This is a genomic window from Pseudarthrobacter sp. 902506025 (assembly GCF_040702325.1).
In the GTDB taxonomy this organism is placed as follows: domain Bacteria; phylum Actinomycetota; class Actinomycetes; order Actinomycetales; family Micrococcaceae; genus Arthrobacter.
The window spans coordinates 113417-225894 of sequence record NZ_JBFBKW010000002.1; the positions used below are offsets into that span (position 1 = coordinate 113417).

General features: G+C 67.2%; 105 protein-coding genes, 2 pseudogenes and 1 riboswitch (2 of these 108 running past the window's edge). Of the genes and pseudogenes, 53 read left to right on the top strand and 54 right to left on the bottom strand.

The genetic code is table 11. The features are described from left to right. The 3 genes in view from AB0280_RS04320 to AB0280_RS04330 are tightly spaced (at most 39 nt apart) and all read right to left on the bottom strand, a layout consistent with a single transcriptional unit that may run on beyond the window. Positions 1–136, bottom strand: partial view of a carbohydrate ABC transporter permease gene (locus tag AB0280_RS04320; RefSeq protein ID WP_224023412.1) — the 5' portion only. The gene continues 797 nt to the left of window position 1, outside the view; 136 of the gene's 933 nt are visible here — the first part of the coding sequence; it begins with the start codon at positions 134–136; its stop codon lies off the left edge, out of view. Further along, a complete protein-coding gene (locus tag AB0280_RS04325) occupies positions 133–1068 on the bottom strand; it encodes a carbohydrate ABC transporter permease (RefSeq protein ID WP_370871808.1) in 936 nt (311 codons plus the stop codon). Before AB0280_RS04325 ends, AB0280_RS04320 begins: the two co-directional genes overlap by 4 nt. Before the next feature lie 39 nt (positions 1069–1107). Then, a complete protein-coding gene (locus tag AB0280_RS04330) occupies positions 1108–2385 on the bottom strand; it encodes an ABC transporter substrate-binding protein (protein ID WP_307491834.1) in 1278 nt (425 codons plus the stop codon). Positions 2386–2474: 89 nt separating this feature from the next. Between AB0280_RS04330 and AB0280_RS04335 the strand changes: the two genes are divergently transcribed. Further along, a complete protein-coding gene (locus AB0280_RS04335) occupies positions 2475–3707 on the top strand; it encodes an ROK family transcriptional regulator (RefSeq protein ID WP_366366297.1) in 1233 nt (410 codons plus the stop codon). 41 nt (positions 3708–3748) lie between these two features. Next, positions 3749–4801 (top strand): tartrate dehydrogenase, encoded by a 1053-nt coding sequence (locus AB0280_RS04340; protein WP_307491831.1) that lies wholly within the window; start codon positions 3749–3751, stop codon positions 4799–4801. 19 nt (positions 4802–4820) lie between these two features. On the opposite strand, the gene AB0280_RS04345 is transcribed toward AB0280_RS04340, so the two are convergent. Then, positions 4821–5489 (bottom strand): GntR family transcriptional regulator, encoded by a 669-nt coding sequence (locus tag AB0280_RS04345; RefSeq protein WP_159630237.1) that lies wholly within the window; start codon positions 5487–5489, stop codon positions 4821–4823. 125 nt (positions 5490–5614) lie between these two features. Between AB0280_RS04345 and glyA the strand changes: the two genes are divergently transcribed. From glyA to purU (AB0280_RS04380), 7 genes are read left to right on the top strand one after another with little or no spacing between them, the layout of a single operon-like run. Then, entirely contained in the window at positions 5615–6955 is a 1341-nt protein-coding gene (gene glyA / locus AB0280_RS04350) for a serine hydroxymethyltransferase (RefSeq protein ID WP_307491828.1), read from the top strand. Further along, a complete protein-coding gene (locus tag AB0280_RS04355; protein WP_307491827.1) occupies positions 6952–8172 on the top strand; it encodes a sarcosine oxidase subunit beta family protein in 1221 nt (406 codons plus the stop codon). The genes glyA and AB0280_RS04355 overlap by 4 nt, the downstream gene beginning before the upstream one ends. Before the next feature lie 29 nt (positions 8173–8201). Then, positions 8202–8606, top strand: a complete 405-nt coding sequence (locus tag AB0280_RS04360) for a sarcosine oxidase subunit delta (protein ID WP_366366300.1) — start codon at positions 8202–8204, stop codon at positions 8604–8606. Continuing rightward, positions 8603–11545 (top strand): 2Fe-2S iron-sulfur cluster-binding protein, encoded by a 2943-nt coding sequence (locus AB0280_RS04365; RefSeq protein WP_366366303.1) that lies wholly within the window; start codon positions 8603–8605, stop codon positions 11543–11545. The genes AB0280_RS04360 and AB0280_RS04365 overlap by 4 nt, the downstream gene beginning before the upstream one ends. After that, positions 11538–12188 carry a sarcosine oxidase subunit gamma gene (locus AB0280_RS04370; RefSeq protein ID WP_159630247.1) on the top strand — a complete coding sequence of 217 codons (651 nt, stop codon included), beginning with the start codon at positions 11538–11540 and terminating at the stop codon, positions 12186–12188. The genes AB0280_RS04365 and AB0280_RS04370 overlap by 8 nt, the downstream gene beginning before the upstream one ends. Then, complete coding sequence (locus AB0280_RS04375) at positions 12188–13603, top strand: L-serine ammonia-lyase (protein WP_275180659.1); 1416 nt, start codon at positions 12188–12190, stop codon at positions 13601–13603. The genes AB0280_RS04370 and AB0280_RS04375 overlap by 1 nt, the downstream gene beginning before the upstream one ends. A 3-nt stretch (positions 13604–13606) precedes the next feature. Beyond that, on the top strand, positions 13607–14503 hold the full coding sequence (gene purU, locus AB0280_RS04380) for a formyltetrahydrofolate deformylase (RefSeq protein WP_366366305.1): 897 nt from the start codon (positions 13607–13609) through the stop codon (positions 14501–14503). An 81-nt stretch (positions 14504–14584) separates the two neighbouring features. Here purU (AB0280_RS04380) and AB0280_RS04385 read toward each other — a convergent pair whose 3' ends face one another. Further along, positions 14585–15175, bottom strand: coding sequence for a TetR/AcrR family transcriptional regulator (locus tag AB0280_RS04385; protein ID WP_307491817.1), 591 nt, complete (start codon positions 15173–15175; stop codon positions 14585–14587). A gap of 167 nt (positions 15176–15342) precedes the next feature. Here AB0280_RS04385 and AB0280_RS04390 point away from each other — a divergent pair, with 167 nt between their 5' ends. The 3 genes from AB0280_RS04390 (at position 15343) to AB0280_RS04400 (ending at position 18650) form a co-directional block, all read left to right on the top strand. Further along, entirely contained in the window at positions 15343–15687 is a 345-nt protein-coding gene (locus AB0280_RS04390) for a cupin domain-containing protein (RefSeq protein WP_159630254.1), read from the top strand. A 10-nt stretch (positions 15688–15697) separates the two neighbouring features. Continuing rightward, complete coding sequence (locus AB0280_RS04395) at positions 15698–17071, top strand: flavin monoamine oxidase family protein (RefSeq protein WP_307491814.1); 1374 nt, start codon at positions 15698–15700, stop codon at positions 17069–17071. A 103-nt stretch (positions 17072–17174) separates the two neighbouring features. Then, positions 17175–18650, top strand: coding sequence for an APC family permease (locus tag AB0280_RS04400; protein ID WP_224023371.1), 1476 nt, complete (start codon positions 17175–17177; stop codon positions 18648–18650). Here AB0280_RS04400 and AB0280_RS04405 read toward each other — a convergent pair. After that, positions 18643–19272, bottom strand: coding sequence for an AmiS/UreI family transporter (locus AB0280_RS04405; RefSeq protein WP_307491810.1), 630 nt, complete (start codon positions 19270–19272; stop codon positions 18643–18645). The genes AB0280_RS04400 and AB0280_RS04405 overlap by 8 nt on opposite strands. A 201-nt stretch (positions 19273–19473) precedes the next feature. Here AB0280_RS04405 and gdhA point away from each other — a divergent pair, with 201 nt between their 5' ends. Continuing rightward, complete coding sequence (gene gdhA / locus AB0280_RS04410) at positions 19474–20811, top strand: NADP-specific glutamate dehydrogenase (protein ID WP_307491808.1); 1338 nt, start codon at positions 19474–19476, stop codon at positions 20809–20811. Positions 20812–20826: 15 nt separating this feature from the next. Here the strand turns inward: gdhA and AB0280_RS04415 are convergent, their stop codons facing one another. Beyond that, positions 20827–21795: a helix-turn-helix domain-containing protein gene (locus AB0280_RS04415; RefSeq protein WP_307491806.1), complete on the bottom strand. Its 969-nt coding sequence runs from the start codon at positions 21793–21795 to the stop codon at positions 20827–20829. A 162-nt stretch (positions 21796–21957) separates the two neighbouring features. Here AB0280_RS04415 and AB0280_RS04420 point away from each other — a divergent pair, with 162 nt between their 5' ends. Together AB0280_RS04420 and AB0280_RS04425 are read left to right on the top strand one after the other, a co-directional pair. Next, positions 21958–22632, top strand: a complete 675-nt coding sequence (locus tag AB0280_RS04420) for a DUF1345 domain-containing protein (protein ID WP_307491804.1) — start codon at positions 21958–21960, stop codon at positions 22630–22632. Between the two features lie 19 nt (positions 22633–22651). Then, the gene (locus AB0280_RS04425) at positions 22652–23059 is read left to right on the top strand and encodes a DUF1003 domain-containing protein (protein WP_224023361.1); all 408 of its coding nucleotides are present in this window, start codon (positions 22652–22654) and stop codon (positions 23057–23059) included. A gap of 54 nt (positions 23060–23113) precedes the next feature. On the opposite strand, the gene AB0280_RS04430 is transcribed toward AB0280_RS04425, so the two are convergent. Beyond that, positions 23114–23290: a CsbD family protein gene (locus AB0280_RS04430; protein ID WP_018770044.1), complete on the bottom strand. Its 177-nt coding sequence runs from the start codon at positions 23288–23290 to the stop codon at positions 23114–23116. 85 nt (positions 23291–23375) lie between these two features. Further along, a complete protein-coding gene (locus AB0280_RS04435) occupies positions 23376–23981 on the bottom strand; it encodes a TetR/AcrR family transcriptional regulator (RefSeq protein ID WP_307491800.1) in 606 nt (201 codons plus the stop codon). Positions 23982–24102: 121 nt separating this feature from the next. Here AB0280_RS04435 and AB0280_RS04440 point away from each other — a divergent pair, with 121 nt between their 5' ends. Together AB0280_RS04440 and AB0280_RS04445 are read left to right on the top strand one after the other, a co-directional pair. Then, the gene (locus tag AB0280_RS04440; protein ID WP_307491798.1) at positions 24103–26043 is read left to right on the top strand and encodes a primary-amine oxidase; all 1941 of its coding nucleotides are present in this window, start codon (positions 24103–24105) and stop codon (positions 26041–26043) included. Then, positions 26030–26494 carry a hypothetical protein gene (locus AB0280_RS04445; protein WP_307491796.1) on the top strand — a complete coding sequence of 155 codons (465 nt, stop codon included), beginning with the start codon at positions 26030–26032 and terminating at the stop codon, positions 26492–26494. The genes AB0280_RS04440 and AB0280_RS04445 overlap by 14 nt, the downstream gene beginning before the upstream one ends. Positions 26495–26505: 11 nt before the next feature. Here AB0280_RS04445 and AB0280_RS04450 read toward each other — a convergent pair whose 3' ends face one another. The 4 genes from AB0280_RS04450 to AB0280_RS04465 form a co-directional block, all read right to left on the bottom strand. Further along, complete coding sequence (locus AB0280_RS04450; protein ID WP_307491794.1) at positions 26506–27492, bottom strand: NAD-dependent epimerase/dehydratase family protein; 987 nt, start codon at positions 27490–27492, stop codon at positions 26506–26508. 103 nt (positions 27493–27595) lie between these two features. Next, on the bottom strand, positions 27596–27970 hold the full coding sequence (locus AB0280_RS04455; protein WP_159630278.1) for a cupin domain-containing protein: 375 nt from the start codon (positions 27968–27970) through the stop codon (positions 27596–27598). 148 nt (positions 27971–28118) lie between these two features. Beyond that, entirely contained in the window at positions 28119–28877 is a 759-nt protein-coding gene (locus AB0280_RS04460; RefSeq protein ID WP_307491791.1) for a ThuA domain-containing protein, read from the bottom strand. Continuing rightward, complete coding sequence (locus AB0280_RS04465) at positions 28877–29941, bottom strand: Gfo/Idh/MocA family protein (protein ID WP_425328586.1); 1065 nt, start codon at positions 29939–29941, stop codon at positions 28877–28879. The genes AB0280_RS04460 and AB0280_RS04465 overlap by 1 nt, the downstream gene beginning before the upstream one ends. Before the next feature lie 219 nt (positions 29942–30160). Between AB0280_RS04465 and glnT the strand changes: the two genes are divergently transcribed. From glnT to AB0280_RS04505, 8 genes are all read left to right on the top strand, one after another. Continuing rightward, complete coding sequence (gene glnT / locus AB0280_RS04470; RefSeq protein ID WP_366366309.1) at positions 30161–31564, top strand: type III glutamate--ammonia ligase; 1404 nt, start codon at positions 30161–30163, stop codon at positions 31562–31564. 26 nt (positions 31565–31590) lie between these two features. Next, the gene (locus tag AB0280_RS04475) at positions 31591–32499 is read left to right on the top strand and encodes a glutamine amidotransferase (RefSeq protein ID WP_307491789.1); all 909 of its coding nucleotides are present in this window, start codon (positions 31591–31593) and stop codon (positions 32497–32499) included. Next, the gene (locus AB0280_RS04480) at positions 32487–33215 is read left to right on the top strand and encodes a protein glxC (protein ID WP_307491788.1); all 729 of its coding nucleotides are present in this window, start codon (positions 32487–32489) and stop codon (positions 33213–33215) included. The genes AB0280_RS04475 and AB0280_RS04480 overlap by 13 nt, the downstream gene beginning before the upstream one ends. Positions 33216–33224: 9 nt before the next feature. Then, complete coding sequence (locus tag AB0280_RS04485) at positions 33225–34601, top strand: FMN-binding glutamate synthase family protein (RefSeq protein WP_307491787.1); 1377 nt, start codon at positions 33225–33227, stop codon at positions 34599–34601. After that, entirely contained in the window at positions 34601–35764 is a 1164-nt protein-coding gene (locus AB0280_RS04490) for an FAD-dependent oxidoreductase (protein ID WP_307491784.1), read from the top strand. The genes AB0280_RS04485 and AB0280_RS04490 overlap by 1 nt, the downstream gene beginning before the upstream one ends. A gap of 11 nt (positions 35765–35775) precedes the next feature. Beyond that, positions 35776–37062 (top strand): allantoate amidohydrolase, encoded by a 1287-nt coding sequence (locus tag AB0280_RS04495; RefSeq protein ID WP_307491783.1) that lies wholly within the window; start codon positions 35776–35778, stop codon positions 37060–37062. Between the two features lie 49 nt (positions 37063–37111). After that, entirely contained in the window at positions 37112–37723 is a 612-nt protein-coding gene (locus AB0280_RS04500) for a helix-turn-helix domain-containing protein (protein WP_307491781.1), read from the top strand. 228 nt (positions 37724–37951) lie between these two features. Further along, positions 37952–39244: an ammonium transporter gene (locus tag AB0280_RS04505; protein WP_159630292.1), complete on the top strand. Its 1293-nt coding sequence runs from the start codon at positions 37952–37954 to the stop codon at positions 39242–39244. A gap of 145 nt (positions 39245–39389) precedes the next feature. Here AB0280_RS04505 and AB0280_RS04510 read toward each other — a convergent pair whose 3' ends face one another. After that, complete coding sequence (locus AB0280_RS04510; RefSeq protein ID WP_307491778.1) at positions 39390–40421, bottom strand: glycoside hydrolase; 1032 nt, start codon at positions 40419–40421, stop codon at positions 39390–39392. A 65-nt stretch (positions 40422–40486) separates the two neighbouring features. Further along, positions 40487–43963 carry a DEAD/DEAH box helicase gene (locus tag AB0280_RS04515; protein ID WP_307491775.1) on the bottom strand — a complete coding sequence of 1159 codons (3477 nt, stop codon included), beginning with the start codon at positions 43961–43963 and terminating at the stop codon, positions 40487–40489. Positions 43964–44183: 220 nt separating this feature from the next. Here AB0280_RS04515 and AB0280_RS04520 point away from each other — a divergent pair, with 220 nt between their 5' ends. From AB0280_RS04520 to AB0280_RS04535, 4 genes are all read left to right on the top strand, one after another. Then, complete coding sequence (locus AB0280_RS04520) at positions 44184–44795, top strand: DMP19 family protein (RefSeq protein ID WP_307491773.1); 612 nt, start codon at positions 44184–44186, stop codon at positions 44793–44795. A 165-nt stretch (positions 44796–44960) separates the two neighbouring features. After that, positions 44961–45671, top strand: coding sequence for a protein tyrosine phosphatase (locus AB0280_RS04525; protein ID WP_307491771.1), 711 nt, complete (start codon positions 44961–44963; stop codon positions 45669–45671). A 171-nt stretch (positions 45672–45842) separates the two neighbouring features. Beyond that, positions 45843–46421: an RNA polymerase sigma factor gene (locus tag AB0280_RS04530; protein WP_307491769.1), complete on the top strand. Its 579-nt coding sequence runs from the start codon at positions 45843–45845 to the stop codon at positions 46419–46421. Further along, positions 46414–47208, top strand: coding sequence for a hypothetical protein (locus AB0280_RS04535; RefSeq protein WP_307491767.1), 795 nt, complete (start codon positions 46414–46416; stop codon positions 47206–47208). Before AB0280_RS04530 ends, AB0280_RS04535 begins: the two co-directional genes overlap by 8 nt. Positions 47209–47245: 37 nt before the next feature. On the opposite strand, the gene AB0280_RS04540 is transcribed toward AB0280_RS04535, so the two are convergent. After that, complete coding sequence (locus tag AB0280_RS04540; RefSeq protein ID WP_307491765.1) at positions 47246–47800, bottom strand: COG4315 family predicted lipoprotein; 555 nt, start codon at positions 47798–47800, stop codon at positions 47246–47248. Between the two features lie 237 nt (positions 47801–48037). On the opposite strand from AB0280_RS04540, the gene AB0280_RS04545 reads away from it, so the two are divergent. Further along, positions 48038–48538, top strand: coding sequence for a sigma-70 family RNA polymerase sigma factor (locus AB0280_RS04545; RefSeq protein ID WP_159630306.1), 501 nt, complete (start codon positions 48038–48040; stop codon positions 48536–48538). Next, the gene (locus AB0280_RS04550; RefSeq protein WP_307491763.1) at positions 48535–49209 is read left to right on the top strand and encodes an anti-sigma factor family protein; all 675 of its coding nucleotides are present in this window, start codon (positions 48535–48537) and stop codon (positions 49207–49209) included. Before AB0280_RS04545 ends, AB0280_RS04550 begins: the two co-directional genes overlap by 4 nt. Here the strand turns inward: AB0280_RS04550 and AB0280_RS04555 are convergent. Both AB0280_RS04555 and AB0280_RS04560 read right to left on the bottom strand, forming a co-directional pair. Further along, positions 49206–49724 carry an SRPBCC family protein gene (locus tag AB0280_RS04555; protein WP_307491761.1) on the bottom strand — a complete coding sequence of 173 codons (519 nt, stop codon included), beginning with the start codon at positions 49722–49724 and terminating at the stop codon, positions 49206–49208. The two genes, AB0280_RS04550 and AB0280_RS04555, sit on opposite strands and share 4 nt — an antisense overlap. Before the next feature lie 27 nt (positions 49725–49751). Then, positions 49752–50569: pseudogene (locus AB0280_RS04560) on the bottom strand (DUF1206 domain-containing protein). 216 nt (positions 50570–50785) lie between these two features. Here AB0280_RS04560 and AB0280_RS04565 point away from each other — a divergent pair. Together AB0280_RS04565 and AB0280_RS04570 are read left to right on the top strand one after the other, a co-directional pair. Further along, complete coding sequence (locus tag AB0280_RS04565; protein ID WP_307491759.1) at positions 50786–52366, top strand: hypothetical protein; 1581 nt, start codon at positions 50786–50788, stop codon at positions 52364–52366. Positions 52367–52371: 5 nt separating this feature from the next. Further along, a complete protein-coding gene (locus tag AB0280_RS04570; RefSeq protein ID WP_307491757.1) occupies positions 52372–52818 on the top strand; it encodes a hypothetical protein in 447 nt (148 codons plus the stop codon). Between the two features lie 21 nt (positions 52819–52839). On the opposite strand, the gene trmB is transcribed toward AB0280_RS04570, so the two are convergent. Together trmB and AB0280_RS04580 are read right to left on the bottom strand one after the other, a co-directional pair. Beyond that, entirely contained in the window at positions 52840–53763 is a 924-nt protein-coding gene (trmB, locus tag AB0280_RS04575; RefSeq protein ID WP_224023319.1) for a tRNA (guanosine(46)-N7)-methyltransferase TrmB, read from the bottom strand. Positions 53764–53841: 78 nt separating this feature from the next. Then, positions 53842–54240: a hypothetical protein gene (locus AB0280_RS04580; protein WP_307491754.1), complete on the bottom strand. Its 399-nt coding sequence runs from the start codon at positions 54238–54240 to the stop codon at positions 53842–53844. A 233-nt stretch (positions 54241–54473) separates the two neighbouring features. Between AB0280_RS04580 and AB0280_RS04585 the strand changes: the two genes are divergently transcribed. The 3 genes from AB0280_RS04585 (at position 54474) to AB0280_RS04595 (ending at position 58959) form a co-directional block, all read left to right on the top strand. Further along, positions 54474–55820: an MFS transporter gene (locus tag AB0280_RS04585; protein WP_307491752.1), complete on the top strand. Its 1347-nt coding sequence runs from the start codon at positions 54474–54476 to the stop codon at positions 55818–55820. Positions 55821–55992: 172 nt separating this feature from the next. Beyond that, the gene (locus tag AB0280_RS04590; RefSeq protein ID WP_307491750.1) at positions 55993–57375 is read left to right on the top strand and encodes an exodeoxyribonuclease VII large subunit; all 1383 of its coding nucleotides are present in this window, start codon (positions 55993–55995) and stop codon (positions 57373–57375) included. A 156-nt stretch (positions 57376–57531) separates the two neighbouring features. Next, complete coding sequence (locus tag AB0280_RS04595; protein WP_307491748.1) at positions 57532–58959, top strand: MFS transporter; 1428 nt, start codon at positions 57532–57534, stop codon at positions 58957–58959. Here the strand turns inward: AB0280_RS04595 and AB0280_RS04600 are convergent. Continuing rightward, entirely contained in the window at positions 58952–59686 is a 735-nt protein-coding gene (locus AB0280_RS04600) for an SAM-dependent methyltransferase (protein WP_307491746.1), read from the bottom strand. The two genes, AB0280_RS04595 and AB0280_RS04600, sit on opposite strands and share 8 nt — an antisense overlap. A 318-nt stretch (positions 59687–60004) precedes the next feature. On the opposite strand from AB0280_RS04600, the gene AB0280_RS04605 reads away from it, so the two are divergent. Then, the gene (locus tag AB0280_RS04605; protein WP_224023309.1) at positions 60005–61906 is read left to right on the top strand and encodes a DEAD/DEAH box helicase; all 1902 of its coding nucleotides are present in this window, start codon (positions 60005–60007) and stop codon (positions 61904–61906) included. Between the two features lie 57 nt (positions 61907–61963). Here the strand turns inward: AB0280_RS04605 and AB0280_RS04610 are convergent, their stop codons facing one another. From AB0280_RS04610 to AB0280_RS04640, 7 genes are all read right to left on the bottom strand, one after another. Continuing rightward, a complete protein-coding gene (locus AB0280_RS04610; RefSeq protein ID WP_366366312.1) occupies positions 61964–62614 on the bottom strand; it encodes an MBL fold metallo-hydrolase in 651 nt (216 codons plus the stop codon). A 5-nt stretch (positions 62615–62619) separates the two neighbouring features. Beyond that, complete coding sequence (locus AB0280_RS04615; RefSeq protein ID WP_307491740.1) at positions 62620–62937, bottom strand: putative quinol monooxygenase; 318 nt, start codon at positions 62935–62937, stop codon at positions 62620–62622. 57 nt (positions 62938–62994) lie between these two features. Then, on the bottom strand, positions 62995–64023 hold the full coding sequence (locus AB0280_RS04620; protein WP_307491738.1) for an aldo/keto reductase: 1029 nt from the start codon (positions 64021–64023) through the stop codon (positions 62995–62997). Positions 64024–64054: 31 nt separating this feature from the next. Beyond that, entirely contained in the window at positions 64055–64681 is a 627-nt protein-coding gene (locus AB0280_RS04625) for a nucleoside/nucleotide kinase family protein (protein WP_307491736.1), read from the bottom strand. 9 nt (positions 64682–64690) lie between these two features. Beyond that, positions 64691–65056, bottom strand: a complete 366-nt coding sequence (locus AB0280_RS04630) for a DMT family transporter (RefSeq protein ID WP_307491989.1) — start codon at positions 65054–65056, stop codon at positions 64691–64693. Continuing rightward, a complete protein-coding gene (locus AB0280_RS04635) occupies positions 65056–65379 on the bottom strand; it encodes a DMT family transporter (protein WP_307491734.1) in 324 nt (107 codons plus the stop codon). The genes AB0280_RS04630 and AB0280_RS04635 overlap by 1 nt, the downstream gene beginning before the upstream one ends. Before the next feature lie 9 nt (positions 65380–65388). Further along, positions 65389–65454, bottom strand: a riboswitch (guanidine-III (ykkC-III) riboswitch). A gap of 70 nt (positions 65455–65524) precedes the next feature. Continuing rightward, complete coding sequence (locus AB0280_RS04640) at positions 65525–66094, bottom strand: HutD/Ves family protein (protein ID WP_307491732.1); 570 nt, start codon at positions 66092–66094, stop codon at positions 65525–65527. Positions 66095–66199: 105 nt separating this feature from the next. Here AB0280_RS04640 and AB0280_RS04645 point away from each other — a divergent pair, with 105 nt between their 5' ends. Beyond that, positions 66200–66811, top strand: a complete 612-nt coding sequence (locus tag AB0280_RS04645; protein ID WP_307491730.1) for a phosphoribosylanthranilate isomerase — start codon at positions 66200–66202, stop codon at positions 66809–66811. Positions 66812–66923: 112 nt separating this feature from the next. After that, entirely contained in the window at positions 66924–67340 is a 417-nt protein-coding gene (locus tag AB0280_RS04650) for a YccF domain-containing protein (protein ID WP_366366315.1), read from the top strand. A 68-nt stretch (positions 67341–67408) separates the two neighbouring features. Here the strand turns inward: AB0280_RS04650 and AB0280_RS04655 are convergent, their stop codons facing one another. Beyond that, positions 67409–68218: a 2-phosphosulfolactate phosphatase gene (locus AB0280_RS04655; RefSeq protein WP_307491728.1), complete on the bottom strand. Its 810-nt coding sequence runs from the start codon at positions 68216–68218 to the stop codon at positions 67409–67411. Beyond that, the gene (locus AB0280_RS04660; protein WP_275180709.1) at positions 68215–69084 is read right to left on the bottom strand and encodes a DUF4031 domain-containing protein; all 870 of its coding nucleotides are present in this window, start codon (positions 69082–69084) and stop codon (positions 68215–68217) included. Before AB0280_RS04660 ends, AB0280_RS04655 begins: the two co-directional genes overlap by 4 nt. Positions 69085–69201: 117 nt before the next feature. On the opposite strand from AB0280_RS04660, the gene AB0280_RS04665 reads away from it, so the two are divergent. The 5 genes and pseudogenes from AB0280_RS04665 to clpB all read left to right on the top strand — a co-directional run bounded on the left by AB0280_RS04665 (position 69202) and on the right by clpB (position 75329). Beyond that, positions 69202–69612 (top strand): TOBE domain-containing protein, encoded by a 411-nt coding sequence (locus tag AB0280_RS04665; protein ID WP_275180710.1) that lies wholly within the window; start codon positions 69202–69204, stop codon positions 69610–69612. Beyond that, positions 69609–70433 (top strand): annotated as a pseudogene (gene modA / locus AB0280_RS04670) (molybdate ABC transporter substrate-binding protein); the annotation flags it as partial. The gene AB0280_RS04665 and the pseudogene modA, both read left to right, overlap by 4 nt. Positions 70434–70579: 146 nt before the next feature. After that, positions 70580–71467: an ABC transporter permease gene (locus tag AB0280_RS04675; RefSeq protein WP_307491723.1), complete on the top strand. Its 888-nt coding sequence runs from the start codon at positions 70580–70582 to the stop codon at positions 71465–71467. Further along, positions 71464–72540 (top strand): sulfate/molybdate ABC transporter ATP-binding protein, encoded by a 1077-nt coding sequence (locus AB0280_RS04680; protein WP_307491721.1) that lies wholly within the window; start codon positions 71464–71466, stop codon positions 72538–72540. The genes AB0280_RS04675 and AB0280_RS04680 overlap by 4 nt, the downstream gene beginning before the upstream one ends. Before the next feature lie 146 nt (positions 72541–72686). Then, entirely contained in the window at positions 72687–75329 is a 2643-nt protein-coding gene (gene clpB, locus AB0280_RS04685; RefSeq protein WP_366366316.1) for an ATP-dependent chaperone ClpB, read from the top strand. Positions 75330–75372: 43 nt separating this feature from the next. Here the strand turns inward: clpB and AB0280_RS04690 are convergent, their stop codons facing one another. Then, positions 75373–76053 (bottom strand): septum formation family protein, encoded by a 681-nt coding sequence (locus tag AB0280_RS04690; RefSeq protein ID WP_307491717.1) that lies wholly within the window; start codon positions 76051–76053, stop codon positions 75373–75375. Positions 76054–76324: 271 nt separating this feature from the next. Here AB0280_RS04690 and AB0280_RS04695 point away from each other — a divergent pair, with 271 nt between their 5' ends. Next, positions 76325–76558 (top strand): DUF3073 domain-containing protein, encoded by a 234-nt coding sequence (locus AB0280_RS04695; RefSeq protein ID WP_159635036.1) that lies wholly within the window; start codon positions 76325–76327, stop codon positions 76556–76558. A 165-nt stretch (positions 76559–76723) separates the two neighbouring features. Here the strand turns inward: AB0280_RS04695 and AB0280_RS04700 are convergent, their stop codons facing one another. Continuing rightward, complete coding sequence (locus AB0280_RS04700; protein ID WP_307491714.1) at positions 76724–77497, bottom strand: alpha/beta fold hydrolase; 774 nt, start codon at positions 77495–77497, stop codon at positions 76724–76726. Between the two features lie 123 nt (positions 77498–77620). On the opposite strand from AB0280_RS04700, the gene AB0280_RS04705 reads away from it, so the two are divergent. Further along, positions 77621–78397 carry a VOC family protein gene (locus AB0280_RS04705; protein ID WP_307491713.1) on the top strand — a complete coding sequence of 259 codons (777 nt, stop codon included), beginning with the start codon at positions 77621–77623 and terminating at the stop codon, positions 78395–78397. 46 nt (positions 78398–78443) lie between these two features. On the opposite strand, the gene purM is transcribed toward AB0280_RS04705, so the two are convergent. Genes purM through AB0280_RS04720 form a run of 3 tightly spaced genes read right to left on the bottom strand, consistent with a single transcriptional unit; the run spans position 78444 to position 81629 of the window. Further along, positions 78444–79589, bottom strand: a complete 1146-nt coding sequence (gene purM, locus AB0280_RS04710; RefSeq protein WP_159629833.1) for a phosphoribosylformylglycinamidine cyclo-ligase — start codon at positions 79587–79589, stop codon at positions 78444–78446. After that, positions 79586–81256: an amidophosphoribosyltransferase gene (gene purF, locus AB0280_RS04715; RefSeq protein ID WP_159629835.1), complete on the bottom strand. Its 1671-nt coding sequence runs from the start codon at positions 81254–81256 to the stop codon at positions 79586–79588. The genes purM and purF overlap by 4 nt, the downstream gene beginning before the upstream one ends. A gap of 58 nt (positions 81257–81314) precedes the next feature. Continuing rightward, complete coding sequence (locus tag AB0280_RS04720; protein WP_159629837.1) at positions 81315–81629, bottom strand: hypothetical protein; 315 nt, start codon at positions 81627–81629, stop codon at positions 81315–81317. Between the two features lie 313 nt (positions 81630–81942). Between AB0280_RS04720 and AB0280_RS04725 the strand changes: the two genes are divergently transcribed. The 3 genes from AB0280_RS04725 to AB0280_RS04735 all read left to right on the top strand — a co-directional run bounded on the left by AB0280_RS04725 (position 81943) and on the right by AB0280_RS04735 (position 86133). Further along, positions 81943–83043 (top strand): S-(hydroxymethyl)mycothiol dehydrogenase, encoded by a 1101-nt coding sequence (locus tag AB0280_RS04725; protein ID WP_275180718.1) that lies wholly within the window; start codon positions 81943–81945, stop codon positions 83041–83043. After that, positions 83043–83663 carry an MBL fold metallo-hydrolase gene (locus AB0280_RS04730; RefSeq protein ID WP_275180719.1) on the top strand — a complete coding sequence of 207 codons (621 nt, stop codon included), beginning with the start codon at positions 83043–83045 and terminating at the stop codon, positions 83661–83663. The genes AB0280_RS04725 and AB0280_RS04730 overlap by 1 nt, the downstream gene beginning before the upstream one ends. Positions 83664–83778: 115 nt before the next feature. Next, positions 83779–86133: an FdhF/YdeP family oxidoreductase gene (locus tag AB0280_RS04735; protein ID WP_366366317.1), complete on the top strand. Its 2355-nt coding sequence runs from the start codon at positions 83779–83781 to the stop codon at positions 86131–86133. A 295-nt stretch (positions 86134–86428) separates the two neighbouring features. On the opposite strand, the gene AB0280_RS04740 is transcribed toward AB0280_RS04735, so the two are convergent. The 9 genes from AB0280_RS04740 to purU (AB0280_RS04780) all read right to left on the bottom strand — a co-directional run bounded on the left by AB0280_RS04740 (position 86429) and on the right by purU (AB0280_RS04780) (position 100067). Continuing rightward, positions 86429–87904 carry an HNH endonuclease signature motif containing protein gene (locus AB0280_RS04740; RefSeq protein WP_366366318.1) on the bottom strand — a complete coding sequence of 492 codons (1476 nt, stop codon included), beginning with the start codon at positions 87902–87904 and terminating at the stop codon, positions 86429–86431. Positions 87905–87955: 51 nt separating this feature from the next. Further along, positions 87956–88639 (bottom strand): hypothetical protein, encoded by a 684-nt coding sequence (locus tag AB0280_RS04745; RefSeq protein ID WP_307491370.1) that lies wholly within the window; start codon positions 88637–88639, stop codon positions 87956–87958. A gap of 245 nt (positions 88640–88884) precedes the next feature. After that, positions 88885–91392 carry a GcvT family protein gene (locus AB0280_RS04750; RefSeq protein WP_366366319.1) on the bottom strand — a complete coding sequence of 836 codons (2508 nt, stop codon included), beginning with the start codon at positions 91390–91392 and terminating at the stop codon, positions 88885–88887. A gap of 255 nt (positions 91393–91647) precedes the next feature. Further along, positions 91648–93060, bottom strand: a complete 1413-nt coding sequence (locus AB0280_RS04755; RefSeq protein WP_366366321.1) for an MFS transporter — start codon at positions 93058–93060, stop codon at positions 91648–91650. 530 nt (positions 93061–93590) lie between these two features. Then, the gene (locus AB0280_RS04760; protein WP_366366323.1) at positions 93591–94931 is read right to left on the bottom strand and encodes a molybdopterin molybdotransferase MoeA; all 1341 of its coding nucleotides are present in this window, start codon (positions 94929–94931) and stop codon (positions 93591–93593) included. A 155-nt stretch (positions 94932–95086) separates the two neighbouring features. Then, positions 95087–95992: a bifunctional 5,10-methylenetetrahydrofolate dehydrogenase/5,10-methenyltetrahydrofolate cyclohydrolase gene (locus tag AB0280_RS04765; RefSeq protein ID WP_307491377.1), complete on the bottom strand. Its 906-nt coding sequence runs from the start codon at positions 95990–95992 to the stop codon at positions 95087–95089. Then, positions 95989–96615, bottom strand: coding sequence for a cyclodeaminase/cyclohydrolase family protein (locus tag AB0280_RS04770; protein WP_366366325.1), 627 nt, complete (start codon positions 96613–96615; stop codon positions 95989–95991). Before AB0280_RS04770 ends, AB0280_RS04765 begins: the two co-directional genes overlap by 4 nt. Positions 96616–96619: 4 nt before the next feature. Beyond that, positions 96620–99112, bottom strand: coding sequence for a GcvT family protein (locus AB0280_RS04775; protein WP_224023257.1), 2493 nt, complete (start codon positions 99110–99112; stop codon positions 96620–96622). Between the two features lie 49 nt (positions 99113–99161). Further along, positions 99162–100067 carry a formyltetrahydrofolate deformylase gene (purU, locus tag AB0280_RS04780; RefSeq protein WP_159629860.1) on the bottom strand — a complete coding sequence of 302 codons (906 nt, stop codon included), beginning with the start codon at positions 100065–100067 and terminating at the stop codon, positions 99162–99164. Positions 100068–100188: 121 nt separating this feature from the next. Between purU (AB0280_RS04780) and AB0280_RS04785 the strand changes: the two genes are divergently transcribed. Both AB0280_RS04785 and AB0280_RS04790 read left to right on the top strand, forming a co-directional pair. Continuing rightward, the gene (locus tag AB0280_RS04785; RefSeq protein ID WP_159629862.1) at positions 100189–100869 is read left to right on the top strand and encodes a GntR family transcriptional regulator; all 681 of its coding nucleotides are present in this window, start codon (positions 100189–100191) and stop codon (positions 100867–100869) included. Positions 100870–100997: 128 nt separating this feature from the next. Beyond that, positions 100998–101279, top strand: a complete 282-nt coding sequence (locus AB0280_RS04790; RefSeq protein WP_159629864.1) for a hypothetical protein — start codon at positions 100998–101000, stop codon at positions 101277–101279. 96 nt (positions 101280–101375) lie between these two features. On the opposite strand, the gene AB0280_RS04795 is transcribed toward AB0280_RS04790, so the two are convergent. The 8 genes from AB0280_RS04795 to AB0280_RS04830 form a co-directional block, all read right to left on the bottom strand. Next, entirely contained in the window at positions 101376–103310 is a 1935-nt protein-coding gene (locus AB0280_RS04795; protein ID WP_366366327.1) for a BCCT family transporter, read from the bottom strand. 315 nt (positions 103311–103625) lie between these two features. After that, positions 103626–104435 carry an IclR family transcriptional regulator gene (locus AB0280_RS04800; RefSeq protein ID WP_159629868.1) on the bottom strand — a complete coding sequence of 270 codons (810 nt, stop codon included), beginning with the start codon at positions 104433–104435 and terminating at the stop codon, positions 103626–103628. An 81-nt stretch (positions 104436–104516) separates the two neighbouring features. Next, a complete protein-coding gene (gene uraH / locus AB0280_RS04805; protein WP_224023248.1) occupies positions 104517–104855 on the bottom strand; it encodes a hydroxyisourate hydrolase in 339 nt (112 codons plus the stop codon). Continuing rightward, positions 104852–105349 (bottom strand): 2-oxo-4-hydroxy-4-carboxy-5-ureidoimidazoline decarboxylase, encoded by a 498-nt coding sequence (uraD, locus tag AB0280_RS04810; protein ID WP_307491393.1) that lies wholly within the window; start codon positions 105347–105349, stop codon positions 104852–104854. The genes uraH and uraD overlap by 4 nt, the downstream gene beginning before the upstream one ends. 165 nt (positions 105350–105514) lie before the next feature. Beyond that, positions 105515–105940 carry an ATP-binding protein gene (locus AB0280_RS04815; protein WP_224023244.1) on the bottom strand — a complete coding sequence of 142 codons (426 nt, stop codon included), beginning with the start codon at positions 105938–105940 and terminating at the stop codon, positions 105515–105517. Next, positions 105933–106265: an STAS domain-containing protein gene (locus AB0280_RS04820; RefSeq protein ID WP_141945622.1), complete on the bottom strand. Its 333-nt coding sequence runs from the start codon at positions 106263–106265 to the stop codon at positions 105933–105935. Before AB0280_RS04820 ends, AB0280_RS04815 begins: the two co-directional genes overlap by 8 nt. Beyond that, the gene (locus tag AB0280_RS04825) at positions 106265–108223 is read right to left on the bottom strand and encodes a glycosyltransferase family 2 protein (protein WP_307491397.1); all 1959 of its coding nucleotides are present in this window, start codon (positions 108221–108223) and stop codon (positions 106265–106267) included. The genes AB0280_RS04820 and AB0280_RS04825 overlap by 1 nt, the downstream gene beginning before the upstream one ends. After that, positions 108220–109332: a PP2C family protein-serine/threonine phosphatase gene (locus AB0280_RS04830; RefSeq protein WP_159629879.1), complete on the bottom strand. Its 1113-nt coding sequence runs from the start codon at positions 109330–109332 to the stop codon at positions 108220–108222. The genes AB0280_RS04825 and AB0280_RS04830 overlap by 4 nt, the downstream gene beginning before the upstream one ends. 247 nt (positions 109333–109579) lie before the next feature. Here AB0280_RS04830 and AB0280_RS04835 point away from each other — a divergent pair, with 247 nt between their 5' ends. Beyond that, positions 109580–109861 carry a hypothetical protein gene (locus tag AB0280_RS04835; RefSeq protein ID WP_224023239.1) on the top strand — a complete coding sequence of 94 codons (282 nt, stop codon included), beginning with the start codon at positions 109580–109582 and terminating at the stop codon, positions 109859–109861. Between the two features lie 173 nt (positions 109862–110034). Here the strand turns inward: AB0280_RS04835 and AB0280_RS04840 are convergent, their stop codons facing one another. Together AB0280_RS04840 and AB0280_RS04845 are read right to left on the bottom strand one after the other, a co-directional pair. Next, a complete protein-coding gene (locus AB0280_RS04840) occupies positions 110035–110607 on the bottom strand; it encodes a GNAT family N-acetyltransferase (protein WP_159629883.1) in 573 nt (190 codons plus the stop codon). 9 nt (positions 110608–110616) lie between these two features. Next, a complete protein-coding gene (locus AB0280_RS04845; protein ID WP_307491403.1) occupies positions 110617–111009 on the bottom strand; it encodes a hypothetical protein in 393 nt (130 codons plus the stop codon). 95 nt (positions 111010–111104) lie between these two features. Here AB0280_RS04845 and AB0280_RS04850 point away from each other — a divergent pair, with 95 nt between their 5' ends. Then, positions 111105–112478, top strand: the 5' portion of a protein-coding gene (locus AB0280_RS04850) for an MFS transporter (protein WP_307491405.1). 15 nt of this gene lie beyond the right edge of the window; 1374 of the gene's 1389 nt are visible here — the first part of the coding sequence; its start codon is at positions 111105–111107; the stop codon falls past the right edge of the window.

Sequence of the window (112478 nt, forward strand, 5' to 3'; positions counted from 1 at the left end):
CGGTCCAGTTGGTGCGTTCGTGGCCGCTGCGGATCCGTCCCTTCCCGGCGCTTGCTGGTCCTGCGTTGATTGTTCCGGCGTTGGCTGGTCCTGCATTGGCCGGTCCTGCGGGGGTAGTGCGGGTCGCGTTGGTCATGCGATCCCTCCTTTGCCACGTGTGAAGCGAAGCTGTATGAGTGCGATGGTGATGCTGATGAGGAAGAAGATCACCGCGTTGGCCATCTGGTAGGCGTAGTCGCCGCCTTCAAAGCCCCGGAAGATGGCCATGGCAACGCTGCGGGTGGACACCCCGGGGCCGCCGTCGGTGAGGCCCACGATGATGTCGTAGGCGTTGAGGTAGTTCTTGAAACCAAGCACCGTGTTGATCACCGCGTACCCGGCAACCAGCGGCAACGTGATGTGCCGCAGGTTGTGCCAGGGGGTCGCGCCGTCGATGGAACTGGCTTCATAGACCTCCGGCGGGACCGTGAGGAGCCCCGCGATGTAGATCAGCATGGCGCTCGGGATCGACTGCCAGGCAGTGACGAAAACGATCCCCAGCCAGGCAAGGTCCGGGTTGGCGAGGATGCTCGTGGCCAGCGGCTCAATCCCCAGGCTCCTGCCCGCCAGTGGCAGCGAATTGGAGAAGAGGTACTGGAAGACAAAGGCGATGACGATGCCGGAGATCACCATGGGGATCACGAACACCGTGCGCAGCGCCGTCCGGAAACGGACCCGGGACGTCAGTCCCAGGGCCAGGAGGAACGCCAGGATGTTGACGACGATGACGGTCAGGAGCGAAAAGGCGAGGGTGAATCCGTAGGCACCCAGGACTCCTTCATCGCGGAAAACCGCGATGAAATTCCGAATGCCGATGAACTCGAAGTCCCCGAAGCCGACCGAATTGGTGAAGCTGTAGACGAAGCCGAGCACGGCGGGGAGCGTGACAGCGAGCGTGAAGATTGCGAGCGAGGGGAAGAGAAAGAAGTAATAAAGCGGGTCAACCCGGCTCTTCCGGGCACTTTTCACCTTCGGCGCCGCCGCGGGAGCCGCAGCCGCCCTGGTGGAAGTTCTGGTCATTGATGACATGGGGGAATCCTCGTTTCGTGCGTCGGGGCGGAAGTGCGGCTACGCCCGGAAAGCCAGGCGCGCCCAGTCGGCGTCCATCCGGCGCAGGGTGGCTTCGGGATCGGCGCCACCAATGATCGACTGGAGGTAGTTGGCCGCGGGAATCGTGTTCGGGATGAATTGCGATGCGCCCATGTAGAAGCGGCCTTCGTCGTAGTACTTCTGCATTTCGACGATGCGCGGATCGGTGACAGGGGGAGCGTCCTTGGCCGTGCCGAATCCCAGGAACTTGGCGTTGTAGGGGTTCTGGATTTCCGGCTGCAGAAGGTATTGGAGGAAGGCTCGCGCGCCTTCTTTTCCGTTCGCGACCTCGGGGACCCACAGTGAGAGGTCGATGTTCACCCGGACTTTGAGGTCGGCGGGGTCGGCGGTCATTGGCAGGGGAAAGGTGCCAAGGTCCAGGCCGGTGGCCGCCTTTTCGATTTCTCCGAAGGCCCACGGGCCCTGGAAGTACATTGCCGCCTGGCCCTGCGCCATGGCGGTGTTGCCGTCACCGTAGCCCCGGCTTGCCGCATCGGGATTGACGTACTTGGTCAGCTGGACCATTCGCTGCACCGGCTCCAGCAAGGTCTTTTGGAATGACACCTCGGAGTCCGGCCCCACATCCTCGCCGATCCCGTGCATCCTGGCGTAGAAACCGCGCACGTCCACCATGCCGCCCACCGTGTAATCGAAGAGGCCCTGCGCCACGGTCCACGGATCCCGGAAAGTGCCGTAGATGGGAGTGACCCCGGCTGACTTCAGCCGTTCGCACACGTCGATCAACTCGTCCCAGGTGGTGGGAACGGCCAGGCCGTGCTCCTGGAAGATCCGGCGGTTGTAGATGACGGACGCGGCCATGACCGAGTAGGGGATCACGCTGGTGCGGCCGGGGTAGCTGGGGTACCAGTTGGTAAGGTCCAGCACGTCATTCCGGATGGATGCGGCCTCGGGGAGATCGGAAAGGTCGGAGAGCGCACCGCGCTCCATGAACCGCGCCATCTCCAGGTTGTAGTTCAGGCAGCCAAGATCCGGGGGACTGCTGCGGACAAAGCTGGCGGACAGATTGGTGGCCATGTCATGCAGCACCCGGAACTGGTCCTGCGATCCGGTGAACTTCGCAGCCAGGTCACGGAAGTACGGAACGGCTTCGGGCTTGGACTGGTGGAATGTGATGGTGGGCCGCGTTCCCGCCGGGGCGCAGCCGGCCAGGCCAAAGGCAGCCAGCGCACCTCCCGCAGCGGCAAGGAAAGTACGTCGGGAAACGTGCGTCCCTGCGGACGTCAAAGGTGGCAACATCGGCTCCTGGGGGCGGTTGAGACAGTTTATTTGGATCTTATATTTAAGTCCTATACGAGGATGGGGGACGCAGGGGATATCGTCAAGGGGTGGACGGAACTACGGCGAGCTCGACCCAACTGTTACGGCAGATCAACTCGGTAGCACTGCTGCGCTTTGCCCTTCAGGAGCAGGTGTTCACGGCGGGTGAAGCAATGGCGGCCACCGGCCTGACCCGGGCCACGGTGCTCGGCGTATGCGACGGGCTTGTCCACGCGGGCTGGCTGGAAGAAGTGGGCGACGAAAGCGATGCCGGCCGCTCGAACAAGGGCCGGCCGGCCCGCCGGTACCGGCTGCGGGAAGCTGCCGGCGTAGTGGTGGGGCTGGACGCCGGCGAGAGCCGCCTGACAACCCTCGTTGCTGACCTGCGTGGCCGTGAGCTCGGCAAGCGGTGCCAGCGCATTGATTCACACATGCTGGGACGGGCCGGACGCCTTGCCGCTGCGGCCGAATTGATTGGCCGGACGCTGGAGGACGCAGGGTGCGATGCCGGAGACGTCATGCTGACGGTCGTCGGGGTTCCCGCGCCGGTTGACGCCGCCGGCATGTCTCCCGGGGGCGGCGAGTTCTGGCAGTTGATGAATTCCGGATTCACCGCTGGGCTTCCCGGTGAGGTGATGGTGGAGAATGACGCCAACCTCGCTGCCCTTGCGGAACAGGCACACGAGCCGTCAGCCAATGTGGCCACCTTGCTGTCGGGGGAGCGCTTTGGAGCCGGCCTCATCGTCGATGGACGCCTTCTGCGGGGGCGGCAGGGCGGTGCCGGCGAGATGCGGTTCCTGGACGTCTTCGACAATAAGCTCGTGTCCGACGAGGGAGGCTCCGACGGGCTCGGAGCGCTGGCCCGGACGTGGGCGCGTGCGGGAGTGCATGCCTACGGCGGCGCTACCTCTCTGCGGCAGATAAGCGAGGGGGACATCAGTGCGGAGGATGTGTTCCGGGCGGCCCGTGAGGGGGATCCGTTTGCGCGGGACATCATCGGGCGGCTGGGTGAACGGCTGGCCCGCATCACGGTGGCGCTCGCCAGCCTTCTCGATATTGAGCGGGTCGTCATTGCCGGCGGCATCTCCGGTGCCATCGAGCCCGTCCTGGAACGCGCGCGCGGCTTGCTGCCCACAGACTCCGGACTGCCGCTCCCGCGCATCGTTGCGAGTACCCTCGGGGCCGAAGCAGTAGTCCAGGGTGCCGTCGAATCTGCGCTCATCAGGATCAAAAGCGAACCGGCGGGATTTCTGCCGCGTGCCGCCCGTGCTGGAGCCTCGGCGTCGCCGACCCCGGCTTAGGCTTTACCCACACCCACGAACGCCGGAAAGACAGGAAAAACATGACCCGCACCTACACCATCGATTCGATTCCCGGTGATGGCATCGGCGTGGACGTCACCGAGGTAGCCATGGGGTGCGTGGATGCTGTGGCCGGGCTGCATGGCTTCACCGTCAACTGGCGTGTCCGTGACTGGAACAGCGACCTCTACCTCAAAACCGGCCGGATGATGCCCGTTGACGGCATTGAGCAGCTCGGCAGTGGCGACGGGATCTACCTGGGAGCGGTGGGCACCCCCGACGTCCCCGATGACGTGACGTTGTGGGGACTGCTGATTCCCATTCGCCGGGAGTTCGACCAGTACGTCAACCTTCGCCCCATGAAGCTGCTGCCCGGGGTCAAGGGAGCGATGCCGGGCCTCGAGGACCTGGACATCGTGGTGGTCCGGGAAAACGTTGAAGGCGAGTACTCGCAGATCGGCGGCCGCTTCGGTGCGGGGACGGACGCTGAATTCGCCGTCCAGGAGAGCGTCTTCACCAAAGCCGGCATCAGCAGGGTGGCCCGCTACGCGGCAGAGGCCGCAACGAAACGCGGCGGCATCCTGGTCTCGGCCACCAAATCCAACGGCATCATCCACACCATGCCGTTCTGGGACGAAGTGGTGGCCCGGACGGTGGAACAGTTCCCCGGCGTCACGGTGGACAAGGTGCTCATCGATGCGCTCGCGGCCCGGCTGGTCATGAAGCCCACCAGCGTCCGCACCATCGTCGCATCCAACCTGTTCGGGGATATCCTGTCCGACCTGGTGGCCGGAGTGGCCGGTTCCATCGGCATCGCCCCGAGTGCCAACCTGAACCCCGAGCGCCGGCACCCGTCGATGTTCGAGCCAGTCCACGGTTCCGCCCCGGACATCGCCGGCAAGGGCATCGCCAACCCCGTCGGCGCCCTCTGGGCTGCCGCCATGATGCTGGACCATCTGGGCGAGGCGGCGGCCGCGCAGTCCCTTACCGGCGCTTTCGAGTCGGCGCTGGCAGACGGCATCGCCACACCGGACCTGGGAGGCTCGGCCACCACGCTGGAATTCGCGCAGGAGGTACGGGCCCGGCTGGGCTAGCCGCGGTTGGACGCGACGGCTAGAGCACGTTCCGGATGGCCTGCTCGAAACTGGTGACGTGCTCCAGGGCGAGCTTGCCCGCCCGGTCCGCGTCGCCGTCGGCCACTGCCTCCAGCAGCTCAACGTGCTCGGCAATGTGGGACGCGACGGACGGTACCTTTTCCAGCACCATGCACCAGATGCGCGTGGCCAGGTTGTCGTAACGGATCAGGACGTCCTCGAGGTGCGCGTTCGCGGCGGCCCGGTAGATCAGCCGGTGGACCTTGATGTCGTACCGCATGAGGTCGTAGGGATCGTCGTCGTCGCCCATGGTGGAGATCGCGGCCGCGGTTTCCCGGATTTCCGCCCGCAGCGCCGGCGTTGCCAGCTTCGCGGCCCGGCGTGCGGCCAAAGGTTCCAAGGATTCGCGCAGCTCCGAAACGTCAGCGAGTTCGGTGATGTCGACGATGGTGGCGAACGTTCCGCGGCGGGGATAGGACACCACGAGGTGGTCACTTTCCAGCCGCTTGAGGGCTTCCCGGACCGGCGTCCGGCCGATCCCGAGCTCGGCGGCCAGTTTGCCGTCGTTGATTGCCTCGCCCGGCCGGATGTCCAGCATGATGAGCCGGTCGCGGAGGTGCCGGTAGGCCTGTTCGGAGAGTGAGAGGTCCCCGTCGCCGGCCAGGTGGTTCTCTAATGTGACGCTCATTTCGAGCCTTCCCAGGAGTGCTATTGACGTCCAAGTGATCTGGAACATACTATTACGACAGTTCTAATATATCAGTTACAGATCAGTTATAGGTCAGTAACTCCGAAGGGCTCAGAAGGAGAACAATGCAGGACGTACTGAACGCCTCGCTCGCCACGGTCGACGCCGACGTCGCCGCCGCTGTGGCACAGGAACTGCACCGCCAGCAGTCCACCCTGGAAATGATTGCGTCGGAGAATTTCGCTCCGTCCTCCGTCATGGAGGCCCAGGGCTCGGTGCTCACCAACAAGTACGCCGAGGGATACCCGGGCAAGCGCTACTACGGTGGCTGCGAGCACGTGGACGTCATCGAGCAGCTGGCCATCGACCGCGTGAAGGCACTCTTCGGCGCCGAGTTCGCCAACGTGCAGCCGCACTCCGGTGCCCAGGCCAACGCCGCCGCCATGTTCGCCCTGCTGAACCCGGGCGACACCATCCTGGGGCTCTCCCTGGCGCACGGCGGACACCTCACGCACGGCATGAAGATCAACTTCTCCGGCAAGCTCTACAACGTGGTTCCCTACCACGTCCGCGAGGAAGACCTCCGGATCGATATGGCCGAGGTGGAAGCCCTGGCCCTGGAGCACAAGCCCAAGCTGATCGTGGCCGGCTGGTCCGCCTACTCCCGCCAGCTGGACTTCGCCGAATTCCGCCGCATCGCCGACCTCGTGGGCGCCTACCTCATGGTGGACATGGCGCACTTCGCCGGACTCGTCGCCGCCGGCCTGCACCCCAACCCCGTCCCGTACGCGGACGTGGTCACCACCACCACGCACAAGACCCTGGGCGGTCCGCGAGGCGGCGTCATCCTGGCCAAGGAGGAATACGCCAAGAAGATCAACAGCGCTGTGTTCCCGGGCCAGCAGGGTGGTCCGCTGGAGCACGTTGTGGCCGCCAAGGCCGTGGCGTTCAAGCTCGCTGCCGCCCCCGAATTCAAGGAACGCCAGGAACGGGTGCTGCAGGGCGCCAAGCTGCTGGCCGAGCGACTCCTCAAGGACGACGTCGCAGCCGCGGGCATTTCCGTAGTCAACGGCGGCACCGACGTCCACCTGGTCCTGGTTGACCTCCGCAACTCCGAACTCGACGGCCAGCAGGGTGAGGACGCACTCCACCAGATCGGCATCACGGTCAACCGCAACGCCGTCCCCTTCGACCCCCGCCCGCCGATGGTCTCCTCCGGCCTCCGGATCGGCACCCCCGCCCTGGCCGCCCGCGGCTTCGGCGCCGCCGAGTTCACCGAGGTTGCGGACATCATCGCCACGGCGCTGATTGCCTCCGCCGGCACCGGCACCCTCCCCGGGGAAACCGCCGTCGAACTCCGGGAACGCGTGACGGCCCTGGCCGGCAAGTTCCCCCTCTACCCGCACCTCTCCGCCGACGCCAACCTGGCCGGCATCGAGGCAGACCTGATTGGAGCCGCCCAGTGAGCACCCAGCACCTTCCGGAGCACCCGGACTTCCTCTGGCGGAACCCGGAACCCAAGTCCTCCTATGACGCCGTGATCGTCGGCGGCGGCGGGCACGGCCTGGCCACCGCATACTTCCTGGCCAAGAACCACGGGATGACCAACATCGCCGTCCTCGAAAAGGGCTGGCTCGCCGGTGGCAACATGGCCCGCAACACCACCATCATCCGCTCCAACTACCTCTGGGACGAGAGCGCCGCCATCTACGAGCAGGCCCTCAAACTCTGGGAAATCCTGCCCGAGGAACTTGAGTACGATTTCCTCTTCAGCCAGCGCGGCGTCATGAACCTCGCCCACACCCTGGGCGATGTGCGCGAAAGCATGCGCCGCGTCGGTGCCAACAAGCTCAACGGCGTGGACGCCGAATGGCTGGACCCGCAGCAGGTCAAGGAACTCTGCCCCATCCTGAACATCCGCGACAACATCCGCTACCCCGTCATGGGCGCCACCTACCAGCCCCGCGCCGGCATCGCCAAGCACGACCACGTGGCCTGGGCCTTCGCCCGCAAGTGCGACGAAATGGGCGTTGACATCATCCAGAACTGCGAGGTGACCGGCTTCCTGAAGGACGGCGACCGCGTGGTGGGCGTCAAGACCAACCGCGGCACCATCAACACGGAGAAGGTGGGCCTCTGCGCCGCAGGCCACAGCTCCGTCCTGGCCGAAATGGCCGGATTCCAGCTCCCCATCCAGTCCCACCCCCTGCAGGCTCTGGTCTCCGAACTGCACGAGCCCGTCCACCCCACGGTGGTCATGTCCAACCACGTGCACGTCTACGTCTCCCAGGCGCACAAGGGCGAACTGGTCATGGGTGCCGGCGTGGACTCCTACAACGGCTACGGCCAGCGCGGCTCGTTCCACGTGATCGAGCAGCAGATGGCGGCCGCCGTCGAACTCTTCCCGATCTTCGCCCGGGCCCACGTGCTCCGGACCTGGGGCGGCATCGTGGACACCACCCTCGACGCCTCACCCATCGTGGGCCTGACCCCCGTGGAAAACATGTTCGTGAACTGCGGCTGGGGCACCGGCGGGTTCAAGGGAACCCCCGCCGCGGGCATGACCTTCGCCCACACCATCGCCACCGGCGCCCCGCACCAGCTGAACAAGCCGTTCTCTCTGGAACGCTTCGAAACCGGCGCCCTCATCGACGAACACGGCGCCGCCGCCGTGGCCCACTAGCCGCCGCCACCAGAAAAGGACTAACGCACATGCTGCTGATCCCATGCCCCAACTGCGGCCCGCGGGACGAAACCGAATTCCACTACGGGGGACAGGCCCACGTCCCGTACCCCGAGAACCCCAACGAGCTGAGCGACACGGAGTGGTCCCGCTACCTCTTCTACCGCGAGAACCCCAAAGGCATCTTCGCCGAGCGCTGGGTCCACAGCACCGGCTGCCGCCAGTGGTTCAACATGCTCCGCGACACCGTGAGCTACGACATCAAGGCTGTCTACCCGATGGGGTCGAAGCGGCCTGACCGCTCCCCGGACGGCGCACCCGAAACCGGGACTGCCAGCACCGGCCCTGAAAGCACCACCACGGGAAGTGCCGCTCCCAGCACCTCCACCACGAGCATCCTCAGCACCACCGCCCCGGAAGGAGCGACCAAGTGACTTCCCAGAACGCCCGCCTGGCTACCGGCGGCCGCATCGACCGCACCATCTCCTGGCGCTTCACTGTGGACGGCGAGGAGTTCACCGGCCACCCCGGTGACACCCTGGCCTCCGCGCTGCTGGCCAACGGCCGCATCGCCGCCGGCAACTCCCTCTACGAGGACCGCCCCCGCGGCATCATGTCCGCCGGCGTGGAGGAGGCCAACGCCCTGGTCCGAGTGGAAGCCCGCTTCCCCGGCCACGTTGCCGAATCCATGCTCCCCGCCACCACCGTCTCCCTGGTGGACGGACTCCAGGCCACCCTGCTCAACGGCCTGGGCAAGCTGGACCCGGAGGACGACCGCGCCGAATACGACAAGAAGTACGTCCACACCGACGTCCTGGTGATCGGTGGCGGCCCCGCCGGGTTGGCCGCAGCCCGCGAGGCTGTCCGCACCGGCGCCAGGGTCATGCTCCTCGATGACCAGCCCGAACTCGGCGGCTCGCTGCTCTCCGGTTCCACCGCTCCCGGCCTTGCCGAGACCATCGAAGGAAAGCCCGCCCTGGAATGGGTGGCCGACGTCGAAGCCGAGCTGGTATCCGGCGCCGAGTCCACGGTCCTGAACCGCACCACCGCGTTCGGCGCCTACGACGCGAACTACGTCATCGCCGTCCAGAACCGCACCGACCACCTCACCAGCCCCGCCGCCCCCGGTGTCTCCCGCCAGCGGATTTGGCACATCCGTGCCAGTCAGGTGGTCGTCGCCCCGGGCGCCCACGAACGCCCCCTGGTGTTCGAGAACAACGACCGCCCCGGCATCATGCTGGCCTCCGCCGTCCGCAGCTACCTGAACCGCTACGGCGTGGCGGCCGGAAAGCGCGTGGTCATCAGCACCACCAATGACAGCGCCTACGCCGTCGCAGCCGACCTCGCCGCCGCAGGCGTCAAGGTCGCCGCCGTGGTGGACGCCCGTCCGGCCCTGACCGCAGCGGCGACTGCCGCCGTCGAATCCGGGCTCCGGGTGCTGATCGGCAGCGCGGTGGCCAACACCTCCGCCGGCGCCGACGGCCGGCTGGACGGCGTGACCGTCCGCAGCATCAACGACGACGGCGAGCTCACCTCCGGCGTCGAGCAGATCGCGGCAGACCTGCTGGCTGTGTCCGGCGGCTGGAGCCCGCTGGTCCACCTGCACTCCCAGCGCCAGGGCAAGCTGCGCTGGGACGAGGAGCTGGCAGCCTTCGTGCCCAGCACCGAGGTCCCCGCCCAGCAGACCATTGGCGCCGGCCGCGGCTCCTTCGCCACCGAAGACTGCGTCGCGGAGGGCATCTCCGCCGGCGCCAGGGCGGCCATCGCCACGGGCTTCGAATCCGCCGTCGAACCCTCCGTGTTCGGCGACCCGAAGGCCTCCGCCCCCACCCGCCAGCTGTGGCTGGTACCGGGCGAGAACGGCACCCCGGATGACTGGCACCACCACTTCGTGGACTTCCAGCGCGACCAGTCCGTGGCGGACGTCCTCCGCTCCACCGGTGCCGGCATGCGCTCGGTGGAACACATCAAGCGGTACACCTCCATCAGCACGGCCAACGACCAGGGCAAGACCTCCGGCGTCAACGCCATCGGCGTCATCGCCGCGGCCCTGCGCACCGTCGGCGAAGCCTCCCGCGGCATCGGAGACATCGGCACCACCACCTACCGCGCCCCCTTCACCCCGGTGGCTTTCGCGGCACTGGCCGGACGCCAGCGCGGGGAACTGTTCGACCCCGCCCGCGTTACGTCCATCCACCCCTGGCACGTGGCCAAGGGCGCGCTGTTCGAGGACGTTGGACAGTGGAAGCGGCCCTGGTACTACCCGCAGGCCGGGGAGGACATGGACGCTGCCGTGCTGCGCGAATGCGCCGCCGTCCGCGAATCCGTTGGCTTCATGGACGCCACCACCTTGGGCAAGATCGAAATCCGCGGCAAGGACGCGGGGGAGTTCCTGAACCGGATGTACACCAACGCGTTCAAGAAGCTCGCCCCGGGCTCGGCACGCTACGGCGTCATGTGCACCCCGGACGGCATGATCTTCGACGACGGCGTGACCCTCCGCGTGGACGACGACACCTACTTCATGACCACCACCACCGGCGGTGCCGCCAAAGTACTGGACTGGCTGGAGGAATGGCTGCAGACCGAGTGGCCGGAACTGGACGTGCAGTGCACCTCCGTGACGGAACAGTGGAGCACGATCGCCGTCGTCGGGCCAAAGTCCCGTGAGGTCATCGCCAAGGTGGCGCCCGAACTGGCTGCCAACGGCGGCCTGGACGCGGAAGCCTTCCCGTTCATGACCTTCCGCGAAACCACCCTCGCCTCCGGCGTACGCGCCCGGATCTGCCGGATTTCGTTCTCCGGTGAACTTGCCTACGAGATCAACGTCCCGGCCTGGTACGGGCTGAACACCTGGGAATCCGTGGCCGCCGCCGGTGCCGAGTTCAACATCACCCCCTACGGCACCGAAACCATGCACGTGCTGCGTGCCGAAAAGGGCTACCCGATCGTCGGGCAGGACACGGACGGCACCGTCACCCCGCAGGACGCGGGCATGGAGTGGATCGTCTCCAAGGCCAAGGACTTCATCGGCAAGCGCTCCTACACCCGGTCGGACGCGCAGCGTGAGGACCGCAAGCACCTGGTCAGCGTCCTTCCCGTGGACGGCACGCTGCGCCTGCCGGAAGGCACCCAGCTGGTGGAGAAGGGACGCTCCACCAACCCCGCCTACGGCCCCGTGCCGATGGAAGGGTTCGTTACCTCCAGCTACCACAGCGCAGCGCTGGGCCGGTCGTTCGGCCTGGCCCTGATCAAGAACGGACGCAACCGCATCGGCGAAACGCTGGTGGCAGCCGCCGGCGACCAGCTGGTGGACGTGGTTGTCGCAGAAACAGTGCTTTTTGACTCTGAAGGGACCCGTAAAGATGGCTGAAACAGCAGCATCCGCGACCTCCGCAAAAACCAACGCCGAAAAGAACCTCGCCGCCCGCGTCAGCCCGGCGCGCCAGCTGGCGGAAGACTTCGCGGCCGGCTCACTGGCCGGCACCGTTGAAATCTCCGAGGTGCCCTTCCTGACCATGGTGGGCCTCCGGGCCCTCGCAGGATCCGCCGCGGCGGAGCGCCTGGCCGGTGTCACCGGCGGCCTCCCCGCCGGCTCCGGTGCCGTGGCCGGAAACGGCGACGTGTCCGTCCTGTGGCTCGGCCCCGCCGAGTTCCTGGTGGTTGCACCCACCGAGGCGCACGAATCCCTGGGCGGGGACCTCATCCCCGCGCTCCGGGACGCGCTGGGCGGCGACGCGGGCCAGGTGGTGGACCTGTCCGCCAACCGGACCACGTTCGAACTGACGGGCCCCCGGGCCCGCGCCGTCTTGGAAAAGGGCTGCTCGCTGGACCTGCACCCGCGGGTCTTCAAGGCCGGCACCGCCTTCTCGACGGAAATCGCGAACATTCCAGCCATCCTGTGGAAGACCGGTGACGAGTCCTTCCGGATCTTCCCCCGTGCTTCCTTCGCCGAGTTCCTGGGCCGGTGGCTGCTGGACGCCATGCGGGAGTACGCCTCGCCAGAGGTCCCCTGATGGCGCTCAGCGTCCTTGACCTCTTTTCCGTCGGCATCGGGCCCTCGTCGTCACACACGGTGGGCCCGATGCGGGCGGCCAAGCTGTTCGCGGACGGACTGAAAGGCGACGGCCAGCTGGCCGCCACCGCCCGCGTCCAGACCGAACTGTTCGGCTCCCTCGGCGCCACCGGCCGCGGCCACGGCTCGGACAAGGCAGTGGTCCTGGGGCTGAAGGGCCTGGACCCGGAAACCGTGGACACCACCACCGCCGACGACCAGGTGGCAGCCGCCGCGCTGGACGCCGAACTCCACATCGCCGGGGCGCACCGGGTGGACTTCAACTGGGAAGAGGACGTGGTGCTCCACCGGCGCAAGTCCCTTCCCGCGCACCCCAACGGCATGACCTTCCGGGCCCTGGACCACACAGGTGCCGTTCTGAGCGAGCGGAGCTTCTACTCGATCGGCGGCGGCTTCGTGGTGGACGGCGATGCCGAAGGCGGGGACAAGGTGGTGCCGGATGACACCGTGCTGCCCTACCCGTTCTCCACGGCCGACGAACTCCTGCAGATCTGCAGCCGCGAAGGCATGTCCATCTCCGACGTCATGCTGGCCAACGAGCTCACCTGGCGCAGCGAAGCGGAACTCCGCGAGCAGCTGCTGGGGCTGTGGGCCGTCATGCGCGAATGCGTGGAGAACGGCTGCAACGCCGAAGGCATCCTGCCCGGCGGCCTGAACGTCACCCGGCGGGCGCCTGCCCTGTTCCGGACCCTGACGGCCTCGGCCGCCACCGCCGAAGCTGCGGCAGCGTCGCCGTCGCCCGTCCAGGCACCGGCGGACCCGCTGCTCGCGATGGAATGGGTGAACCTCTTCGCGCTGGCCGTGAATGAGGAGAACGCCGCCGGCGGGCGGATCGTCACTGCCCCCACCAACGGGGCCGCGGGCATCGTGCCGGCCGTCCTGCACTACTACGTGAAGTTTGTTCCGGGAGCCGACGACGACGGTGTGGTCCGCTTCCTGCTGGCGGCGGCCGCCGTCGGAATCCTGTTCAAAACCAACGCCTCCATCTCCGGCGCCGAAGTGGGCTGCCAGGGCGAGGTGGGCTCCGCCTGCTCGATGGCTGCGGCCGGGCTCTGCGAAGTGCTCGGCGGAACGCCGGCGCAGGTGGAAAACGCCGCCGAGGTAGGGATCGAGCACAACCTGGGCCTGACCTGCGATCCCGTGGGCGGGCTGGTGCAGATCCCCTGCATCGAGCGGAATGCGATCGCCAGCGTGAAGGCGATCAACGCGGCCCGGCTGGCCCTGCACGGGGACGGCAGCCACAAGGTCTCGCTGGACAAGGCGATCAAGACCATGCGTGACACCGGAGCCGACATGAAAACCAAGTACAAGGAAACCTCCCGAGGAGGCCTCGCCGTGAATGTGATCGAGTGCTGAGCCATGACTGTTACTGAAACCCATATCCCCGCATCAAAAGCGCCCACCACCGTGGAACACGTCCTGACCCTGGACTGTCCCGAGGGGCCCGGCATTGTGCACGCCGTGTCCGGATTCCTGCTGGAGCACGGCTGCGACATCATCGACAACAAGCAGTTCGGTGAGCGCTCCGAAGGCCACTTCTTCATGCGCGTGCACTTCGTCTCCGACGGCGATGAGTCCACGCTGGACGTCTTGCGGTCTTCGTTCGCCCCGGTGGCCGAAAAATTCGGCATGCGCTGGCAGCTGGAACGCCACGGGTCCAAGCGCAAGGTGCTGATCATGGTGTCCAAGTTCGGGCACTGCCTCAACGACCTGCTGTTCCGGGCCCGCATCGGAGAACTGCCGGTGGAAATCGTTGCGGTGGTATCCAACCACCGGGACCACGAGGCACTGGTGCAGTGGCACGGCATCCCGTTCCACCACATCCCGGTCACTGCCGACACCAAACCCGCAGCGGAAGCCGCGCTGATGGCGCTCGTGGACGGGCTCGACGTCGAACTGGTGGTGCTGGCCCGCTACATGCAGGTGCTCAGCGACGACCTGACCCGCAAGCTGGACGGCCGGGCCATCAACATCCACCACTCGTTCCTGCCCAGCTTCAAGGGTGCCAAGCCGTACCACCAGGCCTACGCCCGCGGCGTCAAGACCGTGGGCGCCACCGCGCACTACGTCAACGCAGAACTGGACGAGGGACCCATCATCTCCCAGCAGGTGGTGGACGTGGATCACACGTACGGGCCCGAGGACCTGGTGGCCGCCGGCCGCGACACAGAATGCAAGGCCCTCTCCAACGCGGTGAAGTGGCACTGCGAAGGCCGGGTCATCCTGCAGGGCAACCGCACTGTGGTGCTCCGGTAGCTGTTCTCAACTAAATACTGTCAGCGCGGCCGCCGACTGCCCCCAGGGTGGCCGGCCGCGCTTTGTTGTTCCCGGAGGTTTCTAGCCGCTCTGTGCTCCCCGCCGCAGGAGAACCGCCTGGTGCACTTCCTCCAGGGCGGCAGCGATCTCCTCCCGCCCCACGCCCGCCAGGTACTGCAGCACCAGTCCATCCAGCGCGGCGAACAGCGAGCGGGCCACCACGCGGACGTCACCCTGGAAGCCGAAAGCCTCAAGCCCCTCCGACAGCGCACCAACATAGCTTTCATACAGCGCGGCCACCGGTCCCGCCAGCTCCGGGCGGCGCCGGGCCTCGAGGATCATCTCGTACTGGAACACCTGCAGCCCCGGATCTTCAAGCAGCAGCTCCAGCAGCGCCTCCGTGAAAGTCCCGCCGTTTTCGGCTGCTTCCCGCAGCCGTGACGCGCCGATGGACTGCTCCGAGGACCACAGGAGCGCTGCCTCGATCAGGGCGTCCCGGGTCCCGAAATGGTGGGCGACCAGGCTGTTGTTGACGCCCGCCGCCTCGGCCACCGCACGGTACGTGAGTCCGCGCAGGCCCTTCTGCGCCACCACATCCACCGCCGCCCGAAGCAGGGCTTCGCGGCCCTTGCCATATTTGGGCGTGGCGGTGCGGGCGGCGGAAGCGGTCATAGCCCTATTCTAGCCATCCGCCGCCAGGCAAAAAGCAGCCCTTGACTTAAAACTAAGCAATTGCTTAGATTGCTTCCACGCGGTGATGCCCGTCACAGGACCGCCGCCATTTCACACATCCCGCGGCGTGACCGTTCCCCTGCCGCGCCTTCCCCTCTGGAGTACCCATGACCACCACCCCGTCCTTCACCGCGTCCGCTTCCCTTGACCCCGGCAGGAATGAGCCCTTCGAACTCGGCAAAGTACAGTGGGTGCGCCGCTTCGGCGAAGGTGACAGGCCTGCGCTGGCCTGCGGCTACTGGCACGTCAATCCCACAGAAGCCCCCGAACCCTTCAATCTCGTCATGGAAGCCGATGAGACCATCCACATCATCGAAGGCCACCTCCGGATCGAGGTGGAGGGCGGCGTCAGCTATGACCTCACCGCCGGCGGCGCCGCCTCCTTCAATAAGGGCGCCCGCACCAGGTGGGCTGTGCTGGCCCCCACCGTCGAATTCTTCGTCTACTCCTAGGGGTCCGGGGATGGCACAGCACAACAGCGCCGTGGAGCAGGACCTGGACGTCGTCATTGTGGGTGCCGGGTTTGCCGGCCTCACCGCCGCCCGCGAACTCACCCGTCGTGGGCTGGCGGTCCGCCTCGTTGAAGCGCGGGACCGCATCGGCGGCCGGACCTGGCTGGACCACCGGCTGGGCCGCGACCTGGAGATCGGCGGCACGTGGGTCCACTGGACCCAGCCGTACATTTGGGCGGAGTTGAAGCGGTACGGCATCGGAACCGTCGCCAGCCCTGAGCCGCAGCGGGCTTTCTGGTGGGCCGACGGCGGCCGCCGGGAAGGCGACCCCGGAGCCTTGCTTGACGTGATCGGCCGGCACAACGGCGAATTCACCAAAGAGTCCCGGACCTACTTCCCCGAACCGTTCAGGCCGTTGGCGACGGATGCCTTCAAGGGCATCGACCAGATCTCCGTGCAGGACCGGATCCGGGAACAGTTTCCCGCCGGCGACGCCCGGGACATCCTCGAATCCTTCTGGACCTTGAACTTCAACGGCCCCCTGGAGGACGCGGCACTGACCCAGGCCCTCCGCTGGGTGGCCCTGACCAACGGTGACTGGGCCGTCAACTTCGAAGCCTGCGCCACGTACAAGATCCAGGGCGGAACCGCCGCGCTCGCCGAGGCCATCCTTGAGGACTCCCGTGCCGCCGTCGACTACGGCTTAACTGTCGCAGGCATGACGGACGACGGCGGGAGCGTCACCCTGCGGAGCGCGGACGGCCGGACCATCAGCGCCAGGGCCGCCATTGTCACGGTCCCCCTTCCCGTCCTGGGAACCATCGACTTCCAGCCGCCGCTGCCGCCGGTCAAGACGGAAGCCGCGAAGCGCGGACAGGTGTCCAGTGGCGTGAAGGTGTGGATCCGGCTGCGGGGTGAGCACGCGCCGTTCGTGGCGTTGGGCAAGGCGGACTGGCCGTTGAACTTCTTCCAGGTGGAGTACACGCTCGACGGCGACACGATCGTCGTCGGCTTCGGCCCCGACGCAACAAGAATCGATGCGTCAGACGCAGCGGCAGTCCAGGAGCAGCTGGCCCGGCTGGTGCCCGGCGTTGACGTGCTGGACGTGGCTACCCATGACTGGGTGGCGGACCCGCTGGCGGGAGAAACCTGGCCGATGCACCGGACGGGTTTCCTCGGCAACCACCTGGCCGCCATGCAGTCCGGGCACGGCAACGTGCTTTTTGCCGGCTCCGATATTGCCAACGGCTGGGGCGGCTTCATCGACGGTGCCATTGAGAGCGGCATGGAAGCGGCGCAGGCCGCCGCGTCGCTGCTTGGCCCCCGCTCCGCCGCCCGCCCGGCCGCCCGGGAACCAGTGCCGCAAAATCCTGCACTGCGCTGACAAACAACAACTCGTCGCTGGTGGACAAAGGGGTTCGGCGCCCCGCTGCCAAGCTGGATTCCACAGCAATTTTCCCGAACTCATGACCGTTAAGAAGGATCAAATGAGTATTTCGAATTCCGAGCCCCGGACCACTGACGCTCCGGCCAAGGAGCATTCAACGGCACTGCGCGCCGGCAGCATCGGCGTCCTGGGCATCCTCTTCTTCGTCCTGTCGGCACAGGCACCCCTCACCGGGATCGTGGGCGCCTCGCCGCTGGCCGCAGCGCTCGGCAACGGTGCCGGCGCACCCGGCGCCTACCTGATCGTGGGCATCGTCATCGTGATCTTCGCCGTCGGATTTGTGGCGATGAGCCGCAAAATCCAGGCCAACGGCGCCTTCTACGCCTACGTCACCGCAGCGTTCGGCAGGAAAACCGGCGCCGGCGCCGCCTGGCTGGCCCTCCTGGCCTACAACACCGTCCAGGCCGCGATGTACGGGCTTTACGGTGCGGCGTTCTCCGGGCTGCTGGCATCCATCGGACTGGAGGTTCCGTGGTGGCTGCTTGCCCTGGCCACCATGGCCGGCGTCCAGGTGCTGGGTTCCCTGAACATCGAACTCGGTGCCCGCGTGCTGGCCCTGCTGGTGGGCCTCGAGGTGGCCATCCTGCTGCTGTTCGGCTTCACCGTCCTGCTCCACGGCGGCGGCCCGGAAGGCATCGGCGTGGCCGCGTCCTTCTCGCCCGAGGCCATCGGGGCCGGAGCGCCGGGCGTAGCCATCATGTTCGCCGTGGCTTCCATGTTCGGCTTCGAGTCCACGGCCATCTATTCGGCGGAGGCCAAGGACCCGCACCGCACGGTGGCCCGGGCCACCTACCTGTCCGTCGGTGTCATCTCCGTCTTCTTCTCCTTCATCTCCTGGATGCTGGTCAGCTACTACGGCCCGTCCCGGGTCATGGACGCGGCCGGGGCAGCCCTCGAATCCGGCGACGCCACGTCCTTTGTGCTCGGTCCCATGGTGGAGCTGTTCGGCCCATGGGCGGGCGTGGTGGCAGGCATCCTGCTGGTCACCTCGTTGCTCGCCGGCATCATCGCCTTCCATAACGGCATCAACCGCTACCTGCACTCCCTGGCCCTGCGCGGTTCCATGCCCGCCGTGCTGGCCCGGACCAACCGCCACCGCGCCCCTGCCTTTGCCGCCTGGATCCAGACCGCCACCGCCGTCGTCCTGGTGCTTCCCTTCGCCATCCTGGCCCTGGACCCGGTCCTGACCCTCTTCTCCTGGTTCAGCGGCCTGGCCGTGGCGGCACTGCTGGTGCTCTACATGCTGTGCTCGGTGGCGGTGGTCAGCTTCTTCCGCCGCGAACGTGCGGGGGCGCAGCTGTGGCAGACCCGGATCGCCCCCGTCCTGGCAACGGTGCTGCTCGCCTGGGTCCTGTTCCTTGTGGTCAGCAATTTCACGGCCCTCATTGGCGGCAGCGCGGAAACAGCAACCGCCCTGCTCGCCGCGGTCCCCGTGGTCTTCCTGGCCGGGGTGCTGGTGGAATCCGCCATCGAGCGCCGCCACCACGCCGCCACCCTGGGACACGCGCTTACCTAGCGCTCACGGCTTCCCCTTCACTGGCCCGGCGCGGACTGGCAGGTCCGCGCCGGGCCAGCACGCGTGCCGCGATAAACAGTCCGGCCAGGAAGGCTGCCGCCAGCCACGCCGGCCCGGCCGCCCTGGGCCACAAACCTGCCAGGCCCAGGAACGCCGGAAAGGTTGCCGTGACCTGGCTGGCCAGGACCAGGGCCCAGCCGGTGAACGGCTCCAACCGCACCGCGCCGAATGCGGCCGAGGCGAACAACAGCCCCCACAGAACTGACCAGCACACCCAGAGCACCGCGAGCAGCGGATCCGTCCCGATCCACGCGCCCGCCAGCAGCAAGCCGAAAAACGCCACCATGCCGCAGAACCAGCCCAGGCCCTTCGAACCCAGGGCCAACAAAACATCCAGTCCGGCATAGGCGTACGTCAGCCCGAACAGGAACATGCCGGCGGCCGTCAAGAGGTGTTCAGTGCCGGTATTGCCGGTGGAAAGATGGACGACGCCGAGCACCAGCTGGGTGCCGCCGAGCAGCAGGCTGAAGGTGGCGGCGTCGCGGCGGGGGAGACGCCCCAGCGTCGCCAGCCCATTGACCAGCAGCGCGGCACCGGAGAGAAGCAGGCAAATGAAGGGCATCAGCGCGTCTCCGGTGTGCAGGAGGGATGCGCCAAAACTATCGCAATGTGGAATATCTGTGTCACATTACGGAGATTAGCCGAACCTGACCCACCCGCCTACTGCTCCCCGGTCGTAATCCGATAAGTTGAAGAGTAAACCTATGGGGCGACGTTGCTTTTGCGCTGTCCCTCGTTTCGGCTCAGAGGTAAGGAGCAGTTCATGGACGCACGGCTCGAAGCCATCAAGGACACCGTCCTCGCGCGGAATCCCGGTGAAGCGGAGTTCCACCAGGCGGTGGTGGAGGTTTTCGAAAGCCTTGGCCCGGTCCACGACAGGCACCCGGAATTCCTCGAGGCTGCCATCCTGGAACGCCTTTGCGAGCCCGAACGCCAGATCATCTTCCGTGTGCCGTGGACGGACGACTCCGGACGCGTCCAAATCAACCGCGGCTTCCGGGTGGAGTTCAACTCCGCGCTGGGCCCGTACAAGGGCGGACTGCGCTTCCACCCGTCCGTCTACCTGGGCATCGTCAAATTCCTCGGCTTCGAGCAGATCTTCAAGAATGCCCTGACCGGCATGCCCATCGGCGGCGGCAAGGGCGGCTCCGACTTTGATCCCCGCGGCCGCAGCGACGCCGAAGTCATGCGGTTCTGCCAGTCCTTCATGACCGAGCTCTACCGCCACATCGGCGAATACACGGACGTCCCGGCCGGCGACATTGGCGTGGGCGGCCGCGAGATCGGCTACCTCTTCGGCCAGTACAAGCGCATCACCAACCGCTACGAGTCGGGCGTACTCACCGGCAAGGGCATCTCCTGGGGCGGCTCCCTGGTCCGGCCCGAAGCCACCGGATTCGGTACCGTCATCTTCACCCAGGAAATGCTGAAAACCCGCGGAACGTCCTTCGACGGGCAGCGCGTGGTGGTGTCCGGCTCCGGCAACGTGGCCATCAACGCCATCGCCAAAGCCCAGTCCCTCGGTGCCGCGGTGGTGGCCTGCTCCGACTCGTCAGGCTACGTGGTGGACGAGGCAGGCATCGACGTCGCGCTCCTCCGTGAGGTGAAGGAAGTGCAGCGCGGCCGCCTGAAGGATTACGCCGAACGCCGGGGCGGCGTTGCCTACGTGGACGGCGGTTCGGTGTGGGACGTCGACGCCACGGTGGCACTTCCCTGCGCCACGCAGAACGAGCTCGACGGCGCTGCTGCCGCCCGCCTGGTGGGCAACGGCCTGCTCGCCGTCGGCGAAGGCGCCAACATGCCCTCCACGCGTGACGCTGTTGCGGTGTTCCAGGAGGCGGGCGTCCTGTTCGGGCCGGGCAAGGCCGCCAACGCCGGCGGCGTGGCAACCTCGGCCCTGGAAATGCAGCAGAACGCCAGCCGCGATTCGTGGTCCTTCGAGCACACGGAGGAGCGGCTCACGGAGATCATGGTTGGCATCCACGACCGCTGCGCCGCCACCGCCGAGGAGTACGACGAACCCGGCAACTACGTGCTCGGCGCCAACATCGGCGGGTTCGTCAAGGTGGCCGATGCCATGCTGGCCCAGGGGCTGATCTAGGAAACGCAGCCGGGTTCAGCCCCGGCGCCATTCGGTGGGTGAAACACCAAAGGCATCCCGGAACGTGCGGCTGAAATGGGCGGCATCCAGGAAGCCCCAGCGGGCAGCCACCGTGCCAACGGACTGCCCGGCGTGCAGCGGGTCGCGGAGGTCGCGGCGTGCGCCTTCGATCCGCTGCGTCCGGATCCAGCTGGCTACGGTGGTCCCCGACTCGTGGAAGACGTTGTGCAGGTGCCGGGTGGAGATGAAGTGCGCGGCGGCGATGCTTGCCGGTGACATCAGGGGATCGGCCAGGTTGGCCTCGATGTACTCGCGGACCGAGACCGCCAGCAGTGCCTGCGGCTTCATGCGGTCCGGCGTGATGTCCATTTCCGCGTGCAGCATGGTGGACACCAGGTCCAAAGCGTTGGTGGCGAGCCGCGATCCGCTGGGGCCGTTCAGGACGTCCAGGTTCGCCGACAGTTCGCGAATGAACTGGCCCACGATTCCGCTGAGGCCACCGCTGCCCATGCGCACCGCGGCGAGCTGCCCCACGTAGTCCACGGGCAGGGAGAGGGCGTCGCAGGGAAACATCAGGACCATGATCCTGGTGCTGTCCTCGAAGGCAAGGGTGTAGGGCCGGTTGGTGTCATAGATTGCCAGGTCGCCGGGCTGCAGGACGGCTTCGCGGTTGTCCTGGATCAGCAGGCCCGTGCCTTCCAGCTGCAGGTTCAGCTTGAAATAGCGCTCATGGGCCTGGGCGATCAGCGCGGGGGTGCGGTGGACCTCGTGGGAGGTGGCGGTCACTTCCACGATGGACATCCGGTCCAGCACCCGGGAGCGCATGCGGCCCTGGAAGCCCTCCACGTCCGCCGTCCGCGCGGTGAGGGGCACGAAGGATTCGGCCACCAGGTGTTTCCAGTGGTCGAACGACGTGGCAACGCTGGAGTTGAGGTCCTGGCGTGGGGTCCGGGCTGTTGCCCCGGTTGCTGCAGCTGCTGGCATGATGTTCCTCGCGACGGATGGCCACTTCACGTTCCCCCGGGTTGTGTCCTGCGACACAGTCCCTTCAGGTTAGCGGCGCACCGGTCTTTTTTCAACGGTTGGCGAAAATAAGAAGAACTGCCTTTCCAGCCGCAGCCCAGCCTCGCGTGCCATGATCGGGCCATGAAGTCCATGACGGCTACCGGCGACCACCACCGGAACTTCAACTCCTGTGCCCACCATTCCCGGCTCCGCCTGCTGGTGATGCTCGCCGTCGGCCTGGTGGCGGCGCTGGCGGTTGGCACGTTTGGCACCTGGACGTATGCCCCGGCCCTCGGCTGGGCCGCCGCCTCGGCCACCTACCTCGTCTGGGTGTGGAGCGTGATCGGACGCCTGGGCCCTGCAGCCACCGCTGCGCATGCGCGGCGGGAGGATCCGGGCAGGGTCTTCTCTGACGCGCTGGTCCTGGGCGCCACCGTGGCCAGCTTTGCGGGCGTCGCCCTGATTTTGCTCGATGCCTCCAGTGAGCAGGGCGGAGCCAAGGATGCCACCGTGGCCATGGCGCTGGGCAGCATTGCCCTGTCATGGTTCCTGGTCCACACCCTGTTCACCCTCCGCTATGCAGCCATCTACTACCGCGACGGCACGGGAGTGGATTTCAATGAGGAAAGCCAGCCCCGGTACTCGGATTTTGCCTACCTGGCCTTCACCGTGGGCATGACATTCCAGGTATCGGACACCGACCTGAAGACCACTGCCATCCGTTCCACGGTCCTGCGCCAGGCGCTGCTGTCCTACCTGCTGGGTGCCATCGTCCTGGCCACCACCATCAACCTGGTGTCGGGGCTGATCCACTAAGCGGGCCTATTCTGGGCCCATGGCTGAGATAAGAGTTAACTGGCACCGGCGGCACAAAGAAGGCCTCAGTACGGGCGACAAGGCTGCTGACGCCCTTCGGAACGGCATGGGCAGCTGGCCTTTTGTGGGGCTGTTCCTGGGTTTTATGGGGCTGTGGGCCCTGGTGAATTCCATTGTCCTCGCCACCAACGCTTGGGACCCTTACCCCTACATCCTGCTGAACCTTTTCCTGTCCATGCTGGCGGGACTGCAGGGCGCCATCCTGCTCATTGCAGCCAAGCGCCAGGATGCCATCGCCTCGGCCATGGCGCAGCACGATTACGAAACTGACGTCCGGGCCGCGGCGCAGATAGAGATGCTGATGAACATCAACGCTGAACAGCTGAAGCTGCTGCAGGAACTGCGGGACATGCGGGACCGGCCCTGAAAACGCCAATGGGTGCAACTCCGGCTGGAGTTGCACCCATTATGCGAGTGTCCGCTAGTCCTTCTTGAAGGCATCCTTGACGTGCTCGCCGGCCTGCTTGAGGTCCGACTTTGCCTGGTCCGTCTGGCCTTCAGCCTTCAGGCTCTCGTCGCCCGTGGCGTTTCCGGCAGCTTCCTTGCCCTTGCCGCCGAGCTTCTCTGCAGCGTTGCCGATCTTGTCATCCAAACCCATGGAGATGCTCCTTACAGTTCGTGCTCGCTCCGGCATCCGCCAGAACCTGACCCCTCAATAGTAAGCATACTTTCGAGTTTGGCACTCATTTCCGGCCGGGAATTTTGCCCAGCAAGGAAAGATAGCCCTCCAGCTGGGCGGCGTGGCCGAAGTCGATCTGGCCAACAGGTGCAAGGGCCGCCTCGATCTGGGACCCCAGCAGCATGTTCAGCAGCTGCCCGGCAAGGATGGAATCGTCGACGGCGGCACGCACGTCGCCGCTGTCCCTCGCCTCTGCCAGGAAGCGGCGGATTGCCACCAGCCATTCATTCATCGACTGCTGGTGGATCGCCGCCTTCCGGGGGTCATTGATGGCCCTTTGCCAGAACGGGACCACGATGCGTGCCTCGTTGACGCGCTCGTCGTCGAGGGGGAGGACCTCAAGGCAAAAGGCCCGCAATGCGTCCAGGCCTGTCCGCCCGGCCGTGACCTCTGCGATGCGCAGGTTGGTCCTGTTGAACACATGGCTGAAGGCGAATTCGAGCAGGGTGTCCTTGGTGGGGAAGTAGGGTTTCAGGGCGCCGTTGGCGAAGCCTGCCTCCGTGGCGATCTCGCGCATGGTGGCGCCCTCAAGGCCCTGCCGGGCGATGATCCGCCAGGTGGCATCCACGAGTTCCAGGCGGCGCTCATCATGGTCAACTATCTTCGGCACCGCGGCCACTCCCCGGAAATATTTCGCTCAGACTCTTGTGAGCCATGTTACGGATGTTTATTCTCTACAACTATAGAAAATAAACCAGTGGCCGGCGACGGCCCGGACAAAGGCTCTTCCCATGACTCTTGCACCAACCGAAACCGCATCGGCCTTCCGCCTGGCAACGGCGGAGGAAATCCTTGACGTCCGCGCCATCCTGCAGTCTGAAGGCCACCTGGACCCGCAGCACCGCATCGCCTACCTTGGCCTGCTGGATCCGGCCCGGGGAACGGAACCACAGGCTGTGGACCGCCGTTTCCGGGTCTTCATCCACGACGTCTCAGGGGCTGCGCCGCGGGACGTCGTGGTCTCCATTACCCAGCAAAAGGTGCTCTCCGCCGTCGAACTCGACACCGCGGTGACCGGCGAACTGCCGGTCCTGGAGGAGGAGTTCGACGTGGTGGAATCGCTCCTGGCCGCCGATGACCGCTGGCTGAAGGCGCTCGCCGAGAGGGGCCTCGAGGTCGAAACGGTCCGCGTTGCGCCGCTCTCGGCCGGAGTTTTCGAATACGGTGAGGAGAAAGGCCGCCGCATCCTTCGCGGCCTGGCGTTCGTGCAGGAATTCCCGGAGGACAGCGCCTGGGCGCACCCGGTGGACGGGCTGGTGGCCTATGTGGATGTGGTCAGCAAGGAAGTCACCCAGGTGATCGACCTCGGCGCCATGCCCATCCCGGCCGAGCACGGCAACTACACCGATCCCGAACTGACCGGCCCGGTACGCACAACCCAGAAGCCCATCAGCATCACCCAGCCGGAGGGGCCCAGCTTCACCGTCACGGGCGGCAACCACGTGGAGTGGGAGAAGTGGAGCGTGGACGTGGGGTTCGATGTCCGCGAAGGGGTGGTCCTGCACAACCTGGCCTTCCAGGACGGCGGCCGGAAGCGGCAGATCATCAACCGTGCGTCCATTGCCGAAATGGTGGTGCCCTACGGCGACCCCTCGCCCATCCGGTCCTGGCAGAACTACTTCGACACCGGCGAATACCTGGTGGGCCAGTACGCCAACTCGCTGGAACTTGGCTGCGACTGCCTGGGCGAGATCACCTACCTCAGCCCGGTCATCAGCGACGCGTACGGCAACCCGCGGGAAATCCGCAACGGCATCTGCATGCACGAGGAGGACTGGAGCATCCTCTCCAAGCACTCCGACCTCTGGAGCGGCGTCACCTACACCCGCCGCAACCGCCGCCTGGTCATCTCGTTCTTCACCACAATCGGCAACTACGACTACGGCTTCTACTGGTACCTCTACCTGGACGGCACCATCGAATTCGAGGCCAAAGCCACCGGGATCGTCTTCACCTCCGCGTTCCCGGAAGACGGTTCGGACAACATCTCCCAGCTGGCGCCCGGCCTGGGCGCACCCTTCCACCAGCACCTCTTCAGCGCCCGGCTGGACATGGCCATCGACGGGTTCACCAACCGGGTGGAGGAGGAGGATGTCATCCGCCAGGCCATGGGGCCGGGCAACGAACGCGGCAACGCCTTCTCCCGCAAGCGCACCGTCCTGGCCCGCGAATCCGAAGGCGTCCGGGAGGCCGACGCCCGCGCCGGCCGGACCTGGATCATCTCCAACCCGGAATCCCGCAACCGGCTGGGGGAGCCCGTGGGCTACAAACTGCACTCCCACAACCAGCCCACGCTGCTCGCAGACCCGGACTCCTCCATCGCCCGCCGCGCCGCCTTTGCCACCAAGGACCTGTGGGTCACCCGGTACGCCGAGGACGAGAAGTACCCCACGGGCGACTTCGTGAACCAGCACGCCGGCGGGGCAGGCCTGCCGGCCTACGTTGCGCAGGACCGGGACATCGACGGCCAGGACATTGTCGTCTGGCACACCTTCGGCCTGACCCACTTCCCCCGGGTGGAGGACTGGCCCATCATGCCCGTGGACACCGTCGGCTTCAAGCTGAGGCCGGAGGGCTTCTTCGACCGCAGCCCGGTCCTGGACGTTCCCGCCAACCCCAACCAGCAGGCGTCCTCCTGCCACACCGAGGGCGGCAGCGGTGGCTGCCACTAGCCTCGTCCCCGCCACGGCAGGGCGTACGACGGCGGCGGGGCGGCTGCGTGCCAACGGTCCCGTCCTGCATCCCCGCGTCGTCGCCGTGGCCACCGCCGGTTCCTGCGTTGCCCACGTGGGGCTGGCGGCGTCGGGACACCACGGCGCATGGCTCAGCGTCCTGATGCTGGCGCTCGCCGCCGTCTGCGTTCCCTGCACGGTCCATATCTGGCGGCACAGCCGGGTGGCCGCACTGCACCAGGTCACCGCCGCTGCCGTGGCGATGGCCGCCGTGCACGCCGTCCTGCTTCTGGCCGCCGGGGGTGCCGGGCACGCCCATGGCGGCCAGCCGTCGTCGTCCGCTGTTGTTGATTCGGGCAGCACTGACCTGCTGCTGGTTGTTGCCCTGGAACTGGGGACGGCGCTCCTCGCCGCAACACTGGTGGCCCGGCTGCGGCGCCTGCGCCCGTAGGGTTTCGGGGCTCAGCCGGCCGGGACGCCGAGCGGGCGGGCGACGTGCAGCTGTTCGTGGTCAACCAGCCACTGGATGGATTCGAAGATGGCCTGCTCCGGTTCGTACCGCGGCGCGTAGCCGAGCACGGAGGCCGCTTTTTCGATGCTGAAGCACTGGCTGCGGTAAAGGTGGTTCCAGCTCGCATCGGCGTGCTCGCGGGAGGTGTTCTCCCGGAAGCGGTCCCAGGGAACCGTCTCCAGTACCGCAGCGTGCCCGAACCAGGCGGCGGCGATGTCCGCATAACCGCGGACCGTCAGCGCCGTGGGGGCAACGATGTTGAAGTCCTCACCGGTGGCTGCCTCCCGCCGGGCAATCGCCTTCTCGAACGCCTGGGCCACGTCATCGGCGTGCACATGGTGCATCAGCTCCGTGCCGCTGCCGGGAATCCGGAGGGGCTGGCCTGCAGAGATCGTCTGCCAGACGGTGGGATCAAGGTTTCCCAGCGGACCAACCGGGTGCCAGCCTGGCCCGACAATGTGGCCGGGGTGCAGGGACGTGGTGGCCAGCCCGCCGCTGGCGGTTTCCTCCTGCAGCATCAGGGCAATCCTGTTTTTCTGGACGCCGTATTCGCCAAAAGGCGGTGCGGCTGAATCCGATCCCTCCCTGATGGGCAGCTTCAGGCTCTGCCCGTACCGCCAGACGGAGCCGCAGTGCAGCAGGTGCCCCACCTCGCCCCGCAGCCGCTGCACCAGCGCAGCCGCCGATTCGAGGGTGAAGCAGACCAGGTCCACCACGACGTCCGGCTTGAGGGCGGCCACCCGGTCAGGGAAGGTTCCGTCCTGGTCCTCTGCCTGCCGGTCCGCGGTGACGTGCTGCACCTGCTGCCACTCCGGTGCCTCTGTGTACGGCTTGCTGGTGCCGCGGCTGATGTTGGTGACCTCGTGGCCGGCTTGGACCAGCCGGGGGACCAGGAACGAACCGATGTGGCCGCTGCCGCCGATGACGGTGACTTTCATTGCTCTCCGATCGTTGCGTTCCCTCCACGGTAGGGCCGCGGCAGCAGGAAAGGGAGGCCCTGCCGGACCTCCCTTTCCTGGCGATAGGGGTGGAACCCAAGGGTCAGGCAGGCTTGGCGTACTCTGCCGCGCTCATGACTTCGTAGCCAACAAACGTCTCATCGCCCTCCACCCAGGCGTCGTGGCCGGCCGGGATGGAGTAGGCGTCACCGGACTGGATGGTCATGCCGGTTCCGTTGTCCAGCTGGACGGTCAGGGTGCCGGAGGTGCAAAAACCAAGGTGATTGTTCTGGCAGCTGTCCGTATGGACAACCGTCTTGACGGTTTCTGACCAGCGCCAGCCGGGCTCAAACGTGAACCGGCCCAGGGTGGCGCCACCAATGTTCACCACGTCTACTTGCGTCTTGGGCGGACGGCGCTTTTCGTCCGGTTGGTCAAATGATTTGGACTCCAGGTCCTTCACCGTTACTGCGGGCATTGCTGGCTCCTTCGTAAGGAGTGGTTATTGAGTTCGTCCGGGGCTGTGCGCGGCCGGGATCGGGGCCGGCAGGGCGGGATGTGCCCCGTCCAGAGCCTGCCGGTCCCATGGATCAACGCTCTCAATCTGCTCCTGCGCGCAGCCCGTGTCAATGACGGTTTTCCGCCTGGAACCACTCCCGCCCGGGGCTGGTCACCGAGGGGGCGGAACGGTCAATCCCGGGCTGTGCAGCCCACCGCACCCCGTTGGCCAGGACCCGCTGGACCTGCGGATGGTGGTACACCGGGTACTCCTGGTCGCCGGGGCTGAAGTAGAAGATGCGGCCCTTGCCGCGGGTGAAGGTCACGCCGGAGCGGAACACCTCGCCGCCGGCAAAGGAGCTGATGAAGATCAGGTCGTCCGGGTCCGGGATGTCGAACAATTCGCCGTACATCTCCTGCTCCGGAATGACGATGGGGCTCTCCACGCCCTCCGCGATGGGATGGGAGGGCTTGACGGTCCACACCAGCTCCCGCTGGCCGTCATTCCGCCAGGCCAGCGAACAGCTGGTGCCGAGCAGTTTGGTGAAGATCTTCGCGAAGTGCCCCGAGTGGAGCACGATCAGCCCCATACCGCCCAGCACATGCCGGTGGACGCGTTCGACGACGGCGTCCCCCACCCCGGCGTGCGCGATGTGGCCCCACCACAACAGGACGTCCGTCTCCGCGAGCACCTCCTCGGCAAGGCCGTGGTCGGGATCCGTGGCCAGGACCGCCGTCGTGATGTCCGCCTCCGGAAGGTGGGAGCGCAGGCCCGCGGCGATGGCTCCGTGGATGCCGTCCGGGTAGATCTCCCCGATGTGGGACGGCTCGTTGTTGGCTTCGTGGAGGCCTTCGTTCCACACGAGGATCCGGAGTTTGCCGTCCATCAGAGCCGAACCTCCCTCTGCTCGCGTGCGGACTGGTAGCACGCGTCGATGACCTGGGCGCGGTACAGCGCCAGGGATCCGTCATGGTTGGCCCATACGTGCTCGCCGCCCCGCACGGCGGTGACGAAATCCTCCACCACTGCATCGTGCGCGCGGCCCGGCAGGACCGGGGGCAGGTAGTCCGCGGACCCGCCGTCCTTGTCCGTGAACACCCGCAGCCGGCCCACCGGCGGGAACGGCGCCCCGTGCACCCTGAGCTCGGCGCCGCCGTCGGTCCCGTACACCGTGAAGTCCAGCTGGTCATCGGTTTCCCGGTAGGCTGCCCAGCTGGCCTCGACCAGCAGGGTCGCGCCGCCCTCCAGCCGGAGGAATGCCGTCGCGAAGTCCTCCACTTCGAAGGCGTGGCTGGTGGCGTGGGCGGAGAACCGGCTGCCGCCGCCCCGGCCCTGCGGCCCCAGTTCGGCATGGGTGGCCGCGGAGACCGCCACCACCTTGGGCTCGCCGAGGAGGTACAGGGCGAAGTCGAGCACATGGACGCCGATGTCCGCCAAGGGCCCGCCGCCGGCGAGCTCCGGGTTGGTGAACCAGCTGCCCAGCGTGGGAATGCCCGCGCGCCGCAGCCATGACGCCTTCGCGTAGTAGGGCCTGCCCAGGCCGCCGTGGTCGATGACCTCCTTGAGCGCCTTGATGTCGCCGCGCCGGCGGTGGTTGAAGGCGACGTCCAGGACGCGGCCGGCCTTGCGGGCGGCGTCCACCATGGCCTGGCCTTCCGCGGCGTTGCGGGCGATGGGCTTTTCGCTCAGGACGTGGATACCCCGTTCCAGGGCGGCGATGGAGATTGGGGCGTGCAGGAAGGTGGGTACTGCCACGCTGACTGCGTCCAGGCCGCCGTGGTCCAGCATGTCCTGCCAGTCGGCGAAGGCGTTCGGAATGGCGTATTCGGCCTGCAGGGAGTCCCGGAGGTCCTGCTCCATCCCTGCCACCGAGACGATCCTTACTCCGTCCAGCGCCGAGTAGGCCTTGAGGTGCTGCTGGCCGGCCCAGCCAATGCCCACCACCCCCACCCGTAAGTCCGGGACGGTTGCCTCAGCTGGGGTGGGTGACTGTGGGTCGGGGGTCTGATCATTGCTCAACGGGTACGCCCTCTCTTTGCTGGACGCTTACCCCCATCCCACCGAAACATGCATTTAACCTTCCGGCCCGACGCGCGAAATACGGGTTTGGATACTCTGATGCAACAAGGTTTACTGATAGCTAACGCCAACCCTGACAGGAATGTTTCGATGACCAGTGTCGCAACCCCTGCTGTAACCCCCGCCGCCGGCCTCGCCGGCCAGGCTCCGCCAGCCCTGGCGGAACGCATTTCCCTGACGGACATTGCCCGCGCCCATGACGTCCGCTTCCTCCTGGCCACGTTCGTGGACATGACCGGCAAGCCCTGCGCCAAGCTCGTCCCGGTGGAGGCCGCTGACGAACTCGAAGCAGGCGCCATGGGTTTCGCAGGCTACGCGGCCGGCCTCATCGGCCAGAAACCCCAGGACGGGGACCTCATCGCCGTCCCGGACCTTGCCTCCTTCACCCCCGTCCCCTTCATCAAGGAAGGGCTGGCCATCATCCACTGCGACCCGCATGTCGACGGCAAGCCCTGGCCCTACGCCCCGCGCGTCATCCTCAAGAACGCCCTGGCCCGCCTGGCGGACCGGGGCATGCAGGCCAAGGTGGGCGCCGAGGTGGAGTACTTCCTGGTGAACAGGAACGACGACGGGACGCTGAGCACCGCCGACGCCCGCGACGATTCGCCCCGCCCCTGCTACGACGCCCGCGGCGTGACCCGGATGTACGAGCACCTCACGTCCATCAGCGACGCGATGAACTCGCTCGGCTGGGGTAACTACGCCAACGACCACGAGGATGCCGCCGGCCAGTTCGAGCAGAACTTCACCTACGCCGATGCCCTCACCACCGCCGACCGGGTGGTCTCCCTCCGCTACATCCTGAACATCCTGGCCGAGCAGCGCGGCATGACCGCCACGTTCATGCCCAAGCCGTTCACGGACCGCACCGGCACCGGCCTGCACTTCCACCTCTCGCTGTGGTCGGGTGCGGAGGCGCTGTTCCCGGGGGACGACGGAAACGCGGACGACGGCGGACGCGGCCTGGGACTGTCCGGCCTCGCGTATTCCTTCATTGCCGGCATCCTGGACCACGCCCCCGCGCTGCAGGCCTTCCTCGCCCCCACGGTCAACTCCTACAAGCGCACCGGCGCCACCACCAGTTCATCCGGCGCCACCTGGTCCCCGCGGAAGGCCTCCTACGGCGGCAACGACCGGACCCACATGATCCGCGTCCCGGACAACAAAAGGATCGAACTCCGCTCCGGCGACGGTTCCGCCAACCCGTACCTCGCCGTCGCCACCGCCATCGCCGCAGGGCTGGACGGTGTGGAGAAGTCCCTCGACCCGGGCACGCCATCCGGGCCGGGGGAGTCCAAGGCGGACGCCCATTTGCTGCCCGCCACCCTGCTCCACGCCGTGGAAGCGCTCCGGAGGGACCCCGTGATCCTGACCGGCCTGAGCGGAGATCCGGAGATCGGAACCTACTACGCAAACGCCAAGGAAGAGGAGTTCCTCAGCTGGCACAACCAGGTCAGCGACTGGGAAATCCGGACCTACCTCACCTCGATCTAATCCCTACGAAGTAAAGGAATCCCACCATGTGCGGAATCGCCGCGCTGCAGCTGCGCAATCCCTCGCTGCACCCCCGGATGGGCAGCCTGCTGTCCTCGATGCTCTGCCAGATCGTGGACCGCGGACCCGACTCCGCCGGCCTCGCCGTCTACAACACCCCGGGCCTGGTGTCGCCGGGCACGTCCACCCTGAGCCTGCTCGGCAGGGACCAGGGAATGACGACGGCGGACATCACCGCAGGCGTCGCGGCGCTCCTTCCGTTTGACGCGGCAGTGGCCGTGCAGGTGGTGGGCGACACCACCCTGGTGAGCGCCGCCGTCGGGACCGACCTCCTGGTGAAGGCGGTCACCGAAACCCTGCCAGCCGCCACCGTCATCGGCCGCGGCGAACATGTGGCCGTGATGAAGAGCGTGGGCCACCCCATGGAGATCGCCGCCGACCACGGGCTGGAAGCCATGGCCGGCAGCCAGGGCCTGTCCCACACCCGGATGGCCACCGAATCCGCCGTCACCGCCGGAGGCTCGCACCCCTTCTCTGTGGCCGACGACCTGTGCCTGGTGCACAACGGGTCCTTCTCCAACCACGCCACCGTCCGCCGCGAGCTCAAGCGCGAAGGCGTGGTGTTCGACTCGGAGAATGACACCGAGGTGGGCGCTCGCTATGTCGCCTCCCGGCTGCAGCAGGGCGACACCCTCGAGGAAGCCTTGGTGAACCTGGGCAAAGTCCTGGACGGCTTCTACACCCTGGTGGTCACCACCGCGGACAGCATGGCCGTGGTCCGCGACCCCATCGCCTGCAAGCCCGCCATCATCGCCGAAACAGACGATTACGTGGCCATGGCCTCCGAATACCGCGCCCTGGCAGCACTGCCCGGCATCGACAACGCCCGCATCTTTGAACCGGAACCCGGAAAGGTCTACACATGGTCACTCTGACAGCCCCCGAAACCCTGGAAACTGCAGCTCCTGCTGAGGCACACGCCGTCGTCGACCTGTCCGGCGCCCCGGTCCGAGACCTGAACCAGGCGCTCCACAACGCGGCCGACGGCCAGTCCTGGACCGTGACCAACCCCGGCGGCAAGCACAGCCTCGCCGTCGGCATCAACGCCGACGCCACCGTAACCATCGAAGGCCACGCCGGCTACTACGCCGCCGGGATGCACCAAAAGGGAACCGTGACCGTCACCGGCAACGCCGGCGTCGGACTGGCCGAAAACATCATGTCCGGCACCGTCCACGTCAAGGGCGACGCCTCGCAGTCCGCGGCCGCCACCGGCCACGGCGGCCTTGTGGTCATCGACGGCAACGCCGGCGCCCGCTGCGGGATCTCCATGAAGGGCGTGGACATCGTGGTGGGCGGCAATATCGGCCACATGTCCGCCTTCATGGCCCAGGCCGGACGGCTGGTGGTCTGCGGCGACGCGGGGGATGCGCTGGGCGACTCCATCTACGAGGCCAGGATCTACGTGAAGGGCACCGTGGCCTCCCTGGGCGCCGACTGCATCGAAAAGCCGCTGAAGGCCGAGCACCTGGCCGAACTCGCGGAACTCCTGGCCGCCGCCGGCCGCACCGATAACCCGGCCGACTTCAAGCGCTACGGCTCCGCCCGGAACCTCTACCACTTCCACGTCGACAACTCGACTGCCTACTAGGAGGCCACCATGACCATCACCTCCCTTCCGGTTCCCGCCCAGGCGCCCGCCGCAGCACCAGCAAACATTGCCGAACTGGGCCTCCGCGAGTCCGCCACCTTCGACCGCGCCACCATCGCCGACATCCAGCGCGCCGCCGCCACCGGCGTCTACGACATCCGCGGCTGGGGCGCCAAGCGCAAGGTCCCACACTTCGACGACCTGCTCTTCCTTGGCGCCTCCATGTCCCGCTACCCGCTGGAGGGCTACCGCGAAAAGTGCGATACCGACGTCGTCCTCGGCGACCGCTACGCCAGCAACCCGCTGCACCTGCAGACCCCGGTGACCATCGCCGGCATGAGCTTCGGCGCCCTGTCCGCCAACGCCAAGGAAGCGCTGGGCCGCGGCGCGTCCGAGGTGGGCACCTCCACCACCACGGGCGACGGCGGCATGACCCCTGAGGAGCGCGGCCAGTCCAAGCACCTTGTCTACCAGTACCTGCCCTCCCGCTACGGCATGAACCCGGACGACCTCCGCAAGGCTGACGCCATCGAGATCGTCCTCGGCCAGGGCGCCAAGCCCGGCGGCGGCGGCATGCTGCTTGGCCAGAAGATCACCGAACGCGTGGCCGGGATGCGCACCCTCCCGGTGGGCATCGACCAGCGGTCCGCGAGCCGCCACCCGGACTGGACCGGCCCGGACGACCTCGAGATCAAGATCGGCGAACTCCGCGAAATCACCGACTGGAAGACCCCCATCTACGTCAAGATCGGCGCGTCCCGGCCGTACTACGACACCGCGCTCGCCGTGAAGTCCGGTGCCGACGTGGTGGTGCTCGATGGCATGCAGGGCGGCACCGCGGCCACGCAGCAGGTGTTCATCGAAAACGTCGGCATCCCCACCCTCGCCGCCATCCCGCAGGCCGTCCAGGCGCTGCAGGAACTCGGCATGCACCACAAGGTCCAGCTGATCGTCTCGGGCGGCATCCGCACCGGCGCCGACGTCGCCAAGGCCATGGCCCTGGGCGCGGACGCCGTGGCCATCGGCACCGCGGCGCTGATTGCCCTGGGCGACAACGACCCCCGCTACGCCGCCGAATACTCGGCCCTGGGCTCGGCCGCCGGGTTCTACGACGACTTCCAGGACGGCCGCGACCCCGCCGGCATCACCACCCAGGACCCGGAGCTCTCCTCCCGCCTGGACCCCGTGGCCGCCGGTAAGCGGCTGGCCAACTACCTCCGTGTCCTCACCATGGAAGCCCAGACCATTGCCCGGGCCTGCGGAAAATCGCACCTGCACAACCTGGAGCCGGAAGACCTGGTGGCTCTGACCATCGAGGCCTCCGCGATGGCCCGGGTGCCGCTGGCCGGCACCAGCTGGATCCCCGGCGTGCAGGGAAGCTTCTGATGGCTGGACCTTCTTCCGACGCGTCGGATTATGTGGTGGTGGGCGCCGGCCTTGCCGGTGCCGCCACCGCGTGGCAGCTCGCAGCCCGCGGCCACCAGGTCACCCTGTTGGAGCGCGACGTACCCGCCGCCCATGGCGGCAGCTCCCACGGCTCCGCCAGGATCTTCCGCTACGCCTACCCGGACCCGTTCTACACCCGGGCCGTGCTCGACTCCAAAGCGCTCTGGGACGGGCTCGCAACGGACGCCGGCGCTGAGCTGATCACGCCGTTCGGCGCGGTGGACTTCGGTCCAAAGCGTCAACCCGCCCTCCTCGCTGACGTGCTGGCCGGCGCCGGAATCGACCACGAGCTGCTGTCCGCCGCCGAAGCACGGAGCCGCTGGCCGCAGATCGCGTTCGACACCGAGGTCCTCTGGCACCCCGGCGCCGGCGTGATCGACACTGAAACGTCAGTCAACGCCATGGTGGCCCTCGCGGTCCGGCACGGTGCAAAAGTCCTGACCGGCTGGAGCCTGGACCGGGTGGAACGCCTGGACGGCGGCTACCGGCTGCACTCCTCCACAGGGGAAACGCTCGACGCCGGCAACGTGGTGATCAGCGCGGGCGGCTGGCTGCCACGGCTGCTGGAGTCCCTCCCGCTGCCGGCGGGCTTCCTGGCCGGCCTGCCCGAGTTCACCGTCCGGCAGGAACAGGCCTTCCACTTCCGGTACCGGGAAGACTCGGGCTTTTCCGCCACCAACTGGCCCACCTTCATCCACAAGGCCGGCGACATCCAAACCTACGGCCTCCCCGGCGGACGGGACGCCGGCTTCGCGGGCCAGAAGGTGGCCGAATACAACGGCGGCCCCCGCATCCCGTCGGCCGCCGAGCAGACCGGAGTGGTGGACCCGGCCAACCGCGCCCGCGTGGTGGACTATGTCCGCCGCTGCCTGCCGGGACTGGATCCCGAGCCGTACGCCGAAACCACCTGCCTCTTCACGAACACGCCCACCGAGGACTTCCTGATCGACCGGGCGGACAACCTCACCGTCGTCTCGCCCTGCTCAGGCCATGGGGCCAAATTCGCGCCGCTGATCGGACAGTGGGCCGCGGACCTGGCAACCGGAACCGGTGCCGTGCCTGACAGGTTCCGCAGCACCGCCTCATCGGCACTGACCACGTAGAACGGATTACCGTGACCCTTCCCCAGACAGCACCCGCGCCGCACGCGGTACCCGCCGAAACTGCCGGCGCACCTACTGTCGCAGGCCTCCTCAAGGAAATCTCCGACGTCGGACGTGACAGTGCCCGCGGCGGCTACTCACGCCCGGTGTTCTCCACCGCCGAATCGGACCTCCGCACCTGGTTCATTGAGCAGGCCGGCCGGCGCGGGCTGGATGTCCATACCGACGCCAACGGGATCATGTGGGCCTGGTGGGACACTGCGACGGGCGTGCGGAAGGACGCCGTGGCCACCGGCAGCCACCTCGATTCCGTCCCCGGCGGCGGCGAGTACGACGGCCCGCTGGGGGTCGCCTCGGCGCTGGTCGCCGTCGACCTCCTCAAAGCCCGGAACTTCCGGCCGCGGCGGCCCCTGGCGCTCGCCGTCTTTCCGGAGGAGGAAGGCTCCCGGTTCGGCGTGGCCTGCCTTGGCTCGCGGCTCCTCAGCGGCGGCCTGGACCCTGACAAGGCCCGCAACCTCCGCGACCCGGACGGCAACACCTACGCCGACGTCGCCGCCGCGAACGGACAGGACCCGCGGTTCATCGGTCCCGACTACAAGGCCCTGCAGCAGCTGGGGATGTTCGTGGAGCTGCACGTGGAGCAGGGGCGGGGGCTCATCGACCTGGACCGGCCGGTGGCGGTCGGCTCGTCGATCCTGGGCCACGGCCGCTGGAAACTCAGCATCACGGGCGAGGGAAACCACGCCGGCACCACGCTCATGAGGGACCGGAAGGACCCCATGATCGCGGCGGCCAAGGTGGTGGTGTCCATCCGGGACACGGCCCGCAAATACAAGGATGCCCGCGCCACGGTGGGCCGGGTCCAGCCCGTCCCCGGCGGCACCAACGTGATCGCCTCGCGGGTGGACCTGTGGATCGACGTCCGCCACCCCGAAGACTCAGTGACTGCGGCGCTGGTGGAGGCCATCGGGCTGAACGCCCAGGTCATCGCCGCGGAGGAAGGCTGCGAGGCGACCCTCACCACGGAATCGCTCAGTCCCACCGTGCATTTCGACGGCGGCCTGCGGGACCGGCTGCAGGAACTGCTGCCCGGTGCGCCGGTGCTGGACACCGGGGCAGGCCACGACGCCGGCGTGCTGGCCGCACACCTGCCTACCGCCATGCTGTTCGTCCGGAACCCCACCGGCATTTCGCATTCGCCGGACGAACTCGTGGAGGACCGGGACGCCGAAGCCGGGGCGCAGGCCCTGGCGGACTCCCTTGCCGGGCTGCTGGGCGGGGCGCGCGTCCTTGGCTAGGGCCGCCGTCGTACGCCGGCTGTCCCGCGGCCCGCCTAAGATGGCAACCATGACCGAACAGGCCGGGGACGGCGGAGCAGACCATGACGGCGACCAGGTGGCCGGCCGGCTGGAGCAGGTCATCGCGGCCCAGGTGCGGCACTACCGCACCACGCAGGGCCTGTCCTCCGCCGAACTGGCAGCCCGGACCGGCATGTCCAAGGCCATGATCTCGCGGGTGGAAACCGCCACCACGTCCTGCTCGCTCACCACCCTGCAGCGGCTGGCCGACGGACTGAACGTTCCCGTCACCGCACTGTTCCGCGGCGCGGACACGGACCGGGACGCCACCTTCACCAAGAGCGGCCAGGGGAGCCTGACAGTCCGCAGCGGCACCCAGCACGGCCACGAATACCGCGTGCTGGGCACCCTCAAAGGCCGTACCGATGCGCTGGAACCCACCCTGGTGACCCTCACGGACGCCAGCGACGTTTTCCCGCTGTTCCAGCACCCGGGCACGGAGTTCATCTACATGCTCTCCGGGAAGATGGTGTACGGGCACGGCTCCTACGAGTACGCCATGGAGCCGGGGGACTCCCTGCTGCTCGACGGGGAAGGCCCGCACGGCCCCCTGGAACTGTTGGACCTGCCCATCCGGTTCCTGGCCATTTCCGCCAAGTAGTTGCCCCCGGTACTGCTGCGCGCCGCGTGACAGCTGAAACTCACGTGCAATTGGCTGAAACCACCATTTAACACAGCCGAAACCTACCCAAAAATAGCCGCCATACATTGGTATCAGACGGCAAAAGCCGCCCCTCCGCCGGCCGCGGTTTCTCCACCCGCGTCCCACTTGTCGGAACGGCTCTGACGGCAACTTACCGTTCTTTTCGCATCTTGAAAGGGGTTTCCCATGGACTCGGGAAATGTCGCTTGGATTTTGGCCAGCTCGGCGCTGGTATGCATGATGATTCCCGCCCTGGCCCTGTTTTACGGGGGCATGGTGGGGTCCCGCCGGATCCTGAACATGATGATGATGTGCTTCGGCGGCGCCAGCCTGGTGGCCGTGCTCTGGGCACTGTTCGGTTACTCGATGGCCTTCGGAAACTCCGTGGGCGGACTGGGACTCATCGGTGACGTCACCGAGTTCCCGGGCATGGGGCAGCTGCTGGCCAAGGACGATTCCGCGTCCATCCCGGTCATCCTGTTCGCAGCGTTCCAGCTGTTCTTCGCCTGCGTCACCACCGCACTCGTTGCCGGTGCCGCCGCAGGCCGGATGAAGTTTGGCGCTTGGATGCTGTTCGCCGGCATCTGGGCCACGGTGGTCTACTTCCCCATCGCGCACTGGGTGTTCGCGTTCGACTCCGCTGACGGCAGCACCGTTGGCGGCTGGATCGCCAACGGCATCAAGGCCATCGACTTCGCCGGCGGCACCGCGGTCCACATGAACGCCGGCGCCGCAGCACTGGCACTGGCACTGGTCCTGGGCAAGAGCTCCGGCTGGCCCAAGGTGGAACACGCCAAGCCGCACAGCCGGCCACTGGTGCTGGTGGGCGCGGGCCTGCTGTGGGTTGGCTGGTTCGGCTTCAACGCCGGCTCCGCCCTTTCCGCCGGCCAGTCGGCGTCGGTGGTTTTCCTGAACACCGCCGTTGCTGCCTCCACCGGGCTGCTTGCCTGGGCCCTCGTTGAGCGGGTCCGGCACGGTGCGGCCACCAGCATGGGCGCCGCCTCAGGCCTCATCGCCGCGCTGGTAGCCATCACTCCCGCCTGTGGCGCCGTCAGCCCGCTCGGCGCACTGGCCATCGGCGCCATCGCCGGGGCCGTCTGCTCGCTGGCCATCGAATGGAAGTTCCGCCTGGGCTTCGACGATTCCCTCGACGTCGTCGGCGTCCACCTGGTGGGCGGCATCCTGGGCACGCTGCTGATCGGTCTCTTCGCCACGGACAAGGCTCCGAACGGCGTCAGCGGCCTCTTCTACGGCGGCGGCTTCGAACTGCTGGGCGTCCAGGCCCTCGCCACCGTCACGGTGCTGGCCTACTCGTTCGGCGTCACCTGGATCCTGGCGAAGATCCTGGACAAGACCATGGGCGGCCTGCGCATCAAGCCCGAGGACGAACTGCGCGGCATCGACCTCGCGGCCCACTCCGAGCTGGCTTACCTGATGGATGAGGATCCCGTGGAGCTGGGGTCGCCGCAGCGGGTCTAGCTCCGGCAGATCCACTTCCCGCGGCCCCGGCACACGCCGGGCCCGCCCCGAATGCACGAGTCAGGGCCAAACCTTGGACCGGTGCCGGCAGCCGCCGGCTTATAGTTCCAGGGTTTGGCCCTTCGTGGTGCCGCAGCTTCTGTACTCAGTGTTCCGTGCACACCAGGACGCCGTCCCGCACGTCCAGCACTGCCGCCCGGACGTGGCTGAGGCGGGTGCGCGGGTCCGGTGCCATCGTGTCGATGTCCTCGCCGCCCCAGTAAGGGTGCGTGAAGTACACCAGCAGCGCACGCTGCGCGCCGCCGTCGGACGTTTCCCCGGGTGCCCGTTCCGCCAGGGGCACCACGTCGGCATGGCGTCCGACGACGGGCCTTCCGTCCACCGATTCCGGCGCCGTGAGGATCAGGCCGCCACGGTGCTCCTGCCGGACCCAATGGCCCGTTGCGTCTTCGGAACGGTAGACCGCCTGGCCCCGCCACTCGTCCACGATCATCCAGTAGCTGCCGCCCAGCCGGAAGACCTTGGGTCCTTCGTGCGGGCGCCCGGGAATTGCCACACCTTCGCGCTTCCATGACGACGGGTCTGCCGGAGTGGCGCTCACCGCGCTGTAGGTGGTGGAGCCGCGGGCCTCGTCCTTGTACCAGAGGCGGTACCGGCCGTCACCGCACCGGGCCACAGCGGCGTCGATCACCCGGGGGGAGCCCAGGTCGATCCGGCCCAGGTACTCCCACTTTTCCAGGTCCGTGCTGGCAAACTGGACGATTTCCGCCGTCCCGGTCCAGTCCGTGCGCCTGCCGCCGAGGACAGTCACATACATAATCCAACGGTCGCCAATGCGGACGACGTCGGGCGCCCAGAGGGTTGCCGGGAGTTCCGTTCCGGGCGGGACAAGTCCCTCCACGGTGCCGCGGTAGCGCCAGGTGGTGCCGCCGTCGGACGATTTCGCGACGCCGATACCGGTCCCGTGCACCCATTCCACCCCCGTCAGCCCCGGAGTAGTGGCGCGGCGCTGGGTGTAGAAGAGCACCCACCCGCCTGTGAGGTGGTCAGCCACCAGGATGGGGTCGGTGGGGCCGTCCCATACGGGGTCCCGGTACGGGGTGGCGAATGCGTCCGGACGCAGCGGCACCAGGGGCGGTGCTGCAGGGTTTTCCGTGGCAGGCAGCTGGTGCGGCATAGTTTCTCCAACGTTGTAGTTTTCCCGTTGGGCACCAGCTTAGACGTTGGAGTCCCGGGAGGGCCCTACTCCTTGAACAGCCCCGCCAGGTCCTCCGCCGTAATGGCCCCGCCGGCCAGGGCGTCGCCTTCCATGACGTCAGCGAACAGCTGCGACTTCCGGGTCTTCAGCGCCATGACCTTTTCCTCGATGGTGTCCTTGGCCACGAGCCGGTACACCATCACGTTCCGCGCCTGCCCAATGCGGTGTGTCCGGTCCACGGCCTGGGCTTCGGACGCCGGGTTCCACCAGGGATCCAGCAGGAAGACATAGTCGGCCTCGGTGAGGTTCAGGCCGAACCCGCCGGCCTTGAGTGAAATCAGGAACACGGGCGCGCTCCCGTTCTTGAACTCGCTGACAACGTCGGCGCGGTTCCTGGTGCCGCCATCGAGGTAGCAGTACTCGATCTCCTCCTCGTCCAGCCGCTCCCGCACCTTGCCCAGGAATCCCGTGAACTGGCTGAAGATCAGTGCCCGGTGCCCCTCGGCCACCAGGTCTTCGAGCTGCTCGAACAGCACATCCAGCTTGGAGGACCGCACCGCGGACAGGGAAGGGTCCACCAGCGATACGTCCAGGCTGAGCTGCCGCAGCAGGGTCAGCGACTGGAAAATGGTGAACCGGTTCTTGTTGACGTCCTCGATCAGCCCGAGGATCTTCTGCCGTTCGCGCTGCAGGTGCGTCTGGTACACCTTCTGGTGCCGCGGATTCAGCACCACCTCAAGGATCTGCTCCTGTTTGGGCGGCAGGTCCTTGATCACCTGGTCCTTGGTGCGGCGCATCATCAGCGGCCGGACGCGGCGCCGGAGCTTCTCCAGCTGCCCCTTGTCGCCGTTTTTCTCCACCGGCTTCTGGTAATACTCGGCGAAGCGCTTGGGACTGGAGAACAGGCCAGGCGCCACAATGGACGTCAGCGCCCAGAACTCCATCAGGTTGTTCTCCAGCGGGGTGCCCGTGATGGCCAGCTTGAACGCGGCCGGCAGCTTGCGCGCGCACTGGTAGGCCTTGGACTGGTGGTTCTTCACGAACTGCGCCTCATCCAGCACCAGCCCGTTCCAGGTACGCGAGGCGTAGGCGTCGTAGTCGATCCGGAACAGGGCGTAGGACGTGATCACGATATCTGCCCCGCCCAGGGCCGCCGCCACGTCCTGGCCGCTCTTGGCAAAGGTCTCGCCGACCGTCCGCACGGTCAGCCCGGGCGCAAAGCGGGCGGCTTCGAGGGCCCAGTTGCCCACCACGCTGGTGGGCGCCACCACCAGGAAGGGCGCGACGGCGGCGGGCCTGTTTCCAGGGTCCGCGGCAGCACCGGCGTCGGGCGTCTCCAGGGACGCAGCAGCCGCGACGGCCAGCTCCTTCGCCGCGCACATCAGGGCCAGCGCCTGCACGGTCTTGCCCAGGCCCATGTCGTCGGCCAGGATGCCGCCCAGTCCGTGCTTGTACAGGAAACTGAGCCAGTTATAGCCCTCCAGCTGGTACGGGCGCAGCTCGGCGTTCAGGGACGACGGCAGCGGCAGCCCGTCCGTGCCGCCCTCCAAGAGCCCGCCCACCGCGGACCGCCAGGCGGCGGCCTGTTCGTCAACAATCCCCAGCTGCGCCAGTTCATCCCACAGCCCGGCCTGGAACCTGCTGATCTGGAGCGGCGCGTCCTTGTTGTCCTGCAGCGACCTGGCTTCCTCGATCAGAGCCCTCAACTGGTGCAGCTCCGGCAGGTCCAGGGAGAAGTAGGCGCCGCTGGGCAGCAGCATCTTGGTCTGGCCGGCCGCCAGCGCCGAGAAGACAGCCGCGAAGGACACGGGCTGGCCTTCAAGCGATATCTGGATGCCCAAGTCGAACCAGTCACGCTGTTCGGTGGCCTTGGTGGAGATGGACACCACCGGCGCTTCCTCGGCCTCGCGGTAGTCGGCGATGTCGCCCACTGTTTCCACATCCACGTCCGGGGCCTCCCGCAGCCGCGGCAGCACTTCCTCGGTGAAGGCCAGCGTGTCCAGGCCGGTCAGCTCGGCGGACGCCGCCAGCCGGGGAGTGCCCCAGCCGCCCGTCGCCGATTCGCCCAGGGCGGCCACCACATCCCAGGGGTGGCCGATCCCTTCCAGGATGCGGGCCTCGGCGGTGTCGTCGCGGTAGCCGTGGTCGCCGGGGTGCCGCCACAGGGGCTGCGCGGTGACCAGCTTGCCGGTTTTGTAGTGCCACTCCCAGTGCAGCCGCACCCGGTGGTCCGCGCCGTAGTTGGCCAGCAGAGAGAGGGTGGGGACGGCCAGTTCGGGCAGTTCCACGGACTCGTCGCGGGTTGTCACCCGGGCGGTTTGCTTGAGCTTGGGGTAGAAGCCGGTCAGGAACCGCGACTCGTCCCGGGCCGGGATGTGCAGCATGCTTCCCGCGGTGACGAACGCCAGCAGCTCCTCGCTCAGCCCGTTTTCCAGCGGCGCCAGCGTAATGACGCCGTCGGGGTCGGGGACGCCGGGCAGGGCGGCTTCTCCGGCCGTGAAGAAGAGGCCGTGCGCGGGCCTGCCGATGGTGCCTACCGCCGCCGGATCAACCTCGGCCCCGTCAACGGTGATGGTGGGCGAAAGCTCCAGGCCGCCGTCGGACGTGTCCGCTTTTGCCCCGCCTGCTTCCGCGGCCGGCTCAGCCACGGGGGTCCCGTACCGGCTGAGGGAAAGTCCGACGGCGGCAGGGGACTCGGCCACCCGTACCGGCTCGGTGCCGCGCGAGTGGACCAGCGCGAGCCCGATCTTCCGGGCATCGGACAGCAGGCTCCACAGGTTCTTGCCGGCGTAGGAGTTCAGGCCCAGCCACAGGCCGGCGGAGTTGTGCATCCGGCTGGCGGAGGAGGAATGGCCGGCCAGGAACTCCTGCAGCCATTCCACGTGCGCCTGGTTCGATTCGCGCCGGAAGTTCAGGTAGCTCAGGGTGTTCCAGGAAACGTCACCGCGGATCCACTTGCCTTTGGCGCCCATGATGACGGGGCGGACCTTGAGCTGCCGGACGCCGCGGACCGGGTCCCGGCGGCCCGTGTACGAAAAGTGCGGCGGTGGTTCCTCCACCTCGAACTGCAGGGCCAGGGGAACCCCGGCTGTGGAGGGGGCGGAACCTGGCTGGGAGATCAGCGGACTGAGGGCCTGCTCCCAGTCCGGGAGGGCCGCTGACGGTGCGCGGGACACCTGCGTGGAGGTGGACGGCGCCAGCAGCTGCATCCGGATGGAGGGGTTGTCCTCGGCCGCGAACAGCAGGGCCGCGACGTGCTTGCAGTCCTTGCGGACGGGGCAGCTGCAGACGCCCACAGTGCAGCTCCAGCCGCCGGACTTCCGGACCAGCTTGGCCGTGGTGGAGTAGGGAACTTCCGCGCCGCCCCGGACCTTTCCCAGCATGAGCCCCGTGCCGCCGTCGAACGATATGCCGGAGACCCTGCTTGCCATGGCATACGCCAGCCCGGCCGCGAGCGAGCGGTCGTTGATGGCGGGTGTCTGTATTGCCAGGTCCGCACTTTCGTCCGGTTGGGATGGCATGGTGAGCGCTACTTTCGGCAGGCCACGGCGGAGCCGGGTCCGGTGGGTGGTTATCTGATCCATCTTAGTTCGCCGGGCGGCACCCCCATGCCGACGGGTGCCTGCCCTGGTGGTCCCGAAAACTTCGCTTGACGTTCATTTCCTTCCCGATGCTGCCGTGAACCGGCCGTCGTAGCGTGAAAAGCGTCCGGAGCACCACCACCGCCCAGCAAGGATTGCCATGACCATCACGCCCCAGCCCGTCGTCCTGACCAGCAGCAGTATCGGAGGCAGGGACGAGGAGGTGGTGGAGGCCAACGCGGCCATCATCGATGCGATGCGCAAGGCCACGCTGCGGCTGGAGGACATGTCTCCGGTGGCCGTCCGAAGCTGCCTGGTGGACTTCTACCTGTCGCAGGCGCTGGAGGGCGGCTTCGCGCAGTACGCCGTCATGGCGGGTGGCCGGATCTCCACCGACCCGCTGGTCCGCGAAGGCATGGCAGGGATGGGCGCCACCGCGCACCTGGACCTGTTCAACCGGGCCGCGGAGGCTTACCGCGTGCTGACCGCCGGAACCGAAGCGTCCTACCTGGCCGGCGGTGCCGGTGACAGCGGGGCCGTTGCCGGCGCCCTCCTCCGGGCCGGGGAGCTTGACGGCGAGTTCGAGGAACTGCTGGAGCGCGAGAACATCACTGCCTTGAATGCCCGGTGGCTGCGCAGCCAGCCGGACCTGCTGGTGCTGGACGACGAAGAGGTGGGACCGTACATCCAGCGGCTCGCTGCCATGGTTCCTGACTTGGCCGAACGTAAAGCAGCCGGTTCCTCAGCTCTGCGGATCGCCGGAGCGCCGTGAAACAGCCGGAGCGGACCGGCGCTCCGAAATGCTTCCAGCGATGTGGAGGCCAAAAAAGAAATTTCCAAACACCCGTAACCTTTCCGCAACCGCAGGCGATGTAGTCAGTGATGGGTCCGCCCGGCGGGCCCAGTCCGATGTGTTGTCTAGGTTTTGGAGAAGTAAATGTCTGTATTCACCGTTCTCGCCACCAGCAAAGTCGCCGCCGGAGTCCTGGCCGCCGGAACCCTGGCAGTAGGAGGAACCGGCGCCGCCGCCGTCTCCGGTGCCCTCCCCACCCAGGCCCAGCAGACCGCCCACGAACTTTTCGGTGCACCGGCCCCCAAGCTTGCAGCCGAAGCAGCAGCTGACGCCCAGACCACCCCGGCCCCTACCGCCACCGCGGCCGTCTCCGACGCCCTGAAGAGCGCCGACGCCACCGCAGAGGCCACTGCCAAGGCTTCCGCGTCCGCTGAGGCATCTGACGAAAAGGCCGGCGCTGACGTAAGCGGTTCCGCCACGGCCAACACCGCCGTTGACGCGGCCGGCCCTGCAGCCCTGGGTCTCTGCACCGCCTTCACCCACGGCGGCCTGGACGCTTCCTCCAAGGCATTCTCCTCGCTGTCCATCGCTGCCAAGGGCGACGCCAACATCAAGAGCTACTGCACCGACGTCGTGGCCAAGGCCGACGCCGCAGCCAAGGCCGGTGCCGAGGGTAAGGGTTCCGTGTCCGTTGACGCCACCAAGCCTGAGGTCCCCGCCGTTCCGTCCGCTCCCGCAGTACCCGCCGTCCCGGCCGTTCCGGGTGTCGACGGCGCGGACACCGTTCCCGCTGTTCCTGCTGTTCCCGCCGTGGGCGGCAGCACCGTCCACGCCCCGTCAGTTTCGGCCCGCTAAGGCTCATTGGCTAGTCTGGACTGCGGCTGCGGCCGCAGTCCGGGCAGCCGGGCGGGGGCGCGCACCTTTGGAAAAGCGCCCCTGGCAAACCCGCAAAAAGGCAGCCGGAATACCACGGGGACTGGCAGTCCGAACCGGAAACCGGGACCAGGCGCAAGCCCGGGCCCCGGGATGGAGGAGCCGCTGGTGCTGGACACTTTGGCCCAAGAAGAGATCGACTTATTCGACAACGCAGCCGGAACTGATCCTGCCGTGTTGTTCGCTGCTGCCTATCGAACCTTCGCGGGCCCTGTCCACGGGTACCTCAAAGCGCGCGGACTCGATGACCCCGAGGCCGTTACCCAGGACGTCTTCCTGGCCTTCTACTCCAGGATCGGCACGCTCACGGGCGGCCTGCAGGGCGCAAAATCGCTGATCTTCTCAATTGCCCACGCGCGCATGGTGGACCACTACCGGCGGGTGGAGCGCAGGCCGCAGCTGACACCGTACGACCCCCAGCACGACGGCCGGACCACGCCGTCCGCGGAGGACCACGCCGTGGAACTGACGGCCGGAGCCGAAGCCATGCTGGACGGGCTCAGCGAAGAACACCAGGAGGTCCTGGCCCTTCGCGTCGTGGCGGACCTGTCCATCGACCAGGTGGCCGCCATCATGGGCAAGAGCGCCGGAGCCATCAAGCAGCTCCAGCGCCGGGCCCTGCAAAACCTCAAGGCACAAACGCTCAAGAGAAACCAGGCACATCATGAGTGACACCGCAGGATCCCGCAACCAGGGGGCTGTTGACCAGCTTCTGCTGGAGGCAGGCATGGACGACGACGGCCAGCTCCGTGACGCCCTGCTCAACCTGCGTGCCCTGGCGGCAGAGGCCCCGGCACCCTCCGCCGAAATCGCAGCGCTGATGGCAGGCACGCCAACTGCCGCCACCACCGTGCTTCCCGTTGGTGTGCCGGCCGCCACCACAGTGCTTCCCACCACCGGGGCCACCGCTGAGGGTGGGGCAGCTCAACCCAGCCCAGTGAAACCGGCTGATGAACTCGCGGCCCGCCGCAGGGCCAAGCGCCGCATCACCCTCACCACGCTCTCGGTGGCTGCCTCGCTCGCTGCCGGAGGTGCAGTGGCTGCCGCCTCCGATCAGGGCTTCCGCGACTCCATCTCCCAGCTGAACCAGGCCGTCACCTCGTTCGTGACTGGTTCCGCGGCGGCACCTGCCGGCAACGACACCACACAGGCTCCGGTGCCCGTTCCGGCAGGACCCCGGCCGTCGGCAACCAGCAGCGCGGATGCCGTCCCACCGGCACCCGCGCCCGCTTCTGCCCCTGCCGCCGCGGCGCCGTCGGGCGTTCCGGCGCGGCAGGGAAACACCCCCACTCACGGGACGGCTACGCAGAAGCCTGCCCAGGTTCCCGCGGAGCCTGCCCTGCCCACCGACGTGTCAGGGGACGTCAGGAAGGGCCTGGAACAGGGCCCCAAGCTGCCCGTTCTGTTGCCCACTGAGATCCCGCTCCCGGGCAAAACCCCGGACGTTTCCCTGAAGTAGGACAGGCGCCTGGCAGTCCCTGCCAGGCCAGCGTTGCCTAGTAGCCCTGGGCCGGCGCTGCCTTGACCATGGCTCCCGACGGGTCGGACAGGTACCAGACTCCGCCCACGCCCTGGCCCAGGACGTCGCCCGGCTTAGTGTCCTTGGCGAAGTAGTAGAGGGGCATGCCGTTCAAGGTCACCTGTTTCTTGCCGTCAGGCGTGGTGATGGTGCCCAGCTTCCCGGTCACTCCCTCTGCGGTGGGGGCTCCCGACGTGGTGGTCAGCGGCGGCCACTGGACCAGGCAGGAACCGGTGCAGGCGCTGCTGCCGGAGTCCTTGGTGTCCTTGGTGAAGAAGTAGAGGCTCATGCCCTTCGCGTCCACCACGATGCTGCCTTCCGGAGAGGAGCCTGTTTTAAGCTCGACGGCGGCACTCGCCTTCGATGACTGCGCAGAGCCCGATGACGGTGCGGTGGATGCGGCACCGGAAGATGACGCGCCAGTGGTGGCCGGGGCCGTGGCCGACGGGGTGGTGCCGGCGTTGCTGCCGCAACCGGTGAGGGCTGCCGCCAGGGCCAGGATGGCAAGTCCTGCCCCGAGATGCTGTTTCATGGTGTGCTCCTTGGCTGTGTGCTTTCGTGGCTGGTGCCTCTTCGGCCGCGCCCGGCTCTGGATCATGGGGCGCTAACCCCTACGACGCCTCCGGGTAAAGAATGGTTCACAGGTACGCTGTGGCGCTGTCCGATTGAACCGATTCCTGCTCCCTGTCGTGGTAACAGCCGGGAGTGCAGATGCCGTGGCGTTCCCCGCGGGCAGTGATGTGTCCAGGACAGTGACGGGAGGAGCGGGATGCCGCTCGACGACAACGTGGTGGAGGCCATCTACCGTGAACATGGCAGCGCCCTGCGCCGGTTCGTGCTCAGCGCCACCCGGGATCCGCAGCTCGCGGAGGACGTGGTCCAGGAAACAGTGCTCCGCGTCTGGCAGCATGCCCCGGACATCAACGGCAGCTTCCGCAGTTACTTGTACCGCACAGCCAGGAACATCATGATCGACAACTACCGCCGGAGCCAGCGCCGCCCGCACGAGGCGCTGGAAAGCAGCCTTACCGACCCCGCCGAGGTGATGGGCCGCGTTGACGAGCTGCTCAACCGGGTCCTGATGGAGGAAGCGCTGCTGCGGCTGAGCAAGGAACACCGGGACGTCCTGGTGGCCCTGCATTACCGCCGGTTCACCGTCAACGAGGCGGCGGTCCAGCTCAACATCCCCAGCGGCACCGTCAAGTCCCGCGCCTATTACGCCCTGCGGGCCCTGCGCACCATCCTGGACGAGATGGGGGTGGAACGGTGAACACCAACCCGCACCACCTGCTGGGTGCCTACGTCCTGGGCGGCCTTGACGCCGCCGACCTCACCCTGTTCGAGGCGCATCTCCAGGACTGCGCCGCCTGCCGCAAGGAACTGGCGGTACTGGAAAAAGTGCCCATGCTCCTGGATTCCCTTCCCGTTCCTGACGCCGTGGCACTCAGCGGCATTCCGGGCAGCAGCGCCGTGCCCGGCGGCAGCGAGGGAACTGATGCCAACGCCCCGGCGCGCCTGTTCAGCGAACTGGCGCGCCGGCGTCGGACCATACGACGGCGGTGGGCGGCTTTGGCGGGGGCTGTTGCCGCCGCGTGCCTGGCTGTGGGCCTGGCCGTGGGGCCCCTGCTTGTCAGGCCGCCGCAGCCGGATGCCACTTATTCCGTGGCGTCCGGCGGAGGGCTCCAGGTGAACATCGACATGGCACGCAAGACCTGGGGGACCGAGCTTGCAGTCAGCGGCAGCAGCCTGCCGGCGGAAGGGACCCTTTCGCTGTGGGTGCGGGACCGGGCGGGCACAGAGGACCGGGCCTGCGCCTGGACCGCTACCCCCAGCGGAAAGGTCAAGGTCACCGGGGCGACGCCCATCCAGCTGGGCAGCATCTCGAGCGTCGAACTGCGCGACGGCGCCCAGCGGGCCGTGGCGGTCATCACCGTTCCCTAGGGGTGCGGGTTGCCGGCCTGGTCGGCGGCTTCACCGGCATGCCTCAGGGCCCGGAATTCCGCCACCAGGGCGGGGTCCTCGCAGGCGCGGGCGAAGGCCTCGATCCGGCGTTCGATCTCGTAGCCCAGCAGCCGGCTGCCAATCCCTTCCATAAGGGGCCGGAGCAAAGCCGGACGGCATGAAAAGGTGTACTTCCAGACGGCCCGGGTGCCGCCGTCGTCCGCCGTGAACCGCCAGCCTCCGCCAAAGTTTGTGAAGAACCACGGGCCAGCCACCATGGTCATGCCGACGTTCCGGGGCGGTGCGTAGGAGACGTACTGGCTCACCATCACCAGGCCCAGCCGGGATCTGGTCCGGGTGCGGACGCCCTTTCCCGCCGCACGCGCTCCGTCAAGGAAGCCCTGGGCGGAAATAAAGGGGTCCCACTTGAGCCGGAAGTCTCCCGTGGTCTGGGAGAGGGCGAACGCAGTCTCCGGATCGATACGGATAAGGCGTTCAGCGCGTACCTGGGGCATGCCCCAACCTAACCACGCCGCGGGGTGTTACTTGGTCATTTTCGCCAGCCGGGCGCGCATGATCATGTACGCGCCGTAGCAGACCAGCCCGGCTCCCACCGCGGCCAGGAGATAGGGTCCCATGGGCTGGTCGCGGAGTGCACGCAGGCCGCCGTCCAGGCCGGTGGAGTCCTCCGGGTGCTCCTTGATGGTGGCGATGACGATGAGCAGCCCCGTCAGCAGCAGTACCAGACCCTTGGCCAGGTAGCCGGCAATGCCCAGGGACAGCACGGCGGTCCGGGCCGCGCCGGCGGCAGGCATCCGCAGCTGCTTCTCGAAGCTTCGCTTGGGCCCCCGCATGCCGTAGGCAACCCCCGTAACAGCGACTGCCAGGCCGATCACGACCAGCAGTGCCACGCCGCCGGGGGCAGACATCATGGAAACGGTGAAGTCGCTGGTGGCCTTGCGGTTGTCATCGCCGGTACCCGTCCCCGTGGCGAAATGCCACAGTGTCAACGCCAGCACCGCATACACGATTGCCTGCAGCGCGGCCTTGGCTTTGTTCTTGACCTTTTTCTTGGTGGCCTGGTGGTTGAAGTCGAAAATCGCGTCACCGGCCTGCCACAGTGACAAGGCTGCGCAGGCGGCAAAGCTTCCCCACAGCAGGAACGGACCCACAGGCATGGTGGCAAGCTCGGCCACGGCACGCTGAAATCGGCGTGTCCGGTGCCGCCCATGGCCAGGCGGATGGCGATGGCACCCACCAGCAGGTGCAGGATGCCGCTGGCCGCGAACCCTGACCGGGCCAGGAACTCAAGGACCCGCGAATTGGTGACGTCCTCAGCCTTGTCAACGACCTGCTTCAGTTCTTCTTTGATCGTCTTTCCTTTGGACAGGCGCGGTAGCGCGCCGGTGTGCGTGCCCTTCTTACAAGGCCAATCGTCCCACGCCGCCGGGGCACCGAACAGTCGGGCGGGCACAGTCCGGGCGATGGGGAGGGATCCCCATCGCCCGGTTCCGGCACCTGTGCAACCATAAGGACCAGCGATTGACACGTACCGCACTCTTTCCCGGGGGAAACCATGACTTTTTACGGCGCAGACATCAGCCAGTTGCGGGCGCTGGCCAAGGCCGCGGACCAGGCAGCATCACTGTTGAGCAGCCGCGCAGGGTCCCTGCACAGCCAGATCCAGTCCGCGCCGTGGAAGGGCCGGGACGGTGAACGCTTCCGCCAGGAGTGGAGTGCCAGCCACCGTCCCAGCCTGGACAAAGTGGTGGCAAGCCTGCGGGAAAACTCAAAAATCCTGATGAAGCATGCCGACGAGCAGGAGAAAGCGTCCACGGCCGGCACCGGGGGTTCCGGCGGCAGCACCTGGGACCGGCTCACCTCAATGGCCGCGCAGGCGAAGGAGTGGTTCAAGGAAAGGGCCGAAGAGGCCAGGGCGGCTGCCGAACACCGGCGGGAGCTCGAAACGGGTCTGGACCGGATGCTCAACGCCAGCCCGGAAGAGCAGGCGAAGTGGTGGGCCGGCCTGTCCGATGCCGACCGGGCGTACCTGATCCAGGGCGAGGGCAGCGACGGCCCGTTCGCCGAGGACCTCATGCGCATGGACGGCGGCATTCCGGCGTCCGCGCAGGAGCTGGCAAAACAGCACCTGCAGGAACTGGCCAAAGCTGACATCCCGGTCTACACGGAAACGGGCAAGGCCTCCATCGAAGCCCGGGTTGCCTGGGTCCACGGCGGCGCCGAGGTGGGGACCGAAGTGGTGGAGAACGCCGACGGCTCCGCCACCATGAAGGTGTACGGAAACATGGGCCTGGGCGTTAACGACGCCAGCGGCACGGCGGGTGCGACGCTCACCGGAGAGGTCTCCCGCGAGTACACGTTCGGCAGCGTGGAGGAAGCCATGGCTGCCCGCGAGCAGATGTACCGCGACCTTCCGCCGGACAGCATCGGTGAGATCAAGGATGTGGCCGGCAACCCGCCCGGATACATCCTGGACACCATCAATGACGCGGCGAAGGACAACGGCTCCACCGGACAGACGGACAAGGCCAAGGGCACGTTCTCGCTCGACGCCAGCGGCGAGTCCGGAACGGCGTCCGGCGGGGCGAAGCTCGATCTTGCGTATGAGCGGAACCTGACGGACGGTACGTCCACAGCCAGCGGGGAGGTCTCCGCCCAGGGCCAGCTCAAGCTGGACGGCCGGGTCTTCGAGGCTTCCGGCAAGGGCGGCCTGCAGGTCAACATGGACAAGGACAACAACATCGATTCCGTGTCCGTCTCCATGGACGGGACCGTGGCCCAGGGCGTCACGTCCGGTGTGAAGACCGAGGCTGCGAAGTTCGATTCAACCGTGACGGCCGGTACCCAGGGCAGCGTCAAGATCGATGTCGATTACTCCCCGGAGAACCGCCCGGTCATCGACAGCTACCTGCGCAACGTGGCCCTGGGCAACGATGCCGGTGCCGCCCGCGATGCCGCCCGGCTCTACGAGGCCGGGTCCGCCACCGTGCAGGTGAACTCCGTGGTCACGGCCACCAACGAGGCCGGGTTCGACGTCAAGGTGGGTGAAGTGGACGTCAAGACCGAGAACCAGGCCACCACCAATGTGTCCACGTACTATAAAGTCCCCAACGACACCAAGCTCGAGAGGCTCTGAAACCAATGTCAGTGCACATCGAATCCCCGCTGGGCTTCACCGCAGATTTTCCCGAGCACACCCAGGTCCTGGAGGATTCCACGGCCGGGCCCAACAGCGAACAGTACGGCCTGCTGGGCGGCGTCCTGGTCACCGTGATCAAGGATGACACCTCCGTGCAGGATGCGCCGCAGGCCAACGGCTGGGCGCACCTGATGGCGGACTTCTACCTTGAAGACCGCGGCGGCACCCTCCTGGCGGAGGGCGAGCTGAACCTGCCCGGCAAGGCCGCTTACGCCGTGGTGGTGGGATATGAAGACGACGGCGGGCCGGCCAAGGTGGCAGCCACCGTGGGCGTGTGGGAAAGCGGCCGGTTCATCGGTGTCGTGGTCGTCTGGCCCTATGTGAACCCGGAAGCGGAACCGCGCCTGGACATGCTCAAGGAGATCGTGGCCGCCATCAACGTCGGCTAGGAGCGTTTCCCGGGCTGCCGCTCAGCGGCGCCGGTAGCAGAGATCGAAGATCAGCCGCCCGGCCTCGTGGGCCTTTGCCTCGAAGCTGGTCCGGATCCTGCCCTCGAAGCGGGGCGCCCAGCCGCCTGTTTCATCCACGCCCTCGTTGGGTCCGGTGTGTTCCGTGCTGACCGGGGCGCGCCCTTCACGCACCGGCGCCCCGCCCACCACCGATTCGACGCCGGACTGCCACACCTGCGTCAGGGGGCTTTCGGGGCCGCGGCGCTCGCCGGTGTGCAGGTTTTCGAAGTCCCCTGAACCCGCCATGACGTCCCGGACATGGACGGCGTAGTTTGACCAGTCGGTGGCGATCCGGAACAGGCCTCCCGGCTTCAGCGCCCGCGCCGCAAGCCCGGCGAACTCGGGCTGGATGAGGCGGCGCTTGTGGTGCCGCGACTTGTGCCAGGGGTCCGGGAAGAAGACCCAGAGTTCGCTGACCGAGCCTTCGGGCAGCATGGTGGCCAGGACCTCGGGTGCGTTCGCTTCCACCACGCGGACGTTGTTCAAGCCCCTGCTGTTGATCTTGATGATCGTATTGGCCAGCCCCGGCGTGTAGACCTCCACGGCCAGGAAGTTGGTGTCCGGGTTCTGTTCCGCCGCATGGCAGATGGCGTCGCCGAGTCCGGATCCGATCTCGACGATGAGCGGCGCTTCACGGCCGAATTCCGCGGCGGCGTCAAAGGTGTAATCGGGGTGGACCGAGGTGTTGGCTACATGCCGTGGCACGTCGACTGCCCACCGCTCGGCGTGCTCGGCCCAGGCAGCCTGCCGGCGGCCCTGCAGCCTGGTGCCGCGGCGCACAAAACTGACGGGGCGGCCGCCGTACGTGCCGAAGGAGGCCTGGGTGCCGGGCGTGACAGGCCGCGGGACATGCGGCTGCTGGGGGTTTTCAGGGGATTCGCTCATCCCTTCCAGAATAGCGCCGCGGGGACGGCGGACGATCGGAGCGCCGTGAAGACACCTGGGCCCGGAGCACTCCGATGCTCAGAACACGCCTATGAGGTCGAGGGCGGGACCGAGTGCCAGGGCGAAGACCACACCGCAGATGCAGAGGGCAACTGCCGCCGCGGACCGGCTTCCAGATCCCCGCGGCAACTGTTTCAGCGCTGGGAGTGAAAGCCGGAGACCGAGGAAGGCAAAGAGGAGAGGCAGGCTGAACAGCACGAAGGGAGCTGCCCAGGGAGTGCGCGAGTAGCCGTTGTCCGAATACGTCAGGAGCATGGCCAGCCCGGCGAACGGTCCGGTCAGGAGCATGCTGACCGGGGCAAGGATCGCCAGGACCAGGCTGTTCGTCGCTTTATGGCCGGGTGCTCCCGGCGGCTGGCCAGGGCCGCCATGGACGGGAGGCGGCCTCGTCCCGTCCGCCGGTGCGTTCTCCGGCACTGTGCTCTCCAACTTTGTGCCCTCCAGTGGTCCACCCTTCAGCGCCCGGCTCTCGGGCGGGGCGGGGCGTGATTCCGGCTGCGGTGTCGTTTCCATGGTGCTCCCGTTGTAAGGTGCGGCCAGGTGCGTGGCCGCGGCTGGTAACAACCTACGAATCTGCCTGGAGCGCCGGAAGGTGCGCGCGTCCGTATGTGGAAAACTCCACGCCGGTGCCCGCCTGCAAGAATGGGCGGATGACCGACGCAACGAATGCCGAACCGGGGATGCAGCAGCGAACGGCTGACTCCGGGGAAGCCCATGGCCGGACCAGGACGGGCAGCAGCCTGGTGGACCTCAGCACCCTGGTGGATGCAGAAATTGATGAGCTGCCGGCTGCGGAACCCACCCGCGTAGGCAGCCGGCGCGCCCTGGCCTACCTGGGTGTGTGCCTGGTCCTGATCGGCCTGAACCTGCGCAGCGTCTTTTCCAGCCTCTCCGCCGTCCTGCCGGAAGTGACATCGCAGGCCGGGCTGCCCGGTTGGTCCGTCGTGGTGCTGACCACGGTTCCCGTGACACTGCTGGGCGTCTTCGCGCCGGTCGCCCCGGTCCTGGCCCGGCGGTTCGGCGCGGAGCGTGTGCTGCTGGGCGCCATGGCACTGCTGACCGCTGGACTGCTGCTGCGGCCGGTGGACACCGGTGCAGCCGCCGCCGGTTCGGGCCACCTGCCGGCCCTCCTCGTTGGAACGGCGGCCTGCGGAGCGGCAATCGCCCTGTGCAACGTGCTCCTCCCCGGACTGGTGAAGCGCGACTTCCCGCACCGGCTGGGGCTCATGGGCGGCCTCTACACCACCGCGATCTGCGCATCAGCCGCCCTCGGGGCCGGCTTCACCTACCCGGTCTACACGGCGACGGGGGAGTGGACCAAGGCGCTGTGGGTCTGGGCGCTGCCCGCCGCCGTCGTGCTTCTCCTGTTCCTCCCCGTGGCCCTGCGCCAGGGCACGGTCCGGCACCAGGCGGTCCGGGACGGGATCAACGTCTGGCGCTCACCCGTCGCCTGGCAGGTCACCATCTTCATGGTGCTGCAGGCCATGATGTCCTTCAGCGGCTTCGCCTGGCTGGCGCCCATCCTCCGGGAACGGGGCGTGGACGGGGCCACCGCAGGGCTGATCGTTGCCGTGTGCATCGTGCTGCAAATGCTGGGATCCCTGTTCGCCCCCGCCCTGGCCGCGAGGTTCCGGGACCAGCGCGCCATCAACACGGTTGTAGCGTTGATGACCGGCGGGGGATTCGTACTGAGCATCCTCGGCCCCCTCAACCTCATCTGGGTGTGGGCCGGCCTGCTCGGACTGGGGCAGGGAAGCCTCACCGCCGCGGCCCTGACCCTGATCATGCTCCGCACCCGCGACGGGCACACCGCAGCCCACCTCTCCGGCATGATGCAGGGCGTGGGCTACGGGGTTGGCTCCACAGGCACCCTCATGGTGGGCCAGCTCCACCAGGCAACGGGATCCTTCGTTCCCGCCGGGATCCTGTTTATGGTGGTGGGCCTGCTCGCGGCGGTCTTTGGCTACTGGTCCGGCCGGAACCGGTTCGTGGAGTAGGAGCGTTCCCGCACTTTGGGATGTGACAGGAGAATGTCCGGGCTTCCGCCTACGTTGGTGCTGAACGCAGAAGCCAACGGGTATTGGGGAGACGGAATTGGAAACAATGAGGCCTGCCGGCCGGCAAAAGACGCGTGCTTTCGGGAGGGACCTAAGCTGTATCGAGGAGGTCTTGAGCGGAGTCAAAAATTCGCTCGGAACATCTCCCACATCGATCTCCGGTGAATGCAGGGAGCCAAAGAGGACCGGCACCGATTGGTACTTTGAACTGGCAGATATCCAAAACGGTAAGGTTCACGTCCTTCCTGCCCGCATTGAGGCCCGGAACGCGGCAACGATCAGCAGATACCTGCAGGGCAGGGGGACATCCATCACGCAGGCCCTCCAGACGGGCAATTTGCTGGAACTAGAGGCGACCCCAACCTTGGACCGTCGGAAGAAGCTAATCCTCGACGTCACGAAAATATCCCTGCGTTTCAGCCGCACCGGCCCTATCTACGTCCGTGACCAGAGGACGATGCAACAGCTTGCACACGCCGGTGTTCCTTTGTGCAGGCTGGATCGAGACCGAATACACGCCCCGATTGGTGGTGCGATGAAGCTTCTTCCGGCGACATTGCGCCGTGTACTGGTAATCGGATCGGAAAAAAGCCAAGGTCTGGCAGATTTCAAGGAAAGTGTGGACCGCGCACAGCAAAGCGGTGACCTCGATGTCCAGTATCAATCAGTGACATGGAGTCGTGCTTCGGCGCCCACGGACCTTGCATCCATACTCGCCAATTGCGAAGCAGACGCTTTCGACCTCGCGGTACTCGTACGCGGCGGTGGTCATTGGAGCGATTTGCACGTCTTCAACGATCCATCGGTTGCCCTTGCTGTCCGCAACTGTCCAGTTCCGATTGCAACGGCTGTTGGGCATACAACCGACGTTCTTATGGCTGACCGGGCAGCTGACTTTTCCTTTACGACGCCAACGGCAGCCGGAGAGTCCATCAGGCGGGAGGTGGTCCGGCGCTCAATGGCACGCGAGAAACCGCCAGCAGCGAACATTCAGAGTTCCGCTGCTCTATTCGAGGCCAAGCGCCGCCGCTACGAAGCCCAGCTCCAGGAGCGGGATGCCGCCTTGAAGGTGAGCCGGCTCAAGCTCAGCGAAAGCCAACAAGCAACCGGATACTTCGAAAACCAGTTGCGCGAGTGTGCTGCTTCCCATACCGGAGACCTCATCCTGCTTGCAGAGCGAAGGGTGCAGCTGCTGTCCATCCTGTGGTTTGCAGCGACTCTTGGTGCTCTGATGGCATACCTGATCGCCTTACCGGCGGTGTTGGAGAGTTTGGGGTACGGCTCCGCATTCGTACAGTCCTCACTATCCATAGCCGGACTGCTTGCTGCCGCTGCCTTGCTCCGAACCACTCACCGGAGCCGTAAAGCCATGCGGATGCCTGCCGAAAAGCCTATGAAGAACCCTCCGGCGAGCTTCAATGAGTGGCGGCACATGGCCAGAAATGTGGTTACCGTTCGAGGTCTTCGCAGGGCCATACGTCACCGACCATGGTGAGGCCGCGGCTGGCCCAGGAGGAAAGGACATTTATGGCTGTTGCATGCTTCCTACGAGGCTGGCTGAGTCATTAGGGTTGGGAGTCCGGGGCAGCCATGTGAGGAAGGGCAGCCGGGCCACCTCGGGTGCGCGATCACAACTTGGTTAGGAACCGCTGTGCAGGACTCCACGCTCCCGGGAACCCGCGACGCCGCCGGGATCTTCCGGCCCCCATACCTTTGGGTGACCGTGGGAACCTGCGCCCTGGTGTTCCTGGCCGCCTTCGAATCGCTTGCCGTAACCACCATCATGCCGCTGGTCAGCCGGGAGTTGAACGGTGGAAGCCTTTACGCGCTGGCCTTTGCGGGGCCCATGGCCACGGGCGTGATCGGCATGGTGGGGGCTGGAAACTGGTCAGACCGCCGCGGGCCCGCCGCGCCGCTGTACGCCTCCGTAGCGCTGTTCGTGCTGGGCCTGCTCATCGCGGGCACCTCGTTGACCATGCCCATGCTCGTCGCCGGCCGCCTGGTGCAGGGTCTTGGCGGCGGCGCCCTCACCGTCGCGCTCTACGTGCTCGTGGCGCGGTTCTTCCCAGGCCAGCTGCACGCGAGGATCTTCGCTGCCTTCTCGGCGGCCTGGGTGGTCCCGTCCCTGGTGGGACCCTTCGCGGCAGGGGTGGTGGCGCAGGTCTTCAGCTGGCACTGGGTGTTCCTGGGCGTGGTGGGCCTGGTCATTCCGGCGCTGGCGATGATCGTGCCGGTGCTGCGCGGGCTGGACGGGCCCGACGCGGAGGGCCGGCCGGCTGGTACAAGCCACCCCGAAGAAACCGCACCGCCGTGGGCCCTGGGCCGGCTGGGTTGGGCGGCACTGGCCGCGCTCGCGGTGCTGGGGCTGAATCTTTCCGCGGACGCCAGCATCCCCGCCTTCCCGGGAGCCACGGCACTCCTGGCGCTCGCCGCCGTCGTTGTTGCCCTGGTGGCCGTGCGTCCGCTGGTGCCCTCCGGTACCCTCGCCGCCCGCCGCGGCCTGCCCAGCGTGATCCTGGCGCGCGGGCTTGCGTCTGCCTCGTTCTTCGGCGCCGAGGTCTACCTTCCATATCTCCTGATCGACCAGTATTCGTTCCCGCCCACACTGGCCGGGCTGACCCTCACCGGCGGCGCGCTTGCTTGGGCGGGGGCCGCCGCCGTACAGGGCCGGATGGGCACACGGCTGCCGCACCGCCGCGCTGTCCAGGCCGGATCGCTCATGGTCCTGGCCGCAATAACCCTGGCCCTCGCCACCACCGCCTTGCACTGGCCGCCTGCCACCGCCATCGCGGGCTGGGTGCTGGCAGGGGGCGGAATGGGCCTGCTCTACCCGCGCCTGAGCGTGATGACCCTGGCGCTGTCCACCAAGGAGAACGAGGGCTTCAACAGCTCCGCCATGTCCATCTCGGACTCCCTGGGCGGCGCGCTGTCGCTGGCCACCACAGGGATTGTCTTCGCGGCATTCACGACGCCGGTCCAGTCCTTCGCGGGGGTCTTCGCTTTCACTGCCGCCATCGGCATCGCCGCTGTCCTGGTGGCGCCGCGCGTCACCACCGGGGGCGCGCCGGCGGTTAGGTAAGGCGGGTGGCGCGCACGATGACGTCGGCGATGGTGGCCTCCTGCCCTTCCGGCCCGGTCACTGGGCGCTCCCGGCTGGTGAGGACCTCCACCTGCCATCCGGGCTGATCCAGTCCCAGTTCCTGCACCAGCTGGTCGCCTGTGTAGAACATGCCTTCATGATGGTGCCCCGGACCCCACGGCGGCAGCCGGTCCGGGTGGTGCCCAACCACCAGCAGCGTTCCGCCCTGTTTGACGGCTGAGGCCGCGGTGCGCAGCGGGATCCGCCAGTCCAGCTCCTGGGAATGCAGGAACTGCGACGTCACCAGGTCATAGGCATCTCCCGGCTGCCACTGCGTCAGGTCCGCCAGCTGCCAGGTAATCCGGCTTTCCATAGTGCCGTTCGAGGCGTGCACGCTTTCCCGCGCCAGTTCGGCCAGCTCATGGGAGCGGGCCCGTTCCAGGGCAACGGCGGAGACGTCGACGGCGGTCACGGACCAGCCTTGCTGCGCCAGCCAGATAGCGTCGGCGCCTTCGCCGCATCCCAGTTCCAGCGCCTTCCCGGGCCGCAGGCCACCGGCCTCCCGGACCAGCTGCGGGTTCGGCTTCCCGCTCCACAGCCTTGCTTTGCTGCGGTACCTCTCGTCCCAGGCGGAAGCCGCGTCAATGCCGCCGGCGCCCCCGTCCGGCGACCCGCCGTCGTCGTGCGCGTGCCCTTCGTGCTGCTGCGTTTCCTGGTGCTCGCTCATGCCTCAACATTGCCCGGCCGTGCCCCTGAAGGCAACGCCGACGACGGGTTCCCGGCGCAGGGATGCTAGACTGGAGGAACTTGATGTGCAGTGATGCCGCCTGCTCCGGATCTGGAGGTTCCTTTCCAGGGAGTGGGCTTTCTTCATGTGAGAGGCACATCCTGCGTCGATGAACGCGTTCCATTTGGTCCCGGCCGGCTGTCCTGATTTACAGCGCCCGGTTGATCACCTGACTTTTCTTCGGCGAAACCCCTGGTCCAACCGGCATCGGGGGCCGATATCCGCCTGGATACCGCCAGAAAGACCGTAAAAAACTACATGACTACTTTTGCTGCCCTCGGTACTCCCAAGGCCCTTGCAGACACCCTTACCGCCCAGGGAATCGTTGAACCGTTCCCCATCCAGGTGAAGACCCTCCCGGACACGCTGTCCGGCCGTGACGTCCTGGGCCGGGGCCGGACCGGATCCGGTAAAACCATTGCTTTCGCTATCCCGCTTGTAGCAAGACTCGCTGAGCGGGAAGCCAAGCACTTCCGCAAGCCCGGACGCCCCATGGGCCTGGTCCTGGCACCCACACGTGAACTGGCAACCCAGATCAACGCCACCATCGAGCCGCTGGCCAAGGCCGCCGGCCTGAACACCACCGTGATCTACGGCGGCATCTCCCAGGCCCGTCAGGAAAAGGCGCTGCGCGCCGGCGTCGACATCGTCATCGCCTGCCCCGGCCGCCTGGAGGACCTGATCCGCCAGCGCATCCTCACCCTTGAAGCGGTAGAGATCACCGTCCTGGACGAGGCCGACCACATGGCCGACCTCGGCTTCCTGCCGGTGGTCAAGAAGCTCATGGACATGACCCCCAGCGAGGGCCAGCGCCTGCTCTTCTCCGCCACCCTGGACAACGGCGTGGACAAGATCGTCCAGCGCTACCTGTCCAACCCGCTCACCCACTCCGTGGACGATCCGCAGGCAGCGGTAACCACCATGGAGCACCACGTGCTGGTGGTCAACGACCAGACCGTCAAGAAGCAACTGATCGTGGAGCTCGCCTCCGGCGCCGGCCGCCGAGTCCTGTTCATGCGGACAAAGCACCACGCCCGCAAGCTGGCCAAGACCCTGACCGACGCCGGGATCCCCGCCGTGGACCTGCACGGCAACCTCTCCCAGAATGCGCGTGACCGCAACCTGGCCGAGTTCTCCAACGGCGACGTCCGCGTCCTGGTGGCAACAGACGTCGCCGCCCGCGGTGTACACGTCGACGACGTCGAACTGGTCATCCACGTGGACCCGCCCACCGAGCACAAGGCGTACCTCCACCGTTCAGGCCGCACCGCGCGTGCCGGTTCCGACGGCACCGTGGTCACGCTGACCCTGCCCGAACAGCAGGCCGACGTGAAGAAGCTCATGAAGGCCGCCGGCGTGGACGTCAGCTTCGAGCGCGTCACGGCCAGCTCACCCATCGTGGCTGAACTGGTTGGCGACATTGCCGAGAAGGTTGACCCCCGCACCCGTGCCGCGCTCCTGGCAGCCAAAGCCCCCAAGCAGGGCGGCGGCACCTCCACCGGAGCCAACGCGGAGCGCAAGCGTGCACGCCGCCAGGCTGCTCCCACCACCGGTGGGCGTGGCGGACGTGGTGGACGCGGCAAGGTTTCGGCCGAACCCGCCCGCAGCGACGCCACCCGCGCCGAGCGCCGGGCTGTCGCCTTCGAAGGCCGCACGGAAGCCCGTGCAGCATTCGACCGCAACGCCGAGCAGAACGAGGACCGCGCAGTGGCAGCAGCCGCTGCCCGCCGCAACGCCCGCGGCCGCGGCACGGCTTCCACGCACCGCAACGACGTTCCCGCAGCAGGTGGCCGCTCATCGGCCGGCCGCGGATCGAACGGACGTGCAGCCGAGGGCCGCACCGATTCCCGGATCACCCGCAGCGACGCTCCACGCGGCGGCACCGGACGCCCCGCCACCGGCGGACGTCCTGCCTCGGGCGGTGGCCAGCGCAGCGGACGCCCCGCAACCGGCCAGCGCGCCGCAGCGGGTACCTCCGGCCAGCGCTCCGGAGCAACCGGCGGAAGCAAGGCAGTCTGGTCCTCCAACACCGGCGGAACCTCCGGAGGCTCCTACGGTTCCGGCAGCGGCAGTTCAGGCAACGGCGGCTCGGGCCGTCCCGCCCGCAGCGGCCCCCGCCGCGCGTCGGCACCGGCGTCGAACGAGCGCCGCGGCCGCTAGAAGTGCCTCTTGAGCGGGCCCGCCTTTTAGGTGGGCCCGCTCAGCCATTTAAGGGATCTACCAGCCGCGGGCGCGCCACTCGTCGAGGTGCGGCCGCTCGGCACCCAGCGTGGTGGGCTTGCCGTGCCCAGGATGGACGACGGCGGTGTCCGGGTAGGCGCCGAACAGCCGCTCTGCGACGTCGGACAGGAGCCGGTTGAACCGTCCAGGGTCCTTGTCCGTGTTGCCCACCCCGCCCGGGAACAGCGAGTCACCCGAGAAGATGTGGGCCGGGCCCTCCGGGTCCTGGTACACGAAGGCGATGGAGCCCGGCGTATGGCCGCGCAGGTGCACGGCCGTTATGTCGAAGCCATCGAAGTTGCCCACGTCGCCGTGGCTGAGCCGAACGTCCACCGGGACCGGCAGCGCATCGGCGTCGTCCGCCCCTGCTGCCGTCCGCGCCCCCGTGGCTTCCACCAGTTCCTTCAGGGCCCGCACGTGGTCCCAATGCTGGTGGGTGGTGGCCACCAGGGCAAGCCGCGGAGCTGCAGAGGTGTCCGCAGCCCCGTCCGCCAGCAGTTGGCGGATGGCCGGGAGGTCGTCAGCGGCATCAATCAGCACCTGCGCGCCGCTTTCCTTGGCGGTCAGCAGGTACACGTTGTTGTCCATCCCGCTGACGGAGATGCTGCGGATGGTCAGGGCCGGCAGGTCATATCGAAGTGAGTCCATGATCGTCAGCCCGCGGACGGCTGCAGGTCAAGCGGCATGGTGATGGAGTAGACCTGCTTGGACGGCGGGCCGGCCAGGATCTCGTGCAGCGCGCTCTTGCCTTCCGGCGTGTTCCGCCAGGCGGCGTAGTCGTCGTGGTCCTGCGTGGTGGCCCACGTTTCCACCACCAGGATGTGGCACGGGTCCGCGTCGTCAACGAGAGCCTCGATCCCCTGGTTGCCGGGCCACGCCCGGGTGGCGGCCAAGGTCTCGGTGAGGTACTTGGCGGCGTCCTCCCGGCGGGCGGGATCGATCTGGACTTCAAAATGGACGATGGCAGTCATGGGGCTCCTAGGGGTATCGGTCAAAAAATACGGTGTGATGGCTTCGGTAAACGCGCCCTATTCCCGCCCCTCGGACACCCACGTGGGGTCTGCGGAACGGGAGCCGACGACGGCATCAGACGCTGCGTCCAGCGCCTCCAGGTGCGCCGGGGTGAGCTCCAGGGCAAGTGCGCCGAGGTTTTCGTCGATCCGGGCGGCCTTGCGGGTGCCGGGGATGGGAACGACCGGCAGGCCGAGCCGCTTGCCCTGTGCCAGCAGCCAGGCCAGGGCCACCTGCGCCGGCGTGGCGTTGAGCTGGTCGGCCACGGACCGGACGGCGTCCACCACGGCCTGGTTGGCGCCTGCGGCGTCCGGAGCGAAACGGGGGATGTTCCGCCGGAAATCCTTGGCACCCAGGCTTGACGTGTCCACGGTTCCGGTGAGGAAGCCGCGGCCCAGCGGGGAGTACGGGACGAAGCCGACGCCCAGGCCGGCGGCGGCCGGAACCACGTTGCGTTCCACGTCCCGGCTCCAGATGGACCATTCGCTTTGGACCGCCGCGATCGGGTGGACCGCCGACGCATCCTGCAGTTCCTGTGCCGTCACTTCGGAGAGGCCCAGGTGCTTGACCTTTCCCTGCTTGACCAGCTCGGCCATGGCCCCCACGGTCTCCTCGATGGGGACGCGGACATCGCGGCGGTGCATGTAATAGAGGTCGATCACCTCGGTGCCCAGCCGCTGCAGGCTCCGGTCCACGGCCTCGCGCACATACCCGGCGTCGCCGCGGATATCCGTGTAGCCATCCGTAGGCGTTCCCACCAGCGCGAACTTGGTGGCCAGCTGGACTTCGTCCCGCCGGTCCTTGAGCAGCTGTGAAATGAGTTCCTCGTTGCTGCCGCCGCCGTAAATGTCTGCGGTGTCGATGAAGCTGACCCCGGCGTCGACGGCGTGGTGCAGGGTCTGCAGTGCCTCGGCAGGGTCCACCTCGCCGTAGACCGGTGTGAGGGCCATGCCGCCGAAGCCCAGGCGGCTGACGGCCAGTCCGTCGCCGAGCTGGACAGTTCCCGCGGCTTCAGGGGTGCCGGGTTCAGTGGGTGCGTTTGCCATGGTTCTCCTGTTCGTTTCCTGCTTTTGAAAATTACAGCCAAGGTAGGACGCGGTCCGCCGCCGGGCGCGTGGCCTGGATCAGCCGGGCATTGGCTTCATCGGGTCCATTGGCCCAGGCGACCGCTGCGTCCCGTTCCATGCCGAACGAGATGTGCCGGTCCACCAGCCGCTGCAGCCGGAGCGCGGGCGGGGTTTCGAGGAACCACACCTCGTCCAGCTGCGCCCGCACCTCCTTCCACGGCTCCTGGTCCGCCAGCAGGTAGTTGCCCTCCGTGATCACCAGTGGGACCTCGGCCGGGACGGCGATGGAGGCGGCCACCGGCTCGTCCAGGGTGCGGCGGAACTCCGGTGCGTACACCACTGCCTCGTCCCGCTGCGCCAGGCGCCGCAGCAGCGAAAGGTAGCCGCCGGCGTCGAACGTATCAATGGCTCCCTTGCGCTGCCGGAGCGGGGTCCCTTCGATGATCGCGTTGCCCAGGTGGAAGCCGTCCATCGGCACCACTACCGAGGCTCCAGGGCTGAACTGCTCCTGCAGCCAGGCGGCAAAGGTGGACTTGCCGGATCCCGGCGCCCCGGCGATGCCCAGGATGGTGCGCGTTCGGGGCAGCAGCCGGCGCCGCAGCGTATCCACGGCCATGGCGATCTCGGGGGAGTGCATGGCAAAAGCCTAGTCACCGCTGCGCACCCGCGGCGCATCTTTTTGGGCCGGCAACACCTTCAGGCCCGCGGCGCAGCCCACGATCCCCGCAATGAACAGCAGCTTCACCTCGCTGAAGGGCTCCACGCCGGTGGCCATCGCCCAGCCCACCGTCAACGCTGCGCCGATGCCCACCCAGACGGCGTAGGCGGTGCCCAGCGGGATGCTCCGGATGGCCATGCCGAGTCCCACCATGCTGAGCGTGGCGGTGACGGCGAAGACGATGGTGGGCACGGGCCGGGTGAAGCCGTCGGACAGGCCGAGCGCGGTTGCCCAGACCGCCTCCAGGACGGCCGAGGCCAGCAGCACCAGCCATGGAAGGCCGCGCTTCACCATCACGCCACCACCTTGAGGCCGACCACGCACGCGGCGATGCCGGACAGCAGCAGCAGGCGCGCCGCCGTCGGACGTTCAACCCTGCTGGCCATCGCGTAGGCGGAGGTGAGGACCACGCCCACACCCACCCACACGGCGTAGGCCGTACCGGTGGGGATGGACTGCATGGCCACGGCAAGTCCGCCGGTGCTGGCGGCCACGGCCACCAGGAACAGGGCAGCGGGGGCAACCCGCCGGCGTCCGGAAGCCTGGGAAGCACGGTGCAGGGCGGCGGCCCAGACGGCCTCCAGCGCCCCGGAAATGATGAGGATTATCCACGACATGACAGTTCCTTTGGCCAGTCTTGTCGCGTGCCGGGTACTGAACCGTCGTCCGGAGGCCCCGGTGCGGAGCCTTGAATTCCAAGGTAGCAAGGCACGACGGCGGGTTCCACCGTTGGTGCCCAAGCCCACCACCGGGCGGCGGCAGTCAGCCCGTGGGGCCGTTCGGGTCGATGGACACCACAGCCAGGAAGCCGCGGCCCAGGATTTCCGGGGAATCGCTGTCAGAGCCCACTACTGCGTCGTAACGGCCCAGGTCCAGCGGTTCCCCAGTGCTGTCGCTGACCTTCGCCTGTCCCTGCAACAGCACCCCGAGCTGCCCCTCGAACACGGGGTGGGCGCGCTTTTTGGACAGCTCAATGATGGAGGTAAAGCCCTTGAACGCCCCGGTCCGGGTGATGACGTTGAGGTCGCGGATGTCGCCCGTGGGCAGTTTGGCCCCGGTGGCGGCGCCGCCGTCGAACCGGAACGGACGGTACTTCTCCAGGGGCTGCTCCGCGCCGTCCACGGTGAGGAGCAGCAGCTCGCCCTCGATGACGGTCAGGACGCGCTCCATGCCCGGAAAAGGCGAAAAGTCGCCTGCCTTGGTGACGTCCGCGATGCTCAACCGCCAGTCCCAGCCGCCGTCGGGTGAAGCCTGGCGGGCAATTTCCCTGGTCACCCCGCCGCCGTTGCGCCATGGTTCGGCCTTAAGGTCAGCGAAGCGGATGATCTGCATCAGCCCAGCCTAGTTCCCCGCCATGGCCGCTCGTCGCAGTTGTGTCCGGTCCCTGCTAATCTCCTCCGGGGGGTCAACACGAAAACAGCCTGAAGGAGCCCGGGAATGTTCGTCAAAGTGTGTGGTCTCAGCACGCCCGAATCTGTCCGCGAAGCAGTGGACGCCGGCGCAGACGCCGTGGGATTCGTCCTCACCGCCAGCCCCCGGGTCGTCTCGCCGTCGCAGGCGGCCTCCCTGCTGGCGGGGGTTCCGGACGGCGTCACCCCGATCGGAGTCTTCCGCGACGAGCCCGTCGCCGATGCCATCGCCATTGCCCGGGCCGCGGGCCTTGAGTGGATCCAGCTGCATGGCGACCGGTCACGCGCAGACGTGGCAACAGTGCACGACGCCGGCATGAAGCTGGTCAGGGCCATCACCATGGGTGCCGGCCAGGACGAGTTCGAAGACTGGGGTGAGGACCTGCTCCTGATCGATGCCGCCGTGCCGGGCTCCGGGGAGTCCTGGGATTACTCCTCCGTGGCGGCCCTGCCCGTGCTTCAGGGACGGAACTGGCTGCTCGCCGGCGGCCTTGAAGCGGCGAACGTCGGCCAGGCAGCAGCCGCCGCGAACGCCTGGGGCGTGGATGTTTCCTCCGGCGTTGAAGCGACCCGCGGCGTGAAGGACCTGGCCAAGGTCCGGGCGTTCGTCCAGGCTGCAAAAGCGGCTGCCACAGTTTAGCGGCGGGCGGCTCCGTGGCCCGGGCGGCTGCGGGTCAGGGCAGGATCAGGGATGTCCCCCATCTTTTAGCCGAAGGGCCTTTTTGTCAGGGGGTCGAGGGCACAATGGGTGCATGAAGACACTTCTGAACATCATCTGGCTGGTTTTCGGCGGCTTTTGGCTGGCCCTGGGCTACTTCCTCGCGGGTGTGGTCTGCTGCCTGCTGATCGTCACCATCCCGTGGGGCATTGCCTCATTCCGGATCGCTGCCTACACGCTGTGGCCGTTTGGCCGGATGGTGGTGGAGAAGCCCGGCGGCACAGGTGTCTTCCCGCTGCTGGGCAACGTGATCTGGCTGCTGGTGGCCGGGATCTGGATTGCCATTGGACATGTGGTCACAGCGTTCGCCATGGCTGTGACCATTGTTGGCATCCCGCTGGCCATCGCCAACCTCAAGCTCATTCCGGTGTCCCTGATGCCGCTGGGGAAGCAGATCGTGCCCAGCACCACGCCGTTTGCGAGCACCTATCCCGTCAGGACCTACCGCTAGGCAGGACGTACCGCTAGGCAGGACCTACCGCTAGGCAGGACGTACAGCCTGGCAGGACTGCCGTCCCGTCACAGCGGGCGGAACGCCCTGTCCCGCAGGATGGCCGCCGAGTCGCTGTCATCCAGTTCAGCGGCGATGTCCACGTCCTCCGCGTAGCCGGCCCCGGACAGTTCCCGGCCGCTGGCGCACTGCTGGAGCGTTTCGCGCAGGCGCGGCTCGGCCGCTTCGAAGACAGCCATGGCCGCCACGGCCTCCGGAGCATAGCCGTGCCTGCCGTCCCCGGCCTCATAGCCGCCCTTGCCGGCGGCCACCAGTCCTGCGATGAAAGCCCCGGCTCCGATCTGGTCCTCCACCGCAGGGCGGAGGGTGCCGTCCGGCCAGCGTTCACCCGCGGCGACCACCGCCACCACTGCGTCGCCGGGAAGGTTGGCGGCCACCCAGTCTGCGGTGGCCGCGGCGTTCCGGAGGCATACTGCGGCCACCAGGGGCACTTCGGCCGCCAGGGCGTGGCAGAGTTCAGAACCGTTGGGGGAGGGCAGGACCACCCTTTCCAGCGAGGCTGCCGCGCGGAGGCTGGCGGGGGACAGGCTCAGCCCGCCGCCGTTCCGGGGGCCCGCCAGCTGGGCCTGGTGGTGGGCGGCGAAGTCCTCTGCGGTGGTGTCCCGCCAGCGGTAGGGGAAGACGTCGGCGCCCCGGTCCAGTGCCACGCTGACGCAGGTGCCGAAGGACAGGACGTCCACCACCACGGCGATGTCGGCGCCGGCGGCCACCGTCCTGCCCCCTTCCAGGCCCCAGTCCAGCCGCACGGTGAAGGGCAGCTGCCGGTGCGCCGCGTTGGCGGAGTATGTGTGCCGGGGGCTGCTGCCGGGCGCGTTCACTGCAATTCGCCGTTCAGGTTGCGGTGCGCGGCGTCCTGCCACAGTTCTTTGGCCCGCTGGTGGTGGAAGAGCGGGTCCAGTCCCAGCAGGTGCCGGACGACGGCGGCCCGGCCGGCTGCGAAGTCGGCGTCGCCGATGTGCGCGTAGTCCTTCCGCACGGCAGCTGCGTAGCGGGCGTATTCCTCGGGTTCGCCGCCGAGAATCGAGAGGTCGGCGTCGCAGAGGAGGGCGCCGTCGTCGTCACCCGGTTCCGGCCGGTGGTCCGAGGTCAGCCGGACCAGGCGCGCCACTTCCGCCACCTCTGCCTCCGGAAGGCAGGCGTCGGCAAGCCGTTCCTCCGCCAAGCGTGCCGACTCCTCCTCATCCATGCCGGCTGCCCCGCGGTACACGGCGTCGTGGAACCAGGCAGCCAGCAGTACTGTCCGGGGCGCTTCAGCCGGTTCGGTGAGCAGGTCCAGCGCCTCCAGTACGGACAGCAGGTGGGTGCAGCCGTGGTAGTGCCGGTGCGGTTCGCTCCAGCGGTCCAGCAGGTCCAGGAACAGGGCGTCGTGGCCTGGCATGATGGCTTCCCAGCGGTTCAGGAGGGGGACCTTTAATGACTTGTTCCGCCGGCGTGCCGGGATCCGCAGCCCGCTGGCAATGAGCCTGCGGACCAGCACCCGGCCCTCCACCGGAACCGCTCCCGCCGCCACCAGGTCATCAAAGCGGCGTTCCGGCACATCGTAGTGGTCGCCGTCGAACGCCCGCTCCGGAATCCCCGCGGCGGCAGCGAACGCGTGCAGCTCGTCCAGGGATGCGTCCGAGACCAGGTGCGAAAAGTGTGTTCCGTGTGCAGGCCACAGCGGCGGGTCGATGTAGATGGCCATGCAAGGAGTCTAGTGCTGCCCTTCCGTCGAACGCCGTGCAGCCACGCGGCCCATTCACGACCGCTCCTGCGTCTTAAAACGTGCCATCACCCCTCATTTGCGGGCTAGAATCGCCGAATGGCACTTATCCGCGTTTCAGAGGCCGCCCGTTTCCTGGGGGTGAGCGACGATACCGTCCGCCGGTGGACGGAGCAGGGAACCCTCACCGCGCTGCGGGACCCCTCCGGCCGCCTGGCGGTGGACGGGCTGGAACTGGCAACGCACGCGCAGAAGCTCGCCCAGCTTCCCGATGACCCGAAGAGCGGCAGCAGTTCGGCGCGGAACCGGTTCGTGGGCCTGGTGACCAACGTCATTACGGACAAGGTCATGGCGCAGGTGGAACTGCAGTGCGGGCCCTTCCGGGTGGTCTCGCTGATGAGCAGCGAGGCCGTGCGTGAGCTGGGGCTGGAACCTGGCGCCGTGGCCACCGCCGTGGTCAAGGCAACGACCGTCATCATCGAGTCGCCGAAGGGCCGGGCCGCCGCATGAGCCGGCAACCCGTCCGGTCCGCGGTTTCCACCCTCCGCGCCGCCGTCCCCGCACTGGCCGTGCTGCTGCTTGCTGTCCTGTCAGGCTGTGCCCCGGCGGGCAGTCCGGACGCGGGAACAAGTGCCGGCACCGCCACCGGTTCCGGCACCAAACCGGCAGGCGCCATCACCGTTTTCGCGGCCGCCTCACTCAAGCAGACCTTTACCGAACTCGCGAGCACTTTTGAAACGGAACACCCGGGCGCGACGGTCACCTTGAGCTTCGCCGGGTCCTCGGACCTTGCCAGCCAGATCAACCAAGGGGCGCCCGCTGACGTCTTCGCCTCCGCGGACACGGCCAACATGAAGAAGGTGCAGGACGCCGGCCTCACCGAGGGAACGCCGGAGGACTTCGCCACCAACACCCTGGCCATCGCCGTGCCGCCGGGCAACCCGGCGAAGGTCGCATCCCTGCAGGACCTGGCCCGGCCGGGCATCAAGCTGGTGACCTGCGCCCGGCAGGTCCCCTGCGGGGCTGCCACAGCCAAAGTGGCGGAAGCGGCGGGCGTCTCGCTGAGCCCGGTCAGCGAGGAGAACGCGGTCACTGACGTCCTGGGCAAGGTCACCTCCGGTGAGGCGGATGCGGGGCTGGTCTACGGCACGGACATCAAGGCCGCCGGGATCAAAGTGGCAGGCATCCAGTTCCCGGAATCGGGGAGTGCGGTCAACACCTACCCGATTGCGGCCGTCGCCAACGGCCGGAACAAGGCCACCGCCCAGGCGTTCGTGGACCTGGTCACCGGTCCCGAGGGCCAGAAGGTCCTCGCCGCCGCGGGATTCGGCCCGGCAGGATTCGGGCCGGACGGTTCCGGGTCAGCCACTTCCGGCCCGGGCAATTCCGGGCCAGCCGGTTCCGGACCGGCCACTTCCGACCCGGCCACTTCCGCCCCGGCCGGTTCCGGGTCAGCCAGCTCCGGCCCGGGCAGCAAGTGATACAGCGGCCAGGGAGGCCACCCCAGGCGCGGCCGCGCACCCAGGCCGCCGCCTACTCCGGCATCCCCGCGTGGGTCCGTGCGCTGGCAGTCCTGGCGGCCGTCGTCGTCGTGCTTCCCCTGCTGGCGATGGTGCTGCGCGTTGACTGGGCGCAGTTCATCCCGCTGGTGACGTCGGAGCCGTCCCTGACGGCACTGGGGCTGAGCCTGCGGACCTCGGCGGCAAGCACCCTCCTGTGCATCCTGCTGGGGGTTCCCCTGGCCCTGGTCCTGGCCAGGGACTCCTTCCGGCTGCAGGGGCTGCTGCGCTCGCTGGTGCTCCTGCCCCTGGTGCTTCCCCCGGTGGTGGGCGGCATCGCCCTGCTCTACACGTTCGGCCGCCAAGGGCTGCTGGGGCACACCCTGGAGGTACTCGGGCTGCGCATCGCCTTCTCCACGACGGCGGTGGTCCTGGCGCAGACGTTCGTGGCGCTGCCTTTCCTGGTAGTGAGCCTGGAAGGGGCCCTTCGCACCTCCGGCTCCCGCTACGAGGCCGTGGCCGCAACGCTGGGCGCGCGCCCTGGCACCGTCTTCCGGCGCGTCACGCTCCCGCTGGTCCTGCCCGGACTGGCCTCCGGCGCGGTCCTGTCCTTCGCCCGCAGCCTGGGCGAGTTCGGCGCCACGCTGACCTTCGCGGGCAGCCTCCAGGGGGTTACCCGGACGCTGCCGCTGGAGATTTACCTGCAGCGGGAAACGGACCCGGACGCCGCCGTCGCGCTGTCCCTGGTACTGGTGGCCGTCGCTGTCGCCGTGGTGGCGCTCGCATACCGGCAGCCGGCAGCGGCCAGTGCCGGAGCAGGGCAGCGGACGGCGGCGGCCGCACCGGCCGGAGGGGACGTCCGGTGACGCTGTCCTTCCAGGCGGCCGTGGCCGGGCGGGGTTTCGACGTGGACCTTGCCGTCCGGCCGGGTGAAACGGTGGCCGTCATGGGACCCAACGGCGCCGGCAAATCGACCCTGCTGGCCAGCGTCGCGGGCCTGCTGCGGCCGGACAGCGGCCTCGCCGAACTCAACGGCAGGACGCTCTTTGACCTCGACGGCGGAAAGCCCACCTGGGTGCCTCCCCATCACCGCGGCACCGCCCTGCTCGCCCAGGAACCTCTGCTCTTTCCCCACCTGAGCGCGGTGGACAACGTCTCATTCGGGCCCCGCAGCGCCGGCGTCCCCAAGCGCGACGCGAAAGAGCGTGCCCTGCGCTGGCTGGCGGAGGTGGAGGCGGAACACCTCGCCGGGCGCCGTCCCGCCGAACTCTCCGGCGGCCAGGCCCAGCGTGTTGCCGTGGCCCGCGCGCTCGCCGCGGACCCCGCACTTCTGCTGCTGGACGAGCCGCTGGCCGCCCTGGACATCCATTCCGCGCCGCTGCTGCGCCGCCTGTTCAAGCGGGTCCTCGCGGGGCGGCAGGCCATCATCGTCACGCACGATGTCCTGGACGCGCTGGTCCTTGCGGACCGCGTGGTCATCCTGGAAGACGGAAAGGTTGCAGAGGAGGGGCCCACGCGTGCCGTGCTGGAACGCCCGCGCAGCTCCTTTGCTGCCGGGCTTGCCGGACTGAACTTCATTCCCGGCACCCTCGACGGCGCCGGCGTGCGCACCAGCCAGGGCCTGCGGATCGCGGGGCACGACGAAGATCTGGGCGGCTCCGGGGAACCCGGCCGGCTGCCCGGGCCGGGCGGTCCGGGCGTGGCCGTGTTCCCGCCGTCGGCCGTGTCTGTGTTCCTCGACGACGCGCATGGAAGCCCGCGGAACTCGTTTGCCGTCACCATCACCGACCTCGAGCCCCATGGCGACCAGATCCGCGTGCGCGCCGGCAGCCTCGCCGCCGACATCACGCCGGCTGCCTCGGCGGACCTGGGCCTTGCTCCCGGGATGACCGTGCACTTCGTGGTCAAGGCCGCCGCCGTGTCCGTGTACGGCACATAACGCCAGGACCAGCCGGTGCGGGCCGGAAGGACTTCCGGCTCTGGACAGCTGTTTCGCCGTGGGCAAACATGGCAGGGGAACCTCGCCGCGCAAAGTTGAGCGTAGTACACTCAACTTAGTCAACAAGCCCCCGAAAGGAGCTCTCTTTGGACGTCAAATTCACCACCAAGAGCCAGGAGGCTCTTTCCGCGGCGGCAATGAACGCCTCGACGGCCGGCAACCCCCAGGTGGAACCGGCCCACCTCCTCAAAGCGCTGATGGACCAGCGGGAAGGCGTCGCCGTTGCACTCCTCCGCGCCACCGGCACGGACCCGGACGCCGTCAGCGTCCAGGCCAGCAGCGCCATCAAGGCCCTGCCCGCCACTTCCGGCGGCTCCAGCCAGCAGGCGCAGCTGTCCCGCCCCGCCCTGCAGGCCATCCAGCACGCCAAGGAGGAAGCGGACCGGCTGGGCGATTCCTTCGTTTCCACCGAGGTGCTCCTGGTGGGCCTCTCCGCCGGCAATGATGCTGCTGCGCGCCTGCTGCGTGAAGCCGGTGCCTCACGGGAGGCTCTGCTCGCTGCCCTCCCCGGAGTCCGCGGCGACCGAAAGGTGGACAGCCCGGACCCCGAAAACACCTTCCAGGCCCTGGAGAAGTACGGCACGGACCTCACCGCCATGGCCCGCGCCGGCAAACTGGACCCCGTGATCGGGCGCGACTCCGAAATCCGCCGCGTGGTGCAGGTGCTGTCCCGGCGCACCAAGAACAACCCGGTGCTGATCGGCCAGCCCGGCGTGGGCAAGACTGCCGTCGTCGAAGGCCTGGCCCAGCGGATGGTGGCAGGCGACGTCCCGGAAAGCCTGCGCGGCAAGACGCTCATCTCCCTGGACCTTGGGTCCATGGTGGCCGGCGCCAAATACCGCGGAGAGTTCGAGGAGCGGCTGAAGGCTGTCCTCGAGGAGATCAAGGGCTCCGAGGGGCAGGTGGTCACGTTCATCGACGAGATCCACACCGTGGTGGGTGCAGGCGCCACCGGAGATTCCTCCATGGACGCCGGCAATATGCTCAAGCCCATGCTGGCCCGCGGTGAGCTCCGCCTGATCGGTGCCACCACCCTGGATGAGTACCGCGAAAACATCGAAAAGGACGCGGCCCTGGAACGCCGGTTCCAGCAGGTGTACGTGGGCGAGCCCAGCGTGGAGGACACCATCGGCATCCTCCGCGGCCTCAAGGAGCGCTACGAAGCGCACCACAAGGTTTCCATCGCCGACTCAGCCCTGGTAGCCGCCGCCACGCTGTCCAACCGGTACATCATGGGGCGCCAACTTCCGGACAAGGCCATCGACCTCGTGGACGAGGCAGCGTCCCGCCTCCGCATGGAAATCGACTCCGCTCCGGAGGAGATCGACCAGCTGCGGCGCCAGGTGGACCGGCTCACCATGGAGGAACTGGCACTGTCCGGAGAATCCGATCCCGCATCCGTGGAGCGGCTCGCGGCACTCCGCGCCGACAAGGCGGACAAGGAAGAGGAGCTTTCGGCCCTGAACGCCCGCTGGGAAGCGGAGAAGGCCGGCCTCAACCGGGTGGGTGACCTGAAGGCGAAGCTGGACGAACTGCGCTCCGCCGCTGACAAGGCCCAGCGCGAGGGCGACCTGGAGGCTGCGTCCCGGATCCTCTACGGGGAAATCCCGGCCCTTGAACGCGAGGTGAACGCCGCCGCGGAAGCCGAGGCCGCCGTGACGGACAAGTCCGCGCAGATGGTGGCGGAGGAAGTCACCGCGGAGGACATTGCAGAGGTCATCTCCGCCTGGACCGGTATCCCGGCCGGCCGCATGCTGCAGGGTGAAACCCAGAAGCTGCTCCACATGGAAGAGGAGCTGGGCCGGCGCCTGATCGGCCAGGCCAAGGCCGTGACCGCAGTGTCCGACGCGGTACGCCGTGCCCGGGCCGGCATCAGCGACCCCAACCGCCCCACCGGCTCCTTCCTGTTCCTGGGCCCCACCGGCGTCGGCAAGACCGAGCTGGCCAAGGCGCTGGCGGACTTCCTGTTCGACGACGAACGCGCCATGGTGCGTATCGACATGTCCGAGTACGGCGAGAAGCACAGCGTCGCCCGCCTGGTGGGGGCCCCTCCGGGATACGTGGGCTACGAGGAAGGCGGCCAGCTGACCGAGGCCGTCCGCCGCCGTCCGTACTCCGTGGTGCTGCTGGATGAGGTGGAGAAGGCGCACCCCGAGGTGTTCGACATCCTCCTGCAGGTGCTCGACGACGGCCGCCTCACCGACGGGCAGGGCCGCACCGTGGACTTCCGCAACGTGATCCTGGTGCTGACCTCCAACCTGGGCAGCCAGTTCCTGGTGGACCAGTCCCTGGACGCCACGGCCAAGCGCAACGCCGTTATGGCCACGGTGAACGCATCCTTCAAGCCGGAGTTCCTCAACCGGCTCGACGAAGTGGTGCTGTTCGACGCCCTCACGGTGGACGAACTGGCCCACATTGTGGAGCTGCATGTTGAAGAGCTGGGGCGGCGGCTGCGCGAACGGCGCCTCACCCTGGAAGTCACCGACGGCGCCAAGGCGTGGCTGGCATTGTCCGGCTACGACCCCGCCTACGGCGCCCGGCCACTGCGGCGCCTGGTGCAGCGTGAGATCGGCGACCGGCTGGCCAAGGCCATCCTTGCCGGTGGGATCAGCGACGGCGACACCGTGGTGGTTGACACCGCCGCTGACCTGGGCGAACTCACCGAGGGCAACGTCGACACGCTGACGGGTGCCCCGAGCTCCGGCCTCTCAGTGCGGCGGAAGGACTAGCCGGCCCGCAGGGCTGGGGAGTGCTGCCCTGGCGGTTTGGCCGTCAGGGCAGCACGCTCGCGTTGATGACGTTGCCGCCGTCGGCAGTGACGTAGCAATCCACCCTGCGGTCCCCGGACTCCCAGCTGGTGTTGCTGGGAAAGCTGCGCTGGTAGTTCAGCTGGAACTGCTTGGCCGCCGGGCCGAGCTTCGCTGCCTGGCAAACTTCCAGCGCCTTGGCCTTGAGCGGGTCAGCGCCCGGATACTTGGCGCTGTCCGGGTAGTGGAGGGTGGCCACCAACTGCGCCGAATGGCCCGTGTCGCACGGCACCACCGTGGACGCCAGGGCCTGCGGGTCGAAGTCCTTGAAGCAGTCACCTACCGCGTAGGCTGCCGGCGCAACCCCGTCGCGGGGCAGGGGCTGGGGTGTGGCCGGCGGAGTAACGGCGGTCTGCAGGACGCCCGGGGCTGCGCTTTTCCCTGTGTCGGTGCCGGGAGCGGAGTTCAGCCACACGGCGAGCCATGCCAGCGAGCCGGCCACGGCGAGGATGACGACGATGAGGAACGCTTTCCAGAACGCAGGCCTCCTGTTGGCCCGCCTTTCCGGCCCGGGATCCTGGTGCGGCTGGGACCAGGTCACGGACTCCGGAGCGGGCGCCGAACCGGCGTCCCCGCCCTTGACTATTGGCAGGCTTCCGGTCCGCGGTGGCAAGGCTGGTTTGGGCGGGATGTCCTGGTGGTTCACGGGTGCGCATCCTCCTGGGTTTGGTACCGCGGCTCGCCAAAGGCCACACAAAATCGGCAGTTCTTAAGTGACTCTACCGAAGAAAAATCCCGGAATCCCGCGGGCGCAGGTGCGTGATGTTACCCCACGCGGGCGTCCGGGCCATGAGACGGCAAGCAGGGCCCGCCGAAAGCATGTAATCTAGGTGTACGACAAATTGACCAAACATTCCGGGGCCTCACCGATCGCCAAGGTGACCACCTCCGGTCCAAGTACAAAAGGGGGTCACGCCATGGGGCGCGGCCGTCAAAAGGCAAAAGCTACCAAGCAGGCTCGGGACATTAAGTACTACTCCCCGAACACTGACTATTCGGCACTTCAGCGTGAGCTGACGGGTCCGGGCAGTCGTTCGACGAGCCGTTACTCGAATGAGCCGGTTGAGCCGGACTATTCGGCTTATGTGGATAAGTACGCGGATGATTTGGATGACGATGACGACGAGGTAGACAACCGTCGCATCGGCTAGTTGTCGCCGGCAGCGGCTGCCCCTTTAGGCAGTGCACGCCGGTCTCAATAATCTTCGCCTCGCTGCTCCTTCTGCAGCGCTATCGGTGCTGACCGCAGTCAACAAAGGTCCGTTGGGCCATACCTGTTTCCGGTGTGCCCCCAACGGACCTTTTGCCGTTCCCGGCTAACGCGCGCGGCGCCTGACGGGCATGAGCGTCCGGGGAGGACCTTCGGCTGCCAGGAATGGGAGCATAAGGCTGGTGAGCGTGCCAGGCTGCTCCAGCGGCAGGCCATGGGAGGCGCCGGGAATCACCGCCAGCTGCCCATTGGGCAATGCCTCGTACAAGGAGACGGTGTGCGGCAGGGTCACAATGTCGTCGTCCCCCACCGCCACCAGTACCGGCTGCTGGATCCGCGAGATCTGGGACGTAGTGAGAGAAGGCTCGGTGCTGATCAGCTGCATGCCTTTCCGGGCTACCGCCTCAAAATGCCCGGGTCCGTCAGGAGAACGCTCGGCGTAGGCCCGGCCAAGCTCCTGTAACACCGGTGAGTCCGGGTCCATGTCCACGGGCTGGATGCCGTCCACGTGGTAGTTGGTGCCGATGACCACCATTTTCGCCACCAAGTCCGGCCGCGCCAATGCCACGAGGAGGGCAATGATGCCGCCGTCGCTCCAGCCGACGAGGTGGGCGGGGCCGGCGGCCACCTTCTCGAGGACACTGACTGACTCCCGCGCCATATCGCTGTAGTGGAAGTCGGCATCGGTGTCGGCGGTGTATCCATGGCCGGGGCGGTCGAAGGCGATGAGCCGGTAGTGTTCCGCGAGTCCGGCGCCAATGGTGCCAAGAAGGGCATCACTGTTGCTGAGGCCGCCGTGCAGCAGGAGCAGTGGAGCGCCATTGCCGCCGCGGTCCTCCAACCATGTCGGGTGTCCCTCGATGTCTACGATGCCGGCCATGTGTTCTCCCGTTCCGGATCGACGTTCTCCTGATGATGCCGCTGATCCCTGAGCCCAGTTGTGTGGGGGTTATTGTGCCCCTCACCCCTTGGCTGCTCAAGGGGTCCGTGTAGCCTTGCCTGCATGGCATTAGTTGAGGGATACCGTCACGGCGAGCCCTGCTGGGCGGATCTGCAGACCCCGGATGTTGCGGCTGCCATGGACTTCTACGGGCGGCTCTTCGGCTGGACGTTCCAGGACTTTCCCACCCCGGATGGCCGCAGCTACGCGCAGGCCTTTATCCGTGGCCGGTTGGTGGCCACTATTGCACCGCAAAGCCCCTTGCAGCTGCAGGCCGGCACCTCCGCAAAATGGAACGTCTACTTCGCCGCCGCAGACGCTGCGGACGTACTGGAGGAGGCTGCCCACGCAGGAGGGGCCGCCGAATTCGGGCCGGAGACGGTGGGCGATACCGGTGTTCTGGGCTTCCTTGCCCCTCCCGGAGGCGGAACCACAGGCATCTGGCAGGCAGGAAGCCACTACGGCAGCCAATTATTCAACGAGCCGGGCGCGCTGGCCTGGGCGGAACTCTTCACGCCCGAGCCCCAGGCCGCCGTCGGCTTCTTCCAGCAGCTTTTTGGGCATGAGGTCACCGAGTACCCGCAGGACGACGGCGGCAGCTACAGCACGCTGCTCGTCGACGGCAACGAGGTGGCCGGGATCATCCCTGCCGATGAGGGCGACGAAGCGGACTGGCAGATCTACTTCGGCACGGCAGACGTTGCCGCGGCGGCAGCGGCCGTCCAGGCAGCGGGGGGAGAGGTCCTCGTCGAGCCGGACGAGCGTCCCGCCGACGGGTCACTCGCCACCATCAGGGACCCGCAGGGCGGCGTCCTCAACCTGATCCAGACCGCCGCTTAAACGCCAAGTGCTCCCCGCCGGTGGAGGGGAGCACTCAAAGAAAGCTTTAGGCGTAGGCGTTGACCAGGCGGACAGCGCCGCCGTCCACGCCCTTGGCGCCCTGGACGTAGTCAGGTCCGGACTTGAGGATGGAGTCTGAGTCCTCGGTGACCGTGCCCATGATCCAGGACGGCAGGCCCCGTTCGTTCAGGCGCGCGACGGCGGCATCCGCGGCGTCGGGGGACACGATGGCCACCATGCCCACGCCGAGGTTCAGGGTGCGTTCCAGGTCGGCCAGCGGAACGTTGCCCAGCTCGGACACCAGCTTGAAGATGGCGGGCAGCTCCCAGGTGGCACGGTCCACCGTTGCCACCAGGCCCTGAGGGAGGACGCGGGCCAGGTTGGCGGCGAGGCCGCCACCGGTGACGTGGCTGAAACCGTGGACGGCCGCGCCGGCGCTGACCGGGAAGGTACGGGCCAGGTCCAGGCAGTCGGCCGCGTAGACGCGCGTGGGTTCCAGGAGTTCCTCACCCAGGGTGCGGCCCAGTTCGGAGACCTGGCGGTCCAGGGCCCAGCCGGCGTGGTTGATGACGCGGCGGACCAGGGAGTAGCCGTTGGAGTGCAGGCCGGAGGAGGCCATGCCGATCACGACGTCGCCGGCGCGGACGCGGTCCGGCCCCAGCAGCGCATCGGCTTCCACGACGCCGGTGGCTGCACCGGCGACGTCGTATTCGTGTTCGCCCAGCAGGCCGGGGTGCTCGGCGGTCTCGCCGCCCACCAGGGCTGTGCCGGCCACGGAGCAGGCAGCGGCGATGCCGCGGACGATGCCGGCGATGCGCTCGGGGACCACCTTGCCGCAGGCGATGTAATCGGTCATGTACAGGGGCTCGGCGCCCACCACCACGATGTCGTCCACCACCATGCCCACCAGGTCGAACCCGATGGTGTCGTGGATGTCCATGGCCTGGGCGATGGCGACCTTGGTGCCGACGCCGTCCGTGGAGGTGGCCAGCAGCGGCTTCTTGTAGGTCAGCAGCCGGGAGACATCGTAGAGGCCGGCGAAGCCGCCCACCCCGCCGATCACCGAGGAGTTGTGGGTTGCCTTGACGGCATCCTTCATGAGCTCGACGGCGCGGTCACCGGCTTCGACGTCCACGCCCGCGGACGCGTAGGTGATGCCGGCGTTGTCTGCGGCGGGGCTGGCGGAGGTCATACGGAGTCCTTCTTGTCGGCGCTGGTGGCGGCGTGTACGTCGGGCACGAGGTCGGCTTCGGTCAGCAGGTTCTCGAATTCGGAGTCGGGGCCGGGATCGCAGCCCGTGGCGCCGGCCTTTTCCGCCGGGTCCTCGGTGGCGTCGACGGCCAGGGCGGCCGTTTCGCCGGGAAGGGCCGCGGGGGAGGGCTTGAGGCCGCCCAGGTCGGTGCGCTCCAGGAGGTTCTTGCCCAGTTTGTCCGCGTCCGGAAGCTTGATGGGGTACTTGCCGGTGAAGCAGGCGGTGCACAGGCGTTCGCGCGGCTGCCGGGTGGCGCCGATCATGCCGTCCTCGGAGATGTAGGCCAGCGAATCGGCGCCGATGGCCTGCGAAATCTCTTCGATGGTGGCGCCGTTGGCGATGAGCTCCGCACGGGAGGCGAAGTCGATGCCGTAGAAGCAGGGCCACTGCACCGGCGGGGAGGAGATCTTGACGTGCACGGCGGCGGCGCCGGCCTCCCGGAGCATCCGGACGATGGCCCGCTGGGTGTTGCCGCGGACGATCGAGTCGTCCACCACCACCACGCGTTTGCCGCGGATCACGGACTCAAGGGCGTTGAGCTTGAGCCGGATGCCCAGTTGGCGGAGGGTCTGCGAGGGCTGGATGAAGGTACGGCCCACGTAGGAGTTCTTGACGAAGCCGTGTGCGAACGGAATGCCGGATTCCTCGGCGTAACCCACGGCTGCAGGGGTGCCCGACTCCGGGACGGGGATGACGATGTCCGCTTCGTGGGTGTTTTCGCGGGCCAGCTGGCGGCCCATCTCCACGCGGGACTCGTAGACGGAACGGCCGGCGATCGCGGCGTCCGGACGGGCGAGGTAGACGTATTCGAAAACGCAACCGGCCGGCGTCGGCTCTGCAAACTTCTTGGACCGCACCCCTTCTTCGTCGATGGCGATGAACTCGCCGGGCTCGATCTCGCGGATGAAGCTGGCACCCACGGTGGCCAGTGCGGACTGTTCGGAGGCGACAACCCAGCCGCGTTCCAGGCGGCCCAGGACCAGCGGGCGGATGCCGTAGGTGTCGCGGGCTGCGTACAGGGTGCCTTCGTCCATGAAGACGAAGCAGAAGCCGCCCTTGATCTTGGGGAGAAGCTCGGTAGCGGTCTCTTCCAGGCTCTTGCCCGGCTCACCTTCCAGCAGGGCGGTGACCAGCGCGGTGTCCGAGGTGTTGCCCTGCTTCATTTCGCCGGTGAGCTGCCCGCCGTTGCGCTCCGTGATCATGGCGTTGAGTTCGGCGGTGTTGGTCAGGTTGCCGTTGTGCGCCAGGGCCACCGTGCCGGTGGAGGTGGCGCCCAGGGTGGGCTGCGCGTTGGCCCAGTGGCTGGCACCGGTGGTGGAGTAGCGGCAATGGCCCACGGCCAGATGCCCGGTCAGGGTGTTCAGCGTGGTCTCGTCGAAAACCTGGGAAACGAGGCCCATGTCCTTGTAGACGTTGATCCGCTTGCCGTCGCTGGTGGCTATGCCAGCCGACTCCTGACCGCGGTGCTGCAGTGCATACAGCCCGTAATAGGTAAGTTTTGCTACTTCTTCACCAGGTGCCCAAACACCAAAGACGCCACAGGCATCCTGGGGTCCTTTTTCGCCGGGAAGAAGATCATGGGAAAGTTTGCCATCGCCGCGTGCCACTGATCGATTATCGCACGTTATGGGGTATGACTTTCCCCCGCTTCAGATTGTGACCCGGCTAGCCCTGGGGATCGGTGTCCGGTTCCGAGTCCGGGACGGCCTCCACGACGGCCCGTTCCTGCCGCCTCACGCTGCGGCGGTCCAGGACCAGCGCCAGCAGGGCGCCAAGCAGGGCGCCGCCAGCCGCAAACATCACCATGAAGAATCCGAAGACGGCGCCGGGGTCGAAGGTTGCGTCGCCGGGCAGCGCGTAAGCCACCACTGCGGCGGCGATAATGCCTGCCAGTGCACCCACAATCAAAAAAGGAACGTACTTGGGTGCGCGGCGGACGGTCACTTCGCGCCGCTCGGCAGGGGTTTCGTGAAAAGCCATGACATCCAGCCTACTGCCGGACGAAACAGCGGGTGTAACGGGTCCGTCGCCGTCCGTCCCTGGAGACACGCGCCGAATCCAGGACTCGATCCTGATAGCCACGCAGGCTGTAACTGATATATCTATTGACACAAAGTGTGGCCAGGGTCATATTCTGCTGTGAGCACTATGCGCAACAAGTTGTGCCATGCGCAATTCGACGCGTCCAGCTTTGCGGCAATGACGTGGTCCCCGGAGGTGGCATGTCGGCTAGATTGGCACTTGGTGCCGACTCACCGGATCCGGCCGGATCCAGGAAAGGAACACAAGAACCATGGTCCATAAAGTTCAAGCCGTCGTTGTCCGGGAGAAGAACGCCCCTGTGTCGTTGGAGACCATCCTGGTCCCGGATCCGGGCCCGGGCGAGGCCCTGGTGGACATCCTAACCTGCGGAGTCTGCCACACGGACCTGCACTACAAGCAGGGCGGCATCGGCGACGACTTCCCGTACCTGCTGGGCCACGAGGCCACCGGCGTTGTCAGTGCCGTGGGCCCGGACGTGACGTCCGTGGCCCCCGGTGACCGGGTCATCCTGAACTGGCGCGCCGTGTGCGGCGAGTGCCGGGCCTGTGCCAAGGGCCAGCCGCAGTACTGCTTCAATACGCACAACGCCACCCAGAAAATGACCCTTGAGGACGGCACGGTCCTCTCTCCCGCCCTGGGCATCGGTGCCTTCGCCGAAAAGACACTGGTCGCCGCGGGGCAGTGCACCAAGGTGGACCCCGACGTCGACGCGGCCGCGGTGGGCCTGCTGGGATGCGGCATCATGGCCGGCATCGGGGCCGCGATCAACACCGGCGAGGTCAAGCGCGGCGAGTCCGTGGCAGTGATCGGCTGCGGCGGTGTGGGCATCGCCGCGATCGCCGGGGCCAAGTTGGCGGGTGCGACGACGATCATCGCCGTTGACATCGACGACAACAAGATAGAGATGGCCAAGTCCCTCGGCGCCACCCATGGCGTGAACTCCAAGCAGGAGGACGCAGTGGAGGCCATCCGGGCCCTCACCGGAGGCAACGGGGCCGACGTGGTGATTGACGCCGTCGGCCGTCCCGAAACCTACAAGCAGGCGTTCTACGCCCGCGACCTCGCCGGCCGCGTGGTCCTGGTGGGCGTCCCGACGCCGGAGATGCAGCTCGAGCTGCCGCTGCTGGACGTCTTTGGCCGCGGCGGATCGCTGAAGTCCTCCTGGTACGGCGACTGCCTGCCCTCCCGGGACTTCCCCATGCTGGTGTCCCACTACAAACAGGGCAACCTGGACCTGGACGCGTTCGTCTCCGAACGCATCACCATCGACCAAGTGGAGGAGGCCTTCGGCAAGATGCACGAGGGCAAGGTCCTGCGTTCCGTTGTTGAAGTCAGCCCGGTGGAGGTCTGATGGCGGTCACCATTGAGAACCTGGTCACCTCGGGCACGTTCTCGCTCGACGGCGGCACCTGGGACGTGGACAACAACGTCTGGATCGTAGGCAACGACGAGGAATGCCTCATCATCGACGCACCCCACGATGCCGCCGCGATCATCAACCAGGTCCGCAGCCGGAAGGTCAAGGCCATCCTGCTCACCCACGCACACAACGACCACATCGGTGCCGCCCGGGCGGTTGCTGACGCCCTGGGCGCCCCGATCATCCTGAACGCCGAGGACATGATCCTGTGGGAGCAGGTCTACCCTGACGCCAAGCCGGACCGCTACCACTCCGACGGGGACGTGTTCGAGGTGGGCGGGGCACCGCTGAAGGCAATCCACACGCCCGGCCACTCCCCGGGGTCCACCTGCTTCTACCTCGAAAGCGAAGGGACGGTATTCACCGGGGACACGCTGTTCAATGGCGGCCCGGGTGCCACCGGCCGGTCCTACAGCGACTATCCCACCATCCTGAAGTCCATCCGCGAACGCCTGCTGACGCTTCCGGCTCAGACCGTGGTCCGCACCGGCCATGGCGGGGACACCACCATCGCCGCCGAGCAGGAAACGCTGGCGAAGGTTCCGGAGTAGCGGAAATCGGCAACGAGTGCCCTGGAGGCGCGCCGGGATTCCGGCGCGCCTCCACTGCAAATGAACAATTGAGCCGTCACGGGAGTTCCCGGGTGCCGGCGAGGAAGTTGGAACAATGAAGTTCGGCAAACAGCCTGCCCCCGTCGCGGACATCAACGAGGACAACCTCGAAGTCCACAAGCCCAAGACCGAGGCCGCCGGCGTCAAGGCCGTCATGGTGGCACTGGAGCGCGCGGTGGCGCAGGCAGGCGTGACCCGCACGGCACATTCCCTGCTCCGGCTGAACCAGCGCGGCGGGTTCGACTGCCCCGGCTGCGCGTGGCCGGAGTCGGACAAGAAGCGCAAGACTGCCGAGTTCTGCGAGAACGGTGCCAAGGCCGTGGCCGAGGAGAACACCTTGCGGACCGTGGGCGCGGAGTTCTGGGCCAAGCACTCCATTGCCGAACTCTCAGGGAAGACCGAGTACTGGCTGGGGAACCAGGGCCGGCTCAGTGAACCGATGGTGATCCGCGAGGGTGATACCCACTACTCACCGATCTCCTGGGCTGACGCCTTCGAGCTGATCGGAGAGCACCTCCGGGCGACCACCCCGGACCGCAGCGTCTTCTACACCTCCGGGCGCACCGCGAACGAGACCGCGTTCCTGTACCAGCTGTTCGCTCGGGCCCTGGGCACCAACAACCTGCCGGACTGCTCCAACATGTGCCATGAGTCCTCCGGATCGGCGCTGAACCCGACCATCGGCATCGGCAAGGGCACCGTGTCCCTCGACGACATCCACGACTCCGAACTGATCTTTGTCGTCGGTCAAAACCCCGGCACCAACCACCCGCGCATGCTCTCTGCGCTGAAGGAGTGCAAGGACAAGGGCGGCAAGGTGGTGGCCGTGAACCCGCTGCCCGAGGCCGGACTGTTCAACTTCAAGGACCCGCAGACCATCTCGGGCGTGGTGGGCGGCGGCACCCCGCTCGCCGACGAGTACCTGCAGATCAAGGTGGGCGGCGACCTGGCGCTGTTCCAGGCGCTGGGCCACCTGCTCCTGGAGGCTGAGGAACAAAACCCGGGAACCGTCGTCGACCATTCCTTCATTGCCGCGCAGACGGACGGGTTCGACGCCTACCGCGACGCCCGCCGCACCCTCGACTGGGATGAGACCGAGAAGGCCACGGGCCTCTCCCGCGCGCAGATCGAGAAGGTTGCGGGGATGCTGGTGGCGTCCAAGGCCTCGATCTTCTGCTGGGCGCTGGGCGTGACGCAGCAGCCGCACTCGGTGGACACCATCAAGGAGATGGTCAACGTCCTGCTGCTCCAGGGCAACTTCGGCAAACCCGGCGCCGGCGCCTGCCCCGTCCGCGGGCACTCCAACGTCCAGGGCGACCGGACCATGGGCATCTGGGAAAAGCCGAAGGAATGGCTCCTCTCGGCACTCGATTCCGAGTTCGGCATCTCATCCCCGCGGCACCACGGCTACGACGCCGTTGAGTCGATGGAGGCGTTCGAGCGCGACGAGGTGGACGTCTTCGTGTCCATGGGCGGCAATTTCTCGCTGGCGTGCTCCGACACTGAAGCGTTGGAGGCGGGCATGCAGCGGATCGGGCTGACCGTGCACATCTCCACCAAGCCCAACCGCTCCCACATTGTGCACGGCCGCACCTCGCTGATCCTGCCCACGCTGGGCCGCACGGACAAGGACGACAAGCACCCCAAGGGCGCCCAGTTCCTGTCCGTGGAGGACTCCATGTCTGTGGTCCACTCCACCCAGGGACGCCTCACGCCGGTCTCCGAGCACCTGCTCGCCGAACCCGTGATCGTGGCCCGGATGGCCGAGGCTACCTTCGGCCCGGACCACTCCGTGGACTGGCGCGGCATGGCCGAGGACTACGACGTGATCCGCGACCACATCGCCCGCGTCCTGCCGGGGTTCGAGGACTTTAACGCCCGGGTCCGCACCAAGAACGGGTTCGTGCTGCCCAACCCGCCGCGCGACACCCGCTCCTTCGCCACGGACATCGGCCGCGGCCGGTTCACGGTCAGCCCCCTTGAGTACCTGACGCCGCCGCCGGGCCACCTGGTGCTGCAGACCATCCGAAGCCACGACCAGTACAACACCACGTTCTACGGCCTGGACGACCGCTACCGCGGCATCTCCGACGGCCGCCGCGTGATCCTGATCCACCCGGAGGACCTCGCTGAATCGGGCTTCCAGGACAGGGAACTGGTCGATGTGGTGAGCACCTTCCAGGGCGTGGACCGCAGGGCGGACAAGTTCCGCCTGGTGGCGTACCCAACTGCCAGGGGCTGCGCCGCCGCGTACTTCCCGGAGGCCAACGCACTGGTCCACAAGGAAAACGTGGCCCGCGTGTCCAATACGCCGGGTTTCAAGGCAATGTTCGTCCGCTTCGAGCCGCATCGGGGTGGGGCAGCGGTGGCCGAAGAGTCCGCGGGGGCGCTGGCCGGAACGCACTCTTAGCCCCACCGCGGCGGGTTGGCTGCGCCGGTGCGCAGACTAACGACGGCGGCAGTCCCGCAGGTGCCGGGTGTCGCCGTCGCTGTTGGCCCAACCAGGTTTTACACTGGGTGGTTCCCGTCTGGACCGGCTTCCGGGTCCGGGTCCTTGCCATAGCCGCTGGCTGAGGCAAGCCCGGCTACCTGCTGCCCGGCATTCGTCTGGCCTGGCGCGAACTGGTCCTCCTGGACGTCCTGCGGTGGCTCCTCAGACCCGGGCGCCACATTCTTCCGCGCAGGGCCGCATTAACCTCGCCGTCTCAGGCGGATGGCGGGTGCAGGACCCGGTCCAGCCAATCTTCTGCCGGGGATAGCTGGAAGTGAACGAGATCCGGAACAGCGCCAAGCGGACTGCCTTCCTTTGGCGCCCGGCCGCGGTTTTGGAGATTCGGCCAGCGTGGTGGTTCCCAGTCCTGGTGTTCGCTTTGGTAGTGGCGGCCGGTGGGTGAGGTCCAGCCGGGTGGTTCGTTCTTGGTGGCGGGGGTGGGTTTCCAGGCGGTGGTGTGGCGGAGTTTGTGGTGTTTCGGGCAGGGCTGTCCCAGGTTGCTGATTCCGGTGGTGCCGCCGTTGGCCCAGGCGAGGATGTGGTCGGCGTCGTTGTCCAGGGAGTTGTTGCTGCAGCCCGGGAACGGGCATTTGCCGTCCCGCAGCCGCAGCCAGGCCCGCATGGCTTTGGTGACCCGGTAGCTTGTCCGGCCGATTTCCAGTGGTGCCCCGTCCCGAGGGTCCACCAGCACCCGGTAGAACGAGCCAGCACCGCCAGCGACGAGCCGCCGGGCCATTGACGGCGGGATGGGACCGTACCCGTCCAGCATCGCCGGTTCGTCGGTCTGGCCCAGCAGGGAGAACGCCGGGACCGTGACCAGCACCTGCGCCCGGATACCCGACGACGGCTGGTCGGTTCCGGCGCCGTTGCCGGTGCTGGTGCCGCTGGTGAGGATCGCCTCGGCGAAGGTGTCGGCCCGGAGTTGGGGCATGCTGCGGGGCTCGTCCGGTCCCTGCATGCCCCGGGCGGCCGCGGTGAGCCGGTTCCACCCGGCCAGGGCCTGGTCCGCGGGAAGGTACGCGGACAGCCAGGCCATCCCGTCCTGGTCCGGGCGGAACTCCACCCGCCGGTCCGCGACCCCTTTGGCGTGGCGTTTTTCGATGGACCCGGCCTGGTGGCGTTCCCGCCAGGTCCGGGCCTTGGCCTTGAACCGGTGCGCCGGCAACTGCCCCACCGGGCACCCCCGCGCCGGGTCCGGGGCGTCCGGGTCAAGGAAATGGGCTTCCAACACTGCAGCGCCGGCAGGATCAAGGCACGCTGTTTCGTCCGCCATCACCACCGCGTGGCTCCAGGAGATCGCCCCGGCCTGCAAAGCCTCCAACGTCCGCGGCAACGTCGCCGTGACCGCGTGCGAGGTGACCAGGAACGACGACGCAGCCCGCGGTCCTAGGGCCAGCACACACCCGATCTCCGCCGCGACCGCCATCTCCTGCGCCCGTACCGGAACATCCGGCCCCGCAACAACGTGGGCGGTGTCCGAGTACGTCACCGCCGCCCTGGCCTTCACCGCAGCGATCCCGGCTTCAACCTCCCGGGTCCCGGCCAGAATCTCCAGGCAACCATCCGCCAAACCACCCAGAGGGTCAGCCGCAGAAAAAGGCACCGAACCGGCCCCATCCACCTCAGTATTCAGCACAGCAAGGGCAGCACGGATCTCCCCAAACGCCCTCACCACCGCCGCCTTCCCCATAAACCCATCATGACAAAGGGGTCTGACAAACAGAGGGGCCGGGTGCGGTCGCTAAACAGTGGCTCCGTCATTGAGCCGCGCCGGCCGTGAACGTGGGCGGTCCCGGGCCGAATACGCGATCATGAGTCCTGCCGTCGCCGCCCCGCCCGCGTATGTCCACGGTGAGGCCCAGGATCCTTCGGGGGTGGGAAGGGCAAAAGCGATGACGACCGCGGCCACGGCCAAAAGGACCTCAATGGTCGCCTGCAGCGGCCTTGCCCGGTACCCAGGGTAGGCCAGCCGGACCAGGGGGATGACCGGGAGAAGGAACAATCCGAGGCTGACGACCGGGTAGATGGCGTTGAAAGTGAAGATCAGCAGGCCCAGCACCAGCAGGCCAAAGAACTTCAGCACGTCGAGGGCCCGGAGCGGGTTGGCCGGCGTCCACCGGCTCAGCAGCAGTCCCCATGCAGGGAGCCCGAGCAGCCAGCCGCCTGCCCAGACGCCGGCGTTCAGCAGTGCCAGGGGCACCAGCAGGGCCCCGGGCAGCAGGAAGGCCGCCGCCTGCCGGAGGTACGCCCCCTCCCGGGACGGGCCGAAGATGCACGCCCCGATCAGCAGGTACGCCGCCACATACCAGGGAAGCAGCTGGATCACCGGTCCGCGGGCCGGGCTGAATATCAGGAGCGTCAGTGAGGCCACCATGACGCACACGGCGGCGAACGTCCAGGCGCGGCTAGCAGGCCGCTGATTCACGGTAGGGAGGCGAGGGTGTCGTGCGGCCACTCCCTGCCGTGGGCCGCCATTGCCTTCCCGCATATCCCGCTCGTTTGCTCGTTGCCGAACACCATAAATCCCCCAATTTTTGGTTGTCGAGGTGATTCTACGGCCTTGACCCACGGCGGATGGCACCATCCAGAGGGCACGAAAAAGGTGGTTGGGCCTGCCGGTCTCAAGCAGGCCCAACCACCAGATTTCGTCGGCTCAACCGCCGGGACAGGTCAGCCGCGGAGGCGCTCCATGCCCGGGTCAAAGAGCGGCTCTGCGCTGACGGTGGCGGCTACGCGCCGGCCGAAGTACTCGATCTCCACGGAGTCGCCTTCAGTCACCGACGTGGGCAGCCAGGCATAGGCGATGGGCTTGCGGACGGTGAAGCCGTACGCCGCACTGGTGACGTAACCAACGGCTTCCCCGGCCACGTACACCGGTTCCTTGCCCAGCACCACCGACGTGCCGTCGTCGACCGTCAGGCACCGCAGCGTCTTGGCTGCCGGCTGTTCCCTGCGGACCGCCAGCGCCTCGGCACCCACGAACCCGGTCTTGTCCTTGGCCACGGAGAAGCCCAGGCCGGCCTGGTACGGGTGGTGCTCGGTGGTCATGTCGGTGCCCCACAGCCGGTAGCCCTTCTCCAGGCGCATGCTGTTGAAGGCGCCGCGTCCGGCAGCGATGATGCCGTATTCGCTGCCGGCCTCGAACAGCAGGTCCCACAGCTTCAGCCCGTATTCGGCCGTGGTGTAGAGCTCCCAGCCGAGCTCGCCCACGTAGGAGAGCCGCATCGCCGTGACGGGGATGCCCCCAACGGAGATCTGCTTGGTCCGGAAGTACTTCAGGCCGTCGTTGGTGAGGTCGTCCGTGCTGACCTTGCCCATCACCTCGCGTGCCAGCGGACCCCACAGGCCGATGCAGCAGGTGCTGCCGGTGATGTCGGTGACGTGCGCCCACTGGGAGGGATCCGCCGCTGACTGCCGGCGGGCCTCCACCCGGAGGTAATCGAAGTCCACGTTGCTGTTCACGCCAAGCTGGAACTCTTCCTCAGCGAGCCTGGCCACGGTCACGTCGCTGCGGATGCCGCCGTCGTCCGCCAGCAGCAGGCAGTACGTCACGGCACCTGGCTTCTTGGCGATGTTGCCCGTGCTGAGCCGGTGCAGCAGTGCCTGGGCGCCGGGGCCGGTGACGGAGAGGCGCTTCAGCGGCGTCATGTCGAAGAGTCCGACGGCGGTACGCGTCTTCCATGCTTCGGCGGCGGAGATGGGGGAGTGGAACATCGCCGACCATTTGTCCCGCTCCGGGGCCTGCCACTCGGCCGGAAGCTCCTCAAGGAGCCCGCGGTTGGCTTCAAACCAGTGCGGGCGCTCCCAGGCGGCGGACTCCAGGAAGAAAGCCCCGAGTTCCTTCTGGCGGACGTTGAACGGGCTGACGCGCAGGTCCCGCGGCGATTCGCGCGGCTGCAGCGGGTGCATGACATCGTAGATCTCCACGAAGTTCTGCTGCGAGGTCTCGCTGACGTACGCGTCGGAGGTCTGGACCTTCTCGAAACGGGTCAGCTCGCAGCCGTGCAGGTCGGTCTGTGGCTGGCCGTCGATGATCAGCTCTGCCATGGCCTTGGCAACGCCGGCCGAGTGCGTGACCCAGACGGCCTCGGCCACGAAGAAGCCCTCAAGGTCCGGCGCTTCGCCCATGAGCGGGCCGCCGTCCGGGGTGAAGGAGAAGATGCCGTTGAAACCGTCCTGGATTTCGGTGCTGCGCAGCGCCGGCAGCAGGTCCTGGCTGTCCTCCCATGCGGGCACGAAGTCTTCGAGGGTGAAGTCCAGGCGGGAGGGCATCCGGTGGTCGGACATGTCCTCGGCTGAGACCTTGGGCAGTGCGGACATGTCCACGGGCATCGGGCGGTGGGCGTAGCTGCCGATGCCGATGCGGTCGCCCCATTCGCGGTAGTACAGGTCCTTGTCCTGGTAGCGCAGGATGGGCTTGCTGGCGCCGTTGGGGAGCTCGTTGACGTTCTCGAGTTCGGCAAGGGGCGTGGTGATGGCGTACTGGTGGGCCAGCGGCAGCAGCGGCACTTCCAGGCCCACCATCCGGCCGAGTTCACGGCCCCAGAACCCTGCGCAGGACACCACGATGTCGGCAGGGATAACACCGGAGGAGGTTTCGACGCCGGTGACCTTGCCGCCCTCCTGGGCGATGCCGGTGACGGTGGTGGAACCGCGGTAGGTGACGCCGCGTTCGCGCGTGCGCTCGATCAGCAGCTGCACCGCACGGGCCGCCAGCGCGAGTCCGTCGGTGGGGATGAGCAGGCCGCCCAGGACCTCGCGGCCGCCGGTGAGCTTGCCGGTGTTCAGCAGCGGGTAGATCTTTTCGCATTCGTCGGCGTCGACGATCCTGCTTTCGACACCCCAGGAGGTCATGACGCCCATCTTGCGCTTGAGGTCGGCCAGGCGCTCGGGAGTGGTTGCCAGCTCCAGGCCGCCCACCTGGTTGAAGCAGGACTCGCCGTCCTTGCCCAGGGCCAGGAGCTTGTTCACGGTGTACGTGGCGAATTCCGTCATGGTCCTGGATGGATTGTTTTGGAACACCAGGCCGGGGGCGTGCGACGTGGAGCCGCCTGCGAGCTCCAGCGGGCCCTGTTCGACGACGGTGATGTCGTTCCAGCCGCGGCTTGCCAGCTCGTCGGCGAGGTTGGTACCGACGATGCCGGCTCCGATGATGACGACGCGGGGTGATGCGCTCATGATGTTGGGTTCTCCTGGTTGCTGCTGGAATCCGCCTGACCGGGTGATGGAATTTGCTTCGCTATGAGCAACGCGCATCACTATATGCAACAGGGTGTCTCAGCTCACATCGGATGTCAAGGGTTTCCTGCTTTGTTGCGGGGATGGGCGGCGCTGTGTCCGCAAGCGGCAAAGAGGCCCCCGCCGCTGGTGCGACGAAGGCCTCTTTGGTGCATCTCCGGTTATCCGGCGGCGCGGGGCCGTCCGGTCCCGGGGTCAGTGGGAAACGTCTGCTGAGATCTCGGCAAGGGTGCGCCCCTTCGTCTCAGGCGCGAGCCATTGCGAGAGGATTGCGCCGAGCAATGCGACGACGGCGGCTACCACCATGCTGGGGCCCAAGCCGATGTTGCTGATTGCCCACGGCAGGGCGAAGGTGCCGAGTGCGGCTCCGATGCGGCTGAAAGCCGCGGCGAAGCCCATGCCGATGCCGCGCAGGGGGGCGGGGAATACCTCGGCCGGATAGACCTGGGTCAATGTGGTGTAGCCGGCATTGAAGAAGGAGAACGCGAGGAACAGGGCGAGCACGAGGATCGCTGGTGCGTCAGCCCAGACGCCGATGACCAGCAGGATGCCTGCACAGAGCCACTGTCCGGGCACGGTGAGGATTCGGCGGCCCAGCTTGTCAATCAGAAGCACGGTAGTGACAACACCCGCGGCCGCAAGTGCGGACAGGCCGACTCCACCGGCCCAGCCGCCGCCGAAGCCGAATTGGCTGAGCACGTCGTCGGCGAAGGTCGCGATCGCAAAGTACGGAGTGACCGCGCAGAACCAGAAACCCGCGGTGAAGAGGGTGGTGCGCCAGTGCTCCCTCGAGAACAACATTCCGAAGGAGGCGTTCTTGATCTTGGTCCTGCCCTTCGCGGCCTGGGCCTCCTGGAGCATCCTCAGATCGATCTCCTCGGTGATGCTGTTGTGCATCTGTGGCGATTCGACGTATTTGTGGGCGATCGCGAGTGCTTCCTCACGCCGTCCCTTCGTGATGAGCCAGCTCGGCGATTCGGGGAGGCCTATGCGGGCGATGAACAGAATGAAGGCCAGTATCGTGCTCGTGCCGATGACGAGGCGCCAGGGGGTGCCGGCGTCGTGCAGGAGAGTGCCAATGATGAATGCCATCATGAAGCCGACGTACCAGGCGATCAGGGTCAGCCCGAGCAACCGCCCGCGGAGCTTTGGAGGGGAGAATTCTGACAGCAGTGGGCCGCCGATTGAGTACTCGCCGCCGATCGCGACGCCCATCAGGAATCGGATGAGCGCCAGCTGGATTACGGCGCCGTCTCCGGAGGTTACGAAGAACTGGGCGGCTGAGGCCACCAGGAACAGCCCCATGTCCACGAGGAACATGGGCTTGCGTCCGAACTTGTCAGTAGCCCAGCCGGCCAGCGGGGAGCCGATGAAGATACCTGCCAGGGGGCCTGCAGCGATCATGCCCAGCGACAGTGCGTCGAGCTGGAGATCTGACCGCATGGGTCCGGTGACGGGGCCGATGATTCCGAGGATGTAGCCGTCGAGGAACATCCCGCCGATGAAGACCGCGACAAGCCGCACCATGAAGCGGCGTTTGAACCTGGAGCTGGTCTCTTTTGATGAGGAGGTGTCGACGGTTGCCGTCGTCTTGGTCGGATTGATCATTAAGATTCGTTCCCTTCCGGCTTCAGCGCAAACCGCTGAAGGTGCCAGGGCGCTGTTTCCTGGACCCGCGGACAGGCTTCGGCGTCGTTCCCCGGTTCCGGCGCCCTGCGCTGCTTTGATCGATGGTGCTGCCATCCCTGATAGTCATAGACAGTTTCCTTTGGTGATCTGGCGCTGCCGCATGATGCTGGCAGCCGTTGTGCGGCCGATGCACGGGCCAGGGCCCCTTTCGGATCGGCCATCATGAATTCGTTCGTCTGTTCCCCAAAGTCATCACGGGTGGAGCCGGGGGACGGGAGGAGCGTATCCGGGCGAGCTTCGTTCCGTGATGATCAACAACCTTCGCTGTATGCAACAAAATCGTGCGCTAGCTCACATTCAATGTCAAGAGTGTGACCCCCTAAAGGCGAAGTGTGTAGGGGCTCCTGCTGGGTACTCCGGGGCACACCAAAGGCCCTGACCGCTGGGACAGGGAGACCTCTGCCATATCGGGTGCCTGGTGAGGGGGGTAAGCAGGGCAAACCTCTGCGTCAGGGTGGGTTGGCGGCCTCCGCCCGGGGGGTCCTTGGGGTTTCTGGTGCTGCCCACGGAAGCGGGAGCACGGGAACGGGTCCCCCCGAGTCAACGCCCTGGGGAGGAACGGCCATGACCGCGTCGGCCCAGGCAAGCCCGCGCATCATGCCGGGCCCGGTGTGCTGGACGGGGAACGCAAGGCCGGACAGGAACCGGCAGGGGACCAGGCGTGTCCTTCCCGGATCGCCCTCGAGGTCGCAGCCGGACATCATGAGCTGCAACGGAGGCGGCTGCGCGCCCCCAAGCGAGGCGATCAGGGGTGCGCCGACGGTGAGCAAGGCCATCACGGCCGCCAGGGGATTGCCCGGAAGACCGATCACGAACCGCCCGTCCGGAAGCCCGGCGAGCACGGCCGGATGGCCGGGACGCATCGCGATGCCGTCCACCAGCAGCTGTCCGCCCAGGGCATCGATGGCGGCACGGAAATGGTCCGTCCCGGACTTACCGGTGCCGCCGGTGGTGATGATGACATCTGCGGCGCCGGCGGGCAGGACGGGGCTGTCCAGGGCATCCAGCCAGCTGCCAAAAGAGTCACCGATTCTTTGCGGGCTCCCGGCAACACCGCCGAGGAGGGACACCACGTTCCCCAGTTGCGGACCAAAGGTGTCACGGACCTGCCCGGGCGCCGGGACACCCTGCGTCACCACTTCAGCCCCGGTGAGTACGACGGCGACAGCGGGCCGGGCGCGGACCTGCACGGTGTCGTGCCCTGCCGCCGCAGCCAGGGCCACCTGCGCGGGATTGAGGACAGTGCCGGCAGGTAGGAGTACCTCCCCTGACCGGGCTTCCTGCCCGGCGGGACGGATGTGCTGGCCGCTGCGCGCCTCGCCGGCCTTCGCCTCCGGGCGGAGTGTCAGGACCTGGTTGCCGTTGGTGTCCCGTGCGGCCAGGCCGCTTTCCTTCCGCAGGACGGCATCGGCACCGTGCGGTACCAGGCCGCCGGTGGCAATCACGGCGGCACTGTTTGCGGGTAAAAATCTGTTGCCTTCACGGGGCAGGGATCCTTGCTGGCCGGATCCGGCCAACAGCCAGGGGCCCGGTCCGTTCACGGCCCAGCCACCCATCGCGGACGAGGCATAGTGCGGCAGGTCCTGGAGTGCGGTGACGTCCCGGCTCAAGGTCCGCCCAATGGCGTCAGCGAGCGGGACGGCCACGGGCGGGAGCGGACTGGCCGAGCCGAAGGCGACATGGCGCGCTTCGGACCACGGTATGCAGCCCCGTTCCGGGATGGGGCCCGGCGCGGGACCCGGCACGGCTGTACTCCTGGAAACGGTGGCTGTGGGTCCATTGGCAGGCATACGGGCCTCCTCCTTGCTGTTTCACCGGCAAATGCCGGCTGCGGGGCCCGTTTTCCGAAAACGGTGCTTCGATGAGGAATACCTCCCCAGGTCTTAGGCCCACCGAAGCACCTTTTACGAAAAACGGGACACCCGTTGCTGACGCTGTGCCCTTCCTAGCCCGCCGCTTCCAGCACCTGGGCGTCCACGGCTTCGGACTCCCGCGGCGTGGAGGACGATTGCCGGCGCGCGGCCTCCACGGTGTGCAGGAGCAGCAGTGCCGTGGTCACGGAGCCGACGCCGCCAGGAACGGGGGTGAGCCCCGCTGCGGTCCCGGTGACGCTGGCTTCGTCCACATCACCCACCAGCGAGCCGTCGGCAAGGACGTTCGTGCCGACGTCGACCACGACCGTCCGGGAGGAGACGTGGCTGCCAGTCAGCAGCCCGGCGCGGCCGGCCGCGACCACCACGACATCGGCATCCTTGGTGTAGCGCTCCAGCGGACCCGACCTGGAATGGCAGACCGTCACAGCGGCATCGCGTGCCAGCAGGAGGAGGGACAGCGGCTTGCCGACAACGGCGGACCGGCCCACCACCACCACATCCTTGCCCGCCACGGGAACCTGGTAGTGGTCAAGGATTTCGACGACGGAGCGCGCGGTAGCGGGAGCAAAGGCCGGCTGGCCGACGGCCAGTCGTCCCAGGCTCAGCGGATTGGCGCCGTCAATGTCCTTTTCCGGGCTGATGAGGCCTACCAGGTTGTCGGTCCGGACACCCTCCGGCAGTGGGGTTTGCAGGATGATGCCGTTCACGGACGGTTCGGCGCTCAGGTCCCGCAGGACCCTGGCCAGCGCCGCTTCCGTTGCATCATGGCCAAGGTCGATGATCCGGCAGCCGATTCCGGCGCGCTCCGCTGCTCGCTCGATGGAACGGACGTACCAGCGCGTCGACTCATCGGCGGTCGCCATGACCACCGCAACAACCGGTCGGACGCCGTCCCGTTCAAGCGACCGGACCTGGTCCTGGACCTCCTGCTGGAACAAACCGGCTAAAGGCTTTCCGGATAGTACTGCTGTGCTCAACCCAGGATCCTTTCGCGAACGCGGGCCGAGAGGGCATCTGCCGCCAGGACCACTTTCTCTTCAATGCCGTCCGTCTGTTGGGCAAGCAGCGCGCGTGCCTCCGGATCCTTGACCGCAACGACGTTGATGTCGATATTGACGCGCGCCGTGGTGGCAGCTGCGCGGGCGGCGTCAGCGGCCGCCGCAACGTCGCTGATGACGTTGGCGTTGGCGACGCCGAACAGCTCGGTGGCGAGGTCCACGATGGCCCCCGACAGCTTGATGAGCCGGGCGGGGGTCTGTGCTGCCTGGATGAGCGCGGACTGGATCCCGGCCGCCCGGGCGGCCTTGAGGTCATCAGTGCCGGACGGGAGCTTGTAGGAGTCGATGACTGCCTGGAAGGCCTCTTCATCCGCTTCAGCCAGGCGCAGTGCCTCGGTGACAAGGTTGTCGGCGGCCTGGGTGATGCGCCCTACCAGTGGTGCATGCTCTTCGTATTTGGCGCCGGTGGTGTAACGCGCCACCATGGCGACCAGGGCGGCGCCCTGGGCCGCGTGCAGGGCCGCGGCGGCGCCCCCGCCCGGCGTCGGCTGCTTTGCGGCCAACCGGGCGAGGTAGCTGCTGACTGTTTCTGAACTGATCATGGTGCTAGCCGCGGAGCCGGGTCATGGTGGGGTCGTACAGCGGGTCCTGGGTGACCGTAGCGACGATCCGGCGTCCGAAGTACTCGATTTCCACGGAGTCGCCGATCGAGACTTCCGCGGGCAGGTAGGAGTAGGCAATGGGCTTGCGGACGGTGTAGCCGTAGGCGGCGCTGGTGACGTAGCCCACCGCCTGGTCCTTGTAGAACACAGGCTCCTTGCCCAACACCAGGCTGCGGCCGTCGTCGACCGTCAGGCAGCGCAGGCGCCGCGCGGAGTTTTCTTCGGTGCGTCCCTCCAAGGCTGCCTTTCCGACGAAGTTGTCCTTGGCCATCTTCACGGCGAAGCCCAGGCCGGCCTCGAAGGGGTCGTGCTCGGTGGTCATGTCCGTGCCCCAGGAGCGGTAGCCCTTTTCCAGGCGGAGGGAACTGAAGGCGGCGCGGCCCGCGGCGATGATGCCGAACGGCTGGCCGGCCTTCCACAGCGCGTCCCAGAGGCGCTGGCCGTTGTCGGCGCTGGTGTAGAGCTCCCAGCCCAGCTCGCCGACGTAGGACAGGCGCATGGCCGTGACGGGAACGCCACCGATGACCACCTGCTTGGACCGGAAGTACTTCAGGCCGTCGTTGGTGAAGTCGTCGCTGCTGACCGCGCCGACCACTTCACGGGCCAGGGGGCCCCAGAGGCCGATGCAGCAGGTGCCGCCGGTGGTGTCGCGGACCTGGACCCAGTCTTCGGCGCTGCCGCTTTCGGTCTGGTGCCGGGCTGCCCGGTCAAAGTAGGCGGTGTCGATGTTGCCGTTGGCGCCGAGCTGGAAGGTCTGCTCGTCCAGGCGGGCCACGGTGATGTCGCTTCGGACGCCGCCCTGCTCGTCCAGCAGGAGCGTGTAGGTGACGGCTCCGGGCTTCTTGTTCATTTCCGCAGTGGTCAGTTCCTGCAGCAGCTTCAGCGCGCCGGGTCCGGAGATTTCGAGGCGCTTGAGCGGGGTCATGTCGTACATGGCGACGGCGGTGCGCGTCTTCCATGCCTCGGCCGCGGCAATCGGCGAGCTGAACATGCCGGACCAGGAGTCGCGGGCCGGCGGCTGCCAGTCTGCGGGCATCTCCTTGAGGAGCTCTGCGTTGGCCTCGAACCAGTAGGGGCGTTCCCAGCCGGCGCCTTCCAGGAAGTAGCCGCCCAGCTGTTTGTGACGGGCGTGGAAGGGGCTGACGCGCAGGTTGCGCGGGGAGAGCTTGGGCTGCAGCGGGTGCAGGACGTCGTAGATCTCCACGAAGTTCTGCTGCGAGGTTTCGCTGACGTACTCGGGGGTCAGCTGGACGTCCTCGAAGCGGTGGATGTCGCAGTCGCCCAGGTCGATGGAGGACTTGCCGTCCACCAGGAGCTCGGCCACGGCGCGGGCGATGCCCGCCGAGTGGGTGACCCAGACGGCTTCGGCCACGAAGAAGCCGTCCAGTTCCTTGGACTCGCCCACCAGCGAGCCGCCGTCCGGAGTGAAGGAGAAGATGCCGTTGAAGCCGTCCTCGATCTCGCTTTCGCGCAGGGCCGGCAGGATCTGCTTGGTGGCCTCCCAGGCGGGGAGGAAGTCCTCGAGGGTGAAGTCCAGCCGGGACGGCATGTTGTGCTCGCTGATCTCATTCGGCTTGAAGCTGCCGAGCTCGTCCAGGTCCACGGGCATGGGTTTGTGGGCGTAGGAGCCGATGCCGTAGCGGTCGCCGTGTTCGCGGTAGTAGAGGTCCTGGTCCTGGTGCCGGAGGATGGGCAGCCGGGCGCCGTTGGGCAGTTCGTTCTTGCCCTGCTGTGCCGGAACCGGGGTGGTCTTGACGTACTGGTGGGCCAGAGGCAGCAGCGGCACGGACATGCCGATCAGCTCGCCCACCTTTGCACCCCAGAAGCCGGCGCAGGAGACGACGATGTCTGCCGGGATCACGCCGTCGGGGGTCTGGACGCCGGTGACCCGGCGGCCGGACTGCTCGATACCGGTCACCTCGGTGTTGCCGATGTACTTCACGCCGGCGGCCTCGGTGCGCTTGATCAGGAGCTGTACGGCGCGGGCGGCCAATGCGAGGCCGTCGCTGGGAACGTGGAGGCCGCCGAGGATGTCCTCGTCATTGATGAGCGGGTAGAGCTCCTTGCACTCGGCCGGGGAGAGGATGGAGCCCTCGATGCCCCACGCCTGCGCGTAGCCGAGCTTGCGCTTCAGGTCGGCGAGGCGGGTTTCGGTGGTGGCAACTTCAAGGCCGCCCACCTGGTTGAAGCAGCTGGTCCCGTCCTCGGTCAGGGACAGCAGCTTCTCCACGGTGTACTTGGCGAACAGGGCCATGGACTTGGAGGGGTTGGTCTGGAAGACCAGTCCCGGGGCGTGCGAGGTGGAGCCGCCGGGCATGTTGAGGGGGCCCTGGTCCAGGACAGTGATGTTGTTCCAGCCCCGGGTGACGAGTTCATCCGCGAGGTTGGTGCCGACGATGCCGGCTCCGATAATGACAATGCGTGGTGACGATTCCAAGGGGGTCTCTCCTGCTGCTTTACGGGTCATGTCTGCGAACGAGGGGTGCTTACCGGAACACCACGGTGCTGGTCTGGTCCAGCAGCACGCGGTGCTGGCAGTGCCAGCGGACGGCGCGGGAGAGAGCCAGTGCCTCGGCGTCCTGGCCCACGGTGGACAGCTGGGCCGGGCCGTAGGTGTGGTCCACCCGGATGACTTCCTGCTCGATGATCGGACCCTCGTCCAGGTCGGCGGTGACGTAGTGGGCGGTGGCGCCCACCAGCTTGACGCCGCGGTCGTAGGCCTGGTGGTAGGGGCGTGCGCCCTTGAAGCCAGGGAGGAAGGAGTGGTGGATGTTAATGGCACGGCCCTCCAGCGCCCGGCAGAGATCGTCGGAGAGAACCTGCATGTAACGGGCCAGGACCACGAGGTCGGCCTCGTACTCATCCACCAGTTCCAGCAGCCGGCGCTCTGCGTCCGCCTTGGTGTCAGGGGTGACGGGGACGTAGATGAAGGGGAGCCCTGCGGCTTCCGCCATGGCACGGTGGGTCTCGTGGTTGGAAACGACCGCAACCAGTTCGCCGCCAAGGCTGCCGCCCCGCCAGCGGAAGATGAGGTCGTTGAGGCAGTGGCCGAACTTGGACACCATGACCAGGACGCGCTTGGCGGTCTGGTCGTGGAAGCTGAACTTCATGTCGAACCGGCTGGCGATGCCCGCGAACTCTTCCTCGAGCATGGCGGGCGTGTAGTTGGGGGAGCCGGAGAACGCGGTGCGCAGGTGGAGTGTCTCGCGCAGGCTGTCGTCGAACTGCTGGTGCTCGTCGATATTGAAGCCGCGCTCGAACAGGAACGTGGTGACGGCCTGCACAATTCCTGCCTGCTCCTTGCAGGACAGGGTCAGTACGAACTTCTGCGGCTGCTCTTCTTTGAGTGCCGGCAGGGTGGTGGTTGCTGGGGCTGTTTCGATGAGGGTCATACCCTGCTCCTTCTAGATATATTCAAAAGCAACGGACTGATATATTAGATTGGGTGCCAGCGTATACTGGTCCACAGGCGAGGTCAATAGTTTTTTTCTGGTTGGGAAGAAGGGGCTCAGCATGGCATTCGAAGCTTTAGCGGTGGCGGACGCCATGGGGAAGAAGTCCCTTGCTGACGTCGCCTACGAGAGCATCCGCGACTGGTTGCTGACCCTTGAAATCAAGCCCGGAGAGCTGCTGAACGACGAGCTCCTGGCCAAGAATCTGGGTGTGGGCCGGACTCCGGTACGCGAAGCCCTGAAGCGGCTGGAGCTGGACCGGCTGGTGAAGACCTACCCGCGGCGTGGCACTTTCGCTACCCGGGTGGACGTGACCGACCTTTCCTTTATTTCGGAGATCCGCGCCCAGCTCGAGCCCCTCGCGGCCGCCCGTGCCGCGCGGGTGGCTTCCCCCGCCGTCCGGGACGAGCTGCGTGCCACCCTCGAAAAGGTTGAGGCGTTCGATGTGTCCTCGGCGAGCGTGACCGAGACGCTGCAGCTGGATGCCCAGGTGCACCAGGGCATCTACGCCGCCGCCGCCAACCCGCACCTGGAAGACATCCTGATCCGCTACGACAACCTGGCAACGCGCATCTGGTGCATGGTCATTGACCGGCTGCCGGACCTGTCCCACCATGTTCGTGAACACCTCGATCTGCTCCGCGCCGTCATCGACGGTGATGAGGAGCGGGCTGCGGAGCTTGCCCGCGTCCACGTAAGTGGATTCGAGAGCGCGGTCCGGGAGGCGCTTTTCAAGGCCTAGCGCCTTTCGCCCCGGGCATCTGTTGACACGGAGTGTGACCTGGGCCATACACTGGATCCAGATTGATATATCAATCAAATATCAGTGATGGATTCGAGCGGCGACGGCGCCGGCGATCGGAGTGACCAGTGAATTCCCAGGCAACCCTTGAAGCCCCACGTGATGCCACCGACCCTGACCTCGAACAGGATGGCCAGGGCGGCGGCACGTCGAAAACGGCTCTCGGCCTCCGGGCCGACTGGGCCCGGCTGCCCGGCCGCAGCGTCGAGGTGTGGCTGCGGGGGGAGTACGTGGCCAGCGGGGTGGTGGACCAGGCTGCGGAGGACGGCTCGGTGCTCTGGATCGCCGCCGAGGGCATCAGCACCCGGCGCATTTTCGACAAGTCCTCCGGCTACCAAATCTGGGTTTAGTCCTCCCTGGCGCCCAGGGAGCTGCCGCTTCCAATGCAGGCTATAACCATGAGGCCCCGGCGCGTCCCGCGCCGGGGCTTCATGTGTTCCACACTGCTACCGCATGGCTGCCTTTTCCGGCTCCGGCTCTTCCACGTCCGGACCCGTGCCCGTGCAGTTTGCGCCTTGGGCGCATCCTTCGGCGCATTCATGCTTTGTCACCAGCTCAAACTGGACACCGCGGTGCTGCTCAACGCCGGTGCGGATGGCCCGTTCCACGACAGAGTCCGCCAGCCGGCGGCGCAGGGAGAGGGGGTCCCTGCGCAGGTCCTTGGTGATGGCGAAACAGAGCAACAGCATGACGACGACGAACGGCAGGGCCGCGACGATGGTGATCCGTTGCAGGCCTGACAACGCTTCGGAGGGCTGGTCGCCGCCGGCCAGAAGCATGACGGCGGCCACGGCGCCGGTGAGGGCGCCCCAGAAAATGACCAGTGCACGCTTGGGGTCGGAGCTGCCGTTGGAGCTCAGCGACGCCATGATCAGGGAAGCGGAGTCGGCGCCGGTGATGAAGAAGATTGCCACCAGGACCATGGCCAGGACGATCACGGCCGCAATCATCCACGGGGGCAGGGGGAGGTTCTTCACAAGGTTGAACAGGGCGCCGTCAAAATCGATGGTTGCTTTGCCGTCGGTGACGGTCATCAGGCCGGGCGTGCCGGCTTTGTCCGCTTCCTGCTGGATATGGAAGGCAGTGCCGCCGAAGATGCCGAACCAGATGACGCTGACAATGCTGGGGACCAGCAGTACGCCGGTGACGAACTGGCGGATGGTGCGGCCCCGGCTGATCCGGGCGATGAACATGCCCACGAAGGGCGTCCAGGAAATCCACCAGGCCCAGTAGAAGATGGTCCAGCCGGACATCCAGGTCCGGAGCGCCTCGTCGCCTACGGCCTCAGTGCGGGAGGACATTTCGGCCAGATCGCGCAAATAGTCGCCGACCGCCGAGGGGATGAGGTTGAGGATGAAAAGAGTGGGGCCCGCCACGAACACGATGAGGGCGAGGACCACCGCAAGGACCATGTTGACGTTGGACAGCCACTGGATTCCGCGGCTGATGCCGGACACGGCGGACGCGATGAAGCAGGCTGTCAGGATCGCCACGATTCCCACGAGCACGGGTGTTCCGATCTCGCCTGTCCAGCCGTTGGACGTGAAGCCGCTGCCGATCTGCAGGGCGCCCAGGCCCAGTGACGCGGCGGTGCCGAAGAGGGTGGCGAAGATGGCCAGGATGTTGATGACCTTGCCCACCGGCCCCTCTACGGTCCTGATGCCGAACAGCGAGGTGAAGGCAGCGGAGATCAGTTGCCTGCGGCCCAGCCGGTAGGTGCCGTAGGCCATGGCAATGCCCACCACCGCGTACATGGCCCAGGGGTGCAGGGTCCAGTGGAAGATTGAGGTGGCCATGGCCGTCTGGATGGCTGCGGGGGTCCGGCCGTCAACGGTTCCGGGCGGGGGAGAGACGAAGTGGTACAGCGGCTCGGCCACCCCGTAGAACATCAGGCCGATGCCCATTCCGGCGGCGAACATCATGGCGATCCATGACACCGTGCGGAACTCGGGTTTTTCACCGTCCTTGCCGAGTGGAATGTTGCCGAACTTGCCCAGGGCCAACCACAGGACGAAGACGACGAACAGGGACGCGAGGACCATGAAGAGCCAGCCGGTGTACTCCATGACCCAGTCGAGGGCGTCCTTGGAAGTGGTGGCCAGGCCGTCCTTGTCCAGGAACCCCCACGCCACGAACGCCAGCGCGATGGCGCCGGTGATGCCGAACGTCGCCTTGTCCAGGGTCAGCTTCCGGTTGCGGCGCTGGGAGACGGCCTGCTCCCTGTTGCTCTGCCGCAGTTCCTCCAGGATCTGCTCGTGTTCGTTGACGGCGGGAAGGGTCGTCGTCTCTTCCTCTTGATAGGTGTCCAGCGGCTCGGGGGGAACGTCCCCTGAAGGCGGCACTTTGGGTTTGGCGGAGCTCAGGTCACTGTTAATGGCCATGAAAGCGGGTCCTTTGGCTAGTCCATGGGCTTGCGTTTAGTGCTGGCTGGGGGCAGCGCAATCCGCGGAGGGGTTGCCGCCTGGCCGTTCGCCAGCGATGTCAGGGCCCTAAGCCCCATGGGGGAGGTGTTCCGCAAAGATCAACAGAGTTCGCGCTAAGCAACAAGAGTGCTGTACGTCACTTTCAAAGTCAAGGGCGCCGTGCAGTGAAAGGGCATCCTGCAGGCGGCCGGAATCGGCAAACTGCCCTTAACAGGGCAATGACCCCGGGTTCCAACGAACCCGGGGTCATTGCCGTGTTGACTCTGGCGGCTGTCAGTGCCGCGTGTAACCCATGTTGGCGCTGACTTTGAGTCCCGCGTCCTTGAGGGTGTCCAGCAGGCCCGGGATCTTCTCCGGGTCGAACCGGAATGCCGGCCCGGAAATGCTGAGGGCGCCGATCACGACGCCTTGGTGGTTGTAGACGGGCACTGCCACGGCATTCAGGCCGATCTCGAACTCCTCCCGCACCACCGCGTACCCTTTGGCCACTACCTCGAGCAGCTGTGCGTCCAGTTCCTTGCGGGAAGTGATGGTGCGGGCGGTGCGGGCAGTCAGGCCCGTCTCCTTCAAAATCCGGTCCCGGTCGTCCGCCTCCAGTGCCGCCAGGAGGACCTTGCCGCTGGAGGTGGCGTGCAGCGGGGTCAGGCTTCCCACCCAGTCGTAGGTGGCCAGGGTGGAGGGGCCCATGGCCTGGTCCACGTTCACGGCGTAGTTGGAGCGCAGGACGGCCAGGTTCACAGTTTCCTTGAACTCTTCCGCCAGGCTCTCCAGGACGGGCCTTGCTTCGCGCACAAGGCTCAGGCGGCCGGGAATGGAGCTGGCCAGGCGAAGGATCCCGAAACCGAGCTGGTACTTGCCCCGTTCACTGTTTTGATGGACCATCTCACGGGTGACCAGGGAGCCCATCAGCCGGGACACGGTGGACTTGTGGATCCCCATTTCCTCGGCTATTTCGCTCACGCCCGCATGTCCCTCCCGTGCCAGGATCTCCAGGACGGTCAGGGCCCGCTCCACGGACTGTACGCCGCCGGACTGTCCGCCTTCCGCATCGGTATCGGATTCAGTTTCCTTATTCGAAGCCATACTTCCTGATCCTATGCCGGTTATTGTGACGGCCGTGACATTGCGGGAGGCTGGCCGAACTGCGGAAGCCCCGGGGACCCGCTAGCTGCCGCGGTAGGTGGAGTACGCGAACGGGCTCAGGAGCAGGGGCACGTGGTAGTGCTCGGGGCCGGTGACCTCGAAGACCAGGTCCACTTCCGGGAAGAACGTCCGCGTCTGCAAACCCGCGTAGTAGGCGCCCGTGGCGAAGTTCAGTTTGTAGTGGCCGGGATCAAGCTGCTCCGGCCCCAGGTCCTTGGCCCGGCCGTCGGCGTCGGTGCTGGAGACGGCCAGCTCACGCCAAGTGCCGGCGTCGTTCTTCGAAAGGACGACGGCGACACCTGCCGCCGGGCGCCCGGCGCCGGTATCAAGGATGTGGGTGGTCACATGGGAGACGCTCATTCGCTGATCACTCCTTCGAGCCGCAGTACGGCGATTTCGCGCAGCTGCTGGGCCACGATCCTGTCTTCTTCTTCGGCGGAGTTGGTGAGCCGCTGGTCCAGCGCCGCCAGGATGTCCTGCGCGCTGCGTCCGGCTGCCCGGATCAGGAAGACGCGGCCGAACTTCTCCTCGTACTCCCGGTTCCCGCGCGCCAAGGCATCGGCGACGGCAGCGTCCGCCGGGTCCACGCCGGCCTGCTCGGAACGGGACATGGACGCCTCGGTGCCGGCCGCCGTCGGGCGTTCCCCGATCCTGGGGTGGTGGGCCATGGCGGCTTCCACCTCGGCCGGGGTGAATGGGCTGGCAGCCTTGGCGGCAAACGCCAGGAGCCCGTCGCGGTCTGCGTAGGGACGGGCTCCGGCCACCGCCTCCACCCAGCGGCTGACGTCGATGCAGGGCCGGAGGATGGCTTGGGCGGCGGTGGGATCCGCGCTGTTGAATTCGGCAAGCTTCATGCTGGTCGCAATCCTTGGGGTCATGCTGGCATCCATGGTGACGGCTATGCGGATGCCGGACAACCCGGCGCCTGTGCACTGCAAGGCTTCCGCATCATGGAACTGTTATTTCAGCATACGTAATATTCAAAAGCAGGTGCGGTGCAGTGTCAAGCCGTTGGAGCCCTAGTCCTGGGATGACGTGCGCGACAGGACCCAGGTGTTGGTGCCGTCCTGGCGTTCGAAGGTCACCGTGGTCACCAGCGCCTCGATCAGTGCCAGCCCGCGCCCGGACTCTGCGTCCTCCCCCGGGACGGCCGGCTCCATGGGGCCGAACGGCGGCTTCGCGTGGTAGGCGCTGACCCGTGCCTGCAGCATGGCCGGCTGCACGGTGGTCTCCACACCCAGTTCCACCTCCCGGTCCCCGGCCGGCTGGGCGTGCTGGACGATGTTGGACGCGGACTCGATGACCGCCGTCGTGAACGTCATCTGGTCCATGTCATTGACGAACGGAACGTCGAGCCAGAGGCTGTCGAGGTCGTTGTGGACCGCCTCGATGGCGTCCTCGGCGGCGGGTCCCCGGAAGCTGCGCGAAGCCAGGACCTCAGTCATTGCTGAACGCCTCCTCGGCCGTGGGGTAGGCGGTGAGGACCTTGTCCATGCTGGTCAGCTTCAGGACCATGTTTACCTGCGGCTGCACGGCAGCGATCCGCAGGTCCCCGCCGGCCTGGCGGGCGGCCTTCAGGCAGCCGATCAGCGCACCGAGGCCCGAGGAGTCCATGAACGCGGTGTTTTCCAGGTTGACCACGATCCGGTTGGACCCGCCCGCGATCACGTCCGTCACGAACTCGCGCAGCTTGGGCGCGGAGACCATGTTCAGCCGCCCGTCCGCCTTGACCTCCGCGTACGAGTCTTTGACCTCATAACTGAACTCCATCAGGATTCCTCTCTGTTTGCAGGTTCTGCGGCCGGCTCGTACCCCTTGTAGAGGACGGCGCGGACCAGGATGCTCATGACCACCAGGTCAAAGACCACCCAGACGACGTTAACCAGGGTGCCCAGCGGTTCCGCCAGCCCGGTGGCCAGGCGGACAATTCCGACGACGGCGGCCAGGGCGAGCAGGACGGACACCACGATCTGGGGCCGGATGAGGCTCCAGCTGGGTCCGCCGCTTTGGCGGGCCTTGGGGGTGACCGCAAACCCCAGGGGACGGCCGAACCAGACGTTGCGGGCCGCCGTCGTGCACGCCTTGATCCAGGTGGGGAACAGGGCAAGGCTGTACTGCTGGCCGCGCCAGGTGGGGATGCCGCGGCCGGCCACGGCGAACAGCAGCTGGTTGACCACCATGAACGGGATGAACCGGATGAAGAAGTCCCAGCTGAGGCTGCTGACCGGCAGGATGCCCAGCAGCAGGTAGATGATGGGGGCCGCGAAATAGATGACGGCGGCGAACCCGCTGAGGTACGTCCACATGGTGGCGAAGTACATCAGGCGCTGGCCGATTTTGAGGCCCTTCTGCACCAGGGGGTTCTCCCGCAGCAACACCTGGATGGTGCCCTGGGCCCAGCGGAGGCGCTGCGTCAGCATGGTGGCGATGTCCTCGGGCGCCAGGCCGTACGCCAGGATCTCGTGGTGGTAGACGCTCTCCCAGCCCATGGCGTGCATGCGCATGGCGGTGGCCATGTCCTCGGTGACGGAAATGGTGGCCAGGGGCATGACGGGCTGGGCTTCGTTGCTGCGTTCCACGGTCAGCGCATCCAGCACGGCCTGGACGGATTCCAGGGCGCCCAGGGGCGACCAGTCACGGGCGGACATGCGCTGGACTGCGTCGTCCGCAACCACCGGGACGCCGGACTCGCCCACGTGGGCCAGTTCCATGGCGGCGATTTCCTCAAGGTCCGCCTGCAGGGCTGCGACGTCGGCCTGGACCAGGGTCTGCACTGCGGCGTCCACGCGGCGGCGGACCCGGTAGGTGACCTCGCTGAGGGGCCGGCCGGCGTCCACTTCCTCCTGGGCTTCGCGGGTGGCAGCCTCCACCTCGTCCAGGACCTCCGCCACCAGGGGTGACTCCACGTCCGCCGACTTCCGGGCCTGCTTGATGGCTGCCCGGGAGGCGGCCAGCGCGCGGCGGATGCTCTTTTCGGTCTCCTTGACGTAGCCCACCAGGCCCAGCTGCATCAGGGCCTCGCGGCGCAGGATGGCGTTGGAGCCGCAGAAGAACGCGGCGTTCCAGCCGTCCTTGCCCTGCTGGATGGGGCCGTAGAACAGCGGTGCCTGGCTGCCCAGCGGGTCGCTGTCAGGAACGTTGCTGAAGTACTGGGGTGTCTGGACCAGGGCCACCCGGCGGTTGTTGAAGTAGCCCAGGGTCTTTTCCAGGATGTTTGGCTCGGGGATCTGGTCCGCGTCCAGGATCAGCAGGAACTCGCCGTGGGTGACCATGAGGGCGTTGTTGAGGTTGCCCGCCTTGGCGTGCCGGGGGAGGTCTTTGGTCCAGTCTTCGCTCCGGGTGACGTAGCCCAGGCCGTGCTGTTCGCACAGCGCCTTGAGTTCCGGCCGTGCGCCGTCGTCCAGGATCCAGGTGCTGTGCGGGTGCCGGATTTTCTGGGCCGCCAGCGCCGTGGTGAGGACCATGTCCAGGTCCTCGTTGTAGGTGGTGATGAAGACGTCCACGGTGGCATCGTGCGGGGGCTGCGGCGCCCCCTTGCGGATCTTCAGCTTCCACACCGTCATGCCGAAGAGCATGACGTCGATGAGGCTGTAAGTTTCAGCCACCACCAGGGGGAGGGCGATCCACCAGGCATCCCAGTTGAGGGATGCCGCCCAGCGCCAGGCGATGTAGTTCAGGCCGGTCAGGACGGTGAGCACCACCACCACGCGGGTCCAGAAGCGGGTCACGCGGCCACCTCCCGGGGGAGCCGGCGGACCACGACCACCGTGACGTCGTCCTCGGCGGTCTCTGCGGGGGCGAGGGCCAGGATGGAGTTGGTCGCTTCCTGCGCCGAAGCAGCCGCCTGCGTGGCCTCCTGCACGGCGTCGGTGAAGTCCTCCACTGATTCAAAGACGTCCAGGACGCCATCGCTGACCACCACCAGGGAATCCCCCGGGGCCAGTTCCAGTTCTGCCTGGGGCCACTGGGTCCCGGGCCAGGCACCCACTGGCGGTCCTGCGGAGGGGAGGCGGTCCGCCGGGCCTGCGGGCTGGACGTGCAGCGCAAGGCCGTGGCCGGCGTCGACGTAGCTGACGTTGCCGGACGCTGCGTCCAGCCGGGCGTGGAACAGGGTGACGAAGGAGTTGGAGGAGTCCAGGTCCGCGGCGATCGCCTTGCTGGCTGAGGCGAACCCGGCGTCGAGGTCCTGGCGCAGGCCGGTGGAGCGCATGACGGCGCGGACGGTGGCTGCGATCAGTGCCGCGCCCATGCCTTTGCCCATGGCGTCGGCGAACGTCAGGTGGAGCCCGCCCGGGGTCTGGTACCAGTCATAGAAGTCGCCGCCCACATTGCGGGAGGGCCGGAAGAGGCCCGCCACATCGTAGCCGTCCACCCGGATGTCCTCCTTGGGGAGGAGGCTTTGCTGCACCTCGGTGGCGCGTTCCAGCTCGCCGCGGGCTGCGGATTCAGCGGCGGCGGAGGGCCGGCGGCGGAACAGCGCGTTGATCCGGGACTGCAGCTCGCGGGGGCTGAACGGCTTGCTGATGTATTCGTCGGCGCCGTTGTCCAGGCCGGTCAGCTTGTCCAGTTCGTCTGCCCGCGCGGTGAGCATCACGATGAAGGCGTCCGAGAACTCCCTTAACAGCTTGCAGACCTCGAGTCCGTCGAGGTCCGGCAGGTTGAGGTCCAGCGTCACCAGGTCCGGCTTGCGGCGGCGGACTTCCTCCACGCCCGGCAGGCCGGCTCCCGCCTGGGTGACGTCGAAGCCCTGCTTGACCAGGACACGGACCAGCAGTCCGCGGATGTCCGGGTCATCTTCGATGACAACCGCACGGCGGGATTCGGAGGGAGAGACCATAGCTCTACTTCTACAGTATTAAGGCGCACAGGGCATGTCTTAGGCTTCACAGTTTCCCGTGACGTGGCTGACAGGTCCCGATGCATTAATTCCGCACCCAGCAGATCTTGCGGAAATCTTGGCACCTGCTTGCCGGGACGTTGAGGAACGCCGGTCACACTCGAAGAACGGCAACAGCTTTCCAGACAACAGGGTACGACGACGATCCGCGCGGGGGCTGTACGGCTTGCGGAAGGCGGGGAAGCCAATGGAATACGTCAAAAAGAGCGGGATGGACAAAGCCAGGGCGCTGCTGCGCGTCCTCTTCCACTCCCGGAAAGTGCGGGCCGCCGCCCGGGAACTTGAGCATGCGCTCGCCGAATCGCGGGAAGTATCCAGTTGGCCGGGGGACCGGCTGCAGGTGGGGGAGGACATGTCCCGCCAGGTGGAAAGGCTCACGCACCGGCTCAAGCTGGAGACCGAGGCACACCACAGGCTTGAGGCCCTTTTAAAGACTGCGGGCGGAGGGCATTCCGTCGCGGCCCTGTAGGTGCCACACTTAGCAGCAATCGATTGGCTGGGGGATAGTCAGGAGATTGCTGTGAGTTTGTTGCTGGGCTGGTCGTACCTGATGGCAGGACTCATGACCATGGACGCGCTGCTGCTTGCGTTGTGGGCCATGGAGGTCGACTGGGGGAAGTACTGGCGCCGGAAGTAGCGCCGTCATGCCAGCTCCAGGCGCATCAGCACCCGGGGAAAGCCGTTGAGCACCGAGGTTGTGTCTGCCGCCTTGGTGAAGCCGGCATCCTCGAACAGCCTGCGGGTTCCCACATAAGCCATGGTGAGGTCCACCTTGTGGCCGCCGTTGTCCACCGGATAGCCCTCCACCACGGGAGCCCCATAAGCGCGCGCCAGAGCCACTGCGCCGGCCAGCAGGTGGTGCGAGATTCCCTTGCCCCGCTGGCCGGGACGGACGCGCAAGCACCAGACAGACCAGGCGTCCCTGTCATCCACATGCGGGATTCTGCGGTTCCGGGCGAAACTGGTGTCCGCGCGCGGGTGCACCGCTGCCCACCCGACCGGTTCGCCTCCGTCGTACGCCACCACGCCTGGCGGTGGATCCTGCGCCACCAGCTGCCTGACCAGCTCCCCGCGCTCTTCGCCCCGCAATGACACGTTCTGCTTCGAGGGAATCCGGTAGCTCAGGCACCAGCAGACGGTGGCGTCGGGCCGTTTGGGCCCCACGAGTATTTTGACGTCCTCGAAGCTGGTTGCCGGGCGCACCTCAATGGCCATGGCGCGATCCTAGTCGCCGGGAATCCGGCCGATGCTCCAGGCGGCGACCCTGCGCACGTCAACCCGGGTGGCCTGCAGCGGAACCCTGGTTCCCCCTGAGAGCAGCACCGGCGCCAGGAAGTGGAGGTACCGTGGCTGGGCTTCCGTGCCGGCCTCGCCCGCCGGGGAACCATAGGCGTCGAGAACGCCGGCGATGGCCCAGCTGCCGATCCGGACCTGGTCATTTTGCCGCTGCGTCCACGCGTTCTCCGACACAGCCGATCCGGAGATCACGGCACCATCAACCACCACGGTGAGCTCCACTGTTGCGTCGTCGCCTGCCTGAAAGATCGAGGCCAGCAGCAGCGCCAGGCGGGGATCCGCTCCGGCTGCAGGTGTTTCCTTATCCGTTTCGCTGTCCATGACCATCCCTTCCCCATCCCGCGGAACTGATTGTCTCCCCATCAGCCCAGTTTCCACCCTGTTGGCTCCTGGTGCCCCTCACTACACTGGGACGCATGACCCAGCAGGAACCGGGCAGTGCTGCCGCGGATCTGGATACCGTTGCCGCCTCCCTACGAACGCCGGCTGAGCGCTCCCGCACCTTCGCCGGAATCCTGGTCAACACGGCACTGGCCAACATCACCACCAGCTACCTGTGGTTCGCCCTGACGTTCTGGCTGTACCTGGAGACGCGCAACGTCATAGCCACCGGGGTGGTGGGCGGCGCGTACATGCTGCTGATTGCCCTGTCCAGCATCAGCTTCGGTACGTTCGTGGACCGCTGCCGGAAGCTGGCCGTGATGCGGTTCGCCGCCGCCTTCACCCTGGTGATGTTCCTACTGTCCGGGGTGATGTTCCTGCTCACGCCTGCCCCGTCCCTGCTGGACCTGGGTCAGCCGTGGTTCTGGATTTTCACCCTGATCATCCTGGTGGGCGCCGTGGTGGAGAACATGCGGAACATCGCCCTATCCACCACGGTGACCATCCTCATCGAGCCGGAGCGGCGGGCGAATGCCAACGGGTTGGTGGGGATGGTGCAGGGCCTGATGTTCATCGTCACTTCCCTGCTGTCCGGGCTGTCCATCGGGTTGCTGGGCATGGGCTGGACCATCGCCGTCGCGCTGGTGCTTACGGCGCTGGCTGCGGCACACCTGCTGACCCTCCGGATGCCCGAGGAGATGCGTGCGGCGGCATCGGACGCCCACGGCGGATTCGACCTCCGGGGCTCGTTCACGGCAGTGCTGGCCATATCGGGGCTCTTCGCGCTGATCCTGTTTTCAACGTTCAACAACTTCATCGGCGGCGTCTACATGGCATTGATGGACCCGTACGGGCTGGAAATGTTCTCGGTGGAGATGTGGGGTGCGGTCTTCGCGGTTGGATCCACGGGATTCATCCTTGGCGGTGCCCTGATCGGCAAGTTCGGGCTCGGCGCCAACCCCTTGCGCACCCTCCTGGTCGCCGTGGCGGCCATGGGCGTACTCGGCGCGGTCTTTACGCTGCGGGAGTGGGCGTGGCTCTACATCCTGGGGATCTGGCTGTACCTGGTGCTGGTCCCGTTCGTGGAGGCGGCAGAACAAACCGTCATCCAGCGGGTGGTGCCGCTGGAACGGCAGGGGCGTGTCTTCGGGTTCGCCATGGCGTTTGAGTCCGCCGCGGCCCCCGTCACGGCGTTCCTCGTCGCGCCCATCGCCCAGTTTTGGATCATCCCGTATGCGCGGTCCGCGGAGGGCGCCGCGCTCCTGGCGCCGTTGCTGGGTGAGGGCACCTCCCGCGGCATCGCCCTGGTGTTCCTGGTGGCCGGAATCATCATGATCGCGGCCGCACTGCTGGCCTTCCTTGCCCCGGTCTACCGGCGGGTTTCCGCGTCGTATGCGCAGGTGGCGGCA

Coding starts and splice junctions, on each gene's coding strand:
- AB0280_RS04770 (WP_366366325.1), bottom strand. CDS start 96,615: ATGATCAGTTCAGAAACAGTCAGCAGCTACCTCGCCCGGTTGGCCGCA.
- AB0280_RS04540 (WP_307491765.1), bottom strand. CDS start 47,800: ATGAAACAGCATCTCGGGGCAGGACTTGCCATCCTGGCCCTGGCGGCA.
- AB0280_RS04375 (WP_275180659.1), top strand. CDS start 12,188: ATGGCGCTCAGCGTCCTTGACCTCTTTTCCGTCGGCATCGGGCCCTCG.
- AB0280_RS04340 (WP_307491831.1), top strand. CDS start 3,749: ATGACCCGCACCTACACCATCGATTCGATTCCCGGTGATGGCATCGGC.
- purU (WP_366366305.1), top strand. CDS start 13,607: ATGACTGTTACTGAAACCCATATCCCCGCATCAAAAGCGCCCACCACC.
- glnT (WP_366366309.1), top strand. CDS start 30,161: ATGACCAGTGTCGCAACCCCTGCTGTAACCCCCGCCGCCGGCCTCGCC.
- AB0280_RS04530 (WP_307491769.1), top strand. CDS start 45,843: ATGGAGGAGCCGCTGGTGCTGGACACTTTGGCCCAAGAAGAGATCGAC.
- AB0280_RS04455 (WP_159630278.1), bottom strand. CDS start 27,970: ATGCCCGCAGTAACGGTGAAGGACCTGGAGTCCAAATCATTTGACCAA.
- AB0280_RS04505 (WP_159630292.1), top strand. CDS start 37,952: ATGGACTCGGGAAATGTCGCTTGGATTTTGGCCAGCTCGGCGCTGGTA.
- AB0280_RS04735 (WP_366366317.1), top strand. CDS start 83,779: ATGAAGTTCGGCAAACAGCCTGCCCCCGTCGCGGACATCAACGAGGAC.
- AB0280_RS04440 (WP_307491798.1), top strand. CDS start 24,103: ATGACTCTTGCACCAACCGAAACCGCATCGGCCTTCCGCCTGGCAACG.
- AB0280_RS04600 (WP_307491746.1), bottom strand. CDS start 59,686: ATGAGCGAGCACCAGGAAACGCAGCAGCACGAAGGGCACGCGCACGAC.
- AB0280_RS04630 (WP_307491989.1), bottom strand. CDS start 65,056: ATGGTGAAGCGCGGCCTTCCATGGCTGGTGCTGCTGGCCTCGGCCGTC.
- AB0280_RS04450 (WP_307491794.1), bottom strand. CDS start 27,492: ATGAAAGTCACCGTCATCGGCGGCAGCGGCCACATCGGTTCGTTCCTG.
- AB0280_RS04700 (WP_307491714.1), bottom strand. CDS start 77,497: ATGGCCGGCATCGTAGACATCGAGGGACACCCGACATGGTTGGAGGAC.
- AB0280_RS04480 (WP_307491788.1), top strand. CDS start 32,487: ATGGTCACTCTGACAGCCCCCGAAACCCTGGAAACTGCAGCTCCTGCT.
- AB0280_RS04345 (WP_159630237.1), bottom strand. CDS start 5,489: ATGAGCGTCACATTAGAGAACCACCTGGCCGGCGACGGGGACCTCTCA.
- gdhA (WP_307491808.1), top strand. CDS start 19,474: ATGGACGCACGGCTCGAAGCCATCAAGGACACCGTCCTCGCGCGGAAT.
- AB0280_RS04490 (WP_307491784.1), top strand. CDS start 34,601: ATGGCTGGACCTTCTTCCGACGCGTCGGATTATGTGGTGGTGGGCGCC.
- AB0280_RS04415 (WP_307491806.1), bottom strand. CDS start 21,795: ATGCCAGCAGCTGCAGCAACCGGGGCAACAGCCCGGACCCCACGCCAG.
- glyA (WP_307491828.1), top strand. CDS start 5,615: ATGCAGGACGTACTGAACGCCTCGCTCGCCACGGTCGACGCCGACGTC.
- AB0280_RS04665 (WP_275180710.1), top strand. CDS start 69,202: ATGGCACTTATCCGCGTTTCAGAGGCCGCCCGTTTCCTGGGGGTGAGC.
- AB0280_RS04405 (WP_307491810.1), bottom strand. CDS start 19,272: ATGCCCTTCATTTGCCTGCTTCTCTCCGGTGCCGCGCTGCTGGTCAAT.
- AB0280_RS04385 (WP_307491817.1), bottom strand. CDS start 15,175: ATGACCGCTTCCGCCGCCCGCACCGCCACGCCCAAATATGGCAAGGGC.
- AB0280_RS04370 (WP_159630247.1), top strand. CDS start 11,538: ATGGCTGAAACAGCAGCATCCGCGACCTCCGCAAAAACCAACGCCGAA.
- AB0280_RS04620 (WP_307491738.1), bottom strand. CDS start 64,023: ATGGCAAACGCACCCACTGAACCCGGCACCCCTGAAGCCGCGGGAACT.
- purU (WP_159629860.1), bottom strand. CDS start 100,067: ATGACCCTCATCGAAACAGCCCCAGCAACCACCACCCTGCCGGCACTC.
- AB0280_RS04840 (WP_159629883.1), bottom strand. CDS start 110,607: ATGGCCATTGAGGTGCGCCCGGCAACCAGCTTCGAGGACGTCAAAATA.
- uraH (WP_224023248.1), bottom strand. CDS start 104,855: ATGAGCGTCTCCCATGTGACCACCCACATCCTTGATACCGGCGCCGGG.
- AB0280_RS04520 (WP_307491773.1), top strand. CDS start 44,184: ATGACCATCACGCCCCAGCCCGTCGTCCTGACCAGCAGCAGTATCGGA.
- AB0280_RS04635 (WP_307491734.1), bottom strand. CDS start 65,379: ATGTCGTGGATAATCCTCATCATTTCCGGGGCGCTGGAGGCCGTCTGG.
- AB0280_RS04785 (WP_159629862.1), top strand. CDS start 100,189: ATGGCATTCGAAGCTTTAGCGGTGGCGGACGCCATGGGGAAGAAGTCC.
- AB0280_RS04515 (WP_307491775.1), bottom strand. CDS start 43,963: ATGCCATCCCAACCGGACGAAAGTGCGGACCTGGCAATACAGACACCC.
- AB0280_RS04815 (WP_224023244.1), bottom strand. CDS start 105,940: ATGACTGAGGTCCTGGCTTCGCGCAGCTTCCGGGGACCCGCCGCCGAG.
- AB0280_RS04425 (WP_224023361.1), top strand. CDS start 22,652: ATGGCTGAGATAAGAGTTAACTGGCACCGGCGGCACAAAGAAGGCCTC.
- AB0280_RS04610 (WP_366366312.1), bottom strand. CDS start 62,614: ATGGACTCACTTCGATATGACCTGCCGGCCCTGACCATCCGCAGCATC.
- AB0280_RS04430 (WP_018770044.1), bottom strand. CDS start 23,290: ATGGGTTTGGATGACAAGATCGGCAACGCTGCAGAGAAGCTCGGCGGC.
- AB0280_RS04390 (WP_159630254.1), top strand. CDS start 15,343: ATGACCACCACCCCGTCCTTCACCGCGTCCGCTTCCCTTGACCCCGGC.
- AB0280_RS04740 (WP_366366318.1), bottom strand. CDS start 87,904: ATGGGGAAGGCGGCGGTGGTGAGGGCGTTTGGGGAGATCCGTGCTGCC.
- AB0280_RS04835 (WP_224023239.1), top strand. CDS start 109,580: ATGGAATACGTCAAAAAGAGCGGGATGGACAAAGCCAGGGCGCTGCTG.
- AB0280_RS04650 (WP_366366315.1), top strand. CDS start 66,924: ATGAAGACACTTCTGAACATCATCTGGCTGGTTTTCGGCGGCTTTTGG.
- AB0280_RS04750 (WP_366366319.1), bottom strand. CDS start 91,392: ATGAGCGCATCACCCCGCGTCGTCATCATCGGAGCCGGCATCGTCGGT.
- AB0280_RS04725 (WP_275180718.1), top strand. CDS start 81,943: ATGGTCCATAAAGTTCAAGCCGTCGTTGTCCGGGAGAAGAACGCCCCT.
- AB0280_RS04660 (WP_275180709.1), bottom strand. CDS start 69,084: ATGGCCATCTACATCGACCCGCCGCTGTGGCCTGCACACGGAACACAC.
- AB0280_RS04460 (WP_307491791.1), bottom strand. CDS start 28,877: ATGGACGGCAAACTCCGGATCCTCGTGTGGAACGAAGGCCTCCACGAA.
- AB0280_RS04500 (WP_307491781.1), top strand. CDS start 37,112: ATGACCGAACAGGCCGGGGACGGCGGAGCAGACCATGACGGCGACCAG.
- AB0280_RS04730 (WP_275180719.1), top strand. CDS start 83,043: ATGGCGGTCACCATTGAGAACCTGGTCACCTCGGGCACGTTCTCGCTC.
- AB0280_RS04555 (WP_307491761.1), bottom strand. CDS start 49,724: ATGCCCCAGGTACGCGCTGAACGCCTTATCCGTATCGATCCGGAGACT.
- uraD (WP_307491393.1), bottom strand. CDS start 105,349: ATGAAGCTTGCCGAATTCAACAGCGCGGATCCCACCGCCGCCCAAGCC.
- AB0280_RS04360 (WP_366366300.1), top strand. CDS start 8,202: ATGCTGCTGATCCCATGCCCCAACTGCGGCCCGCGGGACGAAACCGAA.
- AB0280_RS04605 (WP_224023309.1), top strand. CDS start 60,005: ATGACTACTTTTGCTGCCCTCGGTACTCCCAAGGCCCTTGCAGACACC.
- AB0280_RS04485 (WP_307491787.1), top strand. CDS start 33,225: ATGACCATCACCTCCCTTCCGGTTCCCGCCCAGGCGCCCGCCGCAGCA.
- AB0280_RS04330 (WP_307491834.1), bottom strand. CDS start 2,385: ATGTTGCCACCTTTGACGTCCGCAGGGACGCACGTTTCCCGACGTACT.
- AB0280_RS04760 (WP_366366323.1), bottom strand. CDS start 94,931: ATGCCTGCCAATGGACCCACAGCCACCGTTTCCAGGAGTACAGCCGTG.
- AB0280_RS04325 (WP_370871808.1), bottom strand. CDS start 1,068: ATGTCATCAATGACCAGAACTTCCACCAGGGCGGCTGCGGCTCCCGCG.
- AB0280_RS04720 (WP_159629837.1), bottom strand. CDS start 81,629: ATGGCTTTTCACGAAACCCCTGCCGAGCGGCGCGAAGTGACCGTCCGC.
- AB0280_RS04525 (WP_307491771.1), top strand. CDS start 44,961: ATGTCTGTATTCACCGTTCTCGCCACCAGCAAAGTCGCCGCCGGAGTC.
- AB0280_RS04510 (WP_307491778.1), bottom strand. CDS start 40,421: ATGCCGCACCAGCTGCCTGCCACGGAAAACCCTGCAGCACCGCCCCTG.
- AB0280_RS04420 (WP_307491804.1), top strand. CDS start 21,958: ATGAAGTCCATGACGGCTACCGGCGACCACCACCGGAACTTCAACTCC.
- AB0280_RS04795 (WP_366366327.1), bottom strand. CDS start 103,310: ATGGCCATTAACAGTGACCTGAGCTCCGCCAAACCCAAAGTGCCGCCT.
- AB0280_RS04695 (WP_159635036.1), top strand. CDS start 76,325: ATGGGGCGCGGCCGTCAAAAGGCAAAAGCTACCAAGCAGGCTCGGGAC.
- AB0280_RS04705 (WP_307491713.1), top strand. CDS start 77,621: ATGGCATTAGTTGAGGGATACCGTCACGGCGAGCCCTGCTGGGCGGAT.
- AB0280_RS04800 (WP_159629868.1), bottom strand. CDS start 104,435: ATGGCTTCGAATAAGGAAACTGAATCCGATACCGATGCGGAAGGCGGA.
- AB0280_RS04395 (WP_307491814.1), top strand. CDS start 15,698: ATGGCACAGCACAACAGCGCCGTGGAGCAGGACCTGGACGTCGTCATT.
- AB0280_RS04535 (WP_307491767.1), top strand. CDS start 46,414: ATGAGTGACACCGCAGGATCCCGCAACCAGGGGGCTGTTGACCAGCTT.
- AB0280_RS04475 (WP_307491789.1), top strand. CDS start 31,591: ATGTGCGGAATCGCCGCGCTGCAGCTGCGCAATCCCTCGCTGCACCCC.
- AB0280_RS04820 (WP_141945622.1), bottom strand. CDS start 106,265: ATGGAGTTCAGTTATGAGGTCAAAGACTCGTACGCGGAGGTCAAGGCG.
- AB0280_RS04570 (WP_307491757.1), top strand. CDS start 52,372: ATGTCAGTGCACATCGAATCCCCGCTGGGCTTCACCGCAGATTTTCCC.
- AB0280_RS04845 (WP_307491403.1), bottom strand. CDS start 111,009: ATGGACAGCGAAACGGATAAGGAAACACCTGCAGCCGGAGCGGATCCC.
- AB0280_RS04585 (WP_307491752.1), top strand. CDS start 54,474: ATGACCGACGCAACGAATGCCGAACCGGGGATGCAGCAGCGAACGGCT.
- AB0280_RS04640 (WP_307491732.1), bottom strand. CDS start 66,094: ATGCAGATCATCCGCTTCGCTGACCTTAAGGCCGAACCATGGCGCAAC.
- AB0280_RS04400 (WP_224023371.1), top strand. CDS start 17,175: ATGAGTATTTCGAATTCCGAGCCCCGGACCACTGACGCTCCGGCCAAG.
- trmB (WP_224023319.1), bottom strand. CDS start 53,763: ATGAGCGAATCCCCTGAAAACCCCCAGCAGCCGCATGTCCCGCGGCCT.
- AB0280_RS04615 (WP_307491740.1), bottom strand. CDS start 62,937: ATGACTGCCATCGTCCATTTTGAAGTCCAGATCGATCCCGCCCGCCGG.
- purM (WP_159629833.1), bottom strand. CDS start 79,589: ATGACCTCCGCCAGCCCCGCCGCAGACAACGCCGGCATCACCTACGCG.
- AB0280_RS04565 (WP_307491759.1), top strand. CDS start 50,786: ATGACTTTTTACGGCGCAGACATCAGCCAGTTGCGGGCGCTGGCCAAG.
- AB0280_RS04625 (WP_307491736.1), bottom strand. CDS start 64,681: ATGCACTCCCCCGAGATCGCCATGGCCGTGGATACGCTGCGGCGCCGG.
- AB0280_RS04830 (WP_159629879.1), bottom strand. CDS start 109,332: ATGGTCTCTCCCTCCGAATCCCGCCGTGCGGTTGTCATCGAAGATGAC.
- AB0280_RS04545 (WP_159630306.1), top strand. CDS start 48,038: ATGCCGCTCGACGACAACGTGGTGGAGGCCATCTACCGTGAACATGGC.
- AB0280_RS04645 (WP_307491730.1), top strand. CDS start 66,200: ATGTTCGTCAAAGTGTGTGGTCTCAGCACGCCCGAATCTGTCCGCGAA.
- AB0280_RS04755 (WP_366366321.1), bottom strand. CDS start 93,060: ATGATCAATCCGACCAAGACGACGGCAACCGTCGACACCTCCTCATCA.